A 115,343-nucleotide genomic window follows, 5' to 3' on the forward strand; every position below is an offset into this window, starting at 1 on the left:
CGTACCGCTTTAATGGGCGAACAGCCCAACCCTTGGGACCGACTACAGCCCCAGGATGCGATGAGCCGACATCGAGGTGCCAAACCTCCCCGTCGATGTGGACTCTTGGGGGAGATAAGCCTGTTATCCCCAGGGTAGCTTTTATCCGTTGAGCGATGGCCCTTCCATGCGGAACCACCGGATCACTAAGCCCGACTTTCGTCCCTGCTCGACTTGTAGGTCTCGCAGTCAAGCTCCCTTGTGCCTTTACACTCTGCGAATGATTTCCAACCATTCTGAGGGAACCTTTGGGCGCCTCCGTTACCTTTTAGGAGGCGACCGCCCCAGTCAAACTGCCCACCTGACACTGTCTCCCACCACGTTTATTGGTGAGGGTTAGAGTGTTCATACAACGAGGGTAGTATCCCACCAATGCCTCCATCGAGACTAGCGTCCCGATTTCTATGGCTCCTACCTATCCTGTACAAGTTGTACAAACACCCAATATCAAGCTACAGTAAAGCTCCATGGGGTCTTTCCGTCCTGTCGCGGGTAACCCGCATCTTCACGGGTAATATAATTTCACCGAGTCTCTCGTTGAGACAGTGCCCAAATCGTTACGCCTTTCGTGCGGGTCGGAACTTACCCGACAAGGAATTTCGCTACCTTAGGACCGTTATAGTTACGGCCGCCGTTTACTGGGGCTTCAATTCTGAGCTTCGCCGAAGCTAACCCATCCTCTTAACCTTCCAGCACCGGGCAGGCGTCAGCCCCTATACGTCATCTTACGATTTTGCAGAAACCTGTGTTTTTGATAAACAGTCGTTTGGGCCTATTCACTGCGGCTGAACTTGCGTTCAGCACCCCTTCTCCCGAAGTTACGGGGTCATTTTGCCGAGTTCCTTAACGAGAGTTCTCTCGCTCACCTTAGGATTCTCTCCTCGACTACCTGTGTCGGTTTGCGGTACGGGTAGTTATTATCTAACTAGAAGCTTTTCTCGGCAGTGTGACATCAGTATCTTCGCTACTATAATTTCGCTTCCCATCACAACTCGTCCTTATAAGTAAGCATTTGACTCACTTACAAACTCGTTGCTTGGACACACATATCCATCAGTGTGCATACTTAGCCTCCTGCGTCCCTCCATCGTTCAAACAATAATAACTAGTACAGGAATCTCTACCTGTTATCCATCGCCTACGCCTCTCGGCCTCAGCTTAGGTCCCGACTAACCCTGGGAGGACGAGCCTTCCCCAGGAAACCTTAGTCATTCGGTGGACAGGATTCTCACCTGTCTTTCGCTACTCATACCGGCATTCTCACTTCTAAGCGCTCCACCAGTCCTTCCGGTCTAGCTTCTTCGCCCTTAGAACGCTCTCCTACCACGCAACCTTACGGTTGCATCCACAATTTCGGTAATATGTTTAGCCCCGGTACATTTTCGGCGCAGGGTCACTCGACTAGTGAGCTATTACGCACTCTTTAAATGGTGGCTGCTTCTGAGCCAACATCCTAGTTGTCTATGCAACTCCACATCCTTTTCCACTTAACATATATTTAGGGACCTTAATTGGTGGTCTGGGCTGTTTCCCTTTCGACTACGGATCTTATCACTCGCAGTCTGACTCCCGGATATAGATCGATGGCATTCGGAGTTTATCTGAATTCAGTAACCCTAGATGGGCCCCTAGTCCAAACAGTGCTCTACCTCCACGATCCTTTCTTTCCGAGGCTAGCCCTAAAGCTATTTCGGAGAGAACCAGCTATCTCCAAGTTCGTTTGGAATTTCTCCGCTACCCACACCTCATCTCAGCATTTTTCAACATACATGAGTTCGGTCCTCCAGTGCGTTTTACCGCACCTTCAACCTGGACATGGGTAGGTCACTTGGTTTCGGGTCTACGTCTACATACTGATACGCCCTATTCAGACTCGCTTTCGCTACGGCTCCGTCATTTCCGACTTAACCTTGCATGCAAACGTAACTCGCCGGTTCATTCTACAAAAGGCACGCTATCACCCATTAACGGGCTCTAACTACTTGTAGGCACATGGTTTCAGGAACTATTTCACTCCCCTTCCGGGGTGCTTTTCACCTTTCCCTCACGGTACTGGTTCACTATCGGTCACTAGGGAGTATTTAGCCTTGGGAGATGGTCCTCCCGGATTCCGACGGAATTTCACGTGTTCCGCCGTACTCAGGATACTGAATTGAGAGAATGTCATTTCATCTACAGGGCTTTCACCTTTTTTCGCTGATCTTCCCAAATCATTCGATTATAACATTCTTTGGTAACTCAAATATTCAGTCCTACAACCCCAAAAAGCAAGCTTCTTGGTTTGGGCTGTTCCCCGTTCGCTCGCCGCTACTTAGGGAATCGATTTTTCTTTCTCTTCCTGCAGGTACTTAGATGTTTCAGTTCCCTGCGTCTTCCTCTAACTGGTCTATGTATTCAACCAGTAGTAATAGTCGATAAAAACTATTGGGTTTCCCCATTCGGAAATCTCCGGATCATAGCTTACTTACAGCTCCCCGGAGCATATCGGAGTTAGTCCCGTCCTTCATCGGCTCCTAGTGCCAAGGCATTCACCATGCGCCCTTAATAACTTAACCTATCTTTACCTACGGTAAAGCGGTTATGAGTTTAGCGTTCAAGATTTTTCTTGTTTTAAACTCTTTAAAACGCGGTGTTCTCGGTTTGTTAATTATTTTAGAAAAATATTATCTAGTTTTCAAAGAACAAATTGAGAGTAGACCTCTCAAAACTAAACAAAGTTTCAACAATCGTGTGTAGGTTTCCGTTATATCCTTAGAAAGGAGGTGATCCAGCCGCAGGTTCTCCTACGGCTACCTTGTTACGACTTCACCCCAATCATCTGTCCCACCTTAGACGGCTGGCTCCATAAATGGTTACCTCACCGGCTTTGGGTGTTACAAACTCTCATGGTGTGACGGGCGGTGTGTACAAGGCCCGGGAACGTATTCACCGCGGCATGCTGATCCGCGATTACTAGCGATTCCGACTTCATGTAGGCGAGTTGCAGCCTACAATCCGAACTGAGAACGGCTTTAAGAGATTAGCTAAACCTCGCGGTTTCGCGACTCGTTGTACCGTCCATTGTAGCACGTGTGTAGCCCAGGTCATAAGGGGCATGATGATTTGACGTCATCCCCACCTTCCTCCGGTTTGTCACCGGCAGTCTCACTAGAGTGCCCAACTAAATGCTGGCAACTAGTAATAAGGGTTGCGCTCGTTGCGGGACTTAACCCAACATCTCACGACACGAGCTGACGACAACCATGCACCACCTGTCATTCTGTCCCCGAAGGGAACACCTAATCTCTTAGGTTGTCAGAAGATGTCAAGACCTGGTAAGGTTCTTCGCGTTGCTTCGAATTAAACCACATGCTCCACCGCTTGTGCGGGCCCCCGTCAATTCCTTTGAGTTTCAACCTTGCGGTCGTACTCCCCAGGCGGAATGCTTAATGCGTTAGCTGCAGCACCGAAGGGCGGAAACCCTCCAACACTTAGCATTCATCGTTTACGGTGTGGACTACCAGGGTATCTAATCCTGTTTGCTACCCACACTTTCGAACCTCAGCGTCAGTTACAGACCAGAGAGCCGCTTTCGCCACTGGTGTTCTTCCATATATCTACGCATTTCACCGCTACACATGGAGTTCCACTCTCCTCTTCTGCACTCAAGTCTTTCAGTTTCCAATGCATGACTTCGGTTAAGCCGAAGGCTTTCACATCAGACTTAAAAAACCGCCTGCGTTCCCTTTACGCCCAATAAATCCGGACAACGCTTGCCACCTACGTATTACCGCGGCTGCTGGCACGTAGTTAGCCGTGGCTTTCTGGTTAGATACCGTCACTGCATGAGCAGTTACTCTCACACGCGTTCTTCTCTAACAACAGAGTTTTACGATCCGAAAACCTTCTTCACTCACGCGGCGTTGCTCCATCAGACTTTCGTCCATTGTGGAAGATTCCCTACTGCTGCCTCCCGTAGGAGTTTGGGCCGTGTCTCAGTCCCAATGTGGCCGATCAACCTCTCAGTTCGGCTACGTATCATTGCCTTGGTAAGCCTTTACCTTACCAACTAGCTAATACGCCGCGGGTCCATCCAGAAGTGATAGCAAAACCATCTTTCAAACAAAAACCATGCGGTTTTTGTTATTATGCGGTATTAGCACCTGTTTCCAAGTGTTATCCCCCTCTTCTGGGCAGGTTACCCACGTGTTACTCACCCGTTCGCCACTCAAAACTTTCGTGAATGCAAGCATTCGGTGAAAGTTTTGCGTTCGACTTGCATGTATTAGGCACGCCGCCAGCGTTCGTCCTGAGCCAGGATCAAACTCTCATTTTAAAAGTTTGTGACTCTTTAATTACTTGTTTACTAGCGAATTGACTTCGCAAATGTTTGCTCTTGTACTAAACAAGAGACCCTACACATTTGATTTGTCGAAACTTTGTTCAGTTTTCAAAGGTCTACATAATTGCTTAACGTAACTATTTTATGATACTTGATTATCAGATGTTTGTCAACAACTTTTTGTTGTAAAAAGTAAAAAAATGAATAAATATCCAATAACATCCATTTTTGAAAACCAGTAACTATTTCCGATCTCACAACAATTACTGATGACCAACAAGAAATATAATATCAATTTATTCATTAATCGTCAAGTATTATTTTATTTTTTTTTCAATTCATTTTCTATATCGTGCAATCCATCGTTAATCCAGCCATTTAACCGAAGTTCTATTGGTTTAAACCCTTCATTAACTTTATAATTTGTCCAGTAATGTTTGTGCTCACATCTAATATGCTCATCAGTTATATTGACAGGTGGTTCCTTTATGCATCTTATTGATAAGCTTATTTTCCTAGTATATTCATCAATATCAATAATCATTGCCTTAACAGTTTGATTAACTTTTAGATAACGATGAATATCCGAAATAAAACCATGATGACATTCTGAAATGTGTATCAAGCCTTGCGTATGAGTATCAAGCGCAACAAAGGCCCCATATGCCTGTATTCCCGTTATCTTGCCCTCAACAATTGATCCAATTTTATATTCCATTACTGTCACCTCTTATAAAAAAACTATTCAGTAATAATCTTGTTAATTATTACATCTTCAACAGGTTTATCTTGGACACTTGCAACATTGGCAATTTCATCAACTACATCCAGTCCCGACCGTACTTGTCCAAAAACAGTATGATGATGATCCAACCATGGGGTTCCGCCTTTTTGATACTCTTCCACTATCTCAGAAGGATATCCAGCTTGTTGCATCTGCTCAATCATTTGATTAGGTAAGTTCTTATTTTGAACAATGAAAAACTGGCTTCCATTAGTATTAGGGCCAGCATTTGCCATTGACAATGCTCCTCTTAAATTGAAAAGTTCATTCGAAAATTCATCTTCAAAAGACTTATCCCAAATACTTTGACCGCCCATTCCTGTACCTGTAGGATCTCCTCCTTGAATCATAAAATCTTCTATTACTCGGTGAAAAATAACACCTTCATAATAACCTTTTTGTGCAAGCTTGAGAAAATTTTCAACTGTTTTGGGAGCTTTTTCTGGAAAAAGTTCAATTACAATCTCACCATGATTAGTCTTCATTGTAACCTTTGGATTTGTCTTATTTTCTTCTAATTGTGGAAACATTCCTAATTCCTCCTTTTTTTACATAATTCATTTTATCGAAATATTAAATATTTTCCAATTTAATTTATTTTGCAAACTAATTATGCTAATGTATCTTAGTGTACATAATTGAAAGGAGCATTACAATGGAAAACGAAAATTACTATGATATTACCATCATTGGCGGTGGTCCTATCGGAATTTTTGCAGCAACATATGCTCGCATGCGGCAAGCTAAAATACAATTAATCGAGAGTTTAGATCAACTTGGAGGGCAAGTAAGTGCATTGTTTCCAGCAAAAAAGTTATACGATATTCCTGGATTCAGTGTTATTAAGGGAGATCAGTTAATTAGCAATCTCCTAGACCAAAATAATCAATTTAAACCTGATATTTTTTTTAATGAAACTGTTCAAAATATTACTAAAACTGATTTAGGCTTTTCAATTACTACTACAAAGAAAAAAACTTATTCACGCACAATCATTATCGCAACAGGGGTGGGTGCCTTTCAGCCACGAAGATTAGCTGTTGAAAATGCGGAAAAATATGAAAATAAACAACTGCGGTATTTTGTAAAAGATCTTCAAGAATTTCGAGGTAAGGACGTTGTTATTGCTGGAGGTGGTGATTCAGCAGTAGATTGGGCACTTGAAATACAAACCATTGCTAAGTCTGTTAGCATAATTCACCGAAGAGATAAGTTTAGAGCGCTTGAAAGTAGTATTGAGCACTTAAGAAAATCAAATACAAATTTCGAAACACCCTATCTAATCAGCGCTTTAGATTCTGCTGACGATAAAATCAAAATTACTATTAAGAAAGTCAAAACTGATGAGAAAAAAGAGTTACTTGCTGACTTTCTTCTAGTAAATTATGGTTTTGTTTCTAATAATAAAACTCTGAAGTCTTGGAATATTGAGACTGACCACAATCTAATTAAAGTAAAAACCGATATGGAGACATCCATCCCTGGAATTTATGCTATCGGTGATACAATTGAATATCCTGGACGAGTTAATCTAATTGCAACCGGTTTTGGTGAAGCACCTATTGCCGTTAACAGTGCAATGAATAAAATTCATCCCGATATTCGACAAGCTGCTCATAGTACGCAGCTTATTAAAAACTTTCCAGAACTAAACTAATAAATAGCAAGGAGTAACTTATGAGTTTTTTAATTGATTTTATTTTACACATTGATACCCATCTTATAACAATTGTTAATACCTTTGGCAACTGGACCTATCTTATTTTATTCACAATAATCTTTGTTGAGACAGGTGCCGTAATACTACCATTCTTACCTGGTGATTCGCTGCTTTTCGCGGCATGTGCTCTTGCAGCTAATTCTACCTATCATCTAAATATCTGGATATTTGTCTTGCTGTTTTGGATAGCACCTATTCTTGGAGACTCACTTAATTTCTTCATTGGACACAAAATAGGCAATTCCATAAATAAGAATTCTTTTCTAGGGAGATTTATTAAAGAAGAAAACCTTGAGCACACGCGCGCGTTTTTTGAGAAACATGGTGGTGTTGCAATTTCATTAGCTCGTTTCATGCCAATCATTAGAACAATGTCTCCTTTTGTTGCTGGTAGTAGTCATATGCCTTACAACAAATTTTTCCGCTATAACATATTAGGAGCAACAGCATGGATGGTCTTATGCTGCGGATCTGGATACTTCTTCGGGAATATTCCGTTTGTTAAAGAACATTTCTCACTAGTAGTTATTGGAATCATCGTTGTTTCACTGATTCCAGCAGTAATAGGAGCTCTCAAAAAAAGACATTAATAAGAACGTTCCTTTAAATTTCCTAAAAAAACTAATAAAAATATCCTCCACGTTAAACATAAAGTTTAATATGGAAGATATTTTTTTAATTTAGATTATTTCTTCTTTTTTCGAAGTTAGTACTCAAGTTTTAACTTATGGGACATGTTTATACGGAATAATTAGCGAAATTGAATCAAAGTTTAATTTTTTGTACGACCCCTGCTATAACTATAAATCCAAATCCATATATTTGATATCAGAACGTTCTTTAAAACCTAAATGCTTCCAGAACTTCTGTCCTTCAATATTATCCTTGACTGTGAACAAACCAACTTTTTCTATATTATTCAGCTTAAATTCTTCTAAAACTCTTAGAATTAGTTTTTTGCCAATTTGTTGCCGTTGATAATTTTCAGCAACTGCAACATGATAAAAATAACCTTTTCTACCATCGGTTGCCCCTAAAATCGTTGCAATTATTATTCCTTGTTCTTCAGCAACAAAACAAAAATTGGAATTACGATCAATTACACTCTTAATTCCTACCCGTGTGTTATTCAATGACTGAAGATTCATTCCAGGTGTTCTCTCCCATAAAGCAAATACCTGTTCATAATCATTGATCGTCATTTTTCTGAATTCAACCATCCTTATTCTCCCTTGAAACTTATTTCGTGTGAACTGTGCTTTCCTTGAATAATGGTTAATGCATCATCTAGAGCCTGTTTTACCATTCGTTCAACTGCAATATCTGTATAAAAGGCAATATGTGGCGTCAGAATCACATTTGTCAATTCCTTAAGTCGATTGTAGTTAGCTACTGGAGTTTGAGTATCAAATTTAAAATTAAAAATCTTGGTTTCTTCTTCAACAACATCTAAAGCTGCCCCTGCAATCTGTTTCTTCTCTAAAGCAGTTATTAAATCAGCGGTGTTCACAACCGACCCACGAGAATCATTTATCAAAAAAGCAGTTGATTTCATTTTGGAGAAAGCATCTTGATCGATCAAATGAATATTTTGCCTACTCAAATAAACATGCGAAGTTACAATATCCGCTTTTCGATAAATTTCGTTTTTTTCAACATACGTCAAAATTCCAGCTTGTTCTAACTCTAAATTTTTTACAGGGTCATTCCCCAGAACTGTTGCACCTAAACTATGGAATATTTTTGCAACCGTACTCCCAATTCTGCCAACCCCAATAATACCTATAACATATTCTGAAAGTTCGCGTGATCGCAATCCGTCAACAACATAATCATTATTGTCTAAACGTTCCTTAAATTCTGGATAATGTCTAATCAATTGCATAGCTTGCATCAAAACCAATTCTGCAACTGCATGCGGAGAATACGAAGGAACATTAGTCACCTTGATGCCATTTAATGCAGCGGCATGAAGATCAATTGTATCTATCCCCGCAGAACGACAAGATAACTGTCGGATTCCATAATTTTTTAAAGTTTGATAAATCGAGGCATCTGTGTCTAATTTACTACGTTGTTTAAAAATAATTCCATCATATCCCTTTGCATACTCTACAGTGTCAGGGTGGAGTTCGAATGGAACACTTTTAACCTCAACTTCATTTTTCTTGCTCCATTGTAAAATAAATGGTTCTTCATCTTGTCGAACATGATAAGCAATTATTTTTGTCAACTTATTTTTACCCATCTTTCATAAATTTTTCTAATCGTTTCATCGCACTCGTCAGGTTATCATCCGAAGTAGCGTAACTAATACGAAAATATTTTTGATCTTCCTTCGCAAATGCTGCTCCAGGAATAACTGCAACATGCGCTTTTTTTGCAAGTACTCTTGCGTAATCAATGCTAGATCCCTGAAAATCATGTGGTAATTTGACATAAACATAAAATGCTCCGTCAGCCGGTATAAAAGAATAGCCGATTTTCTTGAGACATTCACAAACAAATTCTTGCTTTTTTTCATATTCCGCACGCATTTTTTTTATATCGTTTTCACCATTAATTAATCCTTCCGTGGCAGCAATCATGTTTATAGTTCCAATCGTTGCAACGTTAGCCTGATGAAGCTTTATTAGATTTGTAATTATTTTCCTGGGCCCGCATAGATAACCTACACGCCAGCCAGTCATGGCATAGGACTTAGATACTCCATTGACTAGCAATGTTTGCTCTGGTAAATAATATGCAATTGATACATGTTTTTTCTGGTAAACAAGTTCACTATAAATTTCGTCACTCAAAACAAAAATCGAGTATTTTTTCAAGACATCTGCAAGTTCTTTTATTTCAATTTCAGAATAACTCACCCCTGTTGGATTATTAGGGTAGTTTAAAACCAGTATCTTAACTGATGCTTGATATTTATTTAAGTAGCTTTTTAACTTTTCTGGAGTTAATTTATAGTTATCATTTTCTGTGTCAATTTCTATATACTTAGCTCCATTTATCTTTGCTAAATTCCTATACAATCCAAAAGCTGGTGAAGGGCACAAAACCACATCCCCTTGCCCCAAAAAAGAGTTCATAGCTGTACTAATCGCTTCTGTAGCACCATTAGTGACTATGATTTGATTCTCTGGATTATATGACACTGCATAATGGCACTGCAAATATTCACTTATTGCTTCCCTAAGTTCAGCTATTCCACGATTTGGAGCATAATGTGTCTGATTATCAATGATTGCTTTTATTCCTGCCATTTTTATATGATCAGGAGTATTGAAATATGGTTCGCCCAACGTAAGTTTTACTATACCGGGTATCTTACTAATCTCATCATCAAATTTTCTAATTAGCGATGGTTCAACTTCCAGTAAATTCTTATCCAGTAATGAAAGAAGTTCATTTTCCAACCTCAATTCACCTTCTCACTCAGATATTCTAACAATCCTTGTGCACCTTCAATAAAATAATTGACTCCCGTCTTCAAAGCCTCATCAAGTCCAACAAAATTTGGTTCATGCCAATCTGCTGCATCTGGTGAACCATTAGAACCAATAAAAGCAAAGACTCCAGGAATCTTCTTTTGATAAGTGGCAAAATCTTCTCCTGCCATCGATAAAAGGGGCTTGTGAACTGTATTTGACAGACTATTAATTACAATTTGTGTCAAATCTGAATCGTTATTTATTGGAAGTGCCCGTTCACTCCAATCTATTTCAACTGACTGTCCATATGCTTTAGCAATTCCTTCTATTAATTCAAAAAGTCTTTGCTTCACCAATTCGGCATTTTTTTCATCAAAAAGTCGCACAGTTCCTTGAAAATAAGCTTCACTGGGGATAACATTCCAAACACTACCTGCGTTAATGTTAGTGACGCTTACAACTACTGCATCTTGCGGATTAACATTTCTACTTACAATCGTCTGTAAAGCACCGACTATTTCAGTTGAAGCAATTATCGGATCACGCCCCTTTTCTGGTTTTGCTCCGTGTGACCCTTGACCCTTTATTGTAACCTCAAATTTATAGCAACCTGCCATCATCGGACCAGACTGCAAGGCAATGGTCCCAACTGGTAAATTAGGATTATTATGAAAACCTAAAATGGCCTTTACATCTTTAAGCACTTTTTTTTCAATAACTTGTTCTGCTCCACCTCCAGCTTCTTCAGCTGGTTGAAACAAAAATTGAATTGTTCCCTTGATTTGCTCCTGATTATCTTTGAAATACTTTATTGCTCCTAATAAACTAGTTAAATGCAAATCATGTCCACAAGCGTGCATCACACCTGAATTAAGTGACTTAAAAGTTAAATTTGTTTTTTCTTGCACTGGCAAAGCATCAATATCTGCCCTTAAAGCAATTACCGCCCCCGGTTGCTTACCTTTAATTTCTGCCAAAAGGCCTGTATTTAAGCTAGTTGGCAAAATCGAAACTCCCCAACCAGTCAAAATTTCTTTGATTTTTTTTGTAGTATTGACTTCATTGTTAGACAATTCAGGATATTGATGAAAATAATGACGCAATTCAGTTATGTCTTTCAAATCAATTACAATCTTTTCTTTAGTCATTTTACTCTCACTCCTTAAAAGCTTGTTCAATTGCTTGTTCTAAATCTTGAATTAAATCATCCGCATTTTCTAAGCCTATGGAAAGTCTAATGAGATTATCTGAAATATTTTGCTTTTTTCTTTCATTTTCCGGTACCTCACGATGCGTTGTTCCACTTGGATTAACGATAAGCGAACGATTATCGCCAACATTAGGTAAGTAAGTGAACAGCTTAACACTATTTAATAATTTCCTAGTATTTTCCACCGTTCCTCCTAATTTAAACGAGAACACCGTCCCTATTCCATTAGGGTAATATTTCTCAACTAATTTACTTTGCGAGGTATTTAAGAGACCACTATGAAAAATTTTCTCAACATGTTCATTGCTCTCTAAATATTGCGCAATCTTCAAAGCAGTCAAGACTTCCTTGCTAACTCTTTCCGAAAGTGTCTCAAGTCCTAATAATCCAAGATAAGCAGTAAATGGATTTAATACTGCTCCCATCAGTCTTAAATATTTTGTTCGTAGACGTTCATTAAAAGCCCTCTTACCAAACACTCCTACAAAGCTGCTGTCTTTTCTTCCTTCTTTTTCCAAAACTAATTCTGGTTCGAAAAATTGAGGGAATTTTTCCTTAGTCCATTCAAAATTACCGCCATCTACAACTATTCCAGACACAACATTACCATGTCCGCTAATACCTTTAGTTGAAGAATAAACAACTATATCGGCTCCAAACTTAATTGGATTAAATAGATACGGAGTAGGAAAGGTATTATCGACAATCAATGGAATTTTATTTTTGTGGGCTAATTCAGCTAACCGTGATATATCTGCAATGTTTGTAATCGGATTAGAAACACTTTCAACATAAATAGCTTTTGTATCAAAACTTATAAGTTCTTGAATTTTATCGAAATCATTAATATTTTCAACAAAATCAAAATTAATATTATACTTTGGTAAAAGTGTTCTAAATTCATCCAGGGAAGCTCCGTAGATATCTAATGGAGCAATAATTCTTCCTCCTCCTTCAGCAACATTTAAAACTGCATAGGTAATGGCCGCCATGCCGGAAGCAACTGCAACCGCACCTACACCTCCATCAAGATCATTAATTCTTTTTTCAAAGATATCAACTGTTGGATTGGATACTCTTGAATACATAAAGGCACCTGGTAATTCACTTTGAACTATTTTGTCTGCACGCTCGGTGTTTCCCAAGTCAAAAGCAACACTTTGAAAAATTGGAACGGTTGCAGAATATCCAAAGTCCTTTGGTTTATACCCACTATGAATCTTTTTTGTATCAAACTTCTTACTCGTTAAAATCATCTCCAATTGTTAAAATCAATCATTAATTGCTTGTAAATTCTTCCGATCTGTTTCAAAGTTCTACGCTAAATAAGCTCTGATAATAACTTAATTTTTGTAGTATGCACTCTTAATCAGTTTTTTTACATTGGTATTGCTCTTTAAAAATCTAGCCTTTTTCAATTGTTCTGCATAATATTTCAAATCTTCTTTGCCTTCTTTGCCCTTCAATGAAAAATGATAACTCTTAATCAAGTTTGCAACATTTTTGTGATTAAAAAATTTTGTTTCTGCTACATATTTTTTATTTAGCAGAATGCTGGCAGTTTCTGAAGGATGTTTATCAATCCATGCTGCAGCTTCTTTGTATGACTTTACAATTGCTGCGGCTTTTGCGGGATTTTCCTTAACTAATTTTTGTGGTAAATACAAGTAGCAGCAAGAACCACTTTTTTTCATACCCATTTTTGCCATTTTAGTGCTATTAGAACTATTATTATTATTAACAATTACTCTGAAATGATTTTGTTTTTGTGCTTGATATGCAAAGGGATCAACAGTTGCAATTGCATCCACTTCACCTTTTTCTGCTGCTTTAGTTAATAAATCATAATCATAAGTTTTCCAAACCACTCCGCTTTTAACATCAATACCAGCATGCTGCAGTGCAATTGTTGCAACATATTGACCAGTAGACCCCTGACCAGGCGTACCAATTGTTTTGCCTTTTAAGTCCTTAACACTATGTATACTCGAATTTTTAGGAACTAAGACTTCGATGCATCCTTGGTGTAAACCACCAGCAGCAAGAATTTGTGCTCCATTTTGAATAGCCGGTAAATACTGAAAATCACCATTTAGAGCATCATATTTACCGCTTGAAAACCCTGCTTCAAGATCCCCAATATTTGTTGGTTTAGCAACTAAATTAGCTTTAAGTCCATTTTTTTGAAAAAGCCTTTCTCATATGCAATATAATTTGGAGCCCCACAAATCGTTCCATTCTTTGCTGGGACAGTTATTGAACCATATTTATAACTAGAACTAGCATAAATTGAATGATTATTGAAAGTAAAAAAAATACCAACTGTTATTAGAAATATCGTTACAAACTTTGCTACATTCCCCTTAAATTCTTTTTGATTGCTCATCCCATTAACTCCTCGCCTTATTTAAAATTCAGTATCTGTTGCAGTTTTTTCCTTATATTCAAAAATTCAGAACTGTCCCGTTTTCGTGGAAATGGTAAATCATTGTTGACGATTTCTTTGACGCGCCCTGGATTTGGAGTCATCACCAAAATCCTTTGACTCAAATAAATAGCTTCATCAATATCATGTGTAACTAAAATCATTGTTGTTTTCTTTTCTTGCCAGATTTTGTAAATAATATCTTGAACATCAATACGCGTAAATGCATCCAGTGCACCCATTGGTTCATCCAAAAGTAGCAGTTGCGGATTTAAAACTAACGATCTTGCCAGTGCAGCCCTTTGTGCCATCCCACCTGATACCTGATTTGGATATGCATCTTCAAACCCTTGTAATCCCATAATTTCTATGAAATGATCTACCAACTTCTGATCAAAGTTCTTGCCTTGCACAGCTTGTAAACCCGAACTGATATTTTGCCTAATTGTTTCCCATGGATAAAGACTTCCATGCTGAAAAACATATCCCCTTGAAACTGATGGTTTGCCAACTTTTTCTCCCTTAAGTGTTACCTCACCTTTTTCAGGATTATCAAGTCCAGAAATAACGCGTAACAAGGTTGTCTTACCACAACCTGAAGGTCCAATTAAAGACAAGAACTCTCCATCTGCAACAGAAAAATCAATATCATCAATAATTTTTAAATATTTACCACTATTACTAAAAACCTCTCGACTAACATTTTTTACTTCTAGAAAAGCCAAATTTTCCCCTCCTAACTTGCCACTCGTCGCCACCGAAGTGCTTTCTCTTGAATTTTGTTAATTAGTGCAAAAATAATTGAAAAAAGTAGTGCCATAATTACGATTGCGGCATACAATTGACTGTAATTTCCGGTACTCTTCGCCCAGTTAATGTACCAGCCTAATCCGACCTTTGCCCCAATCATTTCTGAAATTACTAACATCGTAAAAGACAGCCCCAAAGATGTAAAAATACCAATAAAGATATTAGGCAGTGCACCCGGAATTACAATTTTCTGAATAATTTTATGTTCATTGAATCCAAGAGTATACGCCGCTTCAAAATATGTTGGTGAAATATTTTGCACGCCTCCAATAGTCATAAACGCTACGGGAAACCAAACTGATAAAACAATTAAAAAGATTTCTGCTAAAAAGCTATTTGGAAATATTACCATGGTCAATGGCATCCAAGCTGCTGCAGGAATTATTCCAATTACCTTCAAATAAGGGAATGACCAATAATTAAATTGACGATACCTCCCTAGTAATATTCCTAAAACGACTCCAATTAATGTTCCTATTACAAAACTAATAATCCATAAAATCAGTGATGATATCGTAGATTCAAATAACAGAATTGCATCATATCTCATTTGTTCTAAAATTTGTGCAAAACTGACAAAGTATGGTAGAGTCAAAATCCCCAATTTTTCAGTCAATAAATCTTGAACACATAGTAAAATTCCTAAAGAAAAATTTAATTGTGCAAAATGTCCACTATAAATTTTCACTCTTGGACTAAGAAAATAACCTACTAAATAAACACAAAAAAGATACCCTATAAAAATCAATAAAAATAGCTGATAAGTCCCATTGTCTACAGTTTCACTCGAAGTAACTAACAAGTTTTCGACCAAAGCAACAACAATAGCCAAAATACTAAGCACGTTCCAGTTGAGCGACCATCCTTTCCAATACTTTTTATTAAGAATTATTTGTTTACTGTTCTCCATAAATGATTCCCTTCCTCACACATAAAATCTCACTTCAACTTTGATAATGTAATAAATCAAGTCCCTGTTGAATATCTGCAATTAAGTCATTGGGTGATTCTATTCCAACCGCTAATCTAACTAACTGAGGTGTTATTCCAATTTCTTCTTGCTCTTTTCTCGAAAGTTCTGCATGAGTCATTTTATACGGTAATTCAATCAAGCTTTCGACAGCTCCTAAGCTAACTGCAAGTTGAATCAGCGTCAGGCTTTCAACAAATTTGATTGCATCTAAACCGTCCTGCAGTTCAAAAGAAACAAGTCCTCCAAAACCTTCAACTTCTTTACTGGCAATTTCATAATCCTTTGTTTCTTGCAAACCAGGAAAATATATTCGTTTGATTTCTTGACGACTTTGTAAAAATTCCACAATTTTTTCAGTATTACTAAGATGCCTGTCCATTCTAACCGCTAAAGTCTGAATTCCTCTTCTAATTAGGTTAGACGATTCTGGAGATAAAACCGCACCAATTCCATTTTGATTGAAATAAATTTGTTCTGCTAATTCTTTATTTTTAGCAACTACAACCCCAGCAATCACATCAGAATGTCCACCTAGATATTTCGTAGCAGAGTGAATAACTATGTCTGCTCCTAGTTTTAGCGGTTTTTGCAGATATGGAGTTAAAAATGTGTTATCGACAATCGTTAATAATTTATTTTCCTTTGCAATCTTAGAAATTTTCTTAACACTTGTCACTCTCAGCAAAGGATTAGAAAATGTTTCAAAATAAATAGCCTTCGTATTTTCTTTAAGCGCATTTTTTACAGCTGTCACATCCTGTGTATTGACTGCCGTAAAATCTAAGTGCCATTTTTTGAATATTTGATTTATCAATCTAAAAGTTCCACCATAAACAGTATCTCCAATTATAATATGATCTCCTGGTGAAAAAATTGAGAACACTGAATGAATTGCTGCTAACCCTGATGAAAATGCAAATCCTTGGTACCCCTCTTCCAATTCTGCAACTTGGTCTTCCAAACTATTTCGTGTTGGATTCCCAGAACGTGCATAATCCCAACGAACTTTAGCATCAACTTTTGGAAAAATATAAGTTGAAGAATTATAAATAGGTACATTTACTGCTCCAGTATTATTATCATTTTGTGCTTTTCCATGAACTAACTTTGTATCAAACTCTGACATTAAATATCTCCACACTTTCCCAATCAATTTTTATTAAAATGAATCTCTGCTTTTTGATTCTGTAAAAAAAATCGCCCATAGTCATTTTCGACTACGAGGCGATTTTTCACGGTACCACTCGTTATTTAATAATCAAATTTCTTTGAATATCCTTATCAAAACACAAGTAAAAGTTATCTTATTTGTATCTATAATGCTATAACAGGCATTCCTGTCCATTGCTTACTGTAAAAAAGCTCACAATGGAATTAGATATAAAAGACCATCTTCATTTCTTTGCTTCAATGACTATTCTCACCAATATAGTCTCTCTGTAAATTTTCAAAGGAATTACTCATCTTTTGCTATTTTTATATTAAATTATCAGAAAAAAATGTTTCTGCTTATCTTTAGTTTATTTTCTATGACCCCCACCTAATCTCAGTTATATTAGTACGCAAAAAAGGGGCTGTGCCATAAGTCCCTAAGTGAAAGAGCTTCACCAGAGAAAGTAATGATTTTTCTGGTGAAGCTCTTTTGGTATAATTAAAAATAAAAAAGCACCGGTTGCAGCCAGTGCCTTTAAAAACAATCCCTTCATAGAAAGGATAATCAAAATGTACAATAATTATAACATAAATCAGACTGTACTTAGTATTAAAACTGACTGGGAGCCAAAAGAAAATCATCCTGCACGGATGATTAATCAAATAGTTGAAGACCTTAAAATTAATGATCCTTACATCTTTGGACGACCGCGTAAGTATGATCTGCGTGTACTTTTAAAATTAATTTTGTTTGCGTACACAAAAGGTATCTTTAGTAGTCGCCGTATTAATACCTTGGCAGAGGAGAATTTGGCAGCTCGTTGGCTGACACAAGAACAGGTTCCAGCCTACCGAACAATTTGTCGTTTTAGAATTTCAGATGAAGTTGAGAGCTTGATTAATCAATGTATTCTAAAACTAACCAAATATCTGAAACAAAACAATTTTATTGATGAAGTTACTTTTATTGACGGGACTAAAATTTTAGCTGATGCCAATAAATATAGTTTTGTTTGGCGTAAGAATACGATTCGTTTTGACAAGCTTAATCGCTCTGCGATTATAACCCTTCTGGAAGAATTAAATGACGCTAAGTTTAAGTGTCAGCTCCCAGCAGAGACAGATCTTACTTTAGAAATGCTTGATGAAATTACCTTGCGGTTAGAAAATGACTTGAAAGATTTGAATAAAAAGATTGAAAAAGAACATATCTCTCCAAACCCAGACAAGTCAAGGCGTCGAAAACTAAAATCTTTAAAACGAAAACTTAAGTTACGGCAAACTAAATTATTAGCTCATAAAATACAAACCAGAATTTATGGTAAAAGAAATAGTTATTCAAAAACAGATCATGATGCAACTTTCATGCGTGTTAAGGAAGATCCAATGCTCAACGGACAGCTAAAACCGGCTTATAATCTACAAATCGCCACAAGTAAACAATTTGTAACTGCCTTCGGCATTTTTCAAAATCCAGGAGATACCAAAACATTAATTCCTTTTTTACAGCAACAAAAAGCAGCTGGAACTTTAGGTAAGTATATTGTGGCTGATGCAGGATACGGTTCAGAATCAAATTATCGATATCTCGAAGATGAATTACCTGAACATACAGCGTTAATTCCATATGGGACAATGTCAAAAGAAAATAGTCGCAAATGGAAAAGTGATGACCGTAAGGTCATGAATTGGGCGTATCATCCTAAAGACGATTATTTTATTGATCTGCAGGGAGTTAGATTTAGTTTTTATGCTTACCGTAAGCGCAAAGATAAGTACGGATTTGTACGTGAATTTAAAGAGTATCAGGCAAACAAATACGATAACGATTTTCAGGTTGATCACCGAGCATTCACTAAAAACGGAAATCCTCGTAAAATAAGTATTAATAGCGCATGGGAGTATTTCAAAGCTAAGGAACGCAAGTTGCTTTCAAATCACCAAACTGGTTCAATTTACGGACAACGTAAAATAGATGTTGAATCAGTTTTTGGTGGATTGAAGGCTTGTTTGGGTTTTAAAAAATTTTCGGTTAGAGGTCTTGAGAAGGTAAAAAGGGAAGCTGGAATTGCCTTGATGGCAATGAATATTAGAAAATTGGTGGCGAAAGGCACCAATTATAACTGTTTTATAAACCAAAAGAAGAGATTAGTGAAAATCAAAGAACAATTTTCGCTAATCTCTTCTTTTTTGAAGGACTTATGGCACAGCCCCAAAAACATTTGCGGTACCACCCTTTTTTCACACTAAAACAGTGTCTCAACGATACTTATAAAACAATATCCGGAAAAATAACGGTTCCTACCGAGTACGCAGCTTCCACCGAATACTTCTATATCCAAGTCCATCTTCACTATCCTGATTGATTCACTTACTCTCAGCTAGCATAAGTTCTCTGTATTCCATTCAGTACAGCTACTCTTCTCTTCAAAAGATATAATAATTAAAAAAAGATTAATTCGTTACAGTGAATTCTAATCTTGCCAATCTTCTTTGTCAAGAACTTTTTCTATTATAACTTTTTTCATTTCAACGCAAACTTCTTTTCCCACAGATAATCCCAATCCATAAAAAAAATTCTATTAAACAAAAAAAGAGGACAAAACATGACATAAAAAAAGTGTCAGGTAAGGTGTTAATTATCGGATCCAAGTTAGGATCAAAAAGCCAATCACTATTTCTAAATAAGACCTCATGAAATAAAATAAAGAACTTATCAAAATTAAGTACCATTATCATAACCAGCACAAAAAGACCTAACATCATCAATTTTGCTGGAATAATTAATTCCCATAATCTCTTTTCTTTTTTCATCTTTTTAATGATCAAGTATGCCGGTACAACGGTTAATATCAACACACTATAGTTAACAAGAAACAAATGCTTCACATCAGAAAAATGATGAATTCCATTAGTAGACGATGGTAAAGAAAAATTTAAACTGCCAACCCAAGGATAATTTAAAAAAGAAAGCAAGTGATAATACTCCCTCATTAATGCTTGATTGCTCAAATCAACCAAGCTACCTAGGTTATCCTTAAGAACAAAAAAATGATAAAGTGGGGTGAAATTAATTGTAATAGCAATACTCAGAGACAAGATAAATAAAAAAAGAATACTGTTCTCAATAAATTTTATTCCTCTGCCCTTTATCATTTAGAAATTCCATTCATCAAGTGATTCAACTTCAAAAGTTGGCTTAATTTCTTTTTGTCTAACAAGTTCATGTGTTGACACCCCAGTATAGACGAGTAAGGTATCAATATTACTTCTAATTCCTGCCAAAATATCCGTCATATAATTGTCTCCAACCATAATGACCTCATCGTTCGATAACCCTATTTTTTGTAACGCCTTTTTCATAATAATGGGCTCTGGTTTACCAATATATGTGGCTTTTTTCTGTGTTGCACATTCTACAAGAGAAATAACAGAGCCGGCTCCCGGAACAAGTCCTCTTTCATTAGGCAAATTAGTATCTGCATTTGTTCCAATGAATTTTGATCCCTTTTGAATTGTAAGTGTCGCCAACTCAAATTTATGGTAAGTAACATCATAATCCAAACCAACAATTGTATAATCAGGCTGCTCCTCTTCAAATCTAAACCCTTTATCAAAGAGTGCTTTTCTTAAGCCACTTTCACCAATCACATACGCACTTCTTTTGTTTTCATCTAAGTCAGCAACATAGTCAGCCGTTGCTAAGCCAGAAGTATAGACATTATCTATATTTACATTTATATCAAAATTCAGCTTCAAATTCCTAACAACTTTTTCAGGATCTTGAGTACTATTATTTGTAACGAACAAAAAGGGAATACCTTTTTGTTGTAACTTTTCAACAAATCTTTTGGCCGCTGGTATTGGTTCTTTACCACGATATATCGTTCCATCTAAATCAATAAGATATCCCTTATACTTTTTCATTTTCTGCACTCCTCTTATGCCTTTGAATCTTTTTGTTCATTTTTTTGTCTGATAACAAAGTGCCGCTTTCTTGTATTATTTCGTTTAATTGTTGACACAGCAACATTTTCTTTTCTGTTATTTCGTTCACGTATCTCAAATTTTTTCTCAGAAGTATACGGTTTCTTTTTTCGTTCTGTCTCTCTTGGTTTTCTGCGCACTGTCTTCGTATCAGAATCAATATTTTTCTTTTTATTATTATTTCGATTCTGATGTTTTTTGGACTTTTTAACAGGTTTAGTGACATCTAAATTATGCAATACAAAATATGCACAACCAAAATTACAATACTCTAAAAGGTAGTCTTGCATATGGTCTATACTTTGCGATGGAAAACCTTTCTTGCTATCTGCCGCATAAAAACCATGAAGTCTTAACTGGTCATAGCCCCAGTCACCTACTACATAATCATATTTCGTAAGTATTTGACTAAAGCGTTCCTTAAGTTTCTCAACATCAAATCCATTTCGAAAATTTTTTTCAATTACATAAGGATGTCCATCAATTAATAATTGTGTTTCACTTTCCATTTGAACATCACTGGCATAGGCCTTAATTGTTTCAGCTTTTTTTGCTAGTTGCGCCTCACGCCGTTCCTTCTTTTCACTATTCATACTTCACGCTCCTCAATTCTAAGATTATTATACAGGAAATTTTTCACCAAAGTAATCCCCAACAATATCTCTCAAAAAGCGATCACCTAAATAATCAATATGCCCTGCAATTTCTAGTGTTGGAAAGAACGGACAGTAAACAAAATTATCCACTGTTGCAATTTCATAATCTGCCCCTGGGTCAATCATCCTTTCATGAATCAAAACATTTTTAGAAAGTGAATCGTATTTTATCCCATCATATATTATTTCACCAAATACTTTACCTCTGAAACCATTTCCTTTTACATTCGTATTTCGTAAATGATTGCGATTCTTTTCCATTTCCCTGATTAAGCGCCATAAATTATAACCATTCAATCTAACATTAATTACACGCATTGGATGAGGTAAAATACGATGTAAGTCATTTTTTGAGATAATTCCTTTATGTAAGTCACCTAAAAAAAGACCTCCGTTTAAAATTGCGATTTTTGTCCCAGTGTCTCCCTCGATAGCTTTCAAACTTGCCTGCATAAGTGGAGACCATTCCTTTTGAATTCCCAAATAATCTTTAGGCAGTAAAGCAACTTTTTTCTTATCCAGCATTTTTTCACCTTTTTGCTGGTAATTATTAATTTCTCGTGAATCGCCATTGAATTCTGGTAACTTTGCAACATCAACGACACTTGCACTACTTTTAAGTAATTCATTATCCTGACATTCTATATCGACTCTACCAACATATTGCCCCCATTTACCAGCCGCACATATTAATGTATTTTCCACAACTTCACCGTTGACCAGAAGATGATGAGTATGACTTCCCAAAATAACATTAATTTCTTTAAAATTTTTTGCCAAGCCACGATCAACATCAATTCCCAGATGCGAAAGCATAATAATTATATCAACTTTATCTTTTAAATCTGCTAATAATTTTGGCAGTACATTTTCAACTTTTTCTGCATACCATCTGTTCATTTCATAAGTTGCAGGAAAAGGTGCAGTACAAGCCACTACTCCAATTTTAGTTCCAAGTGAAGTCTTAAAAATTTTGCTGATTCTCACCCAGGACGGAATGAGCCCATTATCCTGATTTTTTATATTATCTAGAACAACTGGAAAATTAGCATTTCGATATAAATTACTTAGTTGTTCATGCGAATTGCCAATTCCTTCATTATTTCCAATTGTAACAGCATCATAATTAACTGTATTCATCAATTCTATGTTGGCCTTTCCATCAGTAGCTTCCGTCAGTGGATGTACTCGATCCATTGCATCTCCTAAATCAAAAACTAAAACATAGTTATCTTTATTCTGTAACTTTTCTCTTGTATTTATCAGGTATCTCCTAATTTTAGGCCAATTCTCTAAATGTGAATGTAAGTCATTTGTGTGTAAAATTGTAATTTTTTCAGTCATGACAGCCTCCTTAAAGTATACAGATATTTATTTTCATATCTTTATTACCCTTACTCACTAAATATCTTACAACTTATTATGTTAGTGTGCCATAAGTCAATAAAATTTGAATATCAACGTAAAATTATAAGCCCGTATTTTTTGAGTGATCAATAATTTAAAGCTAAACAAAAAAAGAAACCAAGTTAAAATTCGATTTTTAACTCAGCTTCCTATTCTTATATTGCTAAACTAATTAATTTTTTCCCAAGTCATAAACATCTTCTGCAATCATGAGTTCCTCATTTGTCGGAATTGTCCACACTTCAACAGCAGAATTTGCACTACTTATTTTTTGTTCTACAGACACTGCTTTTTCGTTACATTGTTCATCGAGCTCAATGTTAAAAATCCCCAACTGGCTGCAAATCATTCTGCGAATAAAAGGTATATTTTCACCAATTCCTCCTGTAAACACAAGTGAGTCAATTCTGCCTAACTCTGCTGCATAGGAACCAATATATTTAACAATTCGATTAACAAATACTCTGACTGCCAAATCAGCGCGATGATTGTTATCTTTTTGTGCAAAAACTTCTCTCATATCTGGAGAAATACCGGAAATTCCTAAAATACCCGATTCTTTATTTAAAATATCAAGTACTCTCGTAGAGCTAACTCCCAATTGATTTTCTAGATATATCAGCAAAGAAGGATCCACATCTCCTGAGCGAGTTTGCATAGTGATCCCTGAAACAGGGGAAAATCCCATACTGGTATCTATTGACATCCCATTTCTAACAGCACAAATTGAAGCTCCTGATCCTAAATGCATTAAAATACTGTTTGTTTTGTTTTTTCTTTCCTTACCACCAGTCAGTTCTAACAATCTATTAAAAACAAAACGGTAACTGATTCCATGTGCACCAAATTTTTGTACATGATATTTCTCATAAAATTCATAAGGAATACTGTATATAACATTTTCTTCTGACATCGTCTGGTGAAATCCCGTATCAAAAACAGCTACACTAAGTGCTTCCGGCAATACTTTTCTAAATGCTTTTATTGCCATAATATTAGCGGGATTGTGTAAAGGTGCCAACACTTTCAATTTTTCCATTGTAATCAATGTTTCATCATTAACAATCACAGATTTACTAAAAAAAGTACCACCATTAACGAAACGATGCCCGACTCCCTTAATTTCATCAAGTTTCTCAACAATTTTATATTCTTGAAGTAATTGAAGAAGCCTAGTAACAGCTTCTTGATGGTTTTTAGATTTAATTTTCTCAACTAACTTCTTTCCTGCAAATTCAGTCGTTTCGCTTGCATCATTAAGTCCTATCCGTTCAATTTGTCCTTTAGCAATTACTTCAGCACTAGGCATATTAAATAATTTCCATTTCAAAGTTGAACTACCTGCATTTACGGCTAATATTTTCATGTTACTCTCTTTCTCTCTAAAGATCTATTATTATATATATTTATTTATTTTCGTTTATCCAATTCTCAACTTGCTGCAAAAACCTTGCAAAAGCTTCTTTATTACTGATAGCAGGAAATCCACCTAAAAGAACTGGTTTTGCCTGTTTTGCGTTATTCCCACGTTTTTGCAATAATAGTAGCGACTTTGCACTTTCCTGTGAAGTAAATAAATCATTTGGTAAATTTAGTATTCCTTGAAAATGTGCCTGTTTCTGAATTACTTCCAGCAAACTCTTTGCCTCCGGCGATTCGAACAAATTCTTAGGCACAAGAAACACTCCCCATCCCCCAGGAAGTAACTGCAACATAGACTGTTCAATTAATAGGTGATGCACAAAAGAATGCCCCTTCAAAGCCCTAGTTTCAAAATTAACTACACGTTCATCAATCGGATAATAGCCGATTGGCAAGTCACTCAAAACTACATCGACTTTCGGTGTTACTAAGTTATCAATCGCATCTTGATAATACAGGTCTGCATCAATATATTGCATTTTTAGATTCATTCCAGCAACTGATAGCATCGTATCATCATTATCAACACCAAATAATCTAATATCTTTTAATTTACCTTTTTTCAAATGGTTCGTTACCGTACTTAATAGGTTGCCAGTTCCAACAGCAATGTCTAAAATTTTGGTTTCTTCTTTTTGGTCTAATATTTTTTCCAGTAAATATGCCACTAGTAACCCAATTGAATCAGGTGTCATTTGGTGATTTGGCTGAATCTTGTCGACTTTACTAGCTTTAACTAGTGCAAATTGAATAACTTGTCTCATTTCTTCAGGTAAGAGATTAATATTCAAAAAATCATTGTAGATTGGCTTGATTTTATTAATAACCTTTTCCGTTGGTTTTCCATCCTCGATCATTATCTTGCCATCTTCAAGTAAATTATCTCCAGTTTCAACTAAAGCATCCATATATGAAGTTGCCAAATCTTCCTTTAGCAAATCAGTTGCTTTATCGAATAAATTATATGCATTGCCTATTTTTTCTAAATTCATTTTTTCTCACTCCATTTATAATAACCTATACCAGTTTAACGAAAAAAAAATATAATTTCAATCCACAAACTATCTTTACTCTTCTTGTTCATTAATCATAATGGTTATCTTTTCCCCTGATTTCAAATTTATTCTGAATTTGTCTGCATCTTTTTTTACAGTTCCATCATGAAATTCTATAATCTCATCATTTTCTATATTATTAGTTTTTGCTAAATTAACTAGTATCTCCGCCATTTTATAATCAATTGTTTTCTTCAAAGCAGATGCGCGTACAGAGTAATAATACATTTGGGCACCAAAAATTAGACCCATAATTAATAATAATGTCAGAGCTGAAAAAATAACATATCCACCTGATTTTTTCAAAAAATTATTCTCCTCTTCTAATCGGTAGTACCAATTCCTTATAATATTCTTTCTCATGAAATTTAGCTCTGATCTTCAACGTAAATTCTTTTTCATCATAAAATGCATTGAAAAAGCTGACATTATCCAAAAGTGGCTGATAACCACTTTCATCACCTGTCAGCTTGAGGACACCATTTTTTAAATACAAAAGATATTCCTTATTTGTTCCTTCATTATATAGTTTCGTAACGTTACCACTCTGGCTAACAAATTTCAGTTTAAGTGACTCATATGTTAATATATCCATTGCCTGTTGCCATTTAAAAAAATCCTGCTCATTTGCTCCTTTATTTATCTTATTAGTTGTATTCATCACAAAACTAAATGTCAGTAATAACATACTCGTTAACAAAAGTGCCAAGAGAGATTCAAATAATGTAAAACCTTGGTTAGTTTTTCTCATTATTTCACCTCCTAATATTGTACTTATCAATACTTTGTTTCTCAGCTTTAGATAATTTATCATAACCTTGAATGGTCATCTTTTTACTAATATTCAACATTTTGTCCATCTTATTCAATTCCACAATCTGCTGTTTCTCATGCCTAATAAGTACACGTTGCTCGTTAAAAAATAAATTGGTTAATCCACAAAATAAAACCATTTCAATTACAACTTCCGCAATTAAATAACCACTAGTTCTGCTCTTTTTTAATACGATAATCCCCCCATGCAAGTTGGAAAGTAATAATATACTTTGTTTTTGTCACATCAGAATTGAAAACAACAGTATCTGCTCCCACTCGTCCACTTGTCGAAATTTGGATATGTTGATATCTATACAAATGTAACCCGTGGGGATAATTCAGATACTTCCTTTCCTTATTGTTAATCACGAAAATTACCTTATCATTATAAAAGTACACATTGCCCTTTTGCCCACTCTTAGGAACAATTGTAACTATCCTTGTCCATGATTCATCAAATTTTTTCCAAAAGATTTCCTCTGCTATCTCATTATATTTATTTTGAATAGGATGAATTGAAATTAACAACATGAAAGCTGCAATACTTAACACAATCATAACTTCTATTAATGTAAAACCTTTGCTATTTTGTTTATTCATTAGAATCAATTACAATTTTTTCATTTTTTGCTTTTTCAAATTGTTTCTTATTCAGATAATTTTTCGCATATAGTTGATCTAATGATACTGCCGATTCACCGGTATCACTTTTATACAAATCAGCTTGTGTTTGAACAACCTCATTAAATGCTTCACCTCCAATTTTCTGTGCATTACTTTTTTGTGCTCCCAATTTTGGCATTATTAGTAATAATAAAATTCCTATTATGAAAATCACAATTGACATTTCTATTAAAGTAAAACCAGACATATTTTTCTTTCTTTTTTCCATAATTTAACCTCCACCTAAATTACTATAAATTGGCGTTAACATTTTTAAATACGTAATAACTATCAATATTGCAATAATGACAAATAGAATTGGCTGTATCATTTCTATTAATCGATTAATTTGAATTACCAATCTCTTATAAATTATTTCAGAAAAGAAAAAAAATTCTTCCCCAACAAGACTCAATACTTTTCCTTTTTGTAAAAATAAACTAATTTCTGAAGGTAAAAAATCGTACTTAGCAATGAATTTATGAATATCATTACCCTTTTTTAAATTATCACCTAACTCATTACCAACTTCATATAAAAAAGTATTCTTCTCGAATTTTTTTAGAAACAAATAAATTTCTTTAATATTCATCCCTTCTTTTAATAAAATTGCTAAGTTAAAGGTAATGTAATATGCATAGTATTCTTTAAATAAGGTTCCAACTAGTGGTAACCTACATAATTTCTGTCTTCTTTTCAAAGTTGATAATCTTGTATATCCCCATAACTCATAGGAAATGATTAATAAAAAAAATCCTATTACAAACAGTCCCCATATACTATATTTATTACCTGCTGTAGTGTTTATACCTAATTCTTTCATTTGTGGTTGCCATAAAAAATGTATTGCAATACTCAATCCTGCTAACATTATCAATAACATCACTGGATATAATAAAACACCTACTAATTTTCTTCTTTGCTCCTCTCTTTTTTCCCATAACAATCCAATTTCTTTTAAGCTTCTTGGAAGAAATCCAAATTTTTCTGCTATAAAAAGTTGATTATATGTGTCATGGTTAATCAGCCCCTCTAATCCAGAACAAAAAGTATTACCCATTTCGATTTCTTTTTGTATTTTTTTACAAATGTTCCTTTGATTTGGGAAGAAAATCTTTATATCATTAAGTGATTGCCTTAGTGAAAAACCAGAATAAATTAAATCACCCAACGTTTTAAAAAATAATGTTTGCTGTTTTATCGACCAACTAATCTTGTTAGCCCTCCTTGAATTTTTCAAAAGTATCTTCTGTAATACTTTTTTCTTGCATGCATTCAGCAAGTCGTTCACTCCAATCATGTGATATTTTGGCATGCGTAGTTTCTTCACTTTCTAACTGTTCATTTGTTAATTGTTCAAATAACACCTTGCTTCTTCCTTCTTTCGTAGTTGGAATCAGTCTTTGATAATTAATTAGTCTAAGGGTTTGTCTCAAATCTACATTTTTAATTCCAAAAGCTAGCATTCTATTCACAACTCCTGTAGCATTCAAAGCATGAACAGTACTTAAAACTAATTGCCCTCCCAAAGCAGCTTTCACGGTATTTCTTGCTGTTTCTTCGTCACGAATTTCTCCAACTATCAGCACATCAAATCTATGCCTGAGTGTTGCTTTTATCAACGATGAATAATCCATCTGTGCCATATTATTTACTTGTAACTGAAGAAACTTTGGTTCAAAAATTTCAACCGGATCTTCGATGGTCATAACTCGTTGACCCATTTTTCGAGCAATTTGATACATTGTTGATGTCTTTCCTGATCCTACAGGTCCAGAAAATAAAATTAGTCCTTTATTTTGTGCCTTACTTAAAATCAAATTCAACTGTTCTTCGAAAAAATATTCATTCAAGTCGCTCGCTCTTTGATATATCAGTCTAATAACAACTGCCTCTCTTCCTAAAAAATCACCGACACTTGCCATCCGACTGTAAACACCATCACGAATCGTCATTGCGCCAGTCTGTGGTCTTCTGTGCTCGCTTAAAGACATACTAGATCGAAATTTAAGATTATTAATTATTTGCTGTCCTTTTTCAAAGTCAATTACTTGATATAGTTGATTTATTCCCATTATCGTTAGTCTAATTTCATACATATCACCTTTTGGATGCAAAGAAATATCACTCGCATATTTCTTTATTGCAGCTTCAAACATTTCTTGCACTACTTCATTCAAGTTGCTTCACCTCCTCGTATCATAAATACGCAAATAATTTCTTACAATATAAAAAAATCGCAATAAAAATTGCGATTTTTTTAGTATGTGTCTCAGCATATTCTAATTATTAATTTGTTTTCTTGTTGGAATTGAAGAAATTGCTCCTAGTGTTTGGACTGTAATTGCTGAGGCCTTCGTAGCGTACTCAATAGCCTCCTTAATATTTGCCAAATTATTTTCTAGCTGTGAACATAAAGCCCCTATAAATGTATCACCAGCGGCAGTTGTATCAATTGCTTTTACCTTTAATGCTGGGATAAGGCCTTCATCATCTTCAGTTAAATAGTAGGCCCCTTTACTTCCAAGCGTAATAATAACATTTCTAGTACCTTTCTCACGCAAAATTTTAGCGGCAGCAGCGGCTGTATCTTTATCTGTAATTTTAATTCCCGTTAGCATCTGTGCTTCAATCTCATTAGGAATAATCAAATCTGTAATTTTCAACAAATCATCTGCAACGCTTTGAGCAGGTGCTGGGTTTAGAATTGTTGTTACTTTGTTCTTATGTGCAATACTGAAAGCTTCCATTATTCGCTCAAGTTTAACTTCAAATTGGGCAATTATAAAATCCGCATTTTTGATGCTATCTTGTGCATTTATCACATCAGCAGCAGTTATCTCAAGGTTAGTACCTCCATTTATGATGATACTGTTTTGTCCAGAATCTTGCAGTAAAATGTATGCTTGACCAGTTTGACCATCTTTTTTTACCACTACATTCGTCGTATCAATACTATCTTTTTTCAGCAGTGTTAACATTTTCTTTCCATAACCATCATTACCTACTTTGCCAATAAATGTTGTTGCTGCACCACTTCTTACTGCAGCAATTGCCTGATTTGCACCCTTTCCACCACCTGCCGTTGCAAGTGACTTCATTTTCATTGTTTCTCCGGGTTTAGGTAAACGAGCAATCTTCAAAATAACATCAACATTAATACTTCCAAGAATTGTGATTTTCTTCATTATTTTGCACCTCTTTTTAGAGTAAATTATATCATTTCTAAAAAAATATCTCTCACCAGTCAGACTCAACAACTAGCAAGAGATATTAAATTTTATTTGATTAGAACCTAGTCTTCAGGAAATTCACCTGAATGATAAACTTCTGAAACATCATCTTCATCTTCAAGTCGATCAATTAAACGCTCTAATTGTTCAACCTTATCTTCTGGAACTGGCACATAATTTTGTGGTACCATCGTTAGCTCTGCAGTATCTAACTCATACTTCTTTTGAAGCTCATCTCGAACTTCTGCAAAATCTTTTGGATCTGTATATATCTCAAAAACATCCTCTGATGTCTGTAAATCTTCTGCCCCTGCGTTGATTACATCCTCAAACATCTGATCTTCATCAACATCTAAATCCTCGCGATCAATGGCAATGTAGCCTCGACGATCAAACATAAAACTCACTGATCCAGATTCACCTAAATTCCCGCCATTTCTTGTGAAATCAGCACGAACCGCTGAAGCTGTTCTATTACGATTATCAGTCAATGTATGGACCAAGATAGCAATTCCAGCTGGGCCATATCCCTCATAAGTAATCTCTTCATAATTTGCACCATCTGCACCAGTCGACTTATCAATCGCACGTTTGATATTATCTTTTGGCATATTCGCAGCGCGTGCCTTATCAACCATTAAACGTAATTGTGGATTAGAATCTGGGTCAGGACCACCACTCTTTGCCGCCATATAGATTTCTCGTGATAGCTTTTGAAAAATTTTTCCACGTTTAGCATCTTGGGCATTTTTTCGGCCTTGGATGTTATTCCATTTAGAATGTCCTGACATTTCTAATACCTCTTTCCGAATTGTTATAAAGTAATAATACAATCGTAGTAAATCATATCAAAAAAAATTGATTAAAGCAAGATTTTTTGAATTACTTAATTTTTCTCCCAAAATATATCCCTACAAAAAGAATTCCAACAAGCGCACCAGCACCATCTAAGATAACATCTTGAAACAATGGTGTTCGTCCACCTGTAATCATCTCATGAATCTCATCAAGTGCTGCATAACCAACCGTAGAAAGAAATGCAATCCCAATTGTCAACCAAATGCTTCCTAAGCGTTTTTTAAGACCTAGATAAAAGAATGTTCCCATCAAGCAGTAAAAGAAAAAGTGAGCACCTTTTCTCATAAAAAACTCTACAAATTTAAAATAACCAACCTCAGCTATACTAATTTTTTCAGTAGCATAATTAAATGAGATACCACTTAGAGTATTTTTTAAAGGTTCTGCACTCAGATATTTCTCCAAAAAAGGAACGGAAGTCTGCTGTTTATAGGTCATGGAAGAACTAATAAACAAAATTAACATTACAAGCAATGCCAATAACAAAAAAGTATTAGCACTTAGTTTAAAATTTCGCTTCAATCTTATGCCTCCGGATCTTACCGAGTCGATGAGCGCTTAATGAAACCATATGGTAACTCAACGACTTTTTCTGTAACTTCTTCTTTGTTCATCAACTTTGTCAAGAAACGCATCGAAACTGCTCCTATATCATATAAAGGCTGAGTTATTGACGACAATTTTGGACGAACAATTTCTGTTATCTTAGAATTATTACTTGTAACTACTTCAAATTCACCTGGAACATCAATTCCAGCATCTTGTGCACCATTCATAACTCCTGCTGCCAGTTCATCATCCCCAACAAAAGCTGCGGTTGCACCGGCAGAAACTATTGCTGGCCACAAAATTTCACCTGCGCGATAGCTATAGTCAGTTTCAAAAACTAATTCCTCATCAAATCTTATATTATGTTTCTCAAGAGCATTTTTATAGCCCTTCAAACGGTATTCTGAATTAATAGCTTCATCTAATGGTCCAGAAACAAATGCTATTTTTTTATTATTATGAGTAATCAAATCCGAAACAGCTTCCTCAACCGCAGCAACGTAGTCAATATGCACACTGCCGATTTCATTTTTTGAATCAACAGAACCAGCTAGAATAATCGGTGTCTTACTTCTATCAAATTGCGTTCTTAATTCGTCACTAATTTTATTTCCCATGTAAATAATGCCATCAACTTGCTTTGCTAGTAATGTATTTAGAACTTGAATCTCTTTTTGGCTATTATTGTCTGAATTGGCAAGAATAATGTTGTATTTGTACATTGTTGCAACATCATCTATTCCTCGTGCCAAAGAAGAGAAGTACACATTAGAAACATCAGGTATTATAACACCCACAGTTGTTGTCTTCTTACTTGCTAATCCTCGTGCTACAGCATTTGGTCGGTAATCAAGGCGGTCGATTACTTCCAGAACTTTTTTCCGTGTTGCAGGTTTAACATTCGGATTACCATTAACAACCCGCGAAACAGTTGCCATAGATACAGCCGCTTCCCGTGCCACATCATAAATTGTAATTGTTTGTTTGTCCATAACTTATAGTCTCCTTTTTAAAATTCCCTTTTCACTTCATTTTCATACCACATTATAATTTAGCAAAAAAAAAACTCTTTTGCAAGCGTTTCATAGTCTAATTTACTACCTTTTCATAAGATTTTCAACTTTTGAAAACACTGATGTTTTATTCTATCACTATGCTATAATAAATTTATTAAAATTCAAAGGAGCGATAAAATGTCACACATTGAATCTATTCAAAACTGGTTAGGAGAAAATAATTATCAAGTAGGCTATATTAGTAACTTCAAAAACATTCAGTATTTGACAGGGTTTGAAAGTGATCCTATCGAACGTGTATTAGCTTTACTTATTTTTCCAGATCAAGATCCATTCATTTTTGCACCAGCATTAGAAGTGGAAGCAGTTAAGGATACCGGTTGGAAATACCCTGTATATGGATATTTAGACCATGAAAAACCTTATGAAATAATTAAATCACAAATTTTACAACGAGTTAAAAATCCTCAAAATTGGGCAATTGAAAAAGGAAACCTTGTCGTAGGACGTTTTGAAACAATCAGACAAAAGTTTCCTAATGCATCTTTTACTGGAGATTTGACACCTTTTATTGAAAAGTTACAACTAATAAAAACCCCAGATGAAATTAAAAAGTTAGAAATTGCTGGAAAATGGGCTGATTTTGCTTTTGAAACAGGTTTTAAAGCCCTAAGTACTGCAAAAACAGAACAAGACATTGTTGCAGAAATCGAATATGCATTGAAGAAAAAAGGTATCATGCACACAAGTTTTGATACAATCATTCAAAGCGGAGTAAATGCCGCAGAACCTCATGGTGTACCAAAAAAAGACTTTATAAAAGCTAATGAACTAGTTTTATTTGACCTTGGAGTTGTCTTCGATGGTTATATCTCTGATGCTAGCCGAACTGTTGCTTTTGGAGATACCTTAAGTGATAAAGCACGTGATATCTATGCTTTGTGCTTGGATGCACAATTAACTGCACAAGCTGCTGTAAAACCAGGAATGACTGCTGCTGAGCTTGATAAAATAGCTCGTGATATTATTACAAAGGCTGGTTATGGAGAATACTTCATTCATCGGTTAGGACACGGCATGGGACAAAGTGAGCATGAATTTCCTTCAATCATGGAAGGAAATAACCTACAACTTGAGCCTGGCATGTGTTTCTCAATTGAGCCTGGAATTTATATTCCTGGAGTAGCTGGTGTCAGAATTGAAGACTGTATCCATGTAACAAAAACAGGTGCTGAGCCATTTACTCATACTTCAAAAGAACTTCAGTTTATTTCAAATAATTGATTTTCGTGCGATCACAAACTGAAAATAAGTTTATTTATATAATTGTATCCAAAATTTTTAAAATACGATAAAAATGAATTTAAGTATTAACTCGAATTATGAACATGGCACGATATTAGATATAAATAAAGAGGCTGAGTCAGTTAACTTTTGACCCAGCCTTCTTCTTGTTCTTCTTTTTTAATACTAATCTTTAGGATAAAAAACTTCTGTTGGATGATCCTTTTCAAATTCCGCAGCAGCTTTTGCTTCACCAAATGCTGATCTACCATCAATGATGATATCATCTTCAACAGTATCATCACTTTCAGTATCCTTTTCTTTATCAAATTGTTTTCTCAATTCAGTTGTTGCTTCCTTTAGAGAAGAAAGTGCCTGCCCTACACTATCACCACTTTTGAATGTTTCAGCTGTATCAGCAACCTTTTGTTTCAATTCGTTCAGTGTATCTTGAAGACCAGATTCTTCATTTACATAATCACGTGCATGATTGTAGTAGCGTACTGCATTTTCACGTCCTTCATCAGCAATCTGTGCAACCTTTTCCTTTATTTGTTCCTGATGATCAGATAATACTTTTTTCGTAATAAAATATGCCGCTGTACCAACCGCTAAAGTTGTAAAAACTGATAATTTTCTTCCCATTATTCTATCCTCCAGACAACTATTTATTCTTTTTCTTTAGATTATATAATTTTTTTACTACTCCAAATGCAACTGAAGTTTTTCCAACACTCTTTGTTGACGACGAAACTTTTGTAACTAGTCCTCGACTTGCATTATTTAGGTCAGAGACACTCTCACTCAAATCTGCAACCGCTTGAAAAAGTGGATCAATTGTTTTTGACTTGCCCTCAACATCTGTAAGTAATGTATTCGATTTCGCTAAAATAGACTCTGCCTCTCTTGAAAGGCCATTAATATCTGTACGCATCGATTTTACACTTTCATTTACTTCATTCATGATTTTCCCGACTTTTGCCAGAACAACACATAAAAAAACGACAAGCAATAAGAATGCAACTGCCGCAATCAGTCCTGCAAGCTGCCCCAATGTTAATTCCATAGTTGTGCCTCCTCATTTTTTACTTGTTTATAGGATAGCATTGCAGCAAAAAAACTGCAATTAAAAGAAAATTTAACGCTATTTTTACCATTTTTTGTTATTATAGAATTATCAAAGGAGAACGTTCATATGCAATTATTTTATTTAAAAGAATCCAACTTAGTTACCAGCAGCGTTTCAAGCCAAGTTTCTAAGCAAACTAATATTCTCACACATTTTCTTACAAAAATTGATTGGGACAAAATTCTCAGCACCTTTATTACTACAACACTTTCACTTATCCTTTTGTCTATTCTTTTCCTAATTTTGCATTGGACTGGGAAAAAAATTATTAGCCATAGTTTTAAAAGAGCTAAAATAAATGACCACCTTTCAACAAACCGAATAAGTACAATCTATACTTTATCTTTAAATATCTTTCATTATTTTATTCTTTTCTTCTACTTTTATGCCATTTTATCCGTTATTGGCGTTCCCGTAGGTACATTAATTGCTGGAGCTGGAATATTCAGTGTGGCTCTAGGCCTTGGTGCACAAGGATTTGTTAAAGATATTGTGACTGGTTTTTTCATCCTTCTAGAACAACAATTTGATGTAGGTGATGAAGTTAAAATTGATGCAATTAGCGGTACAATTCACGCTGTTGGTCTCAGAACAACTCAAATTATCGACTATGATGGTACGTTACACTTTATTCCAAATAGAAACATCACAGTCGTCAGCAACTTATCACGTAATGATATGCGGGCACTCATTGATATTTATTTTGATTCCTCATCTGATATCCAGAAAATGACAGCAATCATAAAGGATATCAACCAAGAACTTGCTCCAAAGTATGAAGAAATTACACAAGGACCAACAATTCTTGGCACCGTTGATAACGGTAATGGGATTCTATCTTTTCGTGTAATAGTCTATACTAAAAATGGTGCACAATATGCAGTGCAAAGGGCTTTTTTAACTGAATATCTCGAAGTCTTAAATCAAAAGGGCTTTAAAATAAACAATTCACCAATTAGCCTAGCTAGCGCAACTAAGTAAATGACGCACTAAGTTAAAAGTAGTACCGCGTCACATAAATTTGAACACTAGCTTATAATTACGAACATCACCGTGCAATTTATCATACGTAATCTGAAGTTAAACAGAAAACTTTAACCTGATTTATTCACAAAAATACACAAGATACCCATCAAACACATGCTTCACGCGTTTGATGGGCATTTTGCATTTTCACCTTTTAAGTGCACAAAAAGAGCCTCAGCTCTGGTATAGTTAAATTGCTAAACAAAACCACATGAGAGAAGAGGACTCTACATTGAAAACTTTACAGGAAATGGCATTCAATTTCAACAAGAATATTTTAGTATCGCATACGGGTGGTCAATTATCTTCCGATGGCGGGCTAACATTGTGTGTAGAACTGATGGCAAAGTTTCAGTTCACCAACTTGGCCGATAAACTATTGAGGTTCAATGACCAGCGACGATATTGTCAACACAGTAATTCTAGTATCTTAAGACAGTTAACTCTTCAGATTATTGCCGGTTATAGCACAGATTCTGCGGCAACTTTTTTAGAAAAAGAACCGCTTTTTAAATTATTATTGGATAAACCGTCTTTGGCTTCACAAGCAACAATATCACGTTTTTGGCAACGCTTTGATAAAGATAGTGTTAGCACATTACAGACTTTAAATGAGGCTTTGATCGACCGTGTTCGACTATTAACCAACCAGACAGCCACGATTATTGATATCGATTCGACTCACTCAGACACTTATGGCAAACAGGAAGCCACTAACTACAACGCACATTATGGTACTGAAGGATATCATCCATTACTGGCAACTGATCAAGATGGTAACTTATTGAAAGCTGTCTTGCGTCCTGGAAATGCCTACACCAGCAAAGATGTAAAAGCTTTTTTAACACCACTATTAAAGCATTATCAAACTCAGCTGCCCACGACTGACATTCTGGTTCGTGGTGATAGTGGCTTCGCCACGCCAGAAGTTTACGATGTCTGTGAAGCCGACGATGTGTTTTACATTATTCGACTCAAACGCAATCGGAAACTGCAGAATCTAGCTGAAAAGTTCGTCAAGATCAGTGATCAAACCCAGTGGCAAGAGAAAGAGACTCACTACTACTCTGAAATCTATCAATCAGCATCGTGGCCTAAGCCGCGGCAGATCTATGTTAAATCAACTCGAGCAGCCGGTGAACTGATCTTTTCACATGAATTTATCGTTACTAATCTGACTAATTTAACGGCTGAAACAGCCTTTGAACTGTATCACAAACGCGGCCAAATGGAAAATTACATCAAAGAAGCTAAAGCAGGTTTCTTTTTCGATAAGACTGATAGTTCAACGTTTAATGCCAACGCTGCCCGGATGATGGTTAGTGTACTGGCTTACAATATTGTCAACTTTTTAAAGCAGCTAGCACTGACAAAACATGATTCAGGTTTGTGCGTTAGCACATTGCGGATCCGTTTATTCAAATTTGCGGCACGTGTCGTGCATACTGGCCGACGCATTCAGTTGCGACTGAGCTCGTATCATGTTTACCATCGACTGTTCTACCAGGTTCTACAGCGTATCCAGGCTATTGAATAACCGGCAAAATTAAAAAAATCTGTACAACCAAGGGACAAGTGTATCCAAAAATTCAAAGCAATTCTGAGTTAGTTGAAAAATCTCACTAGCTAGAACTTATAAACATAGTATTTCAGCAAAAGATAAAGACATACCCGTCAGTTTTCGAAAAAATACGAAAACTGACGGGCTTTTAATGAACTATGAATAATTCAGGTTTAATTTATGGAACACGTTTATTACTATAATAAAAAGAAACATAGTCAGAAATTAATTTTTGACCATGTCTCTTTTTGAATTAATCCATTTTTAGTAAATTATTTAAATTTGTGCTCTTTATTTTTTACTAAGTTTTGTCATTCGAGCTTGTAAATACCCAGTCATTGCATCTACACCCTTCATAATTGCCTCTTCCTTTGGCGCAAGATGCTCTGAATGTAGCGAATACGGGCTGTCTACCCCCAGCCAAAACATTGTGCCAGGAATTTTTGAAAGCAAGAAGCCAAAATCTTCACCAGTCATTGCAGGTTTTGTCTCTTCAAAAACAACTTCTTTAGTACTCATCATATAATTAATAAATTCTTTTGTTGTTTCAGAGTTATTTTCAACAGGATAATAGCCTCCTTGATGTAAATCAAGATCAACCTCACACTCGAATGATTCTGCGATTGATTCTGCAATTTTTCTAACTCTTTTTTGGATCAACAAATTCATTTCTTGTGTTAAAGCTCTAATTGTTCCATCTATTTGAGCTTTTCCAGCAATTACATTTCCAGTTGTTCCAGCATTAAAATGACCTAGTGTTACAACCCCAGATTGAATTGGATCAACATTTCGACTCACTATCGACTGAATTTGAGTTACAAAATATGCCCCTGCTACAACCATATCATTTGCATTGTGAGGGAAAGCTGCATGACCACTTTTTCCAGTAAAAGTTGCATGAATTTCACAGGTTCCAGCAAACAATGTGCCTTGCCGACAACCGATCACTCCTGCTTTTAATCCGGGATTATCATGAAAAGCATAGATTTCATCTGGCATCCATGAGTCTAATGTGCCACTTTCATATAACTGTTTTCCTCCACTAGCATTCTCCTCTGCAGGTTGAAAAATAAATGTCATATTTACATTAGGTCGCTGCTCTGTAAAAAAGCTCAATATCCCAAGAGCAACCGTCATATGTATATCATGTCCACAGGCATGCATCTTTCCCTTATGCTTTGAAGAAAATGATAATCCCGTTTCTTCAGTAACAGGTAAGCCATCAATATCTGTTCGATAACCCACCGTATGAGTTTCATCAATTCCTCGCAAATGAACTATAGTCGCTGTTTTCCAGGTTTTAAACTCAAGCCATTCATTATTCATTTTTTTAATAATTGAAATTAATTTTTTTTGTGTTTCAAATTCTTCCATACCAATTTCAGGAATTTGATGTAATTCACGTCTTATTTCAATTAATTCTTGCTCGCTTAAAATCATTATTCTCATTTCCTTTACTTAAAAATTATATGTCAGAACATATTATAAACGTCTAAAAAAATAATTTCTATAATCAACAAAAGGGCCTGAGTTAATCCCAGCCCCTAATATCTAATACTAGATTATTCTAAATATTACGCAAATCTTCTACTAAATCTGTCTTACCATCTTTAATTTCTGAGACATTCTTAACTTTTTTTGCTGGCATCCCAATTACAACGGTTCCGGGTTCTACGTCATGTGTTACCACAGCACCCGCTCCAACTACAGCACCTTTACCAACACGTACTCCTTCCAAGACAACCGCATTAGCTCCAATAAGGACGTCATCTTCAATCACGACTGGTTGTGCCGAAGCTGGTTCAATAACTCCAGCTAATACTGTTCCTGCACCAATATGACAATTCTTGCCAACCCAGGCACGTCCACCTAAAACTGCACCCATATCAATCATTGAACCATCGCCGATTTCAGCACCAATATTTATAACAGCACCCATCATAATAACGGCATTATCACCAATCTCAACCTGATCACGAATAATTGCTCCTGGTTCAATTCGTGCATTGAAACCCTTCTTATCAATCATTGGTACTCCAGTATTTCTTCCATCATTTTCTATATGATATTGAGTAATATCAGCTTTGTTGTTATCTAAAAATTCCGAAACATCTTTCCAATCACCAAAAAGGACTCCCGATTTATCTCCAAAATATGTTTCAAGCGTACTTGGGACTTCAATTTTACCCAGTGTTCCTTTTAGATACACTTTTACTGGAGTTTGCTTCTTTGATTCTGCAATCGTTTTAATAATTTCTTCAGTGTTAAGTTTTGGCACAACAATTCCCCCTAATTATTAAAAAACTATTTCTGTATCGTACTTGATTCCTTTTCTGTGATAGCATAATGCTTGTCAAAATCATGTGTCATATAATTGACTGCCTTTAAAACCTCACGTCTAGTGACTATTCCAGTAAAAACACCATCATCATTCACAACAATTAAAAAAGGATGATTTACCATTAAATGCAGAATTTCTTCAATATCGTATGGCAATTTGATAGTTGGAAAATCCTTTTGCATTACTTCAGAGACTTTTTTCTTGCTCAAACGAGTTGGATCTATTCCGTTTAAACCAAGCATTGTTTCTGTCAACATAGGTAACGTCAATATTCCTTTAAAATGCTGTTCTTTATCTAAAACTGGTATCGATGAATATTTAACTTTAGTCAAGACAAGAAATGCATGATCCAAATGGTTATCTTCTTGCACATTTGCAACTATTTCTGCTGGAATCAAAAAGCCGTCTTGCTTAGAGCTTAGCATTTGTTCCATCTGCTTAGTAATCACGACAAATAACCTCCTCTAGCCAATACTCTTATTTTAAAATATTTTCACCAAAAAACCAATAAAAATCCTTTAAAATAAAGCAAAATATAATATTTACTTATATTTTTTTTATGCTACTATTAAAAAGTATTGTTTGAAGGAGGTAATCATGGAATATTCTCTAGCAATTCGGCTTTGTGCTGAATTTTTTGGTACTGCTATTATGGTAATTCTTGGTAACGGTTCGGTAGCTACAGTAGATCTTGAAAAAACCAAAGGGAGTCACAGTGGATGGATTGTAATCGCTGTTGGATACGGTTTTGCAGTTATGATTCCGGCTTTAATGTTTGGTACTATTTCAGGTAATCACATCAATCCAGCTTTTACAGTTGGACTTGCAGTTTCTGGGCTTTTCCCTTGGAGTAATGTTTTACCATATATTTCTGTTCAAATTTTAGGAGCAATTATTGGTCAATTTGTTGTTTATTTATGTTTCAAACCGCATTATGATTTGACTGAGAATACAAATCTTGTGCTTGGTACATTTTCAACCTCAGATGCTACTTCGAGTAGACTTAATGGCTTTGTAAATGAATTTTTTGGAACATTTATTCTTGTTTTTGGGGCACTTGGTATTACCAACTCTCCTAGCTTTAGTCATGGTAATCAAATGTCTGGTTTTATCGGAATAGGTCTTTTAGTTATGGTTATCGTTGCTTCATTTGGTGGACCTACAGGGCCAGCATTGAATCCAGCTCGTGATCTTGGGCCAAGAATCTTGCATCAGCTTCTTCCACTTAAATACAAAGGCCCTTCAAATTGGAAATACAGCTGGGTTCCAGTTGTTGCTCCAATTCTTGCGGGCATTTGTGCTGTTGCTCTATTCAAAATAATTTTTTTATAAACTTTTCTAATTCAAACTAAACTAATCAAATAATACAAACTAATCTCACATGATGAATTGGCAGATTCACATTTTGTGAGATTTTTATTATTCACTCACTTTGTCATAAGTCGTCACTACTAATTTAAATTACCTCTATACTCTCACATCTTTTTTAATTCTCATCCAAATTATATATGAAACTACCCAAACAGTAGTTAAGCTTATCCATAACCCATAACCTAAATAATCCATATTTACTCCTTGGATTATTTTAATAACACTATTTTTTAAACCAAAAACTTGTGACGTTACTTGTAGTAATTCAAACATTCCTATTGTAAAGGCTGCTAATATTGAAATAAAAGTAACAACCAAATTATACTTAATTTTTTTTAAAGGTGTATCTAACGCCCATTTATATGCGCTTGCCATCATAATCGAATCCGTTGTATCCATCAAACTCATTCCACTGGCAAAAATAATAGGTAAGGCAATTATTCCTAGATAAGATATATTTGATTTTGCTGCTGTAGCTGAAATTGCAATAACTGAAATCTCACTAGCCGTATCAAAACCAAGGCCAAATAGCAATCCAACCAAATACATTTGTGACTGTTTACTGACTATTCTAAAAATCGGAGCAATTATCCTACTTAGAATTCCTCTTGACAAAAGTAACTTATCCAATGAATGTTCATCATAATCGTCTTTATTAGTTGATTTCAATATCTTCCATAAATTAATAAAAATAATTAAATTAATAAAGGCTATATTTATCAAAAAAGTACCAGAGACTGTGGAACCAATTGTCCCGCCAATTGCCTCAAAAAGAGGTAACTTGACTTTAATCCATTTTAATGAAAAACAGACAGCAATCACCATCACAAGAACGATTGTAGAATGTCCTAATGAGAAGAAGTATCCAACTCCCTCTGATTTTGACCTCTGCTGAATCAACTTTCTAACAGTATTATCAATCGCAGCGATATGATCCGCATCAAAAGCATGTCTCAGTCCAAGTAAATAAGCAAGTAGCCCTAGTCCCCAAAATTCGGGGAATTGGCTTGCTCCACAACTCAATAATATCACACCAATAATGTGCATCAGAATGACGGCTCCATAATAAAGAAGTACTTTTTTAACTGACTGACTTAGCAAAACTTTCCTCCTAATTTACTAATCTACTTTTTTCTCCAGCAGATAACTCATCATTCATTCTTCCTGACTTAAATCCCTCTAAATCAAGTGTGATATATTCAAAACCATATAATTTTAACTGCCTATTTATTTCTTTCATATTATTTATTAAAGATACCATTTCTCTAACAGGCACCTCAATTCTAGCTGTCTTATCCTGTACACGAACTCTCACTGTTTTATATCCTAATTTCCTTAAGTATGCTTCGGATTTCATTACACGATTAATCAATACACTAGTTAACTCTGTATTATATGGAAAACGTGATGAAACAGAACAACTAGCAACTTTATTCCAATTTTCAAGGCCTCGTCTCTCAGCAAGCTCTCTAACCTCAACTTTATATATTTGAGCTAATTGCAATATTGAAATAATTCCTTCCTCATCACGTGCCTTTAGGCCTGGTCTAAAATCATTGTTATCATCCATTATCATTCCATCTAAAACAATATCTGCATTAAACTCTGCTTTTAATTCATTCATCTTCTTATAAAAAATCTTCTTCATCCAATACCAAGATGATGGTCGATTATTACGAATTTCTTCATTAAATAGGTAGTTCAGATTAACCTCTGCAACTTTTACTCCAAACTTACTTGCCAATTTAACAGCACTATTAAATTCGGTATCTGTAAACAATTCTGAATTTGCTATAGCAGCGATAACATTTTCTTTTCCTAATACCTTAACAGCTGTATCTAAAACAAGTGTTGAGTCAATTCCACCTGAAAAAGCAACAATAACTTTGCTATACTTTCCCATTGCACTATTTAATTCATTTTCTTTTTTCATTATATTTTCCATTTTTTTCACCTTTCTTTTATATACCTAAATAATATTTAGCAAATAAAGCTGCTGCAATTGCACCAACAAATGGTGCAATTCCGGGTACTAAAATACCATATTGCCAATCACTATCAGCCTTATTTTTGATAGGTAAGACTGCATGTGCAATTCTTGGTCCCATATCTCTTGCTAAATTCATTGCAAAACCAGTAGGTCCACCCATACCCATACCTATCGCCCATACAAGCAGTCCAACACCAATCGGAACAATTCCTGATGTTTTATATTGTGAAATAGCTAAAATTGATGTTAAAAAAACAAATGTTGCAAAAAATTCAACAAAAAAGTTTCTTGGTAAATTTCTTACCGCTGGTGCTGTAGAAAAAATATTACGAATAGTTGCATTATCAATCTTCCCATATGAATGTTTAAAAGAATCAGCGTACATAATGTATACAATTATAGATCCAATGACTCCTCCTGCTACTTGAACAATTGCAGTAAAAAAGAAAATCACCCATGTCATATTACCTAATAAAACTTGTGTAAGTGCCATCGCAGGATTAATCGTAACATTACCAAAAATAAACAATGAAACACTAATACCAAATGCCCATGTTGTGATTGCAAACAAATGTCCTGAGCCATGATACTTTGTGTCATTCAAAACTGTATCTGCATGGACACCTACCCCAAAAATAATCATTAATGCTGTACCCATAAATTCTGCTAACAACTGATGAATCATTTTTACACCTCTAAATTTTTATAGTATTCTCTCTTTGCTTCTTCCATAACAGTACCTATTGGCAAATTTTTTTCTTCGGCAATTTTTTCTGCACTTGCATATTCAACAGACACTTTTTTTAAATTGCCAAATATTCCAATCTTAATTTTTACCTGTCCATGTTTGGTATTAATTATCTCAAATTTACGTTGCATTATTTTACGTTGCATTACATTCCAACGAACTCCAAAAGTTGAACTATTTTTTATAATTATCAAAATAATATCTTCTAGTGCACTTTCTTTAGCAAGAACCGTTAATTGATATGCTGGTCTATTCTTTTTTGAAAAAATCGGTGTAAAAAATGTATCATAGACACCAAAATCAAATAACTTCTTCATGGTAAAAGATAATTGTTCTCCCGACTGATCATCAATATTTGCATGGACTTCAATAACACTATCACTTTTGGTATTTACTCTTTTTTTACTTTGTTCAGACTCTAGTAGTATTCCCCGCAATGCATTCAAACTACCTGTTTCTCGTGTTCCAAAACCATATCCTACTTGTTCGACCACTAAGTTCTCTGGTATCCCACCAAATACATCTGTGATACACTTTATAATTCCAAAACCCGTGGGTGTTACTAACTCTGTCAGTACATCCTCTCTTTGTCTGAAAGGTACCTCACTATTCATCCTCATCTGCATCACTGCAGGTACTGGTACAGGCATCACTCCATGTGCAACCTTGATTGTGCCACTTCCATCCACAAGCGTTCCGCAAATGACCTTCTCAATTTTCAACAATTTCAAACCAATAAAGAAACCTACCACATCAACAATTGAATCGATTGCCCCAACTTCATGAAAATGAATCTCATCAATCTTCTTACCATGTACGTGTGCTTCCGCTTTAGCAATTTCTTCAAAAACGGTACAAGCAGACTTTTTTATATTCTCACTTAGACTAGAATTATTAATAATATTTTCAATGGTAGATAGATTTCTTCCGTGATGATGGATTTTTCCAACACCTTCATCTGCATGATGCCCTTTGAATTCGTCACTCAATGTTACTTCAAATAAATGTCCCTTAATTGCCGAACTTGTAGTCTCTGTCAGCGTTAATTCGTATCCAGTTATCTCTAATTTTGCTAATTCCTGCTTGAAGTCTGCGAAGTTAAGCCCTAGATCAAATAACGTCCCCAGCAACATGTTCCCACTTACTCCTGAAAAAGGATCAAGATATAAACTTTTCATTTTGCCGCCTCCGCCAAATGATTTATTTTACTTGCTGAATAACCAGCTCCGAAACCATTGTCAATATTTACAACTGTGATACCTGTAGCACAGCTATTTAACATCGTTAACAATGCTGCCATTCCATTAAACGCGGTTCCATAGCCGACACTCGTCGGAACTGCAATTACAGGAGAACTTACAAGTCCACCGACAACAGAAGCTAACGCTCCTTCCATTCCAGCAATTACAATAACTACTTGTGCTGCTCTAATCTCGTCTATACGTGCAAATAACCTATGGATTCCAGCAACTCCAACATCATAAATTCTGTCAACGCTATTACCAAAAGCTTCCGCAGTAACTGCAGCTTCCTCAGCAATCTTTAAATCAGATGTTCCTGCTGTCACAACTGCAATTTTTCCAATTGTTTTATCTATCGGATTTTGCTCCCATGACAACATTTCAGAAACTTCGTCATACTTTAACTGCGGTAAACTTTCTCTGATGTTCTTTGCCTTTGATGGATCAACCATGGTCACTAAGATATTATTTTGTTTACCTAGCATTGCCTCAACAATTCCTATTACCTGCTCAGCTGTTTTACCTTCACCGTAGATAATTTCAGGAACACCAGTCCTTTTATTTCTTTCCGTATCAATCTTAGCAAATCCCAGATCAGTAAATCCTGAATTATTAATGATCTCAGTTGCATCTTCCACACTTATTTGTTTTTCAGAAACAAGTTGAAATATTTGTCTTACCTTCTCAGCTTCCATACTATTCCTTACCTTTTACAATGACTCCGAGTCCATCTGGAATAACTACTACCTTGGCCTTTGCACCTTCACGCTCATATGCTTTTTCCATTGCTTCATCCAATGAGATCGCAAGTTCCATATGCATCTTTGTAATCAGCTCTGGATCAACAAGGTCTGATACAAAAATAACATGATGATTGACTAAAATACGTGCCAGAATCTGTGATGTCCATTGATCTGGAACGGTTTCAAGTCTAGGTGTATTCACAGCCTTATCAAGAAATTCCTTTGGATCAGCAACATCTGCGATGTTATGATAGAATCCTTCACCACCATGCCCATCTCGACAACCAGCGACCATAATAATGGTGCCACCGACTTTATTTGTTGCCTCAGCAGCCGTCATTCCCTTAACTGCTTGATAAATATTTTGATCTAGTGGATAACCACCATTTGTTGAAATCGTAATATCAGATTCAATCGCATCAACTTCTGATAATGATTCGACAAATTCAGTTCCTTTTTTGTGAGCCTTCTCTAAATCACCCGCAAACGAACCAATGATTTTCTTGTCTTCATCAAGTACAACGTTTAAAATGAATGCTAATTTAACCGTCTTTGCAGCGTAAACCATATCTTCATGGATTAAATTATGATTCAAGTTACCTGTACGAGAATGCTTGTCACTTATAAATTCACCTGAATGGTTTGCCATGATTGTTTTGTATGACGAGATACCAGGCAAAACAGACTTTCTTCCGCCAGAGAAACCAGCAAAGAAATGTGATTCAATGAATCCTTCTGAAATTAACAAATCTGCTTCAGTTGCGACTTTATTAACGATGAGATCGCCACCTGAAGGTAATTTACCCACTTTGACCATATCTTCATCACGTTCAGAATAATGCATTACAATTTCTTCATTATCAACAATCTCTTTGCCATACTTGTTGATTAATTCTTCCGTTGTTGAAGGTCTGTGAAATCCTGTTGCAACCAAGATTCTGATTCTTGCATCGGGAGCAGCTGAACGAATTCTACGCAACAAAATTGGCGTAATTATTTTGGATGGGACTGGGCGTGTATGATCAGAAGAAATAATTACAATATTTTTCTTACCCTTGGCCAATTCCTCCAACTTTGGAGAAGCAGTTGGATTATCTAACGATCGTTCAACCAACTCTTGTTCTGAATATTTTGCATGATATGTGGCTGCCTCGGAAACTAAAGATCCTGCAAAACTGTTCTCAGAAATGTGAGCAATAATACTTTTCTTATCATATGGTAATTTTATATCTATCATTCTTTGACAATTTCCTTTCTTATTAATCTAATTAGCAATTATAATTACTTAAGAGAGATTTCAAACATTCATTCGTGCATACTTATCAATACGTTCAATAAGAGTATGATTTGTAACCTTTAACTTATACGCCTTTTTAAATGCAAAAAACCGGATTGACTTTCCCCGCGACTAAAAGTAATATCAGTTGTTAGCACTTACTGAAGTTTTCATAAAAATGCCATTATTTAATAGAAAGGATTGTGTATTATATGGTAATGAGCCATACTGAATACCTGATGAACTATCTTCAATCAAAAAAAATGCCTGTAATTAAAAAGAAAAAACATACCTATTTGACCTATCATGGATTAGAAGAAAAGAGTACTTATGTTTTGAAACATGGAATTGTTAAAACCTCAATTATTTTACAAGATGGTAGAGAATTTAATCTTTCATACATAACTCGACCCGATGTTTTGAGTTTACTTCGCGATGAAGTTTCTAAATACACTGATCAACCATTTAATGTTCGTGTTGAATCTCAAGAAGCAGAGTTTTATAAAATTGATCGCGTTAAATTTTGGGAAATGGTCAACCAAGACGATGAGTTAAACAATTACGTTAAAGAATATTATCGAACAAAGCTTTCAGAAAATATCGTTCGTTTACAACGTATGATAATGGGCGGAAAACATGATGCTGTCTGTGCTTTTTTATATCAACTTAGTGATTTATTTGGTAAAAGACTGCCTAATCATCAAGGAGTATTAATTGACTTCACTGTAACTAATGAAGATATTGCTGGATTTTGTGGTATAAATTCAAGATCATCTGTAACAAGAATACTTAGCGATTTGCGTGAAGAAGGTATTATAGACATTAAAAATCATAAATTTATTATTACTAATATGAATTATTTATTGGATTATGTGTCAATTTAACTTTTTATTACATCTTTCCTTAATTTGTTTTAGTATGGCAGATTGCAAGAAATAACTTGAACAAATTTAGTAACGCAGATTACGCAAAAAGATCTCAATCGGTGTTCGCCAATTTAAACATTTGAGTGGTCGGGAATTCAAATACCAGTTAATTTGAATCAATTCATCATCGGTAATCTCATCAATCGGTTGACCTTTGGGAATGAAGCGGCGTAGTACTCGGTTGCGATTTTCATTACTGCCTCGTTCATGTGGCGAATAAGCGTGCGCAAAGTACAGCGGAACACCGGCCTGTTCTTCAATCAAATTGTAGTTGGCGAATTCTTTCCCATGGTCAACAGTAAGGGTCTTGAGATTATCTCCTAACTGGTTAGCCAATTCTAAAATAGCCTTGGTCATTGAAGTACTATCTCGTCCATTAAGCCGTTTAACGATGGTAAGCCGACTCTTACGCTCGACAAACGTAGCTACTGCTTGACCTTTACGTTTTCCAGATAAAACTGTATCAGCTTCGAAGTGACCTGAAGTATTACGATCAGAAATTTCAGCTGGACGATCTTCGATGGAACGTCCATGACTAAAACTACCACGGGTTTCTTTAGCTCGTTTGCGACGAATACCATGGTCAGGTAAATCAGTCACATTAATATCCAGTAGTCCCTGATCAATCCAGTTATAGATGGTTTTGTAGGCAATTCTAACTACATGAGCCACTTGTTCAATTGACCATTTTTGGATCTTGATTTTTTCTTCAATCAAGCGCTTTAGGTTAGTCGTTAAGATGGTTTTACGACCACGATGACTAAGTTTAACTTCATGGTCAGTTTGAGCCTTAACTGCGTGATACTCACCAGCTAAGCGATGAACCTCATTAAAGATAGTGGTTTTACTAAGGCCTAAATAATCGGCAATATATTGAAGTGAGTGCTTTTCATGATGAAGTGTTTCGATGACAACGCGGTCTTCAAATGATAAAATAGTGGTGCCCATAAAGGTCCTTCTTTCTAGTGGAATGTTGTGGTGACACCATTGAAGACCTTTATGGGTTTTTCTGTCCACTAATATGTTCAACTTAAATTTTACAATCTACCGTATGTATAAAAAAAAGATTAGATATTAGAAAACAAATTGTTTTTTAACATCTAATCTTTTTTTAAGGTTTAAAATATCTATTAATTCAGAGGATCTCCATACCATCTCTGGTACATTGATTCAATAATAGTCATAGTGTGCATGGTTAATTCTGGGGTTACAATTGTACTTTTTAGTTCATTGTTTGCTAGAATATCATTAATATGATTGATTTCATGCACAATTTCACTTTGTTGATTATCAGCAATAAATTTCTTCGAAGTGCCATCAGCTGCCTTCAAAAAAGCAGTTTTTGATTCCCAATAATCAGGAATCTCTAACCTTCCCTTTGTCCCATACACCACTATTTTTGTTTCTAAATCAAATTCTGTTGCAATAATGATGTTTGCTAAAACGTTGTCAGCTTTTAAAGCTAAGTTACATCTGGTATCGGCTTCTCCAACATCATTGAATTCGAATCCATTCCATTCCGTAACATCTTTACCGGTCAAATATTGTATAAGACCTATCGGACTCGTTCCGCCATTTATAAATGCCCCTCCGCCCGCAGACAATTTCTTAAACCATTCTTTTTTATCGGTAGTATCATAATTTTCTTGAATATCGATGAAACTCACTTCACCTATTACACCCTCATCAATCACCTGTTTTGCTTTTTCAATGATTGGTAGAAACACCGCACTTTGGGATTCCATAATAAACAAGTTTTTTTGCTGTGCCAATAAAAAGAGTTCCTGGGCGCCAACTTTATGTCTCGTGAATGGTTTTTCTAATAAAACATTTTTTCCAGCTTCCAATGCAGCTTTAGCACTCTCATAATGATCTTCATTCTTTATAGCTAGATATACAATATCTATTGAATCATCATTGAATAGCGATTCTAAATTCTCATAAGTTTTCGGGATTGCCAGTCCTTGAGCAAGTTGTTGTGCCTTTTTATAATCATGTCCAAAATTAGCAACTGCCTCTCCTTTTGAACTTTCTTTCAATGCTTCAACAAACTTAATTGCTAATCGATTAGTACCGACGATTCCATAATGAATTTTTTCTGCCATTATACTCACCTCATCATTGATAATAACTGCTTTTTATCCATTGTATCAGAGTTGCTGGCAGTTTCGTAATTATATTGAATCTTATTTTCCAAAATTATACTGCGCAAATTAGCACCGTCTTTTTCTGAACCAATTGTGATACGTAACCAATCTTTTAATAATCCACGCCTAATTTGATATCCTCTCTCCAACAATTTATCTGCCAATTTATTTGCAGCGGGATAATTAAAGAAAATGAAATTTGCCTGACTGACATAATACCTGATTTGATTTTCTTCAAAGAAACGCTCCCAATTATCTCTTTCGATTCGTGTCTTTTCAACAGAGTTATTAACAAAGTCCTGGTCTTCTAAAGCTGCAATCGCCGCAAGTTGTGCAAGTGAATTTAGATTATAGGGCAGCCTTATTGCCTGCATATAGTTAGCCAATTCTTCATTCATCACTGCATAACCAACACGATAATTTGCCAATCCATATGCTTTAGAGAATGTCCTCAATAACATCACATTTTTGTAATTAGCTAATTCTGACAAAAAACTGGCATTCTTAACTTTTGTAACATAATGAATATATGCTTCATCTAACAAAATCAAAATATTATCTGGAACCTTGTCAAAGAACGACTTTAAGGTTTTGAGATCTTCATATGTTCCGGTTGGATTGTTAGGATTACATACCCAGATTATTTTTGTTTTATCCGTAATTTGCTTCAAAAACTCTGCAAAATCATAGTGCCCAGTCTCAGGTAAACAAGGAATTTCAATAACTTTTGCACCTTCTATTTGAGCATGTAATGCATATTCTGAAAAGGTCGGCTTGCTAAGAATCACTTCATCCCCAGCTTCAAGAAAAATACGTGAGATCATTGTAATAATTTCATCAAGTCCAACTCCAAAAACAAGTTTTTCTGGAGCTACACCGATAAAATCTGCAATCTTAGTTCTTAATTCACTAGCATAGCCATCCGGGTAGCGATTTTCTTCTTTAAAATTCCAGTTTAAAATTGCTTCTTTTACCTTAGGTGAAGTTCCAAAGGGATTTTCATTGGCAGATAACCTTACTAATTTCTTTAATCCTAATCTTGCTTTTACGCTCTCAATAGGCTCTTCCGGTACATAATTCTCAATCTTTTTAATTTGTGATTTCATTATTATCTCCTTATAAGTCTTGAATTTCACGGCGATCCTTGGTTTTGCTCATCAAGCCTTCTCTTTTAGCCAATTCTTCTTTTATTTCATCAAATGCTACCCCTTGTTCCACAAGAAGTACCATCAAGTGATACAGCAAATCTGCTGTTTCATACACAAGCTCGCTCTTATTAGAATTTTTTGCTGCTACAATTACCTCAGTTGATTCTTCACCAACTTTTTTTAGAATTTTGTCTAATCCTTTGGTAAAAAGATAATCAGTATATGAACCTTCTTTGGGATTTTCTTTTCTTTTCAGTACCAATTGATACAATTCTTCTAGATTTTGCATTTTTAGTTTTCTCCTTTAAACTTAATTTCTTCAAAAAAACAAGTCCGTTTCCCAGTGTGACAAGCTGGGCCCGCTGGCTTAACCCGTATCAAAAGAGTATCTTGATCACAATCAAGTAGAATACTCTTCACAATTTGTGTATTACCACTCGTTTCCCCTTTATGCCATAGCTCTTGCCTTGAACGAGACCAAAACCAAGTTTCACCTGTCATAATCGTCTTTTCATAACTTTCTTCATTCATCCATGCAACCATTAAAACATCGCCTGTTTCTTCATCAACAATTACACTTGTAACTAGTCCCTTTGCGAAATTAGGTCTGTTCATCTAACATTCACCCCTTGAACTTTCAATGTTTGCTTAAGATCTGGAATTGTGATCTCACCATAATGAAAAACTGATGCTGCAAGTGCACCATCCACGGTACTTTTTTGAAAAACATCAATAAAATCCGAACTTGTACCAGCTCCACCAGATGCAATGATAGGTACATCAACCAATTCAGATAATCCTTGATATAATTTGATATCAAAACCTGATTTTGTACCGTCCTTGTCCATACTTGTGACAAGTAATTCGCCTGCACCAAGGTCAACAACCTTTTTAGCCCACTTAAGAGCATCAATTCCTGTTGCTGTTTTACCACCATGAGTATAAACCTCATAATATCCAGCTTTAACATTTCGTTTAACATCAATTGCTACAACAATACACTGATTACCAAATTTTTTTGCACCCTCCGTTATCAATGAAGGATTAGCCACTGCTGCAGAGTTCAATGAAATCTTATCTGCTCCCGCTCGCAATAACTTTTGCATATCAGAAACAGATTTAATTCCGCCACCAACTGTTAATGGCATAAAAACTTGACTAGAAACACTTTCAACCACATCTTTCATTGTACTTCTTTCCTGATTTGTCGCTGTAATATCCAGAAAAACTAATTCATCTGCACCTTGTTTTTCATATTCTGCAGCAATTGTCGCGGGATCACCAACATCAACCAAATTTACAAAGTTAATTCCTTTCTTGACTCTTCCATTATCAACGTCCAAGCACGGAATAATTCTCTTAGCCAGCATTACCATTCACCTCGGAAATCTCTTCTAATGTCAATCTGCCTTCAAACAATGCTTTCCCAACAACCATATCAGGCAAGTCTGCCGCTACTAATTTTTTTACATCTTTAATATCGCGAATTCCACCTGATGCAATGATATTACAGTTGTTAAACCTGCCTTTGAGCTTTTTTAGTAATTCAATATTAGGTCCCTTCATTGTCCCGTCTCTTTGAACATCCGTTACAATAAAGTTTCTGGCCCCAGCTTGTTCCATCTTGCTAATCAGTGTACCCATTTTCGTATCAGATGTATCCAGCCAACCATTTACCGCCACTAACTCATCAGTTCCATCTACTCCAATTACAATTTTATCTGCGCCAAATTGCTTTAAAGATGCGATTACAAACTCAGGATCAAACAATGCTGCAGATCCAATAATTACACGATTAATTCCAAGATTCAAATAATGCTTTACCCGTGTAAGATCCCTAATACCACCACCAATTTCAATCAAACCAGTAAATACTTTTCTAATATCTTTTATAACTGTTTCATTTTGTGGCGTACCTTTCAAAGCACCATCTAAATCGACAAGGTGTAAGCACTTGATTCCCGCTGCTTGATACTTTTGAGCCTGTAATACAGGTGTCTTTTCTATTAACGTTTCTTCTGCAAAGTCACCTTTATATAAACGGACACTCTTACCTGACTTTAAATCAATTGCTGGAAAAATCATTATTTAACCACCTTTTCTGAAAATGTCTTTAGAATATTCAAGCCTACGTCACCACTTTTTTCAGGATGAAATTGTGCCCCAAAAACATTTTTGTTTTGGACCATTGCTGGGATTTCTACCCCATAATCAACAGTTGAAATTAAATATTGCTGATCACAAATTGCATAGTATGAATGTACGAAATATGTATATTCATTAGCAATAAAAGCAAAATCAGTTTCATTTTTCTTTAATTGGTTTTCATTCCAACCCATTTGAGGCACCTTCAACCCATGCTTCTCAGGAATGACTATAATTTCCCCAGGAATAAGTTCCAAGCCTTCATGACTTCCATATTCATTTGATTTTTCAAAAAGCATTTGCATCCCGAGACAAATTCCTAATATGGGAATTTGCTTATCCAAAACTGCATTTTTTATAACATTGATCAATCCTTTTTTTTCTAAACTTCTCTTTGCCGGTCCAAAAGCTCCTACACCTGGCAAGATCAAACCAGAACTTTTTAGAATTTCTTCAGGGTTATCTGTCAATTGAACTTCAATTCCAAGGTATTTAAATGCCTTAATTACATTGAAGGTGTTCCCTGCATCATAATCAATTATTGAGATCACTCAAATCACACCTTTCGTTGAATTCACACCTTCAATCTCTTTATTAATTGTAATAGCTTGCCTCATTGCTCTCCCAAATGCTTTAAATAAACTTTCAATCTTATGATGCGTATTTCTACCATACAAAATTTCGGCGTGTAAGTTCATTTCAGTACTAAATGCAACAGCCTGAAAAAAATCTTCAACAATTTCTGTTTCAAAATCACCTAAGCGAGGATTCTCTAACTCCGCATTGAACACTAGATATGAGCGTCCACTTAAATCAATGCAGACTCTTCCAAGTGTTTCATCCATTGGAACAAAAGCTGTCCCATATCTTTCAATTTGCTTCTTTTGTCCCAAAGCCTCTTTGAAACACATTCCTAAAACAATCCCTGTGTCTTCAACCGTATGATGCGGGTCAACATTTAGATCACCGTCTGCAGTTACCTCTAATCCAAAACGACCATGCTTTGCAAAAAGAGTCAGCATATGATCAAAGAAGCCAATTCCCGTATTGATTTTTATGCCTGTCTGCTTATCTAAATTCAACTTGATTTTTATTTTTGTTTCTGCAGTGTTCCTTGTAATTTCAGCTTCTCTCATGCTAATTCTCCTTTTGATTGAATCTTGCTTCAATAGCACGTGCGTGTGCTTCAAGTCCTTCGGCACGAGCAAGCGTTGTGATAGCCTTCAAATCATCGGCTAATGATTTTTCTGAAAAATTAATAAACGATGTTTTCTTGACAAAGTCATAAACTCCTAATGGAGAAGAAAATTTAGCTGTACCACCAGTTGGTAATACATGATTTGGTCCAGCAACATAATCTCCAAGTGGTTCACTAGCATATCGACCTAAGAAAACAGATCCAGCATTTCTAATCAGACTTAAGTATTTCATTGCGTCTTCAAGTTGGACTTCCAAATGCTCAGGGGCAACAACGTTCATTAATTCAAACATTTCTGGAATTGATTCCATCACGGCAATGAATCCACGTTCATTTACCGACTGCATCGCAATATCTTTTCGTGGTAGCGTCTCTAATTGCTTGGTTACTTCACCACTAACTGCTTGTGCTAATTGTTCGTCATCTGTTATTAAAATTGCACGAGCACGTACATCATGTTCTGCTTGGGAAAGCAAATCAGCAGCTAGTTCACTAGGCCTTGCACTTTTATCAGCCAAGATACCTATCTCGGAAGGCCCCGCAACCATATCAATTGCTACTTTCCCGAAAACCTGTTTTTTGGCAGTTGCAACATAAATATTTCCTGGTCCAACAATTTTATTGACCGCTGGAATTGTTTCCGTTCCATATGCTAAAGCTGCAATTGCTTGTGCTCCTCCAATTTGATAGATTGCGTCAACACCTGCTATTTTAGCAGCTGCCAAAACCGTTTGATTAATTCCGTCCTTTTGTGGTGGAGTTACCATGATAACTTCATCTACTCCTGCAATTTTTGCAGGTAATGCAGTCATCAAAATTGTTGAAGGGTATGCAGCTGTGCCTCCTGGTACATAGATTCCAACTCGTTCCAATGGAGTAACTTTTTGTCCTCTAATAATTCCTGGTGTATTAGTATCAATAAAACCTTGTTCTTTTTCTAATTCATGGTAACTAATAATATTTTTCTTTGCCAACAATAACGAATCTTTAATATCATTTGACAATTCATCATATGCCTCATCTATTTTTGTCGTGGGCACTTTGAATGTATCTAATAAAATACCATCAAATTTTTGTTCATAATCTTTAAGTGCTGCATCACCATTTTTTCTAACATTCTCAACAATGTCTGCCACTCTTTGTTCAATTTCTAAATCCGTCGTCTGTTCAGTTAATCTTGCAACTATTTTCTTCATTTCAGTTAAAGATTCACGATATATTTTCATTTTTGTCCGCCCCTATTTTATTAATTTTTTATTTTGAATAACATTTTCTAATTTATCAACCAATGAATATATTTCACGTGCTTTTTGCTTCAGTGACATTCTATTAACAACAAATCTGGTTGAAACTTTATCCAAATAATCATAAATGAAAAGATTATTTTCTTTCAATGTCGTTCCAGTTTCTGTAATGTCAACAATTGCATCAGCCAGTCCTATCAAAGGTGCTAACTCAACCGACCCTTCAATCTTGATTACTTCAACGTCTTGCCCTAATGATTCAAAATATCTTTGTGTAATTAGTGGGTATTTTGTCCCAATCACTCTTCTTCCTTCTTTGTTAATTTCAAAGTCCTTAGTTGACGCTAATACAAATTGACACTTTCCTATTTCTAAATCTAACAATTCATATTGTTCATTACGATGCTCTGTCAAGATGTCGCTCCCAACAATTCCAATATCTACAACTCCAGAATTTAAATATGTTGTAACATCAGGTCCCTTTGCCAAAATGAACTGATATTCGTCATCCGAGGTATCAATTATTAGTTTCCTTTTCTTATTTTTAAGTGGTTCACAATCAACACCAGCTGCAGTAAGTAATTCCATTACTGGTTTCTCAATTCTCCCCTTAGTCAAAGCAATCTTCAGTGACATTTTGCAAATTACCTCCTGTATCAATTCTATATAATTTCGTATTTTGCTTTTGCGCGGCAATAAATGCTTTTTTTAAATCATCTTCCATTGATAATTCAAAACCGCGTTTAGTAAGAATCTTATTTACCAATCCAAGTTGCTCAGGTTGATAATAAAGTAAATCTTTTTTTTCTTTTTGTATTGAAATATCGGAAAAATCTGCCAGTATTTCTAAATCTATTCCCATTCCTACAGCAGGTTCCGCTTGTTCTTGAAAGTTCTCTAATAATTGATCATATCTACCACCACTAAAAACATATTCAGAAATACTTTCGATAAAACCTTTGAAAGTAATTCCAGTGTAATAATTTTGTGGAGGAGCGACACTTAAATCCAATAAAACTTTTTGTTTTGGTAATTGTTCTAACCAAGAAGTAATTTGTGTCAATTCATTGATAATCCGTTGTGCTTCTTCAGGTAACTCATATTCTTTTATCTTACGTAAAACCCAAGAAATATTTCCAAATAAGCGTGGCCATTTTTCTAAGAATTCATACTCTTTTCTATCCTTAAAAACAGAAATATAAGCAAGATATTTTGGCATATTTTTTCTAAACAATTCTGTCTTGATTTTCTTTTTTAAAATCTCATCTTGCGTTAATTCATCCAGGATGGCATTTGCAAATTGTGCATGTCCTAATTCAATTTGAACTTTTCCTTGTAGAAACTCTGCACTAATTTGATTAATTAAAAGCATACATTCGAGTTCTGCTCGAATCGAAGGATAACCTACAATTTCAATTCCAGCCTGTGTCATCTGATTATACTTACCAGACAGAGCCTTCGATATCTTAAAACGTTCTCCAACATAATAAAATCTTTGTGGTAGCTTTACATTATTAGTAGCTAAAAATCGCGCCAATGGCAAAGTTAAATCTGGACGTAATATTAAACTGTCATCATTGCTATCAAGCAATTGATATGTTCCCAGTTGTTTTAAATCAAACTCAGCAAAAACTTCTTTGTGTTCCAGCAAAGGTGTACTAACCTTCATGAAATTATTTTCAAGCAACGTCTTTTCAATTTTGGTCTTTATATAATATTTTCTTGCTTCGCGCTTCCCAAAGCCATCTCTTGTTCCCAATGGTAGATTTACTTTGTGCATCTTTGTTACCTCCTTAAAAAATAAAAAAAGTCCCCTTAGCCTAAAACTAGACTAAGAGGACGATTACCGTGGTTCCACCTCAATTTGTCAGTACCTCACAGTACTAACCTCATGCTGAATACAAATTCAACAGCGTTAACGAGCTTATCCGAGTAAATCTACTAGTCAGAAATAACGTTCGATTCATTGATTCATAGGTGTGGTTCGTCAATTGCTTCGGTCTCCTTCCAGCATCAGAGACTCTCTGTACGAGTGGTAATTGACTACTCTTCTAATCACAATCATTTTTTATTAGAATTATATTAGTTTCATTAATTTTAAATAAGCATACACTTGAACCTATTTTCTGTCAAGTGTTTCAATAAAATCCACCAAGTGATAACCTCGACCAACTTCACTCATTGAATGTGCATCCGATCCAAATACCAACGGTATCTTCTTTTCACAAGCTATCTGCAAAATTTGTTTTCCTGGATACACTTCATTACAATATGGTTTGTATAAGCCTGCGGTGTTAAAGTCAAGCTCCATTTTTTTCGTTTTTACGATATTTAAAATATCGGTAATTAATTCAAGATTACTATTGTTAAATTTTACAGGTAAACCGAAATAATCCTGATATTTTTTAATTAAATTCATATGTCCTATTCTTTGCGGTGCATATTTTCCTAAATCTGCAGAGACAGCTTGTTGAATTAGTTTAAAATATCTATAGTACAAATTCTGCGGATTTGCTAGAAAATCTGAAAAACCATTGGCAAATTCTGTTGTATCATAATCAACACACCAAAAACCATTAGCGGTCCCTTTCATAAAATGGACAGATAAAATATTTTCTTGTGTTCGCGGACCATACTCATCTAGAAAATTTTTGATATCAACCTCAAAACCAGGCAGATAGTCAATTTCAAACCCTACTTTAATATTGATAACATTACCATATTTTTCCTGTAACCTCTCACATAATTCAAAATAATCATCCAATTGTGACCACTTAAGTGATGCAGTTTCTAATCCCTCATTTTTTCCTTTAAATTCTGTCGCAAATCCTTCAGGAAGTGGAGCATGTTCAGTAATACAATAATCAGAAAATCCTAATTCAATAGCCTTTTCAATCATTTTAGCAGTTTCATCACCAGAACCATGTGGACAAAGTTCTGTATGTGTATGACCATCTTTTTTCATATAATCCCGCTTCCTTTATTTAAAATATTTGTCTAAATAATCATCAATATGTTTCTTATACTCGCTAGGATTAATCCAATAACTCTCAGCATGACTTGCACCCTTTACAATCCATAATTCTTTCGCAGAATTCGTAGCACGATAATTCTCCAAAGCCATATAACTCGGCACATAATCATCTTTTTCGCCGTGAATAAAAAAGATTGGTAAATTATTCTTCTTTAATTGCTCAGTCGATGAAATATCATCCAAGTAATACCCCAAACGTCGATGATTTATCGTACTAACAAGTGGATAAAAAGGATATTTGGGTAAATGGAATTGCTGTTTCAACAAGTAGGTGAGTTCTTCATGAATACTTGAATACCCACAATCCGCTATTAAACATTTAACTTGTGGTGGCAAATTTTCCCCACTTAACATCTCAACTGTTGCAGCGCCCATACTGACTCCAAATAAAACTATTTTTGACTTCATTCCAACTCGCTCGATTACTTTAGCTATCCACTTCAGATAATCTAGTCTATCTAACCAGCCAAAACTAATATATTTTCCTGCACTTTCACCGTGTCCTCGATCATCTGGCAACAAGATATTGTATCCCTTATCATAAAACATCTTTGCGTAATTAGCCATTGTCTCGCCATTTCCCTTATATCCATGTGAAATTATTACTACATTCGACGAACCAACTTTAGACGGAACAAAATAAGCTGACATATTTTCTTCTTCATTTCCAATCGAAAATGTCCACTTTTCTTTTGTAACACCCTTAAACCATTCCACATACTTCCAATAACTTTCAGCATACTTTTGTTTATCAGCTGCTGCTTCAGGAACATAATCCACTCTCTTAAAAGCAAATTTAAACAAGTATTCACTTACCAAAACAGCACTTGCGATGCCTGTACCCAACACTGCACTCGCAAAAAAATTTTTCTTTCTCATCTCTTTACCTCCAATGCTTAACTACTTACAAATTTAATTATTATCTTTATTAAAAAAAAGCACAAGTAAAGGAAGTGTAACATACTTTAAAAAATTAGATACTATCCAAAAATTAAAAGTATCGCAAACTTCTTTCACTGAATAATTCTAAACTAGGTACGAAATTTTAAACCGTAAAGCGGAATTTATACGAAATAAATGGCTCTAAAATATTGGGTGTTGATGAACTTCCATCAACACCCAATTTTCATGTACAATAAAAGGACAAGTTCCCAAATGCACCACCACATACCAACCAAAGTAAAAGTAAAGGCAAGTGAGAAAACATGTCCCAAGACTATTCTATCGAAAATATACTTCAAATCCAAGACCCAAATATTAAATGTATCAGTATTGACAATTCTGATCCCAAGAAACAAGTCATTCATGCCAAATTAACTTATTCGATAAAGCGCTGTCCACTTTGTGGCCAATCCCAAGTAGTCCGTTTTGGAACTAATTTGATCAACGTCAGGATGCCACCTATCAAAGAACGACCAGTTATCTTAAAACTGCTTAAACAACGTTATCTGTGCAAAAGAGGGCAACATACTTTTAGTGCTGAAACGTCGCTAGTTAAACCACACTGTCAAATCTCAGAAGATACCAAACAGATGATTATTCTACAGCTTACTAAAGATCGTAGTATTACTGATATTGCAGAGGAATTAAATGTTTCACCAGTGGCAGTTAATCGAGTACTTGATTCATTAGCGATTCAGACTAAGACCGCCTTGCTTACCTTACCAACTACGTTGTGTTTTGATGAATTTCGCTCCACTGGTCATCAGATGAGTTTTATTGCCATTGATGGTGATACACATCGGCTAGTTTCTGTTTTACCTAATCGCCTTAATCGAAGTATCCAAAATCACTTTGAAAGTAACTATTCCTTAGCTGAACGTAGGAAAGTTAAACAAGTAGTTATTGATTTCAATGCACAGTATCAATCCGTAATTCACATAATTTTTCCAGAAGCAAAAGTTATCGCCGATAACTTTCATCTAGTTCAAATGGGACTCCAAGCACTGAACCAGACACGCGTACAGTTAATGCATCGATTCACTCAAAATTCACGAGAATATCGAGTTCTCAAACATCACTGGCGTTTATTTTTAAAAACTTATTCTGGCTTAAATCAACGTAAACCACAATGGTTTGCGCATTTAAAGAACTGGTTCACCCAAGAACAATTAGTCTGGCAAGGTCTTGAGTTAGATTCAACCTACCAACACACTTACTTCGTTGCGCATTCCCTAGTTGATGCCTTAAGAAAGCGTGATTATTTAAAGTTCATTAAAACACTAAATCGAGCTGACAAAGTCAGCCCACAGCTTGAAACCACAATAAAGACCTATCGCAAATATCTACCATTAATTAAAAACATGATGGCAAGCAACTATTCAAATGGCCCAATAGAAGGTGTTAATCGCAAAATCAAACAAATTAAACGCACGGCATACGGCTATAGAAACTGGTCACATTTTTACACCCGGATTAGAATTGAATTTACGATTCGAATAAAAAAAAGAAAACCAATTCGAAAATGAATTGATTTTCTTTTAAAAATTTCCCATCAACAGCGGTTGACAAAGAGCCAAATAAATAGAGAAGGCTAGGTCAAATTCAACCCAGCCTTCTACCTATATTAAATACTGTTGATACAATAAATTAGTAACTTCTAAAAAATTTATTATTTTAAACGATTGTTTAGTTCCTTACTCAAATCCTCGTATCCTGGTCTATTCAACAAGGCAAACATATTCTTTTTATATGCTTCAACACCTGGTTGATTAAATGGATTAATACCATTTAAATAGCCAGAAATTGCAACAGCTATCTCAAAGAAGTAGATTGTGTAACCTAGAGTGTATGCACTCCTATCTGGAATATTAACAATCATATTAGGTACATTACCATCAGTATGTGCCAAAACAACACCTTGGAATGCCTTTGTATTAACAAAGTCCATTGATTTTCCTTCAAGATAGCCCAACCCATCCAAGTTTTCTTCTTCTTTTGGTATTTCAACATCGTGATTTGGCTTAGCAACCTTTACAACTGTCTCCATTAAATTACGGCGACCCTCTTGGATATATTGTCCCAGTGAATGTAAATCAGTAGAGAAGTTAGCTGATGAAGGGTAGATACCTTTTTGATCTTTTCCTTCAGATTCTCCCATTAATTGTTTCCACCATTCTGAGAAATATTGTAGGGATGGTTCATAATTTTCAAGAATTTCAGTCGTATAACCCTTACGATAGAGAATATTACGCAATGCAGCATATTGATAGGCTTCATTTTTTGTCAAATCAGCGTCTTGGTAGGCAACTCTTGCCTCGTCTGCTCCTTGCATAATTGCATCTACGTCTGCACCAGATGCAGCAATTGGCAATAATCCAACTGGTGTCAATACGGAGAAACGTCCGCCCACATCATCAGGAATGACAAAGGTTTCATATCCTTCTGCATCCGCTTCTGTCTTCAAAGCACCACGTGCACGGTCAGTTGTCGCATAAATACGTTCTTTTGCGGCTTCTTTACCATATTTTTCAACCAATTTTTCCTTGAACACGCGAAAAGCAATTGACGGTTCAGTTGTTGTCCCAGATTTTGAAATAACATTAACTGAAAAATCACGATCCCCAACTAATTCCAGCAAATCATGAACATATGAAGAACTGATCGAGTTACCTGCAAAAAAGATTTGAGGTGCATTTCTTTTTTCAGCAGAAAGTAAATTAAAGAAACCATGATGAATAAATTCAATTGCTGCACGAGCACCTAAATAAGAACCACCAATCCCAATCACAATCAAAACTTCAGAATCTGATTGAATTTTTTTAGCAGCCTTCTTAATTCTTGTAAATTCCTCTTTATCAAAATCAGCAGGTAAATTTAAGAAACCTCTAAAATCATTACCTGCACCAGTACCTTCACGTAATTCCTTATCTGCAGCCGAAACAAGCGCTTGCATTTCTCCTAATTCGTTATCATGAACAAATTTTGTTAAGTTAGAGCTATCAAATGAAATATGTGCCATTTTGGGTATCTCCTTTATTCTTTTTTTATTCAAAACTATTATACAATATAATTCTCAATCTGTGCGTTTTTTTTACGAAAAATAATCAAATATACTTAAAACCACTTATTAATAACTTACAATAACTTACTGATACAATCATATTATAATTTAATTTTTTTCAAACATCCAGTTAAATTACTATCAAAATAAAGAGGCTGTCTAAAATAAAAATTTTAGCACAACCTCTTAATACACGAAAACAAGTACTGTTAGATATTCGACAGCAAAACTCCACCAATTATTATCAGGATAGATCCGAAAGTAATAAATCCTAATTCTTTCTTGGTCTTTTTCTCACCTAATAATAAAATACTTCCAAACGTTGAAATTATTATCCCCATTTGTGAGAATGAATAACTAATCGCAAGTCCCACCATTGGAATCGCTAAAAACATAAAGAAGTTCCCTGTTCCCCACACAAGACCTGTAATCATATTCTTATATGTCTCTTTTTGCAAAGCATCTTTACCAAAGGCAAAAAAACTCGCGCCTCCGACCATTCCCAAAGCTTGCGGTAATACCATTGCTTTGGTATCTACTCCAGTCCATTTGACAACCACTGCGTAGCCGACATATCCCAAAGTTGATAGTGCTAATGCTTTTACACCAAGAGACCAATTATCTGATTTATTCTCTTTTGCTACCTTATTATCTTTCAGCGACGTTAGTGTAGCACCCACAATTAAAATGATTAGTGCTAATGTTCCAATTGAAATTTGATGGGTACTCGTCCATTCTTTGAATAGTAGAACCCCAAGTCATTCCCAGAGTCTGTTGATTTGCACTTCCACCTAACTTTCCACTTACTAACCCGATACTTCCCCACGCAATAGCAGGTATTAGGGCGATTAACATAATATAAATACCTCATTTCTCTTTTTCTCTTTGCGGCACAATATTATATCAGTTTTTCCCTATTTTTTTCAAGTTTATAAATTAAACTTATTTTCGTCCTTTAGAGACACTTACTATAATCGATTTAAATGTATTTCCTTTTGCAAAAGACTTATCAACTGTAAAGTCTTCACCAGCCCGATAAATATCTTCAACTTCATAATGATAATCAGCATCAATAAATGCATCAGCAACTATTTGTTTAAATCTTTTCATTGAGATAGTTGCCGAATTGGCAGTTAAAATCATCGTGCCACCATCTTTAATACTCTGTAATGCCATTTGAATTAGGTCAAAATAATCCTTATTTAAAGAAAAAGAACTCTTTTTTCCACGTACAAAGACAGGTGGGTCCAAAACAATCACATCGAACATAATATGATGTTTTTGCGCATAGTCCAGATAACTAGTAATATCCATTGCACGGATTTCCTGTTTGTCTGCGACTATATTATTCAATTCAAAATTTTCTTTTATTTTTGAAGTGTTCTTTGAGTTCAAATCAATACTGACTGTTTTGAATGCACCACCTATCTTAGCAGCGACAGCGACAGCACCATTTTTACTAAAGCAACTCAAAACAATTTTTTGGGAAGCATACTTCTCTTTTATTCCAAGAAGTAAGTCGCGTTCCTCAAAGTTAAAATCGAAATCGCCATTATTTAAATGGAGCGCAAAATTCATCCCATTTTGTTTAACTTCCAACACATCTGATGCTTTTTCACCTTGCACATGTCTTCTCTTTAGGCCATCATTTTGTACATTAAATTGCAATTTTTCGTATATACCTTTTGCATCACTCACAGCCATGCTAAATGCCTCATAAAGCAATTCACGATGATAATAAAGCCCTTGATTCTCAAAGGTAAAGACGTAAAAGCCAGCAAAATAATCAATATTTAGTCCGCCTATCCCATCGGCACTTCCATTAAAGAAACGAAAAGCATTTGTTTCTTCATCGTAATAAAATTTCGTACGTTTAACCTGTGCCATAGTAAATAGCTTTCTATAAAAGTCAACATTAATATACTGGTGTTCATCTAAAGAAAGTATCCAACCATCTGAGTTCCTTTGTTTTGCTACATATGCATATGCAACAAAAACTTTATCTGATACCAATTTAATTAAAGATCCATCTTCTTCATGTTCACTTTTAACAAAATCTCGCATACTTAATTGCGGGAAACCATCTTTGTATTTTCTTGCAGCTTCTTTTGTAATTTCAATCGTTTTCAAATAAAAATCTCCTACTATAATATATTCATCATTAATCATAACAGACTTTCTAACAAAAAACTCTGATTACTTTATTTTTTATCAACTACTTAATTCAATTTGTTATTAGTTACTAAATCTTTTATAATTATTGCTATCTTAAATTGACTTAATTTGTTTTTTTGTTTTAGAATAAATCATCAGTGAACTTTTCGGAAAGGACGGTTCTACTACCGTGTACTTATCAAAACTAAAAAAGAGTTTAAGCTCTCGCTTTGGCTTTTTTCTCTTATTAGTCTTTCTCTTTTGGCTAAAAACTATTACTGTATATTTAATTGATTTTCGTCTCGGAGTTACCGGAATTTATCAATATGCAGTTCTTTTAATTAATCCTATAGCAACAACTGTTTTATTTTTTGGCTGTGCACTCTATGTTAAACGCACAACCCCAGCGTATCTAACACTTTTTTTAATATACATTGCAAACTCCGCACTGCTATTATTTAACATCATTTATTATCGTGAATTTACCGATTTCATGACTATTAATGTTATTTTTGGGTACTCCTCCGTTTCAGAAGGCTTAACAACTAGTTCTTTCGCATTATTAAAACCGCAAGATATTGTTGTGTTTATCGATGTTATTTTACTAATAATTGGTTTCGCTACACGTTTCATTAAATTCGACCGCAATCCCATTCCAACAAAACAAGCAGCCGCAGTAACATCATTCGCCCTTTTTTTTCTTGTTTTTAACATTACCCTTGGTGAAATAGGTCGACCACAATTATTAACTAGAACTTTCGATCGTAATTATCTAGTCAAATACTTAGGTATTGATACATTCACGCTGTATGACGGTTTGAAGACTGCAAAAAACAATCAAGTTCGTAATGAAGCAACTAGTTCGGACTTAAATACAATCCTGCAATTTACAAGAAAACATTATGCCAAAGCAAATTCTAGTATGTTTGGGATTGCCAAGGGGCGTAATGTGATTGTTATCCACTTAGAGAGTTTTGAACAATTTCTAATCAATTTTCGTTTAAATGGAAAAGAAGTCACACCTTTTTTAAATAGTCTTTACAATAGTAATTCTACTTACAGCTTCTCTAATTTTTTTAATCAAGTAGGACAAGGAAAGACTTCCGATGCAGAAAATATGCTTGAAACTAGTACATATGGATTATCACAGGGTTCTCTTTTTTCTTCACTTGGAACTGACAACACATTTGAGGGTGCTCCTGCAATTTTGAATCAAAGAGCAGGATACTCGAGTGCTGTATTTCATGGGAATAAAGGATCTTTTTGGAATCGTAATAATGTGTACAAAAATTTAGGGTATCAAAATTTCTTCGACGCGAGTTATTTCAATACTAATGCTAACAACCTTACCGAATATGGCTTAAAAGATAAATTACTTTTCCATGACTCCGTTAAGTATCTAGAAAGGCTTCAACAGCCCTTCTATGCAAAATTTATTACCGTTTCTAACCATTTTCCATACGAACTAGACAAACAAAATACAAGTTTTAAAGCAGCTAACACAGGTGATACTTCCGTTGATAATTATTTTGTAACTGCTCATTATTTAGATCAATCTGTTAAGGAATTCTTTGATTACTTGAAGAAGAGTGGTTTATATGATAATTCAATGATTATCATATATGGTGATCACTACGGAATATCTAACTCGCGTAATCTAAAACTTGCTTCATTACTTGGTAAGTCATCATCCACTTGGACTGACAATGATAATCTTCAAATGCAACGTGTTCCATTTATGATCCACATCCCTGGAATTCAAAATGGTGGAGTACAAACGCAATATGGTGGTGAAATTGATGTCTTACCAACATTGCTCCACTTACTTGGCATTAGTTCTAAAAGATATGTTCAATTTGGAACAGATCTTTTCTCCAGTGATCACGATCAGGTAGTAGCTTTTCGAAATGAAAACTTTACAACACCTAAGTATTCTGTAATCAATGGTGATATCTATGATAATAATACTGGACTTCAGATAACTCATCCTTCAAAGAGTCTTGCTGCTAAGATAAAGGCAGAAAGTACGAAGGTCAATACTGAACTAACTTTATCAGATACTTTGAACAATAAAAATCTTTTACGCTTCTATATTCCAAAAGGTTTTACACCTGTTAATCCCAAAAACTATAATTATAAGAATGGTTTTGGGCAAATTTCGGAAATTCAAAGAATCCTAGGTAAAAGCTCTACTAGTTTATGGAGTAAAAATGGCAACAAGACAACCATCTCCGATTATATTTCTGATGCTCCTGAACTTGAAACAACCGACGATAACGCAAAAAACGCTTCTAGTGCAGCAGCTTCTACTAAAGCTTCCTCTTCCATTAGTGAAAGTTCTAATTCATCAAGTAATTAACGTCAAATTAAACATCAAGTAAAGCAACGATTACTAGAATTGTAATATGCAGTAATCAGCTTATATACCACTCATATACTTATCTAGAGTAAAAAAATATAGGGTTAGGTTAAAAAATTAATTTTGACTCAACCCTATATTTTTTTGAACAAACATGTCTCTCCCATAAGTCAAAGCTCTTCACCTAATTCGAGTTGTTACCAAGAACCTTGACTCTCATGTCACATTTTCTTTTTTATTATTCATATCACAAAAACGACTATCTCTTATCAGGAAATATCAGAGTGAATGTAGTTCCTAAACCTAATTTGCTAGTTACTTCTACTTTACCTTTATGCAACTCCATCAATTGTTGAACAATGGAAAGTCCCAGACCAGATTCACCATACTTAGTGTTCTTTCGTGAAGGATCTGCTTTATAATATCTTTCCCAAATGTTTTTTAATTGTTCGTCTGACATTCCCATCCCATCATCTGAGATTCTAAAAATACTGCACCTGTGTCCACGCTCAGCTGAAATAGTGATTGTTCCATTCTCAGTAAACTGAATTGCATTCTGTGTGATATTGAAAATAATCTGTACAAATCTATCATAGTCAGCATAAACTTCTAATTTTTGAGGTCCATTAACTTCCAATTTATTACCAGAATTATCAGCTTTTTTACGCAATTGTTCTTGAACATTTCTCAATACATCCATTCCATTAAAACTTGATTGTCTCAAATCAATTTGTCCACTTCTGATTTTCTCATAATCAAGATTTTCATTAACAAGTCTAATCAACCGTTTTGTCTCATTACGCATCAATTTAATACTCTTGTCCTTGTCTTCTTCAGGAATTGCATCGTAGACTAATCCCTCTAAAAGACCATTAATAGTTGTCAATGGTGTTCTCATCTCATGTGCAGCATCTGCCATAAATTGTCGTCTTCTTTGTTCTTGCAGACGTATCTCTTCATTAGATTTTTTCAAGGAAACTGTCATTTTATTAAAGTCTTTTGCCAAATCATCAAGTTCATCTCGTCTATTATCAATTACCTTAACATCAAAGTTTCCATTTGCAACTGCCCTTGTTACTTTTCGTAATTTACTGATTCTCTTAGTTATATAATGAGCCAAGAAATAACTAATAAGCATGCCTAAAAGTGCGGAAATCAGCAATACATAAAAAAGATTCTTTTGAATTTTGGTAAAAGATTCTTGAATACTAGACACTTTAGCACCAACAGAAATAACAGCTACTAGTTTTCCTGAACTATCAAAACATGGTGCTAAAATATCAGTCATTCTTTGTTGATTTTGTACATTTTGTTTATCAGGTCCACGCCAACCCAAATCACTCTTTCTTCTTAAAATTTTACCTTTTTCTAATTTCTTCCAGTCTTTAGCCGAAATTGCAGATTTATATCCTTTTTTAGGATACAAGGTATCATTTCGACTAGTATAAATGGTAAAACGCACTTGTTGATTACTCAACAAAACTTCGCTAGTTCTCAATTTATCAACATTTAAAGTCAAAACTTGTTTACCTTTTCGTGTTTGAATCATCATTGATTGATTCTTCAAACTATAAGCATACCCCTCTAATTGTTGCCATGTATTTTCATAAATTACTTCGCGTGTTATATGAAAAAAAGAAAATCCCAAAATCAGTAGAAGGGTCATAATTAGTATAAAAAAGGCAAGCATTTGCTGATAAATTAACTTCATTATTCCTTCACCTCAAGGTCGTCAAATTTATATCCTACCCCCCAAACTGTCTGAATTACCTGTGGTCCTACCTTCTCAATTTTTTGTCGTAACTTTTTAATATGTGCATCAACTGTTCTTTCATCACCATAGAATTCATAATGCCAAACTAACTGCAATAATTGATCCCTTGAAAAAACCTGTCTTGGTTTTTGTGATAAGGTCTTCAAAAGATCAAATTCCTTAGGTGTGAGATCCTTAATTATATTATCATAAAGGTACGCTTCTCTTGTTTTTGTACTTAGTTTAAAATGATCTGTGATAACATCAAAAGAAGCATCATCGTCTTCTTGCTCAACCGAAACCGGATTATTAGTTAAAGCAGCTCTTCTATGCAAAGCCTTGATTCTTGCAATCAAAGTAATTGGACTAAATGGCTTAACAACATAATCATCTGCTCCCATCTCAAGCCCCAACACTTGATCACTTTCTGAATCACGTGCTGTCAAAATAATAATAGGAACGGTTGTTGAGATAGCTCTGATTTCATTATTAACTTGAATCCCGTCCATTCCAGGAAGATTTAAATCAAGCGTAATCATATCCCAACTTGTTGGACTCTCCTTAAACTTGGATAGTGCCTCAAGTCCATCATAAGCATACTCAACATGCCAATCTTCCTTTTTAAAAAACATTGCCATCATTTCAGAAACAGATTTGTTATCTTCAATCATTAATAATTTCAAGTTATCCACCCATCCTTTTTTTATGCTTTCATACCCCGAAAAGCTAAAACTGTCACTAACAAGTTATCCTATACTAAAAATGTGGCATTTGTTTGAAATTTCTGAAAAGAAATAAAAAAACCAGATATTTTTATAACAAAAAAGGTTGTCGAATTTCATTAATAATTCAACAACCCTCAATTCATATGGAGATGGCGGGGATCGAACCCGCGTCCAAGCATATCGGCACTTAAACATCTACGCTCATAGTCATATCATTTAAAATTCATCATTAATCGCGCCATACGACAAGGCTAACATCAATGACTAATCTGATTAATCTCTTCTGTCAACTTCAGATGGGAGCATTCAGCGTAAGTCCACTTAATTTAGGACCTGAAACCGATACATGGACGATATCGGGCAGATCTACACTAAAGCGCGCTTAGGCAGCTAAAGCGTAAGAATTGTTATTATTTTTTGCAGTTATATTTAACTGAGCGTCTTTACGTCACGCAACTACGAAGCGCAGTCCAAGCTCGACCTATACCTGTCGAATCCAAAACATCCCCATACTCAAATAATAACATAATATACAAAATAACTAAAGTAAATTAATAAACAACCACGGCTTCTTTTTGTGAGAGACTGTTATACACGCTCTCCATATTAGCACTTGGCGTGTTCGCACATCCACCGGAACCATTAGTCAGATATGCTGTACTTGACCAATCGGTTCTCCAGCTAGCATCATGGAATCCACATCCACTACTAGTAAATTGAGCCCAATAGTTAACTTTCACAGAATAATTCGCGTTCCCAACTTCGCTACCTTCTAATGTAGCTGGGGACTGTTTGTACATTATATACCAAACACCTGTTGGAGTATCTTCGTTTGTACTATGTTTTCCCGTTACAATATTAGTTGTATAAACTTCTTTTCCATCTATATAAAACCACGCTCTTTGATCCTGAATTGATATTTCTGCATAAGTCGTACCAATGCCATCATTTGTTAAATTATCGTATCCAGTTCCATAGGTCAGATAACCAACTCCATAGATGTCAGAGGCAGCGTCAACCTCACTTTTATTATTAATAAAAGCAGCACTGATTGTTTCATACGAATCGCTGGTCTTAAGAGCCCAACCATACGTACCACCAGGAACATTCACCGTATCTCCTGCATGAGTCTTGAAAGAGATTGACTTTTGAAGAGTGGCCTGCTTGTTATTAATATCGTTTATCTCATTTACTATCCCATCTTGAGAAATTTGGTACTTATCACCAATATATGTTGCCTGATTAATTACATCTTTAGCCGCTAAAGTATAATTTGTTTGTTGTACCTTATACACAACCGTCCGTTTTGCTAAAGTCTCTAATTTTTCTTTTTGCTTTTTTACCTGATTACTTGAACTTGTTACTGGTTGAATAACAAACTTCTTTATATTCGTAGTAGGCTGATTTTTTTGCTTATCATATGCTGTTAAAATTTTAGCTACATTATACTGATTTCCCTTTTTTGAAGCAGTATATGTTATCTTTCCGTAGCGCAAGACCGCATGTGAATCAACTGCTGCAGTTAATTTGCTGTTTTTCTTGTCTAATAATTGCTTTAATTTTGGTTTAATAACATTGGTTCTATAATTACTCACATTTGACGGTGTGATCTGATAGCTTATTTTTCTTGATTCTGGCAGAAAGGTCCATTGTTTTTTAAGCAACTGTCTAATTTTGCTTAAATCCTTCTGGGTAAATCCAGAACTTGTCTTCTTACCCTCAAGTAATAACTTTCCATTCAAATAGACATTATTATCTATCTTCTCAGACTTCAATTGTGCAAGAGCACTTTTTTCATTTAAACCACCAACTGAAACACCATTTATTTGTATGTTCTTATTAAAGTGAGTTGAACGATAGTATGTGTAACCACCAAGGACTGCTGCAATTAAAAAAACCACTATTCCCCCAACAGTTAACGCTACTTTATGCTTGATTTTGACCACCTCATATTAATTATTTTAATTTATAGCATACCACAAAAATATTGCAGAAATAATTCTTTTGCATATTAAAATTAACTACTTCCGTATTACTAAAACCGAACATGGAGAATTCTGTGCCAAATAACTAGCTTGAGAACCAATAAAAATTTTCTCACGTTTACTTACATGTTTTGTTTTTGATCCACAGACTAACACATCTGGTTTAAAAGTTGGGATAATATCTGAAATAATTGTAGGTGCTGGTTTCCCCTCTGCTACAAAACCCTCAACTTCCTTAACACCATGTTCCTTTGCAATTTTGACATAAACATTGACATCTGCAAGCAAAGAACTACTGATTTCATTTCTTTTTTCAGGACTAAGGGCCTCAAAAACATTTAAATCCTCTAATTCAAGTATTGAGACAATTCCTAACTTCGCTTTATTTCTGGATGCAAGTGTAACTGCAAATTGAAATGCCTTAATTGAAGAACTCGAATCATCTTGATCAACTGCCACTAAAACTCTTGAAAATGGTTTATCCTCAATCTCAAATTGTAAATTTTTCTCATTAACTGCCATAGTACAAAACACTTCCCTTCAACTTACCATTTTTGTGGATTCCATAAACGACCATCTAATTCACTTTCTGCCTGTTCAATTCGTTTTCCCTGCTCCTCACAAAGTTCAGTAAGATACTCAAAAAAAGCTCTTTTTTTATAATCCTCTTCTTTTGCAGCTAACTTACTTACTTCTGCTGTTAACCATTCACTAGTAGTCATTGTCATCAACTTTCTTTATCAAATCAATTTCAGTTTTTAATTCAGATAGCCTGTCTGCCTGTTCAACAAAATTATCAAGGACTAACCTTATCATAGAATTATTCTCATTAACGGTTAACTCTTTCAAAAACTTGATTGCCCATGCCTGTCTTTCTTTAAAATTAATCGGTTGATTTAACTGCAGATACTGTAAATAAGCTATCAACAACTTTTTTTTAGCTGTCTCAGTCTGATATGCAAATTTTTCAATAACAAAATAAGGAATTAATGTCAATCCTAATCTATTTGCCAACGCACCTAGCGGACTAAGTAAACTTGAGAGAGAGTACTTCTCGCTGCCACCTAATCGATAAGATTTCTCAGATTGACCAATATTTACAACAATTCCCAATTCCTTACACTTTAACCAAGTTTCATCATCTTGCTGGATGGTTATCCTCAGCCATTCAAACAAGATCCCAGGTGCGCTATACCACAACAATGGAAACTGAAAAATAATTCGCTGATTTTCATGTAACAATGTTCTGTTTCTAGTAATTTCGCTCAGAGTCACGTCATTTAGTTCCAGCCATGTGACACTTTCTGAAATTTTTGCTGTTTCCTTTAAAAACTGTTGTGTGCTGGATTCCTTAATTTTTGGATGTGCAACGACCACCAATGTTTTCAAGTTCGCTACCTCCACTACATTTTATCCATTGTCTTATTCAATAATTCATCAACAAATAAATTACCTTCATTATCCAAGTGACCTTTTGTCCAACTAAAAACAATATTAGGAAATTCAAGCAATTGTGTTGCAATCTTTTGCCAAAGTTCTTGATTGGCCACTGCTGTACCATTTGAAGTCTTCCAACCACGTTTTTTCCAATTAGACAGCCAATTCTTATTAATAGCATCAAGGACATATCTTGAATCAAGAATTGCTAGTATTTGCTTGTTATTCAACTTTTGATTTTCCAATTCTTCCAGCGCTCTAAGAAGCGCCATAATCTCCATCCGATTATTAGTAGCACCATACTCGCCAGCAGAAGCAGAATATCTCTTTTCACCTTCAACAAACAAAAATGCCCAAGCAGCTTTATCGTCTGCTTTTACATGTTGTCCCTTCTTATTACCATTATTTCGTGAACCACCATCTGTCCACAAAACAATGTCTGCTTCACTTAAGTGTCTTTGCTTACTATTAACCTGACTTGTCTTTTTTTGAACAAATTGCTCTGGATTGTCTAACCAGCCCTTTGCCTCAGACAAATTGTTAAAACCCTTGAATCGAGCTTGTTGATAACCTTGGACTTGCATTTGACACTCAGACCAAGTTTTATATATTCCAGGTTTTCTACCACGGGACACAACATAATACTTAAATGCGATTTTGAATCATCCTCACTTTGTTATTAATAATTATAATACATTACCACAAGTTTAACTATTTTTGTAACCTTTGTTGTTTATAGAAAAAGATAGATAGAGAAAAACATGGCAATTGACCCTAGCATAACAAAAATATGCCAATAAACATGTGCATACTTTACACCTTTGATACTATAAACACCCGCGCCAAAAGTAAACATCAATCCTCCTATAAATAGAAGTGCGAAACCAATTGTACCAAGTGAAAGGAACAAACTCTTAGCTCCTAATAAACATAACCATCCCATCAATACATAAGTTAAAGTTTCAACCCACTGTAACTTACTATTATGCACAAATAAATGAAATAATATGCCAAGTACTGACAATATCCAAATAATACTCAACATCCAAATTCCTTGATTACCCCTAATTGCTAACAAACAGTATGGCGTATATGTTCCTGAAATCAATATGAAAATACTACAATGGTCCATCGTTTGAAAGAACGTTTTTGCTTTTGTAAAATACAATGAATGAAACAACGTAGATGATATATATAGTGTCATCAAAGAGATCCCGTATACTAAAAACGAAGTCAAAACTATCCCACTGTGCTCTGCTACACCTTTAATTATTAGCAAGACAACGGCTGCTATACTTAGCGTAATTCCTACACCATGAGTGATACTGCTCCAAATTTCATTTAACAATCTTTCTTTTGTGTTCATTTTTATCTCTCCTAACATCAACTGGTTATACAGTTAATATAACATAGATTTGAAGTCTAGGTAACATAAAATTAAAATTTTAATTTTAGATTTAGATTACTACATGTGCTATACTTAAGGTATCTAATTGATGAAAGAGGTTTTTTCAATGCATAATGAATTCGAAAAATGGTTGAAAGCTTTTAGTGAGGAAAGATTACCACTCTGGAATGAATTTCCTGATTTTGATTTGTACATGGACCAACTTGTAAATTTAGGTAATCGTTACTTGGAGAACTTCATTGATGTAAAAATAACTGCTTCAATGATTAATAGTTACGTAAAAAAAGGATTAATGGAGCGACCCAGCAAAAAGAAATATACAACCACAAATGTTGCAGAACTGGTTGTAATCAGTCTCTTAAAGTCAATTTATCCTCTCGAAACCATTCGCAGTGGTATAAAGCAGTCTACAAAAGATATGTCAATTGCAGATTCATACAATTATTTTGCTAATCTTTTCAATCGTACTTTATCAAGTTTTAGTCTCACAAACTCCCCTCAAGTAGACTCATTTAATGAAAATATGATTCAATTAACAGAACAATTTGCAATTCATGCAGTTATCTACAAGATGATTGGCGAAAAGCTTGTAAATCTACAAAGAATTTCTAAAACTAATTAGCCTCTATTCAAGAGTCGTTATTTTATATGCTACATTGTAGCGCTTTTTGATTGACCATTACTATATATTCATGCTAATTAATAAACTTTTACATTTTATTATATTAATTTAAAAAAGAGAGTATGGCATAAGTCAGGATAATTGAATAGCAATTCAAAGTTATGAATATAGCGAGTGCTTTGCTAATAGTAATTCGAATTAGATGGAATAAATAAAGAAGTAGAGTCAAAATTTAACTTTTGGCCCTACCTCTTTTTATTAACTAAAAAAAGCAACCTTTTAAAAGGTTGTTTTTTAATAAATTATTTAGCTTCTGGTGTACCAAACCATTCAATGCGTTCTTTAACAACATCTGTGATTGCTTGTGCGCCAGGTGCAAGAAGTTTACGTGGATCGTAACCCTTACCTTGTTCGTCCTTACCAGCTTCAATATATTTGCGAGTTGCAGCAGCAAATGCTAATTGACATTCAGTATTAACATTAACCTTTGAAACACCCATTGCAATAGCCTTTTGGATTTGTTCCTTAGGAATTCCTGAACCACCATGCAATACAAGTGGTGTTTCGATAACATCAGCAAGTTCCTTCAAACGATCAAAGTTCAAACCTGTCCAGTTTGCTGGGTACTTACCATGGATATTACCAATACCACATGCCAAGTAGTCAACACCTGTAGCAGCGATTTGTTTTGCTTCTTCAACATCAGCTAATTCACCAGCACCAATAATTCCGTCTTCTTCACCACCAATTGAACCAACTTCTGCTTCAACTGTGATATTTTTAGCATGTGCTAAAGCAACAATTTCCTTAGTCTTTTCCAAGTTTTCTTCAAATGGAAGATCATGACCATCGAACATAACGGATGTATATCCTACTTCAATACATTCTTTAGCAGCTTCATAGTTACCATGATCAAGATGCATTATAACAGGAACAGTAATTCCCATTGACTTAACAGTTTGTTGCACCAAGTTAAGACATAATTCGTATCCACCCATGTACTTTGCAGCACCCATCGATGTTTGAATTAAGATTGGTGTGTTTGTTTCTTGCGCAGCAGCAAGAATTGCACGAGTCCATTCCAAGTTATTTGTGTTGAATGCTCCGACTGCATAGTGACCTGAGCGAGCAGCATCAAAGATTCCATTACCGTTTACGATTGACATAAAACAGCCTCCTAAATTATATTACTCTTTTGAGTACGTCTATATTCTAACACATTTTCATGACAATTCTAATTAATATTTGAAAGTTTTCACAAAAGGTTAGTACTAATAGCATAACTTTTCATTAATGAGAACCTTCTCAATGGTGCTTCTTTATTTTACGTGTATCCACAAGTGGGCAACCTACGTCTTCGCAATCATGACAACCGCTACTACCCTTCTTCAAAAAACGTGAATATATTACATAAAAGAATGCTGAAAAAATTACTAATGCCAAAATAACTGTAGCAATCATATTATCGTACTTCCTTTCATTTCGTCTTGAATTTCAAATATCTGCTCATTTTTGTCTTTCTTAATAACCAAACAATATGCAAATACAGCAATGACTACTAAAACTGCTGTAACAGCCTGCCAACTAATATTATTATTAACTAGTTGGTAAGATTGAAATAGCAATAAAGCTACTAAATATGCAACGGCCGTCTGATACCCTACGGCCTTCAGTGTCCATTTTACATCCCCATATTCTTTATACATTGTACCAATTGCAGCGAAACATGGAGCACAAAGTAAATTAAATGCTAAGAACGAATAGCCCGCCATTGCTGAATATGTACCTCTCAATGATTCTGCAAAGGCTGTTGCTGTCCCGCTTCCAAACGCAATTCTAAGTGTACCAACACAATTCTCTTTTGCAATTAAACCAGCTATAACCGCAACGGTAGCCCGCCAATCTCCAAAACCCAAGGGAGCAAATAGTGGTGCTAAGATTGTTCCGAAAGTCTTCAACATACTTTTTGACTGTGAAACAGCTTGTAATCTAAAATTAAAATTCGAAAGAAACCAAATCAAGACACATGAAGCAAAAATAATTGTTCCAGCTTTTTTAATAAAGCCACTTGCCCTATTAATCACCTGATTCAAGACATTCGCTGCTCTTGGAAAATGATATGCTGGTAATTCCATCACAAAAGGTAGTGGTGGCCCAGAAAACAATCTAGTTCTTTTCAAAAAAATTCCCGAACCAACAACTGCAAGCATTCCCATAAAATATGCGGAAGGCGCTATCCAACTTTGATTTGGAAAAAAAGTCCCTGAAATAAGTGCTATCACAGTTAATTTAGCTGAACAGGGCATAAAAGTCGTAAGCATGATTGTCATTTTTCGATCTTTTTCGTTTTCAATTGTTCGCGTCGCCATTATTCCAGGAACTCCGCATCCCGTAGAAATTAACATTGGAATAAATGATTTTCCTGACAAATTAAATTTATGAAATATTCGATCCATTACAAAGGCAATTCTTGCCATATAGCCGCAATCTTCTAAAATACCCAGACACAAAAACAGCATCATTATCTGTGGAACAAATCCCAAAATTGAGCCCATCCCATTAATTATTCCATCAACAATCAGTCCCTGCATCCAGCCTGCGACTTGTAAACTTTTTAAAATAGAAGTTACATAATTGGGAATCCATTCCCCAAAAAGAACATCGTTGACCCAATCTGACCCCATAGTACCAATTGTCTGAATAGATAAATAATAAATTAACCACATGACTAAAACAAAAATAGGTAAAGCCAAAAAGCGATTGGTCAAAACCACGTCCAATCTATCACTCAAACTTGCTTGAAAATCATCTGTAGAAATCACTGACATCTCAACTATTTTTGAAATAAAATCATAACGTGCATTGACAATTATACTGTCACTATTTTCACCAAATATCTCTTCCGCTGTTTCAATTATTGCTTTAATATCTTTTTTCTTTTTTTCATTAAGCTGAAGCTCTTCATTGATTTGCTCATCACATTCAAACAACTTGATTGCATACCATCTTAGCTTATCTGCTGGTACGATACTCCTGATTGTATCTTGAATCATGCTCAGAGCACTTTCAAGTCGTTCATCATACTCTGGATAGGTGTACTCTGCCTGATTACTTTCAATTTCTTTTTCTAATTTCTGAATGTTTTTCTTTTTTAATGCACTGATCCATACGATTTTTAGAGATAGAAGATAAGAAAGCTTCCCTATATTTATTTTTTTTCCTGATTTTTCAGCAATATCCATCATATTCAACGCTAGGACTAATGGAGTTCCAGTCTCCATTAGTTGCAATGTTAAGTATAGGTTTCTTTCTAAGTTGGTTGAATCAACTACATCAACAACTAAATCAGGTTGCTGACTTATTATAAAGTTCCTAGTTACTCTTTCTTCTATACTGTAGGGTGACAAGGAATATGTACCTGGTAAATCTTGAATAATAATACTAGCATTTGTTTTTAATTTTCCAGATTTTTTTTCAACCGTAACTCCTGGCCAGTTGCCGATTGTTTGGTTTGAACCAGTAAGCAAATTAAAAAGAGTCGTTTTCCCACTATTGGGATTTCCTACGAGGGCAACATTTCCCATTTCTCCACACTCCTAACAACCACATAATCAGCTTCTTCTTTACGTAAACTCAACTTATATCCTCGTAATTCAATCTCTATTGGATCACCCAACGGAGCAATTTGACAAACTCTAATCAAGGTATGTCCTGTCAATCCCATATCCAATAACCGTCTTCTTAAAGGACGAGAGCCATTAATTTTGATAGCAATTCCCTCATCACCGACACCCAACTGGGATAATCTCTTCAATTCATCGTCTCGTTGTTCATCGGCACTAATCACAAGTAAATTACTTGCAAGTGATTCATTTAACGCTAGCCTTTGTCCCTTCAAAACGATTACTTTACCTGTATCGCTAGTTCCACTCAATAAAGTAATTGTTGTATTATTCACAATTCCAATCTCATTAAGCCGCCTTACCAATTTCTTATTTCCAAGTATCTCCGTAATAATATAACTACCTTTTTTATTAATTTCAGCTAACGTCTTCATTGATTAATTCACCTCTAAATGAGAACTGTTTTCATTTATGTAAAAAGTATCACAAATTTTTTTCTAGTACAATCCTTTTTTATAAAAAAAGAGACCACCAAAACTATCATGTTTTGTGTAGCCTCTCTAATATCATTAACGAATCCCATAAAAACAGGTTTTAAAATGTTAAATTTTATTCATTTTGCCCAACTAATTAATTGCTTTTGGTAGCCTCGGTTGGCCCCAATTCAACAATTCTTCCCGTATTTGTGTAGACAATCCATTCAGAAACATTAGTTATATAATCACCCATTCTTTCAAAATGAGTAGCCATCACCATGTATTCTGAACCAACACCCACAAAATCAGAATCAGTCTGCATTGCATTCAGTGCTTTTCTTCTAACCTGACGCAAGTAGTCATCATTCACTTCATCGTTATCGGCCAAGCTTCGTGCTTTTTCTTCATCATTATGAACATAAGCATCAATTACATCCAATAACATTTTGTGGACATGCTGGCTCATTGCCACCAACAATTCCTCAATTTCTTTATTACGATTTTCTTCACTAATTCGCTTGACTGAATGGACAATACTTACAGCATGATCACCAATTCTTTCTAAATCTGAACTTGCCTTTAATATTGTGATTAACACTCTTAGATCACTAGCAACAGGCTGTTGTAATGCAATAACTTGAGCAGTTTTTCTTTCAAGGTAAATTTCACTTTCATTTATTGCAAAATCATTTTCCAAGACTTTTTTGGCAAGTTCTTCGTCATGATTTTGAAAAACACTAGTTGCATTTTCAAGTGCTTTTGCAACATCAAAGCCCATTTTAGCAAAATCTTGATGCAGATTTTCAATTTGTTTCTCTAAAATTTTTCTCATCTTAATTCCCCCTTGTGCCTATCCGAATCGTCCACTAATATAGTCATCTGTTTCTTGTCTCTTCGGGTTCAGAAATACCCCTTTTGTTTTTCCTTCTTCAATTAATTCTCCATTCAAGAAGAAAGCGGTCCTATCGGAAATTCTTGAAGCTTGTTGTAAGTTATGTGTCACTATAATAATAGTATAATTATCTCTAATTGTTAAAAGCATATCTTCGATTAAACCACTTGATACTGGGTCAAGTGCTGAAGTTGGTTCATCAAGTAAAATGACATCAGGTTGAACAGCCAACACTCTCGCAATGCAAACACGTTGTTGTTGCCCACCTGAAAGGGAAAGTGCACTTTTATGCAAATCATCTTTAACTTCATCCCAAACAGCAGCTTGTTTTAAACTTTGTTCGACACGCTCATCCAATAACTGCTTATCTTTAATTCCAGCTATACGCAATCCGTAGGTAACATTTTCGTAAATTGAAAAAGGAAATGGATTAGGCTGTTGAAAAACCATTCCAACTTTTTTCCTGAGATCAACTGTATCCATCTTTGGACTATAGATATCTTGACCATTAATTCTGATGCTTCCTGTCATTGTAACAGAAGGTATTAAATCATTCATCCGATTAAGTGTCCTTAAATAAGTTGATTTACCACAACCAGATGGTCCAATTAATGCATTGATCCCTTTAGCCGGAAATGCTAGATTAATCCCCTTCAAAGCCTCTTTTTTTCCATAATACAAATGTATATCTTTTGTAGTAATAAATTCTTCCATATCAGCGCCTCCTAGCCAAAGTTCCCAGAAATATAGTCATTTGTTGCTGTGACTTTTGGTGTTGTAAAAATATGCTTTGTCTTATCATATTCTAGAATATGACCTAAATGGAAGAAAGCAGTATAATCACTAATTCGCGAAGCCTGTTGCATGTTATGCGTCACTATAATAATAGTATAACGCTTCTTTAACTCAACTAGGGTTTCTTCGATTTTACTTGTTGAAATCGGATCAAGAGCACTAGCTGGTTCATCAAGCAGTAAAATGTCTGGTTTCATAGCAATTGTGCGCGCAATACAAAGACGTTGCTGTTGGCCTCCTGATAATGACCATGCACTTTTATTTAAATCATCTTTAACTTCATCCCAAAGAGCGGCATCTTTTAGACTGCTTTCAACAATCTCTTCTAATTTTTTCTTATTTTTCAAACCTTGTTCTTTCAAAGCAAATGTAATGTTCTCACGAATAGATTTTGAAAAAGGATTAGGTCTTTGAAAAACCATCCCAATGTGTTTTCTCATCTCATAAACATTAATTTTCTTTGAATTGACATTCAATCCACGATATTGAATCTCACCTTCTACTCGGGCAACATTGTCGTTCATCCGATTTAATGAGCGTAGATATGTTGATTTACCCGATCCAGAAGCACCAATTAAAGACGTAATTCTATATCTTTCAAATTCCAAATCACCATCAAAAAGTGCATGATTATCACCATAGAAAACTTGTAAATTCTTAGTAGCAATCGCAAGTTCATGTTCATTAGAATCAAATTTTAAAATATTTTTTTCATTAAAATCATATTTATTAATACCCATCAACGAATCCTCCTACTTGGTTGCTGTTAATTTACGATATACTTGATTACCAATCAAACGTGCAGAAAAATTGAAAATCAAAACCGCAATTATTAAAACAGCAGATGATCCAGCTGAGACCGCTGCCGCATCAGGCATAACACCCTCAGAATTAATTTTCCAAATATGGACTGCCAAAGTTTCGGCTGGTCTCATCAAATTAAGTGGACTGGTTGTGTTGAACGGGTTCCAGTTACCAAAATCAATATTAGTTGCACTTTGACCAGCAGTATAAATTAAAGCAGCTGCTTCCCCAAAGACACGACCAGCACCTAAGACAACACCTGTTATAATTCCAGGAAGTGCTTCTGGTAAAATAATTTTAGTTACTGTTTTCCATTTCGACAATCCCAAAGCTAGGCCCGCTTCTCTTTGGAGATCAGGTACTGCTCTTAGTGATTCTTCAATATTCCTAGTTAGTAAAGGTAAGTTAAAGAACGTAAGTGCGATTGCACCAGACAAAATTGAAAAGCCCATTCCCATCTGAACAACAAATAATAAGAATCCAAATAACCCCACAACAACTGATGGTAGTGAACTTAAGACTTCAATTGCCATCCGCACTGTAGCAGTAAACATATTCTTTGGAGCATATTCAGACAGAAATATTCCTGCACCTAATGAAATTGGAAAAGAAATTATTAAAGTTAACAATAATAAATAAATAGAATTAAATAATTGCACCCCGATACCTCCACCACTTGTAAAAGCTTGTGATGCAGCAGTCAAAAAGTGCCAGGAAATATGCGGAACACCTGAGATTAAAATGTCACCTAATAAGAAAGCTAGAATTAAAACAACTAGCCCAGCAATGACACGAATAACTGTAATAGCTATATTATTTTGTAATTTTGTTTTCATATTACATTCTCCCTTTGCGTCCAATAAATCTTACAATAATGTTGAAGACCAATGACATTAATAAAAGCATTAATGCAAGTGACCAAAGCGCATTATTACCCACAGTACCCATAACTGTGTTCCCGATTCCCATTGTAAGTACACTTGTCAGGGTTGATGCCGGTGACAATAACCCCTTAGGCATTACCGCTGCATTACCAATAACCATCTGAACAGCAAGTGCCTCACCAAATGCACGAGCCATACCAAAAATAATTGCAGTTAAAATACCAGATGTTGACGAACGTAGAAGAACTTTATAGATAGTTTGCCATTTTGTCGCACCTAATGCCAAGGAAGCTTCTTTGTAGTAACGTGGGACCGCTCTTAAACTATCTACAGTCATTGATGTAACAGTTGGAAGAACCATTACGAATAACACGAATGCTCCAGACAATATACCATATCCTGATCCACCCAAATGTGTTCTAACAAATGGTACAACTACGGACAAACCGATAAAACCATAAACAACTGAAGGAATTCCTACCAAAAGCTCAATAACACTTTGTAAAAGCTTTTCGCCACGTTTAGAAGCTACCTCTGTCATATACAATGCTGTCCCAATTGCAAAGGGAGCCGCAAAAATAACCGCTAGAATCGTTACCCCAAAAGAACCCGTAATCATTGGTAAGGCTCCTAAAAGTGGATTACCAGCTTTGTCTGTTGCGGAAGGATTCCAATTTGTTCCAAAGAGAAAATCTCCTATATTTGCTTTATTAACTACAAAAGTTGCCAGTCCCTTCGTTGCAACGAAAGCAAAAATTGATAACACAACAATCACTATTAATGATATGCATGAATACGATAGAATTTTACCAATTATATCTTGTCTTGTTTCCTTTGATGTACTTTGAATCTTATCCTTGATAGGATCCATTAAAATCACCTCTCCACCAAAATTTGGGAGTAAACTAAATGAATTTTCACTTAGTTCACCCCCATTAACCGTCATTGTCTAATGCGGTAACCTTAAAACTATTACAACTTGTTATTTAATATCCGTAACTTTATTATTTGCATCTTTTTGAACTTTCATCTTGCTTATAGAAACGTAACCAAGTTCCTTAACCAAACTCTTTTGAACTTTGTCAGATTTCATGTAGTCAAGAAATGCTTTTGTAGCTGCATTTGGTGTACCTTTTGTATACATATGTTCATATGACCAAATTTTCCATTTGTTTGTTGTTACATTTGCATCAGTTGGTTTTACACCATCAACTGATACTTCTTGAATACTAGAAGTAACGTATGAAAATGCTAAGTAACTAATAGCACCTGGTGTTTCAGCAACCATCTTTTGAACAGTTCCGTTTGAATCTTGTTCTTGAGATTTAGCAGCTGTTTCGCCATTCATAACATTTGTTTCGAAGGTTGCACGTGTACCACTACCCTCTGCACGATTAATTAAAACGATGTCTTGATCCTTACCACCTACATCTTTCCAGTTGGTAATCTTACCAGTAAAGATGTTACGCAATTGCTTCATTGTTAAGTTCTTAACACCCACGCTCTTGTTGACCACAGGAGCCATTCCCACAACGGCAACCTTGTTGTCTTGAAGCTTGCTTGCTGTTATACCATCACTGTGCTGTGCAAAGATATCTGAGTTACCAATTGTTACTGCACCAGATTGAACTTGGCTTAAACCTGTTCCAGAACCTCCACCTTGGACAGTAATACTTACTTTAGAATTATCCGTTTGGAAATTTTCCGCAGCTTTTTCTACTAATGGTTGCAATGCTGTTGATCCAACAATTGTAATCTTACCTGATACTGCCTTACTTGAAGCAGATGAAGATGATGAACTTGAATTAGATTTCCCGCATCCCACAAGGATAGCCGAAGCGGCAATAATAACTGTAGCAATTTTGGTGAGCTTTTTCATTTTTTTTCTTCTTCCTTTCGTTGTTACAAACATTATTCTATTACATGATTGTAAAGATAAACGTCACTTTATTGTAACGTTTGTGTAAAGGAATGTTTTTTATATATTTAGTCTTAATGCCTTTTCCATAAATTTAAGAAATGTGATTTTCAATCAAAATTTGTTTGACAATCTTTTCTATTTCTTCCGTTTTTGTCCATTCTTCAAAATGATCGAACTGCTCTTCAGGCATCTCAAAGTTTTCGTTTATGTAGTTCTCATACTCGATAACACTCGTTGAACGTGGAATGTTAAGCTGTAAAATTCTGACATCTTTAATCAAATCCCTCTGTACTGCTAACTCTGCCCTACCATTTTGAACCATATTTGATATTTCAAAATATTTTGTTCCATCTTTCCGTGTTATTTCTTCAATCAGCGTCAAAGTTTCGTGACTTTTCATATCATATCCTCATCCTTTCACAAACAGTATAAATAGTTAGATGACATTAAGTCAATAAATCATTTGCTGCTTATATAGTGACCTGACTGTCTTTAAGAAAATTAATTTTTTTGTCTTACCATATGGTAGGTGCCACATATAAAACTGATATGTATTTTAGTAGATACGAAGACGTGACTATTTTACTAATGTAATATCTTTAGAAATACAAAAACAAAGAAGGAGCCAAACCAAGATATATATCTTTGGCCTAGCCCCTTCTGGCATAAGAGAGAAAGAGAATTGATTAGAAGGTAAAATAGTAATTACCTTACACCCATATAATACCGGTTTCAGTAAGCGCTGTCAATACTTTTTGATTTTTATTATTTTTATTTTGTCTTATACTATAGTTATGGTTTTACTTCAGCCTCAGGGAGGATTCTAGTTTGGTAAATTCGAAACAATTAAAACTAAGTTTTTTTTTAGGTGCCATCTTGTGTATGCTTAAAGTTATTATTTCACTACTTGGTCATTACAATGATACTCTTCAAATCTTTAATGTTGGATTTATGTTAATCCAAACCAAATATTGGTTTGTTCCATTTCTTCTAATAGCTCTTTTTTACATTTTTGTTTCTTTTCTATTTTATCTAATTTTTAGATTGATTAATCTAGGCGTCCGTTTTTTTCTTAATTAGTAGCTATCAAAAAATAATCCCTTACTGCACTTTATTATACAGAGCAAGAAAATGTCAAATAATCGTTATAATTTGAGAATCACACAAATTAATAATGGTTATTTTTATTCTGCTATGAACAATTTGGTATTAGATGTAACATTTTAAGGCGTCAAACAAATTTATCCGCGAAAAAAAGAGAGAGGTCAAAGTTTAACTTTTGAACCATCTCTCTTTTTTGGCTCTAAAATATTGGGTGTTGATGAACTTCCATCAACACCCAATTTTCATGTACAATAAAAGGACAAGTTCCCAAATGCACCACCACATACCAACCAAAGTAAAAGTAAAGGCAAGTGAGAAAACATGTCCCAAGACTATTCTATCGAAAATATACTTCAAATCCAAGACCCAAATATTAAATGTATCAGTATTGACAATTCTGATCCCAAGAAACAAGTCATTCATGCCAAATTAACTTATTCGATAAAGCGCTGTCCACTTTGTGGCCAATCCCAAGTAGTCCGTTTTGGAACTAATTTGATCAACGTCAGGATGCCACCTATCAAAGAACGACCAGTTATCTTAAAACTGCTTAAACAACGTTATCTGTGCAAAAGAGGGCAACATACTTTTAGTGCTGAAACGTCGCTAGTTAAACCACACTGTCAAATCTCAGAAGATACCAAACAGATGATTATTCTACAGCTTACTAAAGATCGTAGTATTACTGATATTGCAGAGGAATTAAATGTTTCACCAGTGGCAGTTAATCGAGTACTTGATTCATTAGCGATTCAGACTAAGACCGCCTTGCTTACCTTACCAACTACGTTGTGTTTTGATGAATTTCGCTCCACTGGTCATCAGATGAGTTTTATTGCCATTGATGGTGATACACATCGGCTAGTTTCTGTTTTACCTAATCGCCTTAATCGAAGTATCCAAAATCACTTTGAAAGTAACTATTCCTTAGCTGAACGTAGGAAAGTTAAACAAGTAGTTATTGATTTCAATGCACAGTATCAATCCGTAATTCACATAATTTTTCCAGAAGCAAAAGTTATCGCCGATAACTTTCATCTAGTTCAAATGGGACTCCAAGCACTGAACCAGACACGCGTACAGTTAATGCATCGATTCACTCAAAATTCACGAGAATATCGAGTTCTCAAACATCACTGGCGTTTATTTTTAAAAACTTATTCTGGCTTAAATCAACGTAAACCACAATGGTTTGCGCATTTAAAGAACTGGTTCACCCAAGAACAATTAGTCTGGCAAGGTCTTGAGTTAGATTCAACCTACCAACACACTTACTTCGTTGCGCATTCCCTAGTTGATGCCTTAAGAAAGCGTGATTATTTAAAGTTCATTAAAACACTAAATCGAGCTGACAAAGTCAGCCCACAGCTTGAAACTACAATAAAGACCTATCGCAAATATCTACCATTAATTAAAAACATGATGGCAAGCAACTATTCAAATGGCCCACTAGAAGGTGTTAATCGCAAAATCAAACAAATTAAACGCACGGCATACGGCTATAGAAACTGGTCACATTTTTACACCCGGATTAGAATTGAATTTACGATTCGAATAAAAAAAAGAAAACCAATTCGAAAATGAATTGATTTTCTTTTAAAAATTTCCCATCAACAGCGGTTGACAAAGAGCCTCTTTTTTTCATGAATGTACATCACGATAAAGCTTTTGCTCTTTTATACTCAAAACAACGCATGTAATCTTTGGAATTTACACACCCATCTCTTTTTTTACCACATCTACTATTTGCATAACATATTCGTGTACTTCTTCTTTTGTTTTGGCTTCCGCCATAACTCTAAGAAGGTTTTCTGTTCCACTAGGTCTAACTAAGACTCGACCCTCAGATCCCATTTTAATTTCAACTTGTTTAATTATTTCTTTGATTGCCTCATTTTCCAAAGCTGCTTTTTTATCAGTTACTTTTACATTAATTAATTCTTGTGGATAGGTTGTAACTTCACCAGCAAGTTCAGATAATTTCTTACCCGTTTTTTGAACCACATTAAGTAACTGTAATGCCGTAAGCATCCCATCACCCGTGGTATTAAAATCAAGAAAAACTACATGCCCAGACTGTTCGCCGCCCAAATTGTAACCATCTTTTCTCATTTCCTCAACAACATAGCGGTCACCTACTTGTGTTTTTACTGAATGTAACTCATGATTTTCCATTGCTTTATATAAACCAATATTGCTCATTACAGTAGTAACAATTGTATCTTTCTTTAGCCTGCCTCGTTCACTTAGATATTTACCACAAATATACATAATCTTGTCGCCATCAACAATATTTCCAAGTTCATCAACGGCGATACATCTATCACCATCACCATCAAAAGCTACACCCAACTGTGCTTCTTTTTCAACAACAAATTTTGATAAAGCTTCTGGATGAGTAGAACCAACAGCCTTGTTAATGTTCAAACCATCAGGCTCAGTTGCCATAGTTTCAAATTCAACACCTAAATCAGCAAATAAGCGTGAAACCAAACCACTTGTGGCACCATTTGCTCCATCAACTGCTATATGCAGGTCTTCTAGATTATCTGGAATAGTTTGCTCTAAAAATTGTGTATATTTCAGGACACCTTCATGATAGTCACTTAACGTACCAAGTCCATTTGCAGAAGGTCTTGGTAGATTATCAACTCCTGATTCAAGCAATTCTTCGATTTCTTCTTCTTTTTCATCAGACAGTTTGTATCCATCACCGCCAAAGAACTTAATTCCATTATCTTCAACAGGATTATGAGATGCAGAAATCATGATACCCGCATCCGCATCTTGTACCCGAACTAGATACGCAACCCCTGGCGTTGTGATTACACCTAGTGAAAAGACTTCAATGCCAACCGAAAGTAAGCCAGCAATTAAGGCCTGCTCTAACATTTGACCCGAAACTCTTGTATCACGTGCAACTAAAACCTTAGGAGGCTTAGCATCACTTGCATGTTTTGTTAATACAAAGCCACCACAGCGGCCTAACTTAAATGCAAGTTCAGGACTAAGTTCTTTATTTGCAATACCTCTGACACCATCTGTTCCAAAATATTTCATTTTTAGTTAATCCTCATTTCACTACTAAATTTTAATTATTCATCTTCACTGCTTGAAGAACTTTGTGAAGAAGTTTGGCTTCCGCTTTCTGATTCGCTCTGACTTGATTTAGCCGACGAACTTGATGTTCCACTATTGGAACTACTACTACTTGAACTCTGTGAAGATACGGTAGATTCATTGCTAGAGCTAGAAGAATCTCCGACCGTTATTTTTACTTTTGCACTCTTAGGTTGAACAATAGTCACACCATTACTAGGAGATGCAAGATTAACACTTTTAGTTGTTGTACTAGAGATGCCATCAATTGGAACGGAAATCTTGTAAGACGATATTCCTGATAGATCACTCTTCGTCCCCGACAACGTCACTGTTTCAGTCGAACTACTTAATGTATAACTTTTATCAGAATCACCATCTCCGGTTGTTACTAACTGAACTGGGACTTTTTTTGTTGTAGTTTCACTATAAACTGGGATTTTCACGTCAACTGTTTGTGGCGAAATGACCACGTTGAGAATTTTACCCTTATCATCGAGTGCTTGCAACAATACTGAACGACTAAACGTAGATTTTGTTCCTTTAGGAATTTCAACCGCCGCGACGATTTCTGCTATCTTGCTAATCTCAGAAGAAGCTCCTGTTGCGCTAACCACATCTGGATCAGCAGTTGGTGTTCCTACTTTATAATTGTTACCAACTCTTTGTTTATCATAGTTGAATTGTACAGGGAAAGATTTAGTCTTTCTATTACTGATTGTAATCTTAACTTTTGCTGGATTAATTGTATAATCCAAATCGCTACTCAACCCTGATTGCTTCAAGGTCACCTCATGTGTCCCCGGTTTTAAGTCCGTTAAATCCGCATATATTTTAAAATTACGTGTATTTGAAATCGTTGTTACCATTGCTTTTGATCCAGAAACTTTGACCTTAACTTTTTCTGGATATCCTGTTACAAAATATTTATTACTATTTACTTCTAATTGTAATGCTACCCGCATAGTGGTTGAAGCATTTGCCAACATAGTTGAATCAGTATTATTTCTTGTACTACTTAAATTATCTTCATTCGTATATGCAAACAGTAAAACCGCAAATGCAAGCGCAATGATTCTATAAAAGAGGGGAGAATCAATAAATTTATTGAAATTCATTTTTTCTTCCTCCCTTCAAAAATGCTAACGAAAGTTGACAGAAGCTTGTTCTCTTTTTTATCCTTTTCCTCAACAATTAATTCCTTATTTAATAGCTTCAGATAGTCATCCCTAGTTAAGTCTCTTAATAGCTCATTATTTTTTGTAATAGTTACTCCACCGGTCTCTTCTGAAACAACAATTGTTAGTGCATCTGTAACTTCACTAATACCAACTGCAGCCCTGTGCCTCGTTCCAAGAGCCTTAGGAATCAGATTACTTTCTGATAGAGGTAAGTATGCGGCTGCTACAGCAATCTTATTTTCCTTAATTATAACTGCTCCATCATGCAGTGGCGTATTTGGTATGAAAATATTAATTAGGAGTGCCCCTGTAATATCCGCATCTAACCTGATACCAGTTTCTACATAATCCTCTAGACCTGTATTTTTTTGAATTGTAATTAAAGCCCCTATTCGACGCTTAGACATATATTGAATTGCTGAATCAAGTGCCTTAATCATATTACGTTCATTTTCATTTTGTTTTCTATTATGAAAAAAAACAGATCCACGTCCAAGATGTTCAAGTCCTCGCCTGATTTCCGGCTGGAAAATAATTATAATCGCAATGAAACCCCAATTGATTATCTGATCAGTTACCCAAGATACCATCTGTAAGTCAAAAAACCAACTTATAAGTTTAATTAATACTATTATAATTACACCTTTAAATAGTTGGACGGCTTTAGTTCCCCTAAGTAGCATCATTAATTTGTATATTACATACCATACTACTAAAATATCTATTATGTTAGCTAAGTTTTGCCACGAGAAAAGGCTGCCCCAAGCAATGTTCATTATTTTACCTCCTAAGAAATTTAAATTAATTATAGCACAGATATTCCTTCTGCTGTGGAACAACCAAATAGTTAAAAAATAGAAAAGTTGTTTCATTGTTCTTCAATTTTCATTAATAATTATGTAAAATGACAATAATGGAAATTAGGTGATTTTATGTCAACAACAAATAAATGGATAGTCCGGCTTTCTTTTTACATTTTTTTGCTATATATCTATATAACTGTAGCATCACATAACAGGATATATAGCTTTCTTTTGTTAAATACTTTCTTAGGGTATATTCCTATTGAAATTGCAATGCACATCAATTCTCAAAAAAAAACACCTGTGCTAGTAGTTCTAACCGTTTTATGGTTTCTGTTCTACCCAAACGCACCGTACGTAATTACTGATCTTTTTCATCTAGCAATGCTTAATCCTTATAACAGTTCAACTGGCTTGATGGAATTTAATTTACATCTTTGGCTAAAATTTACTAACTTGGTCACAAGTGCTCTTGGATGCTCATTGATGGGATTTTGGAGTCTCGAACACGTTGCAGATACCATCTTAATTAAATTTAAGTTATGGTCTAAAACCAATAAAATATTTTTAGTTTCAACTTTGATAATTTTTTCTTCTGTAGGAATCTATATTGGTAGATTTTTGAGGTTACATACAGCATATCTCTTTATTGATCCCAAAGAAGTAGTTTCAGAACTTATCCAAATGTGGAATCCGCGCATGCTTGTTTTTATAGGTTTTATGACAATCATTCAATTAATTTTTTATTTTTCTTTTGATATTACACGTAGTTCACTATCAAATAACCAAGAATTGCTCGCTCAAAATAATAAACAAAAAGAACAATGATTTCTAAAAATAAGGAGCTGTATCAAAAATTAAATTTTGATGCAACTCCTCTATTTGTTATAGATAAACGTGACTCATAAGTCAAAACTCTTCTATGTCACATTCTCGTATTTTTTCAAACCTAGCCTGGTAAAATTGATGCTCTTAAATTTAGACTCTCTTCATGATTAATATATTGTCGTAAACTGTTCGCAGCTTGATGATTAATATAACCTTGCTCAACTAAATATTGCAGTGCAGATCTTTGTGCTGCAATTGACTTAAACCTAAGACGTCTAATTTGTTCTTGATAATCTTTTCCTGAAATTTCTTCTTTGCTTTTTTGTTTCTCAATAATGCTTCTATAGGTAATTATCATATGATAAATAACCTCTCTATTTATTTTTTTCTCATTGACTTCCGGATTCTTAATATATTCTGAAAGTGCCTTAATTGCTGCTTTTGCCATTGAACGTTCAACTAGTCTAACTTCAACACCATACTTTTCATCCTGTTTAATTCCAATCCACAGTGATAATGAACGCCACAACTTTCTCACAGATTCCATAATAGTTGGGAATGGCCATTCTTGCTGGATTTTTGCTTTATAGCTAGCTCGCCTTAACTGATTCTTTAAAGACTTTTTGAATTTATGATACACCTTATCCTGAATTTGATTTGTCTGATGGAGCCTATCTAATTCACTAAGCTCACCTCTTAATGCAACCTTATGCAATTTAATTTCATCTGACGTCGCTGCCTTATTTAGATTATCAGCATATTCATCAACTTCAAGTCTTTTTATCATAAATTGATATTCCAAGATTAGATGGTAGACAGCTAATTCATTTCCCATTCGCCGCTGTTCCTCAAGACTTCGAACAGCCGTTTTTAGGATATATAATTTTGCTTTATTGCTGCTGATTTCAAGTTGCTCGTCATCGTCATCATCATCAGGAGTATCTAAAACATTACTAGCATCTAAATCTCCTAGTCCCCCTCGAGTTTGCAAAGCAACGTCACCAGAAATAAATGGTAATACAATTATCGCGACCACCATACTTAAAATAATTACTCCAGCAGCAATAAACAATACTAAAGATCTCTCTGGAAAGGGCTCACCCGAAGCAATTTGTGTCGGAATAGTTAATGCTCCGGCCATTGTTATTGCGCCACGAACACCGGATATCCCTGATAGCAGTGCAACTTTTAGCCTTTCTTTTATTGACTTAGACTTAGCGTCACCTGTAAAAAGCTGATAACAATATGTCCATATCATTCTAATCAATAACAATATTCCCCACATTATAAAAACAAAAAGAATTGCAGAAAAAGTATTTATGTCTTCATTTTCAATGGTTCCACGCATTGCAACAGGTAGTTCTACCCCTAAAATCGTGAACATAATTCCATTCAAAAGATAAACAATCAAATCCCACATTCTTTCGCTAACAATATTAATCTCAGGTTGAATTCTAATAAATGAATTACGTTTAGACGCAAAAACAACACCAGCAACCACTACCGCTATCACACCAGATGCATGAAATGATTCTTCAGTAAGTAAATAAATAATAAACGGAACACATAATTGAAGAACCGTATTAAAAACAACATCGTTGAAACCCTTAACAATTAACCATTCAATGATTAATACAACAATTGTTATCAATACAAAACCAGATATAAAACCAACAATTCCAAAATAAAAAAGATCTATCAATGCTGATTTAAGTGAAAAGTAACCAGTAACAGCAACGACTACTGCATACTTGAATCCAATCAGTCCACTTGCATCATTTATCAAACTTTCTCCACTAACCAAATGAAGTATACTATCTGGTAATTTAACTTGTTTTGATATTGAGTGTACAGCAACTGGGTCTGTTGGGGCCAAAATTGCTGCCAGGGCAATGCCCACCGGAAGAGGTAAGGCCGGTATTATCAAATGAATCAGGTATCCTCCAAGAATCATTGTAATAAATACCAAAATAATCGCATTATTGAATATTGCTCCCTTTAACTTCCAGAGTTCCTCTTTCGGAAACTTTCGCCCATCATTGTATAGCAACGGTGCAATGAAAAGTAATAAAAACCAACTTGACTCCAAATCAATTTTTAAGTTAAAGAATAGTGCAACCATTGTTCCCAGAATGATTTGAATTAAACTTACTGGGATATATTTAAAATAGTGATTTATCAAATTTGATAATAAGACTAATAAGACAAGTCCAATGACGGTTTCGACAATCGACATTCAGCTAACACCTCCACTCTATTATTATTACAAAAAATTGATTAAAAAAAAAGGAGTCTGCCTTGTTTTTGCAAAACTCCTAAAAAATTATTTTTCTCCGATAATTCTAACCTCTGTTTCTAATTCAACAGCGAATTTCTGCTTAATAACTTTTTTAATATGATCTATCACAGCAATGTAATCAGCTGCCGTAGCATTTCCTCGATTAACAATAAAGCCTGCATGTTTAAGCGAAATCTGCGCTCCGCCAATCATAAATCCTTGCAGCCCTGCGTCGTGAATTAATTTACCTGTAAAATGTCCCTCTGGCCTTTTAAAAACACTACCACAAGAAGGATATTCTAGTGGCTGCTTAGCGCCTCTTAAGAAATTAAAGTTATCCATTTTCTCTCTAATTTCTTTTTTCTCCCCACTTTGTAATTTAAAAATTGCACTTAAAACAATATCTTTCTCATCTTGAATTCTACTATGTCTGTACGAAAAAAGCATTTGCTCATTCGTATATGTTTTTGTTTTTCCTTCAGGTGTTAAAACCTCAACTTCACTAACTACCTGCTTTATTTCTCCACCATATGCACCAGCATTCATAAAAACAGCGCCTCCGACACTACCAGGAATTCCAGCAGCAAATTCCATTCCTGTCAAACCAGCCTCATATGCACGTTCTGTAACTCCTATCAATGCCGAACCAGCCTCTGCAACAACGGTATTATCTATAATTTTTACATTGTTCATTTTTGTTAAGATTATTACTAAACCTCTGATACCTTTCTCTCTTACAATCAGATTACTTGCATTTCCTATAACGGTTATTTGCAATTGATATTCATTCGCAATAGCAATCATTCCACGAATATCTTCAGACTCTGTTGGAAAAGCAAGAATCTCTGCTGGACCACCAGTTTTCGTATTAGTATATGCTGATAGCGATTTTTCGATTTTTATTTTTTCTTCCGTAAATTTTTCTACAAATAATTCTTGTATCTGCTTCATTTCAAATATCCCCACATTCATTAACATCTCATCTAAGTTTAGCACTTTTTTACCGAATACCACATGCCCAAAATCACACTATTATATTTTATAAAATTTTGTGAGTATTTGTATAAATAAATCACTTATTTCATTAAATATTAATAACTTCAAAAAGTTCTGCATGCCTTTAATATTATTCTTCTTTCTGCTAAAATTAGGAATAAAATTGTTGTATTACTCACAAATATACAAGTTAGGAGGATTCTTCCATGAATTTTGTTGCATTTGATTTTGAAACAGCTAATGCTAAAAGAAATAGTGCATGTTCAATCGCACTCACTGTAGTTAAAAATAATCAAGTAGTTGATGAACTCTATTCTTTAATTGATCCTCAAGCAGCTTTTCATTGGCGTAATACCCAAATACATGGTATAGCTGAAAAAGATATCCTTGGAGCCCCGAATTTTGCAGAACTATGGCCTCATATATCAAACTTTTTTACAAAAGATAAATTAATTATTGCTCATAATGCAACTTTCGACTGTAGCGTCCTAAGTCATACACTTCAACTGTATAACTTACCTGTTCCCAACTATTTAGTACTCGATACACTTGCAACAAGCCGCAACCTTTTTAGCTTAGAAAACTACAAACTTAATACAATTTGTTCAAATCTTGATATCACGCTCAACCATCATCATAATGCACTAGATGATAGTCGGGCTTGTGCTGATATTTTACTGTATCAGATTAAAAACTATGGTGTGGATAAAGTGTCAAATTACATCAAACTAAAATGATTATAAATTTTTGCTTTTCAAACTAAAAAAGAGTTAATATCCGCTTTTTAATCTCTGCCTAACTTAGAGATTAATTGTCGTAATATATTAACTCTTTTTCTTTTATACTACAGTTCAAATTCAATCTTGAGGATTATTTAAGTGAGCTAATTGACCTTGAAATTCTTGACCGTATTTTTGGACATCTGAACTAGTTGTTGAGACTGTATAATCAGCAATTTCACCATGTTCAGATTGGTCAAGACCCGTTATCTCATCACTTTCTTCAACACGAATCTTCATGAAAAGTTTCAAGATAACTATAAGGATACTTGCAACAATTGTGACAAAAATGATTGTAAATAATGTACCTCCGATTTGAATCAATAATTGTTTAAAACCCCCACCATAAAACAAACCATTACTGATGGAACTGTTAGCAACTTTGCTTGCAAATGCACCCGTTAAGATTGAACCTACAATCCCTGAAACACCATGGCAACCAAAAGCATCTAACGGATCATCATACTTCAATTTGGGTTTAACATATGTTATGAATAGGTAACTGACAATTGCACTTAAAGCTCCAATCCAAAATGCCCCTGCTCCTGTTACAAAACCTGTAGCTGGAGTAATCCCAACAAGTCCACAAATTGTTCCAGTACATGCACCTTCCAGTGTTGGTTTTCCAACAACAATCATATCCAAAACCATCCATGTAACTAATGCAGCTGCTGTTGCAACAGTTGTTGTCAAGAATGCCTGTACAGCAATTTCTGTCATTCCTAGAGCTGAACCAGCATTAAACCCGTACCATCCAATCCAAAGAATCGTTGTACCCAACAATACCCATGGTAAATTATAATGTGTTTGTTTATTTTTTCCAAAATCAATTCTCTTACCAAGGAATACCGAAAGTACTAAGGCTGTCACACCTGCATTAATATGAACAACTGTTCCACCAGCAAAATCCAAAACACCATATGAAGCAAGCAAACCACTACCACTCCATACCATATGTACCATTGGGTAGTAAATGAAGAGTGACCACAAAATAATAAACACAAGTAAGAAATTAAACCTCATTCTACCAACTATTGCCCCAACAAAAAGTGCGGGTGTAATAATAGCAAACATCATCTGAAATAATAAAAATGTTCCTACATTAATTCCAAGTTCTTTTGACTGTAATTGAGCCAAGTTTAATCCATCTAAGAAGAAATGTTTAACGGTTCCGATTATGCCACCTACATCTCCATTGAATGAGAGTTCGTAGCCAACCGCGGCATAAAGTAAAACAGCAACTCCACAAATTACAAAAACTGAAAACATTGTATTAACAACATTTTTTTTGGAAACCAATCCACCATAGAAAAAAGCTAACCCAGGTGTCATAAAAAAAACTAGCACACATGAAATAATCAAAAATGTAGTATTAGCTGCATTCATAAAGTATCCCCCCTATTTGATGTCACAAATTATAACATCACATACGATTGGATGTCTATAAAAAAAATAAAACTGTTTATATCTAGTTTTATTCTAGATTTTTATTTTCTTTTTAAAGATAACCTGTTATTTATTAATTAAAAACAATCCTTTAGTATTTAATTTTTTATCTTCTTTGCTTTATGATGTAATAAATCTAACATTCTCATGGAACACAATTTAAGTGTCTTAGACTTTTTACTTTCTTTTATTCACACTTAACTATATTCCTACCAAATTTGCCCATTTACTTACTTTTAAAGTTATTAACTTTTATGCTGATCTACCAGTGAATAAAGAATATCAATTTAACACACCTATTTTTCTTTATCGATGAATTTAAGACTAAATCAGACAAGATGATTGCAACAGGATTACAACAACTTCATGATTAATTGGGCTCTAAAATATTGGGTGTTGATGAACTTCCATCAACACCCAATTTTCATGTACAATAAAAGGACAAGTTCCCAAATGCACCACCACATACCAACCAAAGTAAAAGTAAAGGCAAGTGAGAAAACATGTCCCAAGACTATTCTATCGAAAATATACTTCAAATCCAAGACCCAAATATTAAATGTATCAGTATTGACAATTCTGATCCCAAGAAACAAGTCATTCATGCCAAATTAACTTATTCGATAAAGCGCTGTCCACTTTGTGGCCAATCCCAAGTAGTCCGTTTTGGAACTAATTTGATCAACGTCAGGATGCCACCTATCAAAGAACGACCAGTTATCTTAAAACTGCTTAAACAACGTTATCTGTGCAAAAGAGGGCAACATACTTTTAGTGCTGAAACGTCGCTAGTTAAACCACACTGTCAAATCTCAGAAGATACCAAACAGATGATTATTCTACAGCTTACTAAAGATCGTAGTATTACTGATATTGCAGAGGAATTAAATGTTTCACCAGTGGCAGTTAATCGAGTACTTGATTCATTAGCGATTCAGACTAAGACCGCCTTGCTTACCTTACCAACTACGTTGTGTTTTGATGAATTTCGCTCCACTGGTCATCAGATGAGTTTTATTGCCATTGATGGTGATACACATCGGCTAGTTTCTGTTTTACCTAATCGCCTTAATCGAAGTATCCAAAATCACTTTGAAAGTAACTATTCCTTAGCTGAACGTAGGAAAGTTAAACAAGTAGTTATTGATTTCAATGCACAGTATCAATCCGTAATTCACATAATTTTTCCAGAAGCAAAAGTTATCGCCGATAACTTTCATCTAGTTCAAATGGGACTCCAAGCACTGAACCAGACACGCGTACAGTTAATGCATCGATTCACTCAAAATTCACGAGAATATCGAGTTCTCAAACATCACTGGCGTTTATTTTTAAAAACTTATTCTGGCTTAAATCAACGTAAACCACAATGGTTTGCGCATTTAAAGAACTGGTTCACCCAAGAACAATTAGTCTGGCAAGGTCTTGAGTTAGATTCAACCTACCAACACACTTACTTCGTTGCGCATTCCCTAGTTGATGCCTTAAGAAAGCGTGATTATTTAAAGTTCATTAAAACACTAAATCGAGCTGACAAAGTCAGCCCACAGCTTGAAACTACAATAAAGACCTATCGCAAATATCTACCATTAATTAAAAACATGATGGCAAGCAACTATTCAAATGGCCCACTAGAAGGTGTTAATCGCAAAATCAAACAAATTAAACGCACGGCATACGGCTATAGAAACTGGTCACATTTTTACACCCGGATTAGAATTGAATTTACGATTCGAATAAAAAAAAGAAAACCAATTCGAAAATGAATTGATTTTCTTTTAAAAATTTCCCATCAACAGCGGTTGACAAAGAGCCATTAATTGTTTTCATTAAAAAAAGAAGCCTCAACCATACGGTTTAAGACTTCCTTATTTTTGTTTCCAACTGTTACCATAAATACCGGTGATCGGGGTCGAACCGATACGCCCTCAACGGGCACTGGATTTTGAGTCCAGCGCGTCTGCCAATTCCGCCACACCGGCATACTACTACAATACTTATAAAACTATACTACTGTTAGCGCCTAAAAGCAACTAAAGGCGGTAACCGGATTTGAACCGGTGATGAAGGTTTTGCAGACCTCTGCCTTACCACTTGGCTATACCGCCAGATATAGTACAAATCCAAAACTGGGTTAGCTGGATTCGAACCAGCGCATGAGGGAGTCAAAGTCCCTTGCCTTACCGCTTGGCTATAACCCAATCTTAAAGGCGATAGGTGGGAATCGAACCCACGCGTGCCGGAGCCACAATCCGGTGCGTTAACCACTTCGCCACTATCGCCATCAATGGCAGGGGTAGTAGGAATTGAACCCACACTGACGGTTTTGGAGACCGTAGTTCTACCTTTAAACTATACCCCTATTATTAAAAATGGAAGGGAGTGGATTCGAACCACCGAACCCGAAGGAGCGGATTTACAGTCCGCCGCGTTTAGCCAGACTTCGCTACCCTTCCATGGTGGCGCGGGACAGAATCGAACTGCCGACACATGGAGCTTCAATCCATTGCTCTACCAACTGAGCTACCGAGCCATCAAAATATAAATATAAAACGGTCCTAGACGGATTTGAACCGACGATCTCCTGCGTGACAGGCAGGCGTGATAGACCCCTACACTATAGGACCGTAATATTATGGAGGATACAGGGCTCGAACCTGTGACCCTCTGCTTGTAAGGCAGCCGCTCTCCCAACTGAGCTAATCCTCCAATATGACCCGTACGGGATTTGAACCCATGTTACCGCCGTGAAAGGGCGGTGTCTTAACCACTTGACCAACGGGTCATTCTGCTACGGAGAGTAAGGGATTCGAACCCTTGAAACAGGTCATAACCCGTTTACATGATTTCCAATCATGCTCCTTCGGCCAACTCGGACAACTCTCCAGCATAAACAACAAACTCCGGCAGGCGGGCTCGAACCGTCGACAACCTGATTAACAGTCAGGTGCTCTACCAACTGAGCTATGCCGGAATAATTAAAGCACGGCAACGACCTATCCTCGCAGGGGGCGATCCCCCAACTACTATCGGCGCTAAGAAGCTTAACTTCTGTGTTCGACATGGGAACAGGTGTATCCTTCTTGCCATCATCACCGCACTCTTTTGCTTGAGAAAACTTTGTTCTCTCAAAACTAGCTAATATTTCTCTTCCTTAATCAACTACCGTCCGCATTTCTTTCTTTGGTTAAGTCCTCGACCGATTAGTTTTGGTCCGCTCCATACATCACTGTACTTCCACTTCCAACCTATCTACCTGATCTTCTCTCAGGGGTCTTACTTCCCGAAGGAATGGGAAATCTTATCTCGAGGTGAGTTTCGCACTTAGATGCTTTCAGCGTTTATCTCATCCACACATAGCTACCCAGCGATGCTCCTGGCGGAACAACTGGTACACCAGCGGTGTGTCCATCCCGGTCCTCTCGTACTAAGGACAGATCCTCTCAAATTTCCTACGCCCGCGACGGATAGGGACCGAACTGTCTCACGACGTTCTGAACCCAGCTCGCGTACCGCTTTAATGGGCGAACAGCCCAACCCTTGGGACCGACTACAGCCCCAGGATGCGATGAGCCGACATCGAGGTGCCAAACCTCCCCGTCGATGTGGACTCTTGGGGGAGATAAGCCTGTTATCCCCAGGGTAGCTTTTATCCGTTGAGCGATGGCCCTTCCATGCGGAACCACCGGATCACTAAGCCCGACTTTCGTCCCTGCTCGACTTGTAGGTCTCGCAGTCAAGCTCCCTTGTGCCTTTACACTCTGCGAATGATTTCCAACCATTCTGAGGGAACCTTTGGGCGCCTCCGTTACCTTTTAGGAGGCGACCGCCCCAGTCAAACTGCCCACCTGACACTGTCTCCCACCACGTTTATTGGTGAGGGTTAGAGTGTTCATACAACGAGGGTAGTATCCCACCAATGCCTCCATCGAGACTAGCGTCCCGATTTCTATGGCTCCTACCTATCCTGTACAAGTTGTACAAACACCCAATATCAAGCTACAGTAAAGCTCCATGGGGTCTTTCCGTCCTGTCGCGGGTAACCCGCATCTTCACGGGTAATATAATTTCACCGAGTCTCTCGTTGAGACAGTGCCCAAATCGTTACGCCTTTCGTGCGGGTCGGAACTTACCCGACAAGGAATTTCGCTACCTTAGGACCGTTATAGTTACGGCCGCCGTTTACTGGGGCTTCAATTCTGAGCTTCGCCGAAGCTAACCCATCCTCTTAACCTTCCAGCACCGGGCAGGCGTCAGCCCCTATACGTCATCTTACGATTTTGCAGAAACCTGTGTTTTTGATAAACAGTCGTTTGGGCCTATTCACTGCGGCTGAACTTGCGTTCAGCACCCCTTCTCCCGAAGTTACGGGGTCATTTTGCCGAGTTCCTTAACGAGAGTTCTCTCGCTCACCTTAGGATTCTCTCCTCGACTACCTGTGTCGGTTTGCGGTACGGGTAGTTATTATCTAACTAGAAGCTTTTCTCGGCAGTGTGACATCAATATCTTCGCTACTGTAATTTCGCTTCCCATCACAACTCGTCCTTATAAGTAAGCATTTGACTCACTTACAAACTCGTTGCTTGGACACACATATCCATCAGTGTGCATACTTAGCCTCCTGCGTCCCTCCATCGTTCAAACAATAATAACTAGTACAGGAATCTCTACCTGTTATCCATCGCCTACGCCTCTCGGCCTCAGCTTAGGTCCCGACTAACCCTGGGAGGACGAGCCTTCCCCAGGAAACCTTAGTCATTCGGTGGACAGGATTCTCACCTGTCTTTCGCTACTCATACCGGCATTCTCACTTCTAAGCGCTCCACCAGTCCTTCCGGTCTAGCTTCTTCGCCCTTAGAACGCTCTCCTACCACGCAACCTTACGGTTGCATCCACAATTTCGGTAATATGTTTAGCCCCGGTACATTTTCGGCGCAGGGTCACTCGACTAGTGAGCTATTACGCACTCTTTAAATGGTGGCTGCTTCTGAGCCAACATCCTAGTTGTCTATGCAACTCCACATCCTTTTCCACTTAACATATATTTAGGGACCTTAATTGGTGGTCTGGGCTGTTTCCCTTTCGACTACGGATCTTATCACTCGCAGTCTGACTCCCGGATATAGATCGATGGCATTCGGAGTTTATCTGAATTCAGTAACCCTAGATGGGCCCCTAGTCCAAACAGTGCTCTACCTCCACGATCCTTTCTTTCCGAGGCTAGCCCTAAAGCTATTTCGGAGAGAACCAGCTATCTCCAAGTTCGTTTGGAATTTCTCCGCTACCCACACCTCATCTCAGCATTTTTCAACATACATGAGTTCGGTCCTCCAGTGCGTTTTACCGCACCTTCAACCTGGACATGGGTAGGTCACTTGGTTTCGGGTCTACGTCTACATACTGATACGCCCTATTCAGACTCGCTTTCGCTACGGCTCCGTCATTTCCGACTTAACCTTGCATGCAAACGTAACTCGCCGGTTCATTCTACAAAAGGCACGCTATCACCCATTAACGGGCTCTAACTACTTGTAGGCACATGGTTTCAGGAACTATTTCACTCCCCTTCCGGGGTGCTTTTCACCTTTCCCTCACGGTACTGGTTCACTATCGGTCACTAGGGAGTATTTAGCCTTGGGAGATGGTCCTCCCGGATTCCGACGGAATTTCACGTGTTCCGCCGTACTCAGGATACTGAATTGAGAGAATGTCATTTCATCTACAGGGCTTTCACCTTTTTTCGCTGATCTTCCCAAATCATTCGATTATAACATTCTTTGGTAACTCAAATATTCAGTCCTACAACCCCAAAAAGCAAGCTTCTTGGTTTGGGCTGTTCCCCGTTCGCTCGCCGCTACTTAGGGAATCGATTTTTCTTTCTCTTCCTGCAGGTACTTAGATGTTTCAGTTCCCTGCGTCTTCCTCTAACTGGTCTATGTATTCAACCAGTAGTAATAGTCGATAAAAACTATTGGGTTTCCCCATTCGGAAATCTCCGGATCATAGCTTACTTACAGCTCCCCGGAGCATATCGGAGTTAGTCCCGTCCTTCATCGGCTCCTAGTGCCAAGGCATTCACCATGCGCCCTTAATAACTTAACCTATCTTTACCTACGGTAAAGCGGTTATGAGTTTAGCGTTCAAGATTTTTCTTGTTTTAAACTCTTTAAAACGCGGTGTTCTCGGTTTGTTAATTATTTTAGAAAAATATTATCTAGTTTTCAAAGAACAAATTTGACAATTATCTTGTCAATGGAGCCTAACGGGATCGAACCGATGACCTCCTGCGTGCAAAGCAGGCGCTCTCCCAGCTGAGCTAAGGCCCCATAAAAAATATAAAAAGGATGGGCCTAAATGGACTTGAACCATCGACCTCACGCTTATCAGGCGTGCGCTCTAAACCAGCTGAGCTATAGGCCCATAACATCCTCAAATAGAGAAGTAGGCCTCTCAAAACTAAACAAAGTTTCAACAATCGTGTGTAGGTTTCCGTTATATCCTTAGAAAGGAGGTGATCCAGCCGCAGGTTCTCCTACGGCTACCTTGTTACGACTTCACCCCAATCATCTGTCCCACCTTAGACGGCTGGCTCCATAAATGGTTACCTCACCGGCTTTGGGTGTTACAAACTCTCATGGTGTGACGGGCGGTGTGTACAAGGCCCGGGAACGTATTCACCGCGGCATGCTGATCCGCGATTACTAGCGATTCCGACTTCATGTAGGCGAGTTGCAGCCTACAATCCGAACTGAGAACGGCTTTAAGAGATTAGCTAAACCTCGCGGTTTCGCGACTCGTTGTACCGTCCATTGTAGCACGTGTGTAGCCCAGGTCATAAGGGGCATGATGATTTGACGTCATCCCCACCTTCCTCCGGTTTGTCACCGGCAGTCTCACTAGAGTGCCCAACTAAATGCTGGCAACTAGTAATAAGGGTTGCGCTCGTTGCGGGACTTAACCCAACATCTCACGACACGAGCTGACGACAACCATGCACCACCTGTCATTCTGTCCCCGAAGGGAACACCTAATCTCTTAGGTTGTCAGAAGATGTCAAGACCTGGTAAGGTTCTTCGCGTTGCTTCGAATTAAACCACATGCTCCACCGCTTGTGCGGGCCCCCGTCAATTCCTTTGAGTTTCAACCTTGCGGTCGTACTCCCCAGGCGGAATGCTTAATGCGTTAGCTGCAGCACCGAAGGGCGGAAACCCTCCAACACTTAGCATTCATCGTTTACGGTGTGGACTACCAGGGTATCTAATCCTGTTTGCTACCCACACTTTCGAACCTCAGCGTCAGTTACAGACCAGAGAGCCGCTTTCGCCACTGGTGTTCTTCCATATATCTACGCATTTCACCGCTACACATGGAGTTCCACTCTCCTCTTCTGCACTCAAGTCTTTCAGTTTCCAATGCATGACTTCGGTTAAGCCGAAGGCTTTCACATCAGACTTAAAAAACCGCCTGCGTTCCCTTTACGCCCAATAAATCCGGACAACGCTTGCCACCTACGTATTACCGCGGCTGCTGGCACGTAGTTAGCCGTGGCTTTCTGGTTAGATACCGTCACTGCATGAGCAGTTACTCTCACACACGTTCTTCTCTAACAACAGAGTTTTACGATCCGAAAACCTTCTTCACTCACGCGGCGTTGCTCCATCAGACTTTCGTCCATTGTGGAAGATTCCCTACTGCTGCCTCCCGTAGGAGTTTGGGCCGTGTCTCAGTCCCAATGTGGCCGATCAACCTCTCAGTTCGGCTACGTATCATTGCCTTGGTAAGCCTTTACCTCACCAACTAGCTAATACGCCGCGGGTCCATACAGAAGTGATAGCAAAACCATCTTTCAAACAAAAACCATGCGGTTTTTGTTATTATGCGGTATTAGCACCTGTTTCCAAGTGTTATCCCCCTCTTCTGGGCAGGTTACCCACGTGTTACTCACCCGTTCGCCACTCAAAACTTTCGTGAATGCAAGCATTCGGTGAAAGTTTCGCGTTCGACTTGCATGTATTAGGCACGCCGCCAGCGTTCGTCCTGAGCCAGGATCAAACTCTCATTTTAAAAGTTTGTGACTCTTTAATTACTTATTTACTAGCGAATTGACTTCGCAAATGTTTGCTCTTGTACTAAACAAGAGACCCTACACATTTGATTTGTCGAAACTTTGTTCAGTTTTCAAAGGTCTACATAATTGCTTAACGCAACCATTTAATTGTAACATCGTTATCTGTTAAAGTCAATAGCTTTTTTTGAATAAAAAATCTTATAAAACTAATAAATATTCAAAAATTTGTTTTGTCTAAACATTTATATCTCTTAACGACAATAAATATAATACCAAGTATTACGTACTGAGTCAAGAAGTTTTTTCTATTTATTCTAAATAGTCTTTAGTATCATAATTATAGCTGACAAGAATAAATTAGGAGCGTTTTGTTGTATTACAAAAATGCCCTAAAGAGTTAAATAATCTTCTAGCATTACTATTCAAAGTATATAAAATTTCAAAATAAAAAGAGTTACTTCATCAGGGCATAAAAAAGGGGCTGTGCCATAAGTCCTAAGTGAAAGAGCTTCACCAGAGAAAGTAATGATTTTTCTGGTGAAGCTCTTTTGGTATAATTAAAAATAAAAAAGCACCGGTTGCAGCCAGTACTTTCAAAAACAATACCCCTATAGAAAGGATAAACAAAATGTATAATAATTATAACATAAATCAGACTGTACTTAGTATCAAAACTGACTGGGAACCAAAAGAAAATCATCCTGCACGGATGATTAATCAAATAGTTGAAGACCTTAAAATTAAAGATCCCTACATCTTTGGACGTCCGCGTAAGTATGATCTGCGTGTACTTTTAAAATTAATTTTGTTTGCGTACACAAAAGGTATCTTCAGTAGTCGTCGTATTAATACCTTGGCAGAAGAGAATTTGGCAGCCCGCTGGCTGACGCAAGAACAAGTTCCAGCCTACCGAACAATTTGTCGTTTTAGAATTTCAGATGAAGTTGAGAACTTGATCAATCAATGCATTCAAAAACTAACCAAATATCTAAAGCAAAATAACTTTATTGATGAGGTTACTTTTATTGATGGAACTAAAATTTTGGCTGATGCCAATAAGTATAGTTTTGTTTGGCGTAAGAATACTGTTCGTTTTGACAAGCTTAATCGCTCTGCGATTATATCCCTTCTGAAAGAATTAAATGAAGCTAAGTTTAAATGCCAGCTCCCAGTAGAGACAGATCTTACTTTAGAAACGCTTGATGAAATTATCTTGCGGTTAGAGAATAACTTGAAAGATCTGAATAAAAAGATTGAAAAGGAGCACACCTCTCCAAACCCAGACAAGTCCAGACGTCGAAAACTGAAATCGTTAAAACGAAAACTTAAGTTACGCCAAACTAAGTTATTGGAATATAAAATACAAACTGGAATTTATGGTAAACGAAATAGTTATTCGAAAACAGACCATGATGCGACTTTTATGCGTGTTAAAGAAGATTCAATGCTCAACGGACAGCTAAAACCGGCTTATAATCTACAAATCGCCACAAGTAAACAATTTGTAACTGCCTTTGGCATTTTTCAAAATCCAGGAGATACCAAAACATTAATTCCCTTTTTACAGCAGCAACAAGCAGCTGGAACTTTAGGTAAGTATATTGTGGCCGATGCAGGATACGGTTCAGAATCAAATTATCGATACTTTGAAGATGAATTACCTGAACATACAGCGTTGATTCCGTATGGGACAATGTTGAAAGAAAATAGTCGCAAATGGCAAAGCGATGACCGTAAGATCATGAATTGGACATATCACCCTAAAGATGATTATTTTATTGATCCGCAAGGAGTTAGATTTAGTTTTTATACTTACCGTAAGCGCAAAGACAAGTACGGGTTTGTACGTGAATTTAAAGAGTATAAGGCAAACAAATATGATAATGATTTTCAAATTGACCACCGAGCGTTCACTAAAAGCGGAAATCTTCGCAAAATAAGTATTAATGACGCTTGGGAGTACTTCAAAGCTAAGGAACGCAAGTTGCTTTCAAATCACCAAACTGGTTCAATTTATGGACGACGTAAAATAGATGTCGAATCAGTTTTTGGTGGATTGAAGGCTTGTTTGGGTTTTAAAAGATTTTCGGTTAGAGGTCTTGAGAAGGTAAAAAAGGAAGCTGGAATTGCCTTGATGGCAATGAACATTAGAAAATTGGTGGCAAAGGTTACCAACTATAACTGTTCTATAAACAAAAAGAAGAGATTAGCGAAAATCAAAGAACGATTTTCACTAATCTCTTCTATTTTGAAGGACTTATGGCACAGCCCCATCTATTTATTTCTCACAAACGTGTTCTACAAGTCAATATTATCCGTCTAACTCAAACCTTATCGACTTACGTCACATGTCTAATTCAAATTTACTTCAGCTCAGGTGCATCTGTTTTAAACAGGTTTAAAGTTGAACCTCCATATTTTTCAACTAAACTTGTACCTTTCTTCTGAGCAGCTTTTAAATTCTTAATTCCATCGACATACTTGTAACTATAATCACTCTTATTAACCTTCTTAAATCCAGAAGGTGTATAAAACCTCAAAAGGTCTCCTGTAACAATCTTATCCGACAAAGAGAGAACCTTATCTGTATGAGATTGCATAGAGTTAACTTGTTTCTTTTGTTCAGTAGTTAGATTATTAATTAAATTACCACTACTATCATACACTTTGCTTCCAATCTTAGAATACGTTGGCGAAACATAGTCACCATCTCTAAATGCAACTGTTTGATTTCTATTTTCAGAAAGCAAATCATTCCCCAGCTGAATCATGTTGGAAGAATCAATTCCTAATAAATCCTCTAACGTTGGCATCACGTCAATTTCACCACCATAAGTGTGGTTAACGCCACCCTTTAAACCATTCAAATGGATCATAAATGGAACTTTTTGGAACATGGCTAAATCATAACTTGAAACCGACTTCTTACCCAATAATTGGGCAATAGCTTTTTTATGATTGTTTGAAATACCATAGTGATCACCATAAACAACAATCATCGAATTGTTATATAATCCTGATTTTTTCAAATAAGAAATAAATTCGCCAAACGCTTGATCCAAATAATGTGCCGTTTGCACGTAGCCATCGACAGTCTTATCACCCGTTGTAGTCTTAGCAATAGATTGATTTTGTTTATCTAATTCATAAGGATAGTGATTTGTAACAGTAATCAACTTCGCATAAAATGGCTGTGGTAACTGTTGAATATATTTAGTAGCTTGTTTCAAGAAAATTTTATCCTTCAGTCCATACCCTACACTATAATCCGTTTTTTGCTTGTAATAGTCGTCATCAAAAAAATATTGATAGCCCCATGACTTATAGGTATTATCTCTATTCCAAAAACTTCCTACATCACCATGAAAAGCTGCCGTCGAATAGCCTTTTTGATCTAAGATAGCGGGCAACGCCTGGAAAGTGTTCGAAGTCCCATATTGCGTCATCACTGAACCCGATGGTAAACCAAAAAGCGAATTTTCCAACATCGTTTCAGCATCTGAGGTTTTCCCTTGCCCAACTTGGTTAAAGAAATTGTCAAAAGACAGTGTATTACTGTCAGAATAAAACTTATTGATATTTGGTGTAACTTCTTTTCCATCTACCTTATAATTAATCAAAAATTGCTGAAAACTCTCCAAGTGAAAGATAAATACATTTTTTCCTTTAGCCTTACCAAAGTACGAAATATTTGAGGAAGATCTATTCTTCTTCAGATAAGACAATACACTCTTCAAATCATTGCTGCTTGCATTTGCTCTAGTTGAACTTTCTTTATACGTCTCATAAACATTATATCCAGTATAAAAATTCAGCCCTAGATACTTTACTATATAGTTATTATCAAATGTTCTTGTTAACAACTGTGGTCTGTCTTTCTCAGAAATTGTCATATTAACTGCAAACAAAATCACTGACAATGCTGTAATTACACCAGCTACTTTGAAATTTGGTCTTCTTTTATCTACTTTGATGACTTTAAAAATCAAAAGTAAGCTCAAAATTATAACATCTAAAAACACTAAGAAATCACTTGGATGTATGATTTCCATAATACTAAGCCCTAAGTTATTTGAAACTGAGCCTGAAGACTTAATTATTCCCACAGACAAAAAATCTGAGAATTCTCGATAGTAAAGAATATTGGAAAATAATAAAAGTGATGACAATAAATTAATTATCATTAAAATCCAATACGACTTTTTACCTCTGAAATACAGTGCAATTCCCAAAAGTAACAATCCAAACGGAAGTGGATTCAACATCAGAATTGCTTCTTGAATTCCACCAGTAACCCCCAAATTGAACTTCGTCTGGTAAGCCCAATAAGTTTTAATCCAGAAACAAACCACTAATAAAATAAAAAATCCATTTTTGGTGTTCAGGACATTCTTAATCTTGTTTAAGACCGACCCCATTAAACTGCCTCCATCTTTAAAAATATCATATTAGATTAATTATATCCCTATTTGTTCGCACAACATAAAAATAAAACTCATCTTCAATTTTTTTTAATAATTAATCGTTCAACAAATCATAAATTTCCATTGCAGCTAAATCAATATTATCAAACTCAAACTTCTGCTTATCGGCTAGTTCCTCAAGAATAAACGTGTCTGTCTCCTTGTCATAACTGATAACTCCTAGTTCACGCCCATCCTTTTCAAACCGTCTACTCTGAACCTCATCACTTTGTTCCTTAATCATCCCATCTAAGCGTGAAATTATTGCTGCTAATTGTGAAATCTCCATTTTAAAAAACTCCTTCTTCCCAGATTGATATTCAATCCCTAAATAAACATAATAAGTACATTCTAACAAATAAAAATTAAACATACACGAAATATATCACTTTTATCACTCAAATAATATTAAAAAAGTTAAAAAATCATGGACTTTGACCTTAAAATAAAGAATAAAATTAATAAATTGTTTTTTAGTATACGTTTCATAAACTTAAACAAAGACTCATACAAAAAGAGTCTTAGCAATCTATATAGACTAAAAAAAGAAATCCCTTCAAAAATGAATTGATTTCCTTTAAATATTTCGAACGTTTTTTAGTATCTATCTTTCTTTCAAATTACTTTTCTCTGTTTTTAGGTGGAATAATTAATGCAATCATTCCAAGAATCATTCCAAAGTAATAAGTCACAAAGCGCCATAAAATCATGGCCAACACCAACTTACTAGAATTAGTAATGAATGTTGAAAAAATCATTGAAAAACTATATTCTGCACCGCCTGAGCCACCCGGAATTGGAAAAAGGGAAATAACCATTACGATAAGAATATGTAATGTTATAACCAACAATAATTGAGCATGAGAAACATTTAGTGCTAGTAAGATAAAGTAAGGTATTACGTAATAAAAAGACAGTTGCACAAGTGTTAATAAACTTATTTTCAGTAATAGCTTCCAATTACCCTTTAAACGTATACTCTCCTCATAGAAATTATCAATTTTTTCATCAATTGCCACTTCCCATTTCATATAACGTTCAGAATTGGAAAACCATTTTACTGGCTTAAACAATAGCTTGACTAATTTCTTTGTAAAGTCATACCAGTACATTACCAATAGCAGTGCTAGTATAACTACTAGATGTACTACAAAACCAAAAATAAATAAAATAGAAAGAGCATGCATCTTATCCGCTATCAAATGGAACCCCACGAACAATGCGAATACAAAATTAATGACAATCATAGATTGATATACTACAAACTTCATTAAAAGAACTGATGTCGCTCTACCAGCATCAATTCCTGATTGTAAGAGTGCAAACAGTTGCGCGGGTTGTCCACCAGAAGAAAAAGGTGTAATCCCATTAAAAAGCTGTTCAATTAAAGGGATTCTGATAGTGTCTCGCCAACTAAACTTCGATCCTTCACGATGCAATAATATCTTAACAACAACTGCCTCAGTTAGTAAAGATAGTCCCATGCTTGCAAAAGCAACCAGCAACCATTCCCATTTAAGAGCAGACACATCATGCATTAGTGATCCAAATGAGATATCGCGTAAAGAAAATCCTAAAATAATGCTTCCGAAAATAAACATTAATAATAAGACGATTTTATTTTTTCTTGTCATTACTTCACCATCTCAGTCTGCTGATAGTAAAAGTCGTACCATATCTTAGCTAGATTATCCTCTGAATAATAATTTGAAGCATCTAGTGACTTCCGACTCATTTTACTAACTAATTCAGGTGTATTCGCCAAATTTCTCAAAACTAATTCAAATTCAGAAACGTCCTTAGCATCTAAGTAATACCCCTTCAAGATAACCTCATATAATTCAAGCGAACGCAAAACAACTGGTGTTCCGGTACTAAATGCTTCTAGTATACTCATTGGAAAAAGTTCATTATATGATGGTAGTAAGAAAACATCAGCTATATTATAATAATCATTCATCTTCTCTCGATCAACTATTCCTGGAAAAATAAGATTTTCTGGCGGATTATCAACCACCCTCTTAAGCTCCTCATATCCATCTGTAATTTTTCCAAAAGAAAATCCCCCAACCCAAATGAATTGAACTTCTGGTAATTTCTTGGCCAGTTCAATAAAATCAGGAACACCCTTTCGTTCCTGAACTTGACCAACTCCCAAAACAACAAATTTATTTTGATTAATTCCAAGACTCGCCCTAATACTTCTTTTATCTTCAGTCCCTTGAGGAAAAAAGACATCTCGCGAAACAAAATTTGGAATATATGTTATTTTTTCTTTTGCAATACCATACTTTTCAAGATCCTTTATAAAGATTGGATTAACAACTACCAGTTGATCCATTCTTCGATAAAATGCAATCACATATCGGTAAACAATTTTTTTAATAAGCCAAGGCAACTTCAAGCTACCTTCAAGTGTTTCAGGTAAAAAGTGAACATAACCAATCTTCCGACCTCTTCCTGGAAAAAAAGTCGTCAAAAAGAAGAGCGGATCAATCGTATGGTAATGGCTTATATCAGATCTGCTAAATTTATTAATTGATATTTCTAGTTTTCCTGATAACTTTTTACGCAACAAATCAATTAACTCTGTGTAGGCACTGCCAACACCTTGTCCTTTAACTTTTGTGGCAGAAGAAAACATTTGAATCTTCAACATCTTAAAACTCCCTTAATCAGCCCGTTTCGCCAGAATGACTAGTTTCACTTTCCTTGCCATACAACACTTTACAGTCGGTGTAGAACTGTAATATTCTCTCACCAAAATTATCTGCAGAAATAGAAGCTAATTTGGACCCTAATTTGTCTTGATTAATTTGTTCTTTACTCTTATTCAAATAAAAAATAATTTTATCAATTAATTCGTTTTTATTACTAAAAGTTCCCCCAAAATCCTCATCACTTAGTAATTCGTCAGTATATGGACTGTGTGTTGCTACAACCCTTAGTCCAGATGCCATTGCCTCAATATAAGTAAGCCCTTGTGATTCGGAAATAGAAGTTGATACAAATAAATCAGCTGTATGATAATAGCTGGCAACCTCTTCATTATCTACTTCACCGGCAAAAATAATAGCTGATTCTAATTTCAATTCTGTAACCTGCTCCTTCAAAGATTCCATAGCAGGCCCATCACCAACAATTAATAACTTCACATCTGGGACTCTTTTTAAAATTTCTGGAAAAACAGCAATTAGCCTATCAATATTCTTTTCATAAGCTAACCTGCTCAATGTTAATAAGATTGGTGTCTCACTTTTAAATTTATACTTTTCACGTAAATTTAAATCAGCCGCAACATTTCCAAACTTGTTAATATCTACTCCTGTTGGAATGACTGTCACAGGTGATTTAATGCCATACCTATCCAAAGTATCCAAAACTCTTTCACTTGGCGCAACTATCCCTGTCATATGGTAACAAAATGTGCGTGACATTTGCTTTACATGATAGGGTTTCAATAATTTGCCCTTAGCAACATAATGTAAGTAATCTTCATACATTGTGTGATAGGTATGTATACATGGAATCTTCAAATTCTTGGCTACAAATTTACCAATCCACCCCATCGAAAATTCAGTCTGAGTATGCACAATATCTAACTCCAAATCGCGTGCCACCTGATATGCTCTAAAAAGGCCCCTCACTGCGATACGACGATCGGTAAATGAAATAAACGGTATGCTGCTAAACCTAAAAATATTTCTTTCATATTGATTAGGTTCAACATTTGGGTCAGTTGTTGTAAAAATGTATACATTGTGTCCATGTTGTTCCAACTGTTCACGTAAAGTTTTAACAGAGGTAGCTACGCCACTGACTTGCGGAAAATAAGTATCCGTAAAAATCCCAATATTCACGAGCATCCCCCTTAATAATTAATAGTCAATGTTAATTATATTGGTTCAAACAACTTAATGCAACGATTCCTCAATTTTTCGTTGAAAATCATTTTTAATCTTAATAGTTCTTTTACTTAATCTTCAAATTTGAAATAAAAAAAGCCGAATTTCATAAGAAATTCGGCCAAAAATTATTCAATTAATCTGTAAATTCCTTAACTAAGGAGATAACTTCCTCAGTTGTTTCACATTCATTGACTGCTTTTTCAGCTAATTTTTTCATTTTTTCCGTATCTAATTTTTTCATTAAACTACGAGTCTTAAGAATTGAGGTTGCACTCATTGAAAATTCATCAAGACCAAGTCCAGCTAAAATAGGTACAGCAATCTGATCACCAGCCATCTCACCACACATACCAGTCCATTTACCCTCTGCATGAGAAGAATCAATAATGTTCTTAATAAGACGTAGAATTGATGGGTTGTAAGGTTGGTACAAATAAGAAACTCGCTCGTTTCCACGGTCAGCAGCCATTGTATATTGGATCAAATCGTTTGTCCCAATACTAAAGAAGTCAGAATATTTAGCCAATTTGTCAGCAATCATCGCTGCCGCAGGAATTTCCATCATCATACCGACTTCAATATCATCTGAGACAGGCTTTCCAGCCTGAACAAATTTTGCTTTTTCTTCTTCGAAAATTGCTTTAGCAGCTTTGAATTCTTTTACAGTAGCAATCATTGGGAACATAATTGCTAAACGTCCATAATTAGATGCACGCAACAAAGCTCTCAGCTGTGTTCTAAAAATATCTTGCTTATCTAAACTAATACGAATAGCACGATAGCCTAAGAATGGATTCATCTCTTCAGGTAATGGTAAGTAAGGTAATTCTTTATCTCCACCTATATCCATTGTGCGGACAACAACTTGCTTACCACCCATACCCTCAACGGCTTGTTTATACGCTTCGAATTGATCATCTTCACTAGGAAGTTCACTCGCATCCATGTATAAAAACTCCGAACGGAATAAACCAACAGCTTCTGCACCATTATCAGTTGCACCTGCTACATCTTTTGGTGTACCAATGTTAGCACCCAAAGTGAATTGCTTGCCATCTGCTGTAAGGGTCTTAGCATCCTTCAATTCTTCCCATTCAGCCTTTTGCTTGGCGAAATCAGAAGCTTTATCTTCATACTTCTTCAATTCCTCAGCAGAAGGTTCAATAATCGCTTCGCCTTCAATACCATCGATGATGACAGTTTGATCCTCTTTAATTGCACTAGTAGCATCTCCTGAACCAACAATAGCAGGAATTTCAAGGGTTCTTGACATAATAGCTGAATGTGAAGTACGTCCACCTATATCAGTGATAAAGCCCTTTACAAAGTTCCTATCTAATTGTGCAGTATCAGATGGAGTTAAGTCATGTGCTACAATAACTACCTCTTCATTAATTAAAGCAGGGTTAGGTAAGTTAACTCCTAGCAAATGGCTCAAAACACGCTTAGTAACGTCTCGAATATCGCCTGCAC

Annotated in this window: 100 protein-coding genes, 14 tRNA genes, 5 rRNA genes, 1 other RNA gene, 3 pseudogenes and 1 other annotated feature (2 of these 124 only partly in view); of the genes and pseudogenes, 16 read left to right on the top strand and 107 right to left on the bottom strand. The window is 35.7% G+C overall.

The window, feature by feature from the left end; genetic code table 11:
- The 4 genes from G6O70_RS10275 to G6O70_RS10290 form a co-directional block, all read right to left on the bottom strand.
- Window positions 1-2,594: ribosomal RNA gene (locus G6O70_RS10275) — 23S ribosomal RNA — on the bottom strand (it extends 325 nt beyond the left edge of the window).
- A 200-nt stretch (window positions 2,595-2,794) separates the two neighbouring features.
- Window positions 2,795-4,354: ribosomal RNA gene (locus G6O70_RS10280) — 16S ribosomal RNA — on the bottom strand.
- The 16S and 23S rRNA genes sit together here, the layout of an rRNA operon.
- 328 nt (window positions 4,355-4,682) lie before the next feature.
- The gene (locus tag G6O70_RS10285; RefSeq protein WP_057870184.1) at window positions 4,683-5,078 is read right to left on the bottom strand and encodes a CvfD/Ygs/GSP13 family RNA-binding post-transcriptional regulator; all 396 of its coding nucleotides are present in this window, start codon (window positions 5,076-5,078) and stop codon (window positions 4,683-4,685) included.
- A 23-nt stretch (window positions 5,079-5,101) separates the two neighbouring features.
- Window positions 5,102-5,674 carry a peptidylprolyl isomerase gene (locus tag G6O70_RS10290; protein WP_057870183.1) on the bottom strand — a complete coding sequence of 191 codons (573 nt, stop codon included), beginning with the start codon at window positions 5,672-5,674 and terminating at the stop codon, window positions 5,102-5,104.
- Between the two features lie 125 nt (window positions 5,675-5,799).
- On the opposite strand from G6O70_RS10290, the gene G6O70_RS10295 reads away from it, so the two are divergent.
- The gene (locus G6O70_RS10295; RefSeq protein WP_057870182.1) at window positions 5,800-6,801 is read left to right on the top strand and encodes an NAD(P)/FAD-dependent oxidoreductase; all 1,002 of its coding nucleotides are present in this window, start codon (window positions 5,800-5,802) and stop codon (window positions 6,799-6,801) included.
- Between the two features lie 20 nt (window positions 6,802-6,821).
- Entirely contained in the window at window positions 6,822-7,454 is a 633-nt protein-coding gene (locus G6O70_RS10300; protein ID WP_057870181.1) for a VTT domain-containing protein, read from the top strand.
- A 210-nt stretch (window positions 7,455-7,664) separates the two neighbouring features.
- Here G6O70_RS10300 and G6O70_RS10305 read toward each other — a convergent pair whose 3' ends face one another.
- The 9 genes and pseudogenes from G6O70_RS10305 to G6O70_RS10345 form a co-directional block, all read right to left on the bottom strand.
- The gene (locus G6O70_RS10305) at window positions 7,665-8,084 is read right to left on the bottom strand and encodes a GNAT family N-acetyltransferase (RefSeq protein ID WP_057870180.1); all 420 of its coding nucleotides are present in this window, start codon (window positions 8,082-8,084) and stop codon (window positions 7,665-7,667) included.
- A 2-nt stretch (window positions 8,085-8,086) separates the two neighbouring features.
- Window positions 8,087-9,097 (bottom strand): NAD(P)-dependent oxidoreductase, encoded by a 1,011-nt coding sequence (locus G6O70_RS10310; RefSeq protein WP_057870186.1) that lies wholly within the window; start codon window positions 9,095-9,097, stop codon window positions 8,087-8,089.
- Window positions 9,098-9,104: 7 nt separating this feature from the next.
- Window positions 9,105-10,277, bottom strand: a complete 1,173-nt coding sequence (locus G6O70_RS10315) for an aminotransferase class I/II-fold pyridoxal phosphate-dependent enzyme (protein ID WP_057870179.1) — start codon at window positions 10,275-10,277, stop codon at window positions 9,105-9,107.
- Window positions 10,278-10,279: 2 nt separating this feature from the next.
- Window positions 10,280-11,440 (bottom strand): amidohydrolase, encoded by a 1,161-nt coding sequence (locus G6O70_RS10320; RefSeq protein ID WP_057870178.1) that lies wholly within the window; start codon window positions 11,438-11,440, stop codon window positions 10,280-10,282.
- 7 nt (window positions 11,441-11,447) lie between these two features.
- Window positions 11,448-12,758 carry an O-acetylhomoserine aminocarboxypropyltransferase/cysteine synthase family protein gene (locus G6O70_RS10325; protein ID WP_057870185.1) on the bottom strand — a complete coding sequence of 437 codons (1,311 nt, stop codon included), beginning with the start codon at window positions 12,756-12,758 and terminating at the stop codon, window positions 11,448-11,450.
- An 87-nt stretch (window positions 12,759-12,845) separates the two neighbouring features.
- Window positions 12,846-13,888, bottom strand: a pseudogene (locus tag G6O70_RS10330) (ABC transporter substrate-binding protein).
- Between the two features lie 17 nt (window positions 13,889-13,905).
- Complete coding sequence (locus tag G6O70_RS10335; protein ID WP_187327482.1) at window positions 13,906-14,652, bottom strand: ABC transporter ATP-binding protein; 747 nt, start codon at window positions 14,650-14,652, stop codon at window positions 13,906-13,908.
- 11 nt (window positions 14,653-14,663) lie between these two features.
- Window positions 14,664-15,647 carry an ABC transporter permease gene (locus G6O70_RS10340; protein WP_057870176.1) on the bottom strand — a complete coding sequence of 328 codons (984 nt, stop codon included), beginning with the start codon at window positions 15,645-15,647 and terminating at the stop codon, window positions 14,664-14,666.
- A gap of 34 nt (window positions 15,648-15,681) precedes the next feature.
- Window positions 15,682-16,836: a trans-sulfuration enzyme family protein gene (locus G6O70_RS10345; protein WP_057870175.1), complete on the bottom strand. Its 1,155-nt coding sequence runs from the start codon at window positions 16,834-16,836 to the stop codon at window positions 15,682-15,684.
- 596 nt (window positions 16,837-17,432) lie between these two features.
- On the opposite strand from G6O70_RS10345, the pseudogene G6O70_RS10350 reads away from it, so the two are divergent.
- A pseudogene (locus G6O70_RS10350) lies at window positions 17,433-19,010 on the top strand (IS1182 family transposase); the annotation flags it as partial.
- A gap of 381 nt (window positions 19,011-19,391) precedes the next feature.
- On the opposite strand, the gene G6O70_RS10355 reads toward G6O70_RS10350, so the two are convergent.
- The 17 genes from G6O70_RS10355 to ccpA all read right to left on the bottom strand — a co-directional run bounded on the left by G6O70_RS10355 (window position 19,392) and on the right by ccpA (window position 32,500).
- Window positions 19,392-20,018: a TIGR01906 family membrane protein gene (locus G6O70_RS10355; protein ID WP_057870099.1), complete on the bottom strand. Its 627-nt coding sequence runs from the start codon at window positions 20,016-20,018 to the stop codon at window positions 19,392-19,394.
- Complete coding sequence (locus G6O70_RS10360) at window positions 20,019-20,789, bottom strand: TIGR01457 family HAD-type hydrolase (RefSeq protein ID WP_057870098.1); 771 nt, start codon at window positions 20,787-20,789, stop codon at window positions 20,019-20,021.
- A 14-nt stretch (window positions 20,790-20,803) separates the two neighbouring features.
- Window positions 20,804-21,442 carry a YutD family protein gene (locus G6O70_RS10365; RefSeq protein WP_057870097.1) on the bottom strand — a complete coding sequence of 213 codons (639 nt, stop codon included), beginning with the start codon at window positions 21,440-21,442 and terminating at the stop codon, window positions 20,804-20,806.
- A gap of 27 nt (window positions 21,443-21,469) precedes the next feature.
- A complete protein-coding gene (locus G6O70_RS10370) occupies window positions 21,470-22,849 on the bottom strand; it encodes a bifunctional metallophosphatase/5'-nucleotidase (RefSeq protein WP_057870096.1) in 1,380 nt (459 codons plus the stop codon).
- 235 nt (window positions 22,850-23,084) lie between these two features.
- Window positions 23,085-24,278 carry an acetate/propionate family kinase gene (locus G6O70_RS10375; protein ID WP_057870095.1) on the bottom strand — a complete coding sequence of 398 codons (1,194 nt, stop codon included), beginning with the start codon at window positions 24,276-24,278 and terminating at the stop codon, window positions 23,085-23,087.
- Window positions 24,279-24,318: 40 nt separating this feature from the next.
- Window positions 24,319-25,326, bottom strand: a complete 1,008-nt coding sequence (locus tag G6O70_RS10380; RefSeq protein WP_057870094.1) for a class I SAM-dependent methyltransferase — start codon at window positions 25,324-25,326, stop codon at window positions 24,319-24,321.
- Window positions 25,327-25,401: 75 nt separating this feature from the next.
- Window positions 25,402-25,695 (bottom strand): hypothetical protein, encoded by a 294-nt coding sequence (locus tag G6O70_RS10385; protein WP_057870093.1) that lies wholly within the window; start codon window positions 25,693-25,695, stop codon window positions 25,402-25,404.
- 4 nt (window positions 25,696-25,699) lie between these two features.
- Entirely contained in the window at window positions 25,700-26,140 is a 441-nt protein-coding gene (locus tag G6O70_RS10390; RefSeq protein WP_223390164.1) for a ComGF family competence protein, read from the bottom strand.
- A gap of 4 nt (window positions 26,141-26,144) precedes the next feature.
- The gene (locus G6O70_RS10395; RefSeq protein WP_057870092.1) at window positions 26,145-26,342 is read right to left on the bottom strand and encodes a hypothetical protein; all 198 of its coding nucleotides are present in this window, start codon (window positions 26,340-26,342) and stop codon (window positions 26,145-26,147) included.
- 31 nt (window positions 26,343-26,373) lie between these two features.
- Window positions 26,374-26,805: a prepilin-type N-terminal cleavage/methylation domain-containing protein gene (locus G6O70_RS10400; protein WP_057870101.1), complete on the bottom strand. Its 432-nt coding sequence runs from the start codon at window positions 26,803-26,805 to the stop codon at window positions 26,374-26,376.
- The gene (gene comGC / locus G6O70_RS10405; protein ID WP_083481940.1) at window positions 26,798-27,097 is read right to left on the bottom strand and encodes a competence type IV pilus major pilin ComGC; all 300 of its coding nucleotides are present in this window, start codon (window positions 27,095-27,097) and stop codon (window positions 26,798-26,800) included. Before comGC ends, G6O70_RS10400 begins: the two co-directional genes overlap by 8 nt.
- A gap of 3 nt (window positions 27,098-27,100) precedes the next feature.
- Window positions 27,101-28,150 carry a type II secretion system F family protein gene (locus G6O70_RS10410; RefSeq protein WP_373566424.1) on the bottom strand — a complete coding sequence of 350 codons (1,050 nt, stop codon included), beginning with the start codon at window positions 28,148-28,150 and terminating at the stop codon, window positions 27,101-27,103.
- Window positions 28,086-29,048 (bottom strand): competence type IV pilus ATPase ComGA, encoded by a 963-nt coding sequence (gene comGA / locus G6O70_RS10415; protein ID WP_057870090.1) that lies wholly within the window; start codon window positions 29,046-29,048, stop codon window positions 28,086-28,088. The genes G6O70_RS10410 and comGA overlap by 65 nt, the downstream gene beginning before the upstream one ends.
- A gap of 102 nt (window positions 29,049-29,150) precedes the next feature.
- Complete coding sequence (rbsK, locus tag G6O70_RS10420; protein ID WP_057870089.1) at window positions 29,151-30,056, bottom strand: ribokinase; 906 nt, start codon at window positions 30,054-30,056, stop codon at window positions 29,151-29,153.
- 107 nt (window positions 30,057-30,163) lie between these two features.
- Window positions 30,164-30,892: a YebC/PmpR family DNA-binding transcriptional regulator gene (locus G6O70_RS10425; protein ID WP_057870088.1), complete on the bottom strand. Its 729-nt coding sequence runs from the start codon at window positions 30,890-30,892 to the stop codon at window positions 30,164-30,166.
- A gap of 91 nt (window positions 30,893-30,983) precedes the next feature.
- The gene (locus G6O70_RS10430; RefSeq protein ID WP_057870087.1) at window positions 30,984-31,481 is read right to left on the bottom strand and encodes a VanZ family protein; all 498 of its coding nucleotides are present in this window, start codon (window positions 31,479-31,481) and stop codon (window positions 30,984-30,986) included.
- A gap of 17 nt (window positions 31,482-31,498) precedes the next feature.
- Window positions 31,499-32,500, bottom strand: coding sequence for a catabolite control protein A (gene ccpA, locus G6O70_RS10435; RefSeq protein WP_057870086.1), 1,002 nt, complete (start codon window positions 32,498-32,500; stop codon window positions 31,499-31,501).
- A gap of 201 nt (window positions 32,501-32,701) precedes the next feature.
- On the opposite strand from ccpA, the gene G6O70_RS10440 reads away from it, so the two are divergent.
- Window positions 32,702-33,808, top strand: coding sequence for a M24 family metallopeptidase (locus tag G6O70_RS10440; RefSeq protein ID WP_057870085.1), 1,107 nt, complete (start codon window positions 32,702-32,704; stop codon window positions 33,806-33,808).
- A 186-nt stretch (window positions 33,809-33,994) separates the two neighbouring features.
- On the opposite strand, the gene G6O70_RS10445 is transcribed toward G6O70_RS10440, so the two are convergent.
- Window positions 33,995-34,453, bottom strand: a complete 459-nt coding sequence (locus tag G6O70_RS10445) for a hypothetical protein (RefSeq protein ID WP_057870084.1) — start codon at window positions 34,451-34,453, stop codon at window positions 33,995-33,997.
- Window positions 34,454-34,472: 19 nt separating this feature from the next.
- Window positions 34,473-34,874, bottom strand: a complete 402-nt coding sequence (locus G6O70_RS10450; RefSeq protein ID WP_057870083.1) for a DUF948 domain-containing protein — start codon at window positions 34,872-34,874, stop codon at window positions 34,473-34,475.
- A 129-nt stretch (window positions 34,875-35,003) separates the two neighbouring features.
- Between G6O70_RS10450 and G6O70_RS10455 the strand changes: the two genes are divergently transcribed.
- Window positions 35,004-35,918, top strand: a complete 915-nt coding sequence (locus tag G6O70_RS10455) for a mechanosensitive ion channel family protein (protein ID WP_057870082.1) — start codon at window positions 35,004-35,006, stop codon at window positions 35,916-35,918.
- Between the two features lie 277 nt (window positions 35,919-36,195).
- Window positions 36,196-37,500, top strand: a complete 1,305-nt coding sequence (locus G6O70_RS10460; RefSeq protein ID WP_057870478.1) for an IS1380 family transposase — start codon at window positions 36,196-36,198, stop codon at window positions 37,498-37,500.
- 315 nt (window positions 37,501-37,815) lie between these two features.
- Here G6O70_RS10460 and G6O70_RS10465 read toward each other — a convergent pair whose 3' ends face one another.
- The 3 genes from G6O70_RS10465 to cbpB form a co-directional block, all read right to left on the bottom strand.
- Complete coding sequence (locus G6O70_RS10465; protein WP_057870391.1) at window positions 37,816-38,964, bottom strand: N-acetyldiaminopimelate deacetylase; 1,149 nt, start codon at window positions 38,962-38,964, stop codon at window positions 37,816-37,818.
- Between the two features lie 127 nt (window positions 38,965-39,091).
- Window positions 39,092-39,802 (bottom strand): 2,3,4,5-tetrahydropyridine-2,6-dicarboxylate N-acetyltransferase, encoded by a 711-nt coding sequence (dapD, locus tag G6O70_RS10470; RefSeq protein WP_057870392.1) that lies wholly within the window; start codon window positions 39,800-39,802, stop codon window positions 39,092-39,094.
- A gap of 26 nt (window positions 39,803-39,828) precedes the next feature.
- Window positions 39,829-40,314 (bottom strand): cyclic-di-AMP-binding protein CbpB, encoded by a 486-nt coding sequence (cbpB, locus tag G6O70_RS10475; RefSeq protein ID WP_057870393.1) that lies wholly within the window; start codon window positions 40,312-40,314, stop codon window positions 39,829-39,831.
- A gap of 148 nt (window positions 40,315-40,462) precedes the next feature.
- Between cbpB and G6O70_RS10480 the strand changes: the two genes are divergently transcribed.
- The gene (locus G6O70_RS10480) at window positions 40,463-41,197 is read left to right on the top strand and encodes an MIP/aquaporin family protein (protein ID WP_057870394.1); all 735 of its coding nucleotides are present in this window, start codon (window positions 40,463-40,465) and stop codon (window positions 41,195-41,197) included.
- A gap of 135 nt (window positions 41,198-41,332) precedes the next feature.
- Here G6O70_RS10480 and G6O70_RS10485 read toward each other — a convergent pair whose 3' ends face one another.
- Genes G6O70_RS10485 through larA form a run of 6 tightly spaced genes read right to left on the bottom strand, consistent with a single transcriptional unit; the run spans window position 41,333 to window position 47,195 of the window.
- Window positions 41,333-42,337, bottom strand: a complete 1,005-nt coding sequence (locus G6O70_RS10485) for a HoxN/HupN/NixA family nickel/cobalt transporter (RefSeq protein WP_233419197.1) — start codon at window positions 42,335-42,337, stop codon at window positions 41,333-41,335.
- A gap of 10 nt (window positions 42,338-42,347) precedes the next feature.
- Window positions 42,348-43,181, bottom strand: coding sequence for an ATP-dependent sacrificial sulfur transferase LarE (gene larE / locus G6O70_RS10490; protein WP_057870396.1), 834 nt, complete (start codon window positions 43,179-43,181; stop codon window positions 42,348-42,350).
- 16 nt (window positions 43,182-43,197) lie between these two features.
- On the bottom strand, window positions 43,198-43,911 hold the full coding sequence (gene larD / locus G6O70_RS10495; protein ID WP_057870397.1) for a D/L-lactic acid transporter LarD: 714 nt from the start codon (window positions 43,909-43,911) through the stop codon (window positions 43,198-43,200).
- A gap of 2 nt (window positions 43,912-43,913) precedes the next feature.
- Window positions 43,914-45,152: a nickel pincer cofactor biosynthesis protein LarC gene (larC, locus tag G6O70_RS10500; RefSeq protein WP_219934276.1), complete on the bottom strand. Its 1,239-nt coding sequence runs from the start codon at window positions 45,150-45,152 to the stop codon at window positions 43,914-43,916.
- Complete coding sequence (gene larB, locus G6O70_RS10505) at window positions 45,149-45,910, bottom strand: nickel pincer cofactor biosynthesis protein LarB (protein WP_219934277.1); 762 nt, start codon at window positions 45,908-45,910, stop codon at window positions 45,149-45,151. The genes larC and larB overlap by 4 nt, the downstream gene beginning before the upstream one ends.
- A 1-nt stretch (window position 45,911) precedes the next feature.
- Window positions 45,912-47,195: a nickel-dependent lactate racemase gene (larA, locus tag G6O70_RS10510; RefSeq protein WP_219934278.1), complete on the bottom strand. Its 1,284-nt coding sequence runs from the start codon at window positions 47,193-47,195 to the stop codon at window positions 45,912-45,914.
- Window positions 47,196-47,446: 251 nt separating this feature from the next.
- Between larA and G6O70_RS10515 the strand changes: the two genes are divergently transcribed.
- On the top strand, window positions 47,447-48,118 hold the full coding sequence (locus G6O70_RS10515) for a Crp/Fnr family transcriptional regulator (protein ID WP_057870485.1): 672 nt from the start codon (window positions 47,447-47,449) through the stop codon (window positions 48,116-48,118).
- A gap of 66 nt (window positions 48,119-48,184) precedes the next feature.
- Here the strand turns inward: G6O70_RS10515 and G6O70_RS10520 are convergent, their stop codons facing one another.
- The 14 genes from G6O70_RS10520 to G6O70_RS10585 all read right to left on the bottom strand — a co-directional run bounded on the left by G6O70_RS10520 (window position 48,185) and on the right by G6O70_RS10585 (window position 59,955).
- Window positions 48,185-49,108 (bottom strand): IS30 family transposase, encoded by a 924-nt coding sequence (locus tag G6O70_RS10520; protein ID WP_219934279.1) that lies wholly within the window; start codon window positions 49,106-49,108, stop codon window positions 48,185-48,187.
- 182 nt (window positions 49,109-49,290) lie between these two features.
- A complete protein-coding gene (locus G6O70_RS10525; protein WP_057870316.1) occupies window positions 49,291-50,265 on the bottom strand; it encodes a Gfo/Idh/MocA family protein in 975 nt (324 codons plus the stop codon).
- Window positions 50,266-50,270: 5 nt separating this feature from the next.
- Window positions 50,271-51,413 carry a histidinol-phosphate transaminase gene (gene hisC, locus G6O70_RS10530; protein ID WP_057870315.1) on the bottom strand — a complete coding sequence of 381 codons (1,143 nt, stop codon included), beginning with the start codon at window positions 51,411-51,413 and terminating at the stop codon, window positions 50,271-50,273.
- A gap of 10 nt (window positions 51,414-51,423) precedes the next feature.
- On the bottom strand, window positions 51,424-51,744 hold the full coding sequence (hisE, locus tag G6O70_RS10535; RefSeq protein WP_057870314.1) for a phosphoribosyl-ATP diphosphatase: 321 nt from the start codon (window positions 51,742-51,744) through the stop codon (window positions 51,424-51,426).
- 2 nt (window positions 51,745-51,746) lie between these two features.
- Window positions 51,747-52,070 (bottom strand): phosphoribosyl-AMP cyclohydrolase, encoded by a 324-nt coding sequence (gene hisI, locus G6O70_RS10540; protein ID WP_057870313.1) that lies wholly within the window; start codon window positions 52,068-52,070, stop codon window positions 51,747-51,749.
- Window positions 52,067-52,825, bottom strand: a complete 759-nt coding sequence (gene hisF, locus G6O70_RS10545; protein WP_057870312.1) for an imidazole glycerol phosphate synthase subunit HisF — start codon at window positions 52,823-52,825, stop codon at window positions 52,067-52,069. Before hisF ends, hisI begins: the two co-directional genes overlap by 4 nt.
- Entirely contained in the window at window positions 52,815-53,540 is a 726-nt protein-coding gene (hisA, locus tag G6O70_RS10550) for a 1-(5-phosphoribosyl)-5-[(5-phosphoribosylamino)methylideneamino]imidazole-4-carboxamide isomerase (protein WP_057870311.1), read from the bottom strand. Before hisA ends, hisF begins: the two co-directional genes overlap by 11 nt.
- Window positions 53,540-54,151, bottom strand: coding sequence for an imidazole glycerol phosphate synthase subunit HisH (gene hisH / locus G6O70_RS10555; RefSeq protein WP_057870310.1), 612 nt, complete (start codon window positions 54,149-54,151; stop codon window positions 53,540-53,542). Before hisH ends, hisA begins: the two co-directional genes overlap by 1 nt.
- Window positions 54,152-54,736 carry an imidazoleglycerol-phosphate dehydratase HisB gene (gene hisB, locus G6O70_RS10560; protein ID WP_057870309.1) on the bottom strand — a complete coding sequence of 195 codons (585 nt, stop codon included), beginning with the start codon at window positions 54,734-54,736 and terminating at the stop codon, window positions 54,152-54,154.
- A 1-nt stretch (window position 54,737) separates the two neighbouring features.
- Window positions 54,738-56,024, bottom strand: coding sequence for a histidinol dehydrogenase (gene hisD / locus G6O70_RS10565; protein WP_057870308.1), 1,287 nt, complete (start codon window positions 56,022-56,024; stop codon window positions 54,738-54,740).
- Window positions 56,025-56,036: 12 nt separating this feature from the next.
- A complete protein-coding gene (gene hisG, locus G6O70_RS10570; RefSeq protein WP_181387821.1) occupies window positions 56,037-56,687 on the bottom strand; it encodes an ATP phosphoribosyltransferase in 651 nt (216 codons plus the stop codon).
- A complete protein-coding gene (locus tag G6O70_RS10575; RefSeq protein WP_057870306.1) occupies window positions 56,653-57,822 on the bottom strand; it encodes an ATP phosphoribosyltransferase regulatory subunit in 1,170 nt (389 codons plus the stop codon). Before G6O70_RS10575 ends, hisG begins: the two co-directional genes overlap by 35 nt.
- A gap of 52 nt (window positions 57,823-57,874) precedes the next feature.
- Window positions 57,875-58,110, bottom strand: a binding site (T-box leader).
- Between the two features lie 51 nt (window positions 58,111-58,161).
- On the bottom strand, window positions 58,162-59,007 hold the full coding sequence (gene hisJ, locus G6O70_RS10580; protein WP_057870305.1) for a histidinol-phosphatase HisJ: 846 nt from the start codon (window positions 59,005-59,007) through the stop codon (window positions 58,162-58,164).
- Window positions 59,008-59,022: 15 nt separating this feature from the next.
- A complete protein-coding gene (locus tag G6O70_RS10585; RefSeq protein ID WP_057870304.1) occupies window positions 59,023-59,955 on the bottom strand; it encodes an alpha/beta hydrolase in 933 nt (310 codons plus the stop codon).
- Between the two features lie 326 nt (window positions 59,956-60,281).
- On the opposite strand from G6O70_RS10585, the gene G6O70_RS10590 reads away from it, so the two are divergent.
- Window positions 60,282-61,544: an ISL3 family transposase gene (locus G6O70_RS10590; protein WP_219934260.1), complete on the top strand. Its 1,263-nt coding sequence runs from the start codon at window positions 60,282-60,284 to the stop codon at window positions 61,542-61,544.
- Window positions 61,545-61,687: 143 nt separating this feature from the next.
- Here G6O70_RS10590 and G6O70_RS10595 read toward each other — a convergent pair whose 3' ends face one another.
- The 3 genes and pseudogenes from G6O70_RS10595 to G6O70_RS10605 form a co-directional block, all read right to left on the bottom strand.
- Window positions 61,688-63,037 (bottom strand): glucose-6-phosphate isomerase, encoded by a 1,350-nt coding sequence (locus G6O70_RS10595; protein WP_057869893.1) that lies wholly within the window; start codon window positions 63,035-63,037, stop codon window positions 61,688-61,690.
- A gap of 251 nt (window positions 63,038-63,288) precedes the next feature.
- Window positions 63,289-63,934 (bottom strand): annotated as a pseudogene (locus tag G6O70_RS10600) (GRP family sugar transporter).
- Window positions 63,935-64,021: 87 nt separating this feature from the next.
- Complete coding sequence (locus G6O70_RS10605; protein ID WP_057869913.1) at window positions 64,022-65,209, bottom strand: class I SAM-dependent methyltransferase; 1,188 nt, start codon at window positions 65,207-65,209, stop codon at window positions 64,022-64,024.
- A 214-nt stretch (window positions 65,210-65,423) separates the two neighbouring features.
- Here G6O70_RS10605 and G6O70_RS10610 point away from each other — a divergent pair, with 214 nt between their 5' ends.
- Window positions 65,424-67,592 (top strand): LTA synthase family protein, encoded by a 2,169-nt coding sequence (locus G6O70_RS10610; RefSeq protein ID WP_057869894.1) that lies wholly within the window; start codon window positions 65,424-65,426, stop codon window positions 67,590-67,592.
- Between the two features lie 259 nt (window positions 67,593-67,851).
- Here G6O70_RS10610 and G6O70_RS10615 read toward each other — a convergent pair whose 3' ends face one another.
- The 9 genes from G6O70_RS10615 to trhA all read right to left on the bottom strand — a co-directional run bounded on the left by G6O70_RS10615 (window position 67,852) and on the right by trhA (window position 74,858).
- Window positions 67,852-69,303, bottom strand: coding sequence for a sensor histidine kinase (locus G6O70_RS10615; protein ID WP_057869895.1), 1,452 nt, complete (start codon window positions 69,301-69,303; stop codon window positions 67,852-67,854).
- On the bottom strand, window positions 69,303-70,028 hold the full coding sequence (locus tag G6O70_RS10620) for a response regulator transcription factor (protein ID WP_057869896.1): 726 nt from the start codon (window positions 70,026-70,028) through the stop codon (window positions 69,303-69,305). Before G6O70_RS10620 ends, G6O70_RS10615 begins: the two co-directional genes overlap by 1 nt.
- A 183-nt stretch (window positions 70,029-70,211) precedes the next feature.
- Window positions 70,212-70,579, bottom strand: a transfer-messenger RNA (tmRNA) gene (ssrA, locus tag G6O70_RS10625).
- Window positions 70,580-70,621: 42 nt separating this feature from the next.
- A complete protein-coding gene (locus G6O70_RS10630) occupies window positions 70,622-71,971 on the bottom strand; it encodes a L,D-transpeptidase (RefSeq protein WP_258236134.1) in 1,350 nt (449 codons plus the stop codon).
- Between the two features lie 120 nt (window positions 71,972-72,091).
- Window positions 72,092-72,577 carry a universal stress protein gene (locus G6O70_RS10635; protein ID WP_057869897.1) on the bottom strand — a complete coding sequence of 162 codons (486 nt, stop codon included), beginning with the start codon at window positions 72,575-72,577 and terminating at the stop codon, window positions 72,092-72,094.
- Between the two features lie 23 nt (window positions 72,578-72,600).
- Window positions 72,601-72,777: a hypothetical protein gene (locus tag G6O70_RS10640; RefSeq protein WP_223390148.1), complete on the bottom strand. Its 177-nt coding sequence runs from the start codon at window positions 72,775-72,777 to the stop codon at window positions 72,601-72,603.
- The gene (locus G6O70_RS10645; protein WP_233419167.1) at window positions 72,767-73,444 is read right to left on the bottom strand and encodes an NAD(P)H-dependent oxidoreductase; all 678 of its coding nucleotides are present in this window, start codon (window positions 73,442-73,444) and stop codon (window positions 72,767-72,769) included. Before G6O70_RS10645 ends, G6O70_RS10640 begins: the two co-directional genes overlap by 11 nt.
- 14 nt (window positions 73,445-73,458) lie before the next feature.
- On the bottom strand, window positions 73,459-74,148 hold the full coding sequence (locus G6O70_RS10650) for a ribonuclease H family protein (protein ID WP_057869900.1): 690 nt from the start codon (window positions 74,146-74,148) through the stop codon (window positions 73,459-73,461).
- Window positions 74,149-74,225: 77 nt separating this feature from the next.
- Window positions 74,226-74,858 carry a PAQR family membrane homeostasis protein TrhA gene (trhA, locus tag G6O70_RS10655; protein WP_057869901.1) on the bottom strand — a complete coding sequence of 211 codons (633 nt, stop codon included), beginning with the start codon at window positions 74,856-74,858 and terminating at the stop codon, window positions 74,226-74,228.
- A 148-nt stretch (window positions 74,859-75,006) separates the two neighbouring features.
- On the opposite strand from trhA, the gene G6O70_RS10660 reads away from it, so the two are divergent.
- The gene (locus G6O70_RS10660; protein ID WP_057869902.1) at window positions 75,007-75,522 is read left to right on the top strand and encodes a DUF1836 domain-containing protein; all 516 of its coding nucleotides are present in this window, start codon (window positions 75,007-75,009) and stop codon (window positions 75,520-75,522) included.
- Window positions 75,523-75,824: 302 nt separating this feature from the next.
- On the opposite strand, the gene G6O70_RS10665 is transcribed toward G6O70_RS10660, so the two are convergent.
- The 11 genes from G6O70_RS10665 to G6O70_RS10715 all read right to left on the bottom strand — a co-directional run bounded on the left by G6O70_RS10665 (window position 75,825) and on the right by G6O70_RS10715 (window position 85,317).
- Entirely contained in the window at window positions 75,825-76,688 is an 864-nt protein-coding gene (locus G6O70_RS10665) for a class II fructose-bisphosphate aldolase (protein WP_057869903.1), read from the bottom strand.
- A 139-nt stretch (window positions 76,689-76,827) separates the two neighbouring features.
- A complete protein-coding gene (locus G6O70_RS10670; protein ID WP_083481933.1) occupies window positions 76,828-76,983 on the bottom strand; it encodes a FeoB-associated Cys-rich membrane protein in 156 nt (51 codons plus the stop codon).
- On the bottom strand, window positions 76,980-79,106 hold the full coding sequence (feoB, locus tag G6O70_RS10675) for a ferrous iron transport protein B (protein ID WP_057869904.1): 2,127 nt from the start codon (window positions 79,104-79,106) through the stop codon (window positions 76,980-76,982). The genes G6O70_RS10670 and feoB overlap by 4 nt, the downstream gene beginning before the upstream one ends.
- Window positions 79,085-79,579, bottom strand: coding sequence for a FeoA family protein (locus tag G6O70_RS10680; protein ID WP_057869905.1), 495 nt, complete (start codon window positions 79,577-79,579; stop codon window positions 79,085-79,087). Before G6O70_RS10680 ends, feoB begins: the two co-directional genes overlap by 22 nt.
- A 196-nt stretch (window positions 79,580-79,775) precedes the next feature.
- Window positions 79,776-80,453 (bottom strand): phosphate signaling complex protein PhoU, encoded by a 678-nt coding sequence (gene phoU, locus G6O70_RS10685; protein ID WP_057869906.1) that lies wholly within the window; start codon window positions 80,451-80,453, stop codon window positions 79,776-79,778.
- A gap of 18 nt (window positions 80,454-80,471) precedes the next feature.
- A complete protein-coding gene (gene pstB / locus G6O70_RS10690; RefSeq protein WP_057869907.1) occupies window positions 80,472-81,227 on the bottom strand; it encodes a phosphate ABC transporter ATP-binding protein PstB in 756 nt (251 codons plus the stop codon).
- Window positions 81,228-81,238: 11 nt separating this feature from the next.
- Window positions 81,239-82,048: a phosphate ABC transporter ATP-binding protein PstB gene (pstB, locus tag G6O70_RS10695; protein WP_057869908.1), complete on the bottom strand. Its 810-nt coding sequence runs from the start codon at window positions 82,046-82,048 to the stop codon at window positions 81,239-81,241.
- Between the two features lie 12 nt (window positions 82,049-82,060).
- A complete protein-coding gene (gene pstA / locus G6O70_RS10700) occupies window positions 82,061-82,948 on the bottom strand; it encodes a phosphate ABC transporter permease PstA (RefSeq protein WP_057869909.1) in 888 nt (295 codons plus the stop codon).
- Window position 82,949: 1 nt separating this feature from the next.
- Entirely contained in the window at window positions 82,950-83,867 is a 918-nt protein-coding gene (gene pstC, locus G6O70_RS10705) for a phosphate ABC transporter permease subunit PstC (protein WP_057869915.1), read from the bottom strand.
- 111 nt (window positions 83,868-83,978) lie between these two features.
- A complete protein-coding gene (locus G6O70_RS10710) occupies window positions 83,979-84,875 on the bottom strand; it encodes a phosphate ABC transporter substrate-binding protein (RefSeq protein WP_057869910.1) in 897 nt (298 codons plus the stop codon).
- A gap of 133 nt (window positions 84,876-85,008) precedes the next feature.
- Window positions 85,009-85,317: a hypothetical protein gene (locus G6O70_RS10715; protein WP_057869911.1), complete on the bottom strand. Its 309-nt coding sequence runs from the start codon at window positions 85,315-85,317 to the stop codon at window positions 85,009-85,011.
- Between the two features lie 1,025 nt (window positions 85,318-86,342).
- Between G6O70_RS10715 and G6O70_RS10720 the strand changes: the two genes are divergently transcribed.
- Window positions 86,343-87,605, top strand: a complete 1,263-nt coding sequence (locus tag G6O70_RS10720; RefSeq protein WP_219934280.1) for an ISL3 family transposase — start codon at window positions 86,343-86,345, stop codon at window positions 87,603-87,605.
- A gap of 126 nt (window positions 87,606-87,731) precedes the next feature.
- Here G6O70_RS10720 and glmM read toward each other — a convergent pair whose 3' ends face one another.
- From glmM to cdaA, 3 genes are read right to left on the bottom strand one after another with little or no spacing between them, the layout of a single operon-like run.
- The gene (gene glmM, locus G6O70_RS10725) at window positions 87,732-89,081 is read right to left on the bottom strand and encodes a phosphoglucosamine mutase (RefSeq protein ID WP_057870337.1); all 1,350 of its coding nucleotides are present in this window, start codon (window positions 89,079-89,081) and stop codon (window positions 87,732-87,734) included.
- A gap of 35 nt (window positions 89,082-89,116) precedes the next feature.
- Complete coding sequence (locus tag G6O70_RS10730; protein ID WP_057870338.1) at window positions 89,117-90,238, bottom strand: CdaR family protein; 1,122 nt, start codon at window positions 90,236-90,238, stop codon at window positions 89,117-89,119.
- The gene (gene cdaA / locus G6O70_RS10735; RefSeq protein ID WP_057870339.1) at window positions 90,235-91,077 is read right to left on the bottom strand and encodes a diadenylate cyclase CdaA; all 843 of its coding nucleotides are present in this window, start codon (window positions 91,075-91,077) and stop codon (window positions 90,235-90,237) included. Before cdaA ends, G6O70_RS10730 begins: the two co-directional genes overlap by 4 nt.
- Before the next feature lie 156 nt (window positions 91,078-91,233).
- Here cdaA and G6O70_RS10740 point away from each other — a divergent pair, with 156 nt between their 5' ends.
- Window positions 91,234-91,932 (top strand): DUF1361 domain-containing protein, encoded by a 699-nt coding sequence (locus tag G6O70_RS10740; RefSeq protein WP_057870340.1) that lies wholly within the window; start codon window positions 91,234-91,236, stop codon window positions 91,930-91,932.
- 121 nt (window positions 91,933-92,053) lie between these two features.
- Here G6O70_RS10740 and G6O70_RS10745 read toward each other — a convergent pair whose 3' ends face one another.
- Window positions 92,054-94,168 carry a cation:proton antiporter gene (locus G6O70_RS10745; RefSeq protein ID WP_057870341.1) on the bottom strand — a complete coding sequence of 705 codons (2,115 nt, stop codon included), beginning with the start codon at window positions 94,166-94,168 and terminating at the stop codon, window positions 92,054-92,056.
- Window positions 94,169-94,255: 87 nt separating this feature from the next.
- The gene (gene murB / locus G6O70_RS10750) at window positions 94,256-95,161 is read right to left on the bottom strand and encodes a UDP-N-acetylmuramate dehydrogenase (protein WP_057870342.1); all 906 of its coding nucleotides are present in this window, start codon (window positions 95,159-95,161) and stop codon (window positions 94,256-94,258) included.
- Between the two features lie 251 nt (window positions 95,162-95,412).
- Here murB and G6O70_RS10755 point away from each other — a divergent pair, with 251 nt between their 5' ends.
- Window positions 95,413-95,943 carry a 3'-5' exonuclease gene (locus G6O70_RS10755; protein WP_057870343.1) on the top strand — a complete coding sequence of 177 codons (531 nt, stop codon included), beginning with the start codon at window positions 95,413-95,415 and terminating at the stop codon, window positions 95,941-95,943.
- A gap of 120 nt (window positions 95,944-96,063) precedes the next feature.
- Here the strand turns inward: G6O70_RS10755 and G6O70_RS10760 are convergent, their stop codons facing one another.
- Complete coding sequence (locus G6O70_RS10760) at window positions 96,064-97,371, bottom strand: ammonium transporter (RefSeq protein ID WP_057870344.1); 1,308 nt, start codon at window positions 97,369-97,371, stop codon at window positions 96,064-96,066.
- Window positions 97,372-97,934: 563 nt separating this feature from the next.
- Here G6O70_RS10760 and G6O70_RS10765 point away from each other — a divergent pair.
- A complete protein-coding gene (locus G6O70_RS10765; RefSeq protein ID WP_219934280.1) occupies window positions 97,935-99,197 on the top strand; it encodes an ISL3 family transposase in 1,263 nt (420 codons plus the stop codon).
- 131 nt (window positions 99,198-99,328) lie between these two features.
- Here the strand turns inward: G6O70_RS10765 and G6O70_RS10770 are convergent.
- The 17 genes from G6O70_RS10770 to G6O70_RS10850 form a co-directional block, all read right to left on the bottom strand.
- Window positions 99,329-99,413: transfer RNA gene (locus G6O70_RS10770), tRNA-Leu, on the bottom strand.
- Between the two features lie 55 nt (window positions 99,414-99,468).
- Window positions 99,469-99,539 (bottom strand) — tRNA-Cys (locus G6O70_RS10775).
- 21 nt (window positions 99,540-99,560) lie between these two features.
- Window positions 99,561-99,632 (bottom strand) — tRNA-Gln (locus tag G6O70_RS10780).
- 8 nt (window positions 99,633-99,640) lie between these two features.
- Window positions 99,641-99,713, bottom strand: a tRNA-His gene (locus G6O70_RS10785).
- Window positions 99,714-99,719: 6 nt separating this feature from the next.
- Window positions 99,720-99,793: transfer RNA gene (locus G6O70_RS10790), tRNA-Trp, on the bottom strand.
- Between the two features lie 11 nt (window positions 99,794-99,804).
- A tRNA-Tyr gene (locus G6O70_RS10795) sits at window positions 99,805-99,887 on the bottom strand.
- 1 nt (window position 99,888) lies between these two features.
- Window positions 99,889-99,964: transfer RNA gene (locus tag G6O70_RS10800), tRNA-Phe, on the bottom strand.
- Window positions 99,965-99,984: 20 nt separating this feature from the next.
- Window positions 99,985-100,058: transfer RNA gene (locus G6O70_RS10805), tRNA-Asp, on the bottom strand.
- Window positions 100,059-100,067: 9 nt separating this feature from the next.
- A tRNA-Val gene (locus G6O70_RS10810) sits at window positions 100,068-100,140 on the bottom strand.
- A 4-nt stretch (window positions 100,141-100,144) separates the two neighbouring features.
- Window positions 100,145-100,216, bottom strand: a tRNA-Glu gene (locus G6O70_RS10815).
- Between the two features lie 9 nt (window positions 100,217-100,225).
- Window positions 100,226-100,317, bottom strand: a tRNA-Ser gene (locus G6O70_RS10820).
- Between the two features lie 15 nt (window positions 100,318-100,332).
- A tRNA-Asn gene (locus G6O70_RS10825) sits at window positions 100,333-100,405 on the bottom strand.
- Between the two features lie 9 nt (window positions 100,406-100,414).
- Window positions 100,415-100,531 (bottom strand): 5S ribosomal RNA (rrf, locus tag G6O70_RS10830).
- 83 nt (window positions 100,532-100,614) lie between these two features.
- Window positions 100,615-103,533 (bottom strand): 23S ribosomal RNA (locus tag G6O70_RS10835).
- A gap of 151 nt (window positions 103,534-103,684) precedes the next feature.
- Window positions 103,685-103,757, bottom strand: a tRNA-Ala gene (locus tag G6O70_RS10840).
- Between the two features lie 19 nt (window positions 103,758-103,776).
- Window positions 103,777-103,851: transfer RNA gene (locus tag G6O70_RS10845), tRNA-Ile, on the bottom strand.
- An 84-nt stretch (window positions 103,852-103,935) separates the two neighbouring features.
- Window positions 103,936-105,495: ribosomal RNA gene (locus G6O70_RS10850) — 16S ribosomal RNA — on the bottom strand.
- Between the two features lie 632 nt (window positions 105,496-106,127).
- Here G6O70_RS10850 and G6O70_RS10855 point away from each other — a divergent pair.
- A complete protein-coding gene (locus G6O70_RS10855) occupies window positions 106,128-107,822 on the top strand; it encodes an IS1182 family transposase (protein ID WP_258236135.1) in 1,695 nt (564 codons plus the stop codon).
- 40 nt (window positions 107,823-107,862) lie between these two features.
- Here the strand turns inward: G6O70_RS10855 and G6O70_RS10860 are convergent, their stop codons facing one another.
- The 6 genes from G6O70_RS10860 to ptsP all read right to left on the bottom strand — a co-directional run.
- Window positions 107,863-109,917: an LTA synthase family protein gene (locus G6O70_RS10860; RefSeq protein WP_057870174.1), complete on the bottom strand. Its 2,055-nt coding sequence runs from the start codon at window positions 109,915-109,917 to the stop codon at window positions 107,863-107,865.
- A gap of 100 nt (window positions 109,918-110,017) precedes the next feature.
- Window positions 110,018-110,251, bottom strand: a complete 234-nt coding sequence (locus tag G6O70_RS10865; RefSeq protein WP_057870173.1) for a YkuJ family protein — start codon at window positions 110,249-110,251, stop codon at window positions 110,018-110,020.
- A 331-nt stretch (window positions 110,252-110,582) separates the two neighbouring features.
- A complete protein-coding gene (locus G6O70_RS10870; protein WP_057870172.1) occupies window positions 110,583-111,596 on the bottom strand; it encodes a lysylphosphatidylglycerol synthase transmembrane domain-containing protein in 1,014 nt (337 codons plus the stop codon).
- Window positions 111,596-112,621: a glycosyltransferase family 4 protein gene (locus G6O70_RS10875; protein ID WP_057870171.1), complete on the bottom strand. Its 1,026-nt coding sequence runs from the start codon at window positions 112,619-112,621 to the stop codon at window positions 111,596-111,598. The genes G6O70_RS10870 and G6O70_RS10875 overlap by 1 nt, the downstream gene beginning before the upstream one ends.
- 16 nt (window positions 112,622-112,637) lie before the next feature.
- Window positions 112,638-113,822 carry a glycosyltransferase family 4 protein gene (locus G6O70_RS10880; protein WP_057870170.1) on the bottom strand — a complete coding sequence of 395 codons (1,185 nt, stop codon included), beginning with the start codon at window positions 113,820-113,822 and terminating at the stop codon, window positions 112,638-112,640.
- 181 nt (window positions 113,823-114,003) lie between these two features.
- On the bottom strand, window positions 114,004-115,343 hold the 3' portion of the coding sequence (ptsP, locus tag G6O70_RS10885; RefSeq protein WP_057870169.1) for a phosphoenolpyruvate--protein phosphotransferase. 382 nt of this gene lie beyond the right edge of the window; only the last 1,340 of its 1,722 coding nucleotides appear in the window; its start codon lies off the right edge, out of view — the gene reads right to left on this strand; it ends in the stop codon at window positions 114,004-114,006.

Origin of the sequence: Liquorilactobacillus hordei DSM 19519 (assembly GCF_019443985.1) — a bacterium.
GTDB classification, from domain to species: domain Bacteria; phylum Bacillota; class Bacilli; order Lactobacillales; family Lactobacillaceae; genus Liquorilactobacillus; species Liquorilactobacillus hordei.

Excerpts from the sequence above, each read along its gene's own strand:
- murB (WP_057870342.1), bottom strand. The coding sequence starts at position 95,161 with ATGAAGCAGATACAAGAATTATTTGTAGAAAAATTTACGGAAGAAAAA.
- G6O70_RS10480 (WP_057870394.1), top strand. The coding sequence starts at position 40,463 with ATGGAATATTCTCTAGCAATTCGGCTTTGTGCTGAATTTTTTGGTACT.
- G6O70_RS10590 (WP_219934260.1), top strand. The coding sequence starts at position 60,282 with ATGTCCCAAGACTATTCTATCGAAAATATACTTCAAATCCAAGACCCA.
- G6O70_RS10745 (WP_057870341.1), bottom strand. The coding sequence starts at position 94,168 with ATGTCGATTGTCGAAACCGTCATTGGACTTGTCTTATTAGTCTTATTA.
- G6O70_RS10305 (WP_057870180.1), bottom strand. The coding sequence starts at position 8,084 with ATGGTTGAATTCAGAAAAATGACGATCAATGATTATGAACAGGTATTT.
- G6O70_RS10360 (WP_057870098.1), bottom strand. The coding sequence starts at position 20,789 with ATGAAAAAGTATAAGGGATATCTTATTGATTTAGATGGAACGATATAT.
- G6O70_RS10455 (WP_057870082.1), top strand. The coding sequence starts at position 35,004 with ATGCAATTATTTTATTTAAAAGAATCCAACTTAGTTACCAGCAGCGTT.
- G6O70_RS10670 (WP_083481933.1), bottom strand. The coding sequence starts at position 76,983 with ATGATTGCTACAGTTATTTTGGCATTAGTAATTTTTTCAGCATTCTTT.
- G6O70_RS10425 (WP_057870088.1), bottom strand. The coding sequence starts at position 30,892 with ATGTCAGGACATTCTAAATGGAATAACATCCAAGGCCGAAAAAATGCC.
- G6O70_RS10370 (WP_057870096.1), bottom strand. The coding sequence starts at position 22,849 with ATGACTGAAAAAATTACAATTTTACACACAAATGACTTACATTCACAT.
- G6O70_RS10465 (WP_057870391.1), bottom strand. The coding sequence starts at position 38,964 with ATGATTTTAAGCGAGCAAGAATTAATTGAAATAAGACGTGAATTACAT.
- G6O70_RS10585 (WP_057870304.1), bottom strand. The coding sequence starts at position 59,955 with ATGAGAAAGAAAAATTTTTTTGCGAGTGCAGTGTTGGGTACAGGCATC.
- larD (WP_057870397.1), bottom strand. The coding sequence starts at position 43,911 with ATGATTCATCAGTTGTTAGCAGAATTTATGGGTACAGCATTAATGATT.
- G6O70_RS10525 (WP_057870316.1), bottom strand. The coding sequence starts at position 50,265 with ATGGCAGAAAAAATTCATTATGGAATCGTCGGTACTAATCGATTAGCA.
- G6O70_RS10400 (WP_057870101.1), bottom strand. The coding sequence starts at position 26,805 with ATGAATAAACAAAATAGCAAAGGTTTTACATTAATAGAAGTTATGATT.
- G6O70_RS10440 (WP_057870085.1), top strand. The coding sequence starts at position 32,702 with ATGTCACACATTGAATCTATTCAAAACTGGTTAGGAGAAAATAATTAT.
- G6O70_RS10450 (WP_057870083.1), bottom strand. The coding sequence starts at position 34,874 with ATGGAATTAACATTGGGGCAGCTTGCAGGACTGATTGCGGCAGTTGCA.
- G6O70_RS10300 (WP_057870181.1), top strand. The coding sequence starts at position 6,822 with ATGAGTTTTTTAATTGATTTTATTTTACACATTGATACCCATCTTATA.
- pstA (WP_057869909.1), bottom strand. The coding sequence starts at position 82,948 with ATGAAAACAAAATTACAAAATAATATAGCTATTACAGTTATTCGTGTC.
- pstB (WP_057869908.1), bottom strand. The coding sequence starts at position 82,048 with ATGGGTATTAATAAATATGATTTTAATGAAAAAAATATTTTAAAATTT.
- glmM (WP_057870337.1), bottom strand. The coding sequence starts at position 89,081 with ATGAAATATTTTGGAACAGATGGTGTCAGAGGTATTGCAAATAAAGAA.
- G6O70_RS10680 (WP_057869905.1), bottom strand. The coding sequence starts at position 79,579 with ATGAAGACGTTAGCTGAAATTAATAAAAAAGGTAGTTATATTATTACG.
- cdaA (WP_057870339.1), bottom strand. The coding sequence starts at position 91,077 with ATGAACATTGCTTGGGGCAGCCTTTTCTCGTGGCAAAACTTAGCTAAC.
- G6O70_RS10740 (WP_057870340.1), top strand. The coding sequence starts at position 91,234 with ATGTCAACAACAAATAAATGGATAGTCCGGCTTTCTTTTTACATTTTT.
- hisB (WP_057870309.1), bottom strand. The coding sequence starts at position 54,736 with ATGAGAGAAGCTGAAATTACAAGGAACACTGCAGAAACAAAAATAAAA.
- hisA (WP_057870311.1), bottom strand. The coding sequence starts at position 53,540 with ATGATTTTTCCAGCAATTGATTTAAAGTCAGGTAAGAGTGTCCGTTTA.
- phoU (WP_057869906.1), bottom strand. The coding sequence starts at position 80,453 with ATGAGAAAAATTTTAGAGAAACAAATTGAAAATCTGCATCAAGATTTT.
- comGC (WP_083481940.1), bottom strand. The coding sequence starts at position 27,097 with ATGGAAAAAAGAAAGAAAAATATGTCTGGTTTTACTTTAATAGAAATG.
- G6O70_RS10595 (WP_057869893.1), bottom strand. The coding sequence starts at position 63,037 with ATGGCACATATTTCATTTGATAGCTCTAACTTAACAAAATTTGTTCAT.
- hisF (WP_057870312.1), bottom strand. The coding sequence starts at position 52,825 with ATGCTGGCTAAGAGAATTATTCCGTGCTTGGACGTTGATAATGGAAGA.
- pstC (WP_057869915.1), bottom strand. The coding sequence starts at position 83,867 with ATGGATCCTATCAAGGATAAGATTCAAAGTACATCAAAGGAAACAAGA.
- G6O70_RS10710 (WP_057869910.1), bottom strand. The coding sequence starts at position 84,875 with ATGAAAAAGCTCACCAAAATTGCTACAGTTATTATTGCCGCTTCGGCT.
- G6O70_RS10760 (WP_057870344.1), bottom strand. The coding sequence starts at position 97,371 with ATGAATGCAGCTAATACTACATTTTTGATTATTTCATGTGTGCTAGTT.
- hisJ (WP_057870305.1), bottom strand. The coding sequence starts at position 59,007 with ATGAAAAAAGATGGTCATACACATACAGAACTTTGTCCACATGGTTCT.
- G6O70_RS10755 (WP_057870343.1), top strand. The coding sequence starts at position 95,413 with ATGAATTTTGTTGCATTTGATTTTGAAACAGCTAATGCTAAAAGAAAT.
- larA (WP_219934278.1), bottom strand. The coding sequence starts at position 47,195 with ATGATAGATATAAAATTACCATATGATAAGAAAAGTATTATTGCTCAC.
- hisD (WP_057870308.1), bottom strand. The coding sequence starts at position 56,024 with ATGAAAATATATCGTGAATCTTTAACTGAAATGAAGAAAATAGTTGCA.
- G6O70_RS10870 (WP_057870172.1), bottom strand. The coding sequence starts at position 111,596 with ATGACAAGAAAAAATAAAATCGTCTTATTATTAATGTTTATTTTCGGA.
- G6O70_RS10380 (WP_057870094.1), bottom strand. The coding sequence starts at position 25,326 with ATGAATTTAGAAAAAATAGGCAATGCATATAATTTATTCGATAAAGCA.
- G6O70_RS10875 (WP_057870171.1), bottom strand. The coding sequence starts at position 112,621 with ATGTTGAAGATTCAAATGTTTTCTTCTGCCACAAAAGTTAAAGGACAA.
- G6O70_RS10395 (WP_057870092.1), bottom strand. The coding sequence starts at position 26,342 with ATGGTTTTATTTTGTGGATTAACCAATTTATTTTTTAACGAGCAACGT.
- G6O70_RS10860 (WP_057870174.1), bottom strand. The coding sequence starts at position 109,917 with ATGGGGTCGGTCTTAAACAAGATTAAGAATGTCCTGAACACCAAAAAT.
- G6O70_RS10720 (WP_219934280.1), top strand. The coding sequence starts at position 86,343 with ATGTCCCAAGACTATTCTATCGAAAATATACTTCAAATCCAAGACCCA.
- G6O70_RS10640 (WP_223390148.1), bottom strand. The coding sequence starts at position 72,777 with ATGACTACTAGTGAATGGTTAACAGCAGAAGTAAGTAAGTTAGCTGCA.
- G6O70_RS10285 (WP_057870184.1), bottom strand. The coding sequence starts at position 5,078 with ATGGAATATAAAATTGGATCAATTGTTGAGGGCAAGATAACGGGAATA.
- ccpA (WP_057870086.1), bottom strand. The coding sequence starts at position 32,500 with ATGGACAAACAAACAATTACAATTTATGATGTGGCACGGGAAGCGGCT.
- G6O70_RS10290 (WP_057870183.1), bottom strand. The coding sequence starts at position 5,674 with ATGTTTCCACAATTAGAAGAAAATAAGACAAATCCAAAGGTTACAATG.
- G6O70_RS10340 (WP_057870176.1), bottom strand. The coding sequence starts at position 15,647 with ATGGAGAACAGTAAACAAATAATTCTTAATAAAAAGTATTGGAAAGGA.
- G6O70_RS10445 (WP_057870084.1), bottom strand. The coding sequence starts at position 34,453 with ATGGGAAGAAAATTATCAGTTTTTACAACTTTAGCGGTTGGTACAGCG.
- G6O70_RS10715 (WP_057869911.1), bottom strand. The coding sequence starts at position 85,317 with ATGAAAAGTCACGAAACTTTGACGCTGATTGAAGAAATAACACGGAAA.
- G6O70_RS10660 (WP_057869902.1), top strand. The coding sequence starts at position 75,007 with ATGCATAATGAATTCGAAAAATGGTTGAAAGCTTTTAGTGAGGAAAGA.
- larE (WP_057870396.1), bottom strand. The coding sequence starts at position 43,181 with ATGGAAAATATAATGAAAAAAGAAAATGAATTAAATAGTGCAATGGGA.
- G6O70_RS10765 (WP_219934280.1), top strand. The coding sequence starts at position 97,935 with ATGTCCCAAGACTATTCTATCGAAAATATACTTCAAATCCAAGACCCA.
- G6O70_RS10365 (WP_057870097.1), bottom strand. The coding sequence starts at position 21,442 with ATGAATAGTGAAAAGAAGGAACGGCGTGAGGCGCAACTAGCAAAAAAA.
- G6O70_RS10515 (WP_057870485.1), top strand. The coding sequence starts at position 47,447 with ATGGTAATGAGCCATACTGAATACCTGATGAACTATCTTCAATCAAAA.
- G6O70_RS10730 (WP_057870338.1), bottom strand. The coding sequence starts at position 90,238 with ATGAATTTCAATAAATTTATTGATTCTCCCCTCTTTTATAGAATCATT.
- hisE (WP_057870314.1), bottom strand. The coding sequence starts at position 51,744 with ATGCAAAATCTAGAAGAATTGTATCAATTGGTACTGAAAAGAAAAGAA.
- G6O70_RS10345 (WP_057870175.1), bottom strand. The coding sequence starts at position 16,836 with ATGTCAGAGTTTGATACAAAGTTAGTTCATGGAAAAGCACAAAATGAT.
- G6O70_RS10635 (WP_057869897.1), bottom strand. The coding sequence starts at position 72,577 with ATGGCAGTTAATGAGAAAAATTTACAATTTGAGATTGAGGATAAACCA.
- rbsK (WP_057870089.1), bottom strand. The coding sequence starts at position 30,056 with ATGAAGAAAATCACAATTCTTGGAAGTATTAATGTTGATGTTATTTTG.
- G6O70_RS10855 (WP_258236135.1), top strand. The coding sequence starts at position 106,128 with ATGTATAATAATTATAACATAAATCAGACTGTACTTAGTATCAAAACT.
- trhA (WP_057869901.1), bottom strand. The coding sequence starts at position 74,858 with ATGAACACAAAAGAAAGATTGTTAAATGAAATTTGGAGCAGTATCACT.
- G6O70_RS10355 (WP_057870099.1), bottom strand. The coding sequence starts at position 20,018 with ATGATAAAGGGCAGAGGAATAAAATTTATTGAGAACAGTATTCTTTTT.
- G6O70_RS10665 (WP_057869903.1), bottom strand. The coding sequence starts at position 76,688 with ATGTCAATCGTAAACGGTAATGGAATCTTTGATGCTGCTCGCTCAGGT.
- G6O70_RS10575 (WP_057870306.1), bottom strand. The coding sequence starts at position 57,822 with ATGCACAAAGTAAATCTACCATTGGGAACAAGAGATGGCTTTGGGAAG.
- larC (WP_219934276.1), bottom strand. The coding sequence starts at position 45,152 with ATGAAAAGTTTATATCTTGATCCTTTTTCAGGAGTAAGTGGGAACATG.
- feoB (WP_057869904.1), bottom strand. The coding sequence starts at position 79,106 with ATGGGAAATGTTGCCCTCGTAGGAAATCCCAATAGTGGGAAAACGACT.
- G6O70_RS10390 (WP_223390164.1), bottom strand. The coding sequence starts at position 26,140 with ATGAGAAAAACTAACCAAGGTTTTACATTATTTGAATCTCTCTTGGCA.
- G6O70_RS10865 (WP_057870173.1), bottom strand. The coding sequence starts at position 110,251 with ATGGAGATTTCACAATTAGCAGCAATAATTTCACGCTTAGATGGGATG.
- pstB (WP_057869907.1), bottom strand. The coding sequence starts at position 81,227 with ATGGAAGAATTTATTACTACAAAAGATATACATTTGTATTATGGAAAA.
- G6O70_RS10320 (WP_057870178.1), bottom strand. The coding sequence starts at position 11,440 with ATGACTAAAGAAAAGATTGTAATTGATTTGAAAGACATAACTGAATTG.
- larB (WP_219934277.1), bottom strand. The coding sequence starts at position 45,910 with ATGGAAGCTGAGAAGGTAAGACAAATATTTCAACTTGTTTCTGAAAAA.
- G6O70_RS10615 (WP_057869895.1), bottom strand. The coding sequence starts at position 69,303 with ATGAAGTTAATTTATCAGCAAATGCTTGCCTTTTTTATACTAATTATG.
- G6O70_RS10520 (WP_219934279.1), bottom strand. The coding sequence starts at position 49,108 with ATGGGCACCACTATTTTATCATTTGAAGACCGCGTTGTCATCGAAACA.
- G6O70_RS10375 (WP_057870095.1), bottom strand. The coding sequence starts at position 24,278 with ATGAAAATATTAGCCGTAAATGCAGGTAGTTCAACTTTGAAATGGAAA.
- hisI (WP_057870313.1), bottom strand. The coding sequence starts at position 52,070 with ATGAACAGACCTAATTTCGCAAAGGGACTAGTTACAAGTGTAATTGTT.
- hisC (WP_057870315.1), bottom strand. The coding sequence starts at position 51,413 with ATGAAATCACAAATTAAAAAGATTGAGAATTATGTACCGGAAGAGCCT.
- G6O70_RS10295 (WP_057870182.1), top strand. The coding sequence starts at position 5,800 with ATGGAAAACGAAAATTACTATGATATTACCATCATTGGCGGTGGTCCT.
- G6O70_RS10325 (WP_057870185.1), bottom strand. The coding sequence starts at position 12,758 with ATGATTTTAACGAGTAAGAAGTTTGATACAAAAAAGATTCATAGTGGG.